General features: G+C 67.0%; 110 protein-coding genes, 2 tRNA genes, 1 other RNA gene and 2 pseudogenes (1 of these 115 only partly in view). 54 read left to right on the forward strand and 61 right to left on the reverse strand.

Going from position 1 to position 110,489, the window contains the following annotated elements:
• Window positions 1–313 carry the 5' portion of a hypothetical protein gene (locus tag Q9R14_RS01175; protein ID WP_039248409.1) on the reverse strand. It extends 98 nt beyond the left edge of the window, so only the first 313 of its 411 coding nucleotides appear in the window; the start codon lies at window positions 311–313; the stop codon falls past the left edge of the window.
• Complete coding sequence (locus Q9R14_RS01180; RefSeq protein WP_306003179.1) at window positions 310–651, reverse strand: M15 family metallopeptidase; 342 nt, start codon at window positions 649–651, stop codon at window positions 310–312. The genes Q9R14_RS01175 and Q9R14_RS01180 overlap by 4 nt, the downstream gene beginning before the upstream one ends.
• Window positions 652–669: 18 nt before the next feature.
• On the opposite strand from Q9R14_RS01180, the gene Q9R14_RS01185 reads away from it, so the two are divergent.
• The 6 genes from Q9R14_RS01185 to Q9R14_RS01210 are packed head-to-tail and all read left to right on the forward strand — an operon-like array spanning window position 670 to window position 4,086.
• On the forward strand, window positions 670–969 hold the full coding sequence (locus Q9R14_RS01185) for a hypothetical protein (protein ID WP_306003180.1): 300 nt from the start codon (window positions 670–672) through the stop codon (window positions 967–969).
• Entirely contained in the window at window positions 966–1,331 is a 366-nt protein-coding gene (locus Q9R14_RS01190; protein ID WP_306003181.1) for a hypothetical protein, read from the forward strand. Before Q9R14_RS01185 ends, Q9R14_RS01190 begins: the two co-directional genes overlap by 4 nt.
• Entirely contained in the window at window positions 1,328–2,458 is a 1,131-nt protein-coding gene (gene dnaN, locus Q9R14_RS01195) for a DNA polymerase III subunit beta (RefSeq protein WP_306003182.1), read from the forward strand. The genes Q9R14_RS01190 and dnaN overlap by 4 nt, the downstream gene beginning before the upstream one ends.
• Before the next feature lie 25 nt (window positions 2,459–2,483).
• Window positions 2,484–2,726 carry a hypothetical protein gene (locus Q9R14_RS01200; RefSeq protein WP_306003183.1) on the forward strand — a complete coding sequence of 81 codons (243 nt, stop codon included), beginning with the start codon at window positions 2,484–2,486 and terminating at the stop codon, window positions 2,724–2,726.
• Window positions 2,723–3,397 (forward strand): HNH endonuclease, encoded by a 675-nt coding sequence (locus Q9R14_RS01205; RefSeq protein ID WP_306003184.1) that lies wholly within the window; start codon window positions 2,723–2,725, stop codon window positions 3,395–3,397. Before Q9R14_RS01200 ends, Q9R14_RS01205 begins: the two co-directional genes overlap by 4 nt.
• The gene (locus Q9R14_RS01210) at window positions 3,394–4,086 is read left to right on the forward strand and encodes a DUF2786 domain-containing protein (RefSeq protein WP_306003185.1); all 693 of its coding nucleotides are present in this window, start codon (window positions 3,394–3,396) and stop codon (window positions 4,084–4,086) included. The genes Q9R14_RS01205 and Q9R14_RS01210 overlap by 4 nt, the downstream gene beginning before the upstream one ends.
• A 14-nt stretch (window positions 4,087–4,100) precedes the next feature.
• Here Q9R14_RS01210 and Q9R14_RS01215 read toward each other — a convergent pair whose 3' ends face one another.
• Window positions 4,101–4,784, reverse strand: a complete 684-nt coding sequence (locus Q9R14_RS01215) for a hypothetical protein (RefSeq protein ID WP_306003186.1) — start codon at window positions 4,782–4,784, stop codon at window positions 4,101–4,103.
• A gap of 49 nt (window positions 4,785–4,833) precedes the next feature.
• Between Q9R14_RS01215 and Q9R14_RS01220 the strand changes: the two genes are divergently transcribed.
• Together Q9R14_RS01220 and Q9R14_RS01225 are read left to right on the forward strand one after the other, a co-directional pair.
• Entirely contained in the window at window positions 4,834–5,028 is a 195-nt protein-coding gene (locus tag Q9R14_RS01220; RefSeq protein WP_165117885.1) for a hypothetical protein, read from the forward strand.
• 5 nt (window positions 5,029–5,033) lie between these two features.
• Window positions 5,034–6,080 (forward strand): tyrosine-type recombinase/integrase, encoded by a 1,047-nt coding sequence (locus tag Q9R14_RS01225; RefSeq protein WP_039247059.1) that lies wholly within the window; start codon window positions 5,034–5,036, stop codon window positions 6,078–6,080.
• 49 nt (window positions 6,081–6,129) lie between these two features.
• Here Q9R14_RS01225 and Q9R14_RS01230 read toward each other — a convergent pair.
• Window positions 6,130–6,205 (reverse strand) — tRNA-Ile (locus Q9R14_RS01230).
• Window positions 6,206–6,417: 212 nt separating this feature from the next.
• On the opposite strand from Q9R14_RS01230, the gene Q9R14_RS01235 reads away from it, so the two are divergent.
• Window positions 6,418–7,206, forward strand: a complete 789-nt coding sequence (locus Q9R14_RS01235) for an SIMPL domain-containing protein (RefSeq protein WP_306003187.1) — start codon at window positions 6,418–6,420, stop codon at window positions 7,204–7,206.
• A gap of 72 nt (window positions 7,207–7,278) precedes the next feature.
• On the opposite strand, the gene panD is transcribed toward Q9R14_RS01235, so the two are convergent.
• The gene (panD, locus tag Q9R14_RS01240; protein ID WP_039246844.1) at window positions 7,279–7,635 is read right to left on the reverse strand and encodes an aspartate 1-decarboxylase; all 357 of its coding nucleotides are present in this window, start codon (window positions 7,633–7,635) and stop codon (window positions 7,279–7,281) included.
• Between the two features lie 227 nt (window positions 7,636–7,862).
• Between panD and sppA the strand changes: the two genes are divergently transcribed.
• From sppA to rnpB, 4 genes are all read left to right on the forward strand, one after another.
• Window positions 7,863–9,641, forward strand: a complete 1,779-nt coding sequence (sppA, locus tag Q9R14_RS01245; RefSeq protein ID WP_306003188.1) for a signal peptide peptidase SppA — start codon at window positions 7,863–7,865, stop codon at window positions 9,639–9,641.
• Window positions 9,642–9,746: 105 nt separating this feature from the next.
• Entirely contained in the window at window positions 9,747–10,070 is a 324-nt protein-coding gene (locus tag Q9R14_RS01250; protein WP_306003189.1) for a hypothetical protein, read from the forward strand.
• Window positions 10,071–10,083: 13 nt separating this feature from the next.
• Complete coding sequence (locus Q9R14_RS01255; RefSeq protein WP_306003190.1) at window positions 10,084–10,845, forward strand: N-acetylmuramoyl-L-alanine amidase; 762 nt, start codon at window positions 10,084–10,086, stop codon at window positions 10,843–10,845.
• Between the two features lie 32 nt (window positions 10,846–10,877).
• Window positions 10,878–11,255: RNase P RNA component class A (gene rnpB, locus Q9R14_RS01260), an RNA gene on the forward strand.
• Window positions 11,256–11,859: 604 nt separating this feature from the next.
• Here rnpB and Q9R14_RS16320 read toward each other — a convergent pair.
• Complete coding sequence (locus Q9R14_RS16320) at window positions 11,860–11,928, reverse strand: hypothetical protein (RefSeq protein ID WP_350224835.1); 69 nt, start codon at window positions 11,926–11,928, stop codon at window positions 11,860–11,862.
• On the opposite strand from Q9R14_RS16320, the gene Q9R14_RS16325 reads away from it, so the two are divergent.
• The 11 genes from Q9R14_RS16325 to Q9R14_RS01315 all read left to right on the forward strand — a co-directional run bounded on the left by Q9R14_RS16325 (window position 11,927) and on the right by Q9R14_RS01315 (window position 24,803).
• On the forward strand, window positions 11,927–12,175 hold the full coding sequence (locus Q9R14_RS16325) for a division/cell wall cluster transcriptional repressor MraZ (protein WP_350224834.1): 249 nt from the start codon (window positions 11,927–11,929) through the stop codon (window positions 12,173–12,175). The genes Q9R14_RS16320 and Q9R14_RS16325 overlap by 2 nt on opposite strands.
• Window positions 12,172–13,152 (forward strand): 16S rRNA (cytosine(1402)-N(4))-methyltransferase RsmH, encoded by a 981-nt coding sequence (rsmH, locus tag Q9R14_RS01270; RefSeq protein ID WP_306003191.1) that lies wholly within the window; start codon window positions 12,172–12,174, stop codon window positions 13,150–13,152. The genes Q9R14_RS16325 and rsmH overlap by 4 nt, the downstream gene beginning before the upstream one ends.
• Window positions 13,149–13,598 carry a cell division protein gene (locus Q9R14_RS01275; RefSeq protein WP_306003192.1) on the forward strand — a complete coding sequence of 150 codons (450 nt, stop codon included), beginning with the start codon at window positions 13,149–13,151 and terminating at the stop codon, window positions 13,596–13,598. Before rsmH ends, Q9R14_RS01275 begins: the two co-directional genes overlap by 4 nt.
• Window positions 13,595–15,379, forward strand: coding sequence for a penicillin-binding protein 2 (locus Q9R14_RS01280; RefSeq protein ID WP_039246852.1), 1,785 nt, complete (start codon window positions 13,595–13,597; stop codon window positions 15,377–15,379). The genes Q9R14_RS01275 and Q9R14_RS01280 overlap by 4 nt, the downstream gene beginning before the upstream one ends.
• The gene (locus tag Q9R14_RS01285) at window positions 15,376–16,836 is read left to right on the forward strand and encodes a UDP-N-acetylmuramoyl-L-alanyl-D-glutamate--2,6-diaminopimelate ligase (protein ID WP_306003193.1); all 1,461 of its coding nucleotides are present in this window, start codon (window positions 15,376–15,378) and stop codon (window positions 16,834–16,836) included. The genes Q9R14_RS01280 and Q9R14_RS01285 overlap by 4 nt, the downstream gene beginning before the upstream one ends.
• Window positions 16,829–18,247 carry a UDP-N-acetylmuramoyl-tripeptide--D-alanyl-D-alanine ligase gene (gene murF / locus Q9R14_RS01290; RefSeq protein ID WP_306003194.1) on the forward strand — a complete coding sequence of 473 codons (1,419 nt, stop codon included), beginning with the start codon at window positions 16,829–16,831 and terminating at the stop codon, window positions 18,245–18,247. Before Q9R14_RS01285 ends, murF begins: the two co-directional genes overlap by 8 nt.
• A 9-nt stretch (window positions 18,248–18,256) precedes the next feature.
• The gene (gene mraY, locus Q9R14_RS01295; RefSeq protein ID WP_017504532.1) at window positions 18,257–19,366 is read left to right on the forward strand and encodes a phospho-N-acetylmuramoyl-pentapeptide-transferase; all 1,110 of its coding nucleotides are present in this window, start codon (window positions 18,257–18,259) and stop codon (window positions 19,364–19,366) included.
• Between the two features lie 4 nt (window positions 19,367–19,370).
• A complete protein-coding gene (gene murD / locus Q9R14_RS01300; protein WP_306003195.1) occupies window positions 19,371–20,864 on the forward strand; it encodes a UDP-N-acetylmuramoyl-L-alanine--D-glutamate ligase in 1,494 nt (497 codons plus the stop codon).
• The gene (locus tag Q9R14_RS01305; protein ID WP_306003196.1) at window positions 20,861–22,036 is read left to right on the forward strand and encodes a putative peptidoglycan glycosyltransferase FtsW; all 1,176 of its coding nucleotides are present in this window, start codon (window positions 20,861–20,863) and stop codon (window positions 22,034–22,036) included. Before murD ends, Q9R14_RS01305 begins: the two co-directional genes overlap by 4 nt.
• Window positions 22,037–22,398: 362 nt before the next feature.
• Complete coding sequence (murG, locus tag Q9R14_RS01310) at window positions 22,399–23,490, forward strand: undecaprenyldiphospho-muramoylpentapeptide beta-N-acetylglucosaminyltransferase (RefSeq protein ID WP_306003197.1); 1,092 nt, start codon at window positions 22,399–22,401, stop codon at window positions 23,488–23,490.
• Between the two features lie 167 nt (window positions 23,491–23,657).
• Window positions 23,658–24,803 (forward strand): mechanosensitive ion channel family protein, encoded by a 1,146-nt coding sequence (locus Q9R14_RS01315; protein WP_091749403.1) that lies wholly within the window; start codon window positions 23,658–23,660, stop codon window positions 24,801–24,803.
• Here Q9R14_RS01315 and Q9R14_RS01320 read toward each other — a convergent pair.
• The 7 genes from Q9R14_RS01320 to Q9R14_RS01350 all read right to left on the reverse strand — a co-directional run bounded on the left by Q9R14_RS01320 (window position 24,772) and on the right by Q9R14_RS01350 (window position 32,225).
• Window positions 24,772–25,185: a surface-adhesin E family protein gene (locus Q9R14_RS01320; protein ID WP_306003198.1), complete on the reverse strand. Its 414-nt coding sequence runs from the start codon at window positions 25,183–25,185 to the stop codon at window positions 24,772–24,774. The genes Q9R14_RS01315 and Q9R14_RS01320 overlap by 32 nt on opposite strands.
• Window positions 25,182–28,619, reverse strand: a complete 3,438-nt coding sequence (gene smc / locus Q9R14_RS01325; RefSeq protein WP_306003199.1) for a chromosome segregation protein SMC — start codon at window positions 28,617–28,619, stop codon at window positions 25,182–25,184. Before smc ends, Q9R14_RS01320 begins: the two co-directional genes overlap by 4 nt.
• A gap of 12 nt (window positions 28,620–28,631) precedes the next feature.
• Window positions 28,632–29,243, reverse strand: coding sequence for a thioredoxin domain-containing protein (locus Q9R14_RS01330; protein WP_306003200.1), 612 nt, complete (start codon window positions 29,241–29,243; stop codon window positions 28,632–28,634).
• Between the two features lie 15 nt (window positions 29,244–29,258).
• Complete coding sequence (locus tag Q9R14_RS01335; protein ID WP_306003201.1) at window positions 29,259–29,903, reverse strand: thioredoxin domain-containing protein; 645 nt, start codon at window positions 29,901–29,903, stop codon at window positions 29,259–29,261.
• A gap of 107 nt (window positions 29,904–30,010) precedes the next feature.
• A complete protein-coding gene (locus tag Q9R14_RS01340; RefSeq protein ID WP_242077084.1) occupies window positions 30,011–30,466 on the reverse strand; it encodes a response regulator in 456 nt (151 codons plus the stop codon).
• Complete coding sequence (locus Q9R14_RS01345) at window positions 30,467–31,561, reverse strand: PAS domain-containing protein (protein ID WP_306003202.1); 1,095 nt, start codon at window positions 31,559–31,561, stop codon at window positions 30,467–30,469. It abuts the gene before it with no gap.
• A gap of 109 nt (window positions 31,562–31,670) precedes the next feature.
• The gene (locus Q9R14_RS01350; protein ID WP_306003203.1) at window positions 31,671–32,225 is read right to left on the reverse strand and encodes a DUF721 domain-containing protein; all 555 of its coding nucleotides are present in this window, start codon (window positions 32,223–32,225) and stop codon (window positions 31,671–31,673) included.
• Between the two features lie 20 nt (window positions 32,226–32,245).
• Between Q9R14_RS01350 and mutY the strand changes: the two genes are divergently transcribed.
• A complete protein-coding gene (mutY, locus tag Q9R14_RS01355; protein ID WP_306003204.1) occupies window positions 32,246–33,295 on the forward strand; it encodes an A/G-specific adenine glycosylase in 1,050 nt (349 codons plus the stop codon).
• 4 nt (window positions 33,296–33,299) lie between these two features.
• On the opposite strand, the gene Q9R14_RS01360 is transcribed toward mutY, so the two are convergent.
• From Q9R14_RS01360 to Q9R14_RS01375, 4 genes are all read right to left on the reverse strand, one after another.
• On the reverse strand, window positions 33,300–35,447 hold the full coding sequence (locus Q9R14_RS01360) for an amylo-alpha-1,6-glucosidase (protein WP_306003205.1): 2,148 nt from the start codon (window positions 35,445–35,447) through the stop codon (window positions 33,300–33,302).
• Between the two features lie 148 nt (window positions 35,448–35,595).
• Complete coding sequence (locus Q9R14_RS01365; protein WP_306003206.1) at window positions 35,596–37,008, reverse strand: VWA domain-containing protein; 1,413 nt, start codon at window positions 37,006–37,008, stop codon at window positions 35,596–35,598.
• Between the two features lie 117 nt (window positions 37,009–37,125).
• On the reverse strand, window positions 37,126–38,238 hold the full coding sequence (locus Q9R14_RS01370) for a glycosyltransferase family 4 protein (RefSeq protein ID WP_306004103.1): 1,113 nt from the start codon (window positions 38,236–38,238) through the stop codon (window positions 37,126–37,128).
• Window positions 38,239–38,448: 210 nt separating this feature from the next.
• Window positions 38,449–39,525 carry a site-specific DNA-methyltransferase gene (locus Q9R14_RS01375; protein WP_185225569.1) on the reverse strand — a complete coding sequence of 359 codons (1,077 nt, stop codon included), beginning with the start codon at window positions 39,523–39,525 and terminating at the stop codon, window positions 38,449–38,451.
• A gap of 193 nt (window positions 39,526–39,718) precedes the next feature.
• Between Q9R14_RS01375 and Q9R14_RS01380 the strand changes: the two genes are divergently transcribed.
• Window positions 39,719–39,922 (forward strand): hypothetical protein, encoded by a 204-nt coding sequence (locus Q9R14_RS01380; protein WP_228763748.1) that lies wholly within the window; start codon window positions 39,719–39,721, stop codon window positions 39,920–39,922.
• A gap of 7 nt (window positions 39,923–39,929) precedes the next feature.
• On the opposite strand, the gene Q9R14_RS01385 is transcribed toward Q9R14_RS01380, so the two are convergent.
• From Q9R14_RS01385 to Q9R14_RS01415, 7 genes are all read right to left on the reverse strand, one after another.
• Complete coding sequence (locus tag Q9R14_RS01385) at window positions 39,930–40,106, reverse strand: hypothetical protein (protein WP_306003207.1); 177 nt, start codon at window positions 40,104–40,106, stop codon at window positions 39,930–39,932.
• Between the two features lie 51 nt (window positions 40,107–40,157).
• Window positions 40,158–41,267: an HlyD family secretion protein gene (locus Q9R14_RS01390; protein WP_306003208.1), complete on the reverse strand. Its 1,110-nt coding sequence runs from the start codon at window positions 41,265–41,267 to the stop codon at window positions 40,158–40,160.
• Window positions 41,268–41,280: 13 nt separating this feature from the next.
• Window positions 41,281–42,978, reverse strand: a complete 1,698-nt coding sequence (locus Q9R14_RS01395) for an MFS transporter (RefSeq protein ID WP_306003209.1) — start codon at window positions 42,976–42,978, stop codon at window positions 41,281–41,283.
• Window positions 42,978–43,553, reverse strand: coding sequence for a TetR/AcrR family transcriptional regulator (locus Q9R14_RS01400; RefSeq protein ID WP_306003210.1), 576 nt, complete (start codon window positions 43,551–43,553; stop codon window positions 42,978–42,980). Before Q9R14_RS01400 ends, Q9R14_RS01395 begins: the two co-directional genes overlap by 1 nt.
• A 46-nt stretch (window positions 43,554–43,599) precedes the next feature.
• A complete protein-coding gene (locus Q9R14_RS01405; RefSeq protein WP_306003211.1) occupies window positions 43,600–44,109 on the reverse strand; it encodes a GNAT family N-acetyltransferase in 510 nt (169 codons plus the stop codon).
• Entirely contained in the window at window positions 44,106–46,184 is a 2,079-nt protein-coding gene (locus Q9R14_RS01410) for a S46 family peptidase (protein WP_306003212.1), read from the reverse strand. Before Q9R14_RS01410 ends, Q9R14_RS01405 begins: the two co-directional genes overlap by 4 nt.
• Before the next feature lie 178 nt (window positions 46,185–46,362).
• Window positions 46,363–48,456, reverse strand: a complete 2,094-nt coding sequence (locus Q9R14_RS01415; RefSeq protein WP_055806879.1) for a S46 family peptidase — start codon at window positions 48,454–48,456, stop codon at window positions 46,363–46,365.
• A 214-nt stretch (window positions 48,457–48,670) separates the two neighbouring features.
• On the opposite strand from Q9R14_RS01415, the gene Q9R14_RS01420 reads away from it, so the two are divergent.
• Genes Q9R14_RS01420 through Q9R14_RS01430 form a run of 3 tightly spaced genes read left to right on the forward strand, consistent with a single transcriptional unit; the run spans window position 48,671 to window position 51,634 of the window.
• Window positions 48,671–49,843, forward strand: a complete 1,173-nt coding sequence (locus Q9R14_RS01420) for an ABC transporter permease (RefSeq protein ID WP_242077071.1) — start codon at window positions 48,671–48,673, stop codon at window positions 49,841–49,843.
• Entirely contained in the window at window positions 49,840–50,595 is a 756-nt protein-coding gene (locus Q9R14_RS01425) for an ABC transporter ATP-binding protein (protein ID WP_306003213.1), read from the forward strand. Before Q9R14_RS01420 ends, Q9R14_RS01425 begins: the two co-directional genes overlap by 4 nt.
• A 34-nt stretch (window positions 50,596–50,629) precedes the next feature.
• Window positions 50,630–51,634 (forward strand): HlyD family secretion protein, encoded by a 1,005-nt coding sequence (locus Q9R14_RS01430; protein ID WP_039248126.1) that lies wholly within the window; start codon window positions 50,630–50,632, stop codon window positions 51,632–51,634.
• A 23-nt stretch (window positions 51,635–51,657) separates the two neighbouring features.
• Here Q9R14_RS01430 and Q9R14_RS01435 read toward each other — a convergent pair whose 3' ends face one another.
• Together Q9R14_RS01435 and Q9R14_RS01440 are read right to left on the reverse strand one after the other, a co-directional pair.
• Window positions 51,658–52,455 (reverse strand): crotonase/enoyl-CoA hydratase family protein, encoded by a 798-nt coding sequence (locus tag Q9R14_RS01435; RefSeq protein WP_306003214.1) that lies wholly within the window; start codon window positions 52,453–52,455, stop codon window positions 51,658–51,660.
• Between the two features lie 116 nt (window positions 52,456–52,571).
• Window positions 52,572–52,724: a hypothetical protein gene (locus Q9R14_RS01440; RefSeq protein WP_017505113.1), complete on the reverse strand. Its 153-nt coding sequence runs from the start codon at window positions 52,722–52,724 to the stop codon at window positions 52,572–52,574.
• A 156-nt stretch (window positions 52,725–52,880) separates the two neighbouring features.
• Between Q9R14_RS01440 and Q9R14_RS01445 the strand changes: the two genes are divergently transcribed.
• Window positions 52,881–53,102 (forward strand): DUF1289 domain-containing protein, encoded by a 222-nt coding sequence (locus Q9R14_RS01445; RefSeq protein WP_306003215.1) that lies wholly within the window; start codon window positions 52,881–52,883, stop codon window positions 53,100–53,102.
• Window positions 53,103–53,177: 75 nt separating this feature from the next.
• Window positions 53,178–53,693 carry a TIGR02281 family clan AA aspartic protease gene (locus Q9R14_RS01450; protein ID WP_306003216.1) on the forward strand — a complete coding sequence of 172 codons (516 nt, stop codon included), beginning with the start codon at window positions 53,178–53,180 and terminating at the stop codon, window positions 53,691–53,693.
• Here the strand turns inward: Q9R14_RS01450 and pgsA are convergent.
• The 7 genes from pgsA to Q9R14_RS01485 all read right to left on the reverse strand — a co-directional run bounded on the left by pgsA (window position 53,690) and on the right by Q9R14_RS01485 (window position 59,608).
• Entirely contained in the window at window positions 53,690–54,334 is a 645-nt protein-coding gene (gene pgsA, locus Q9R14_RS01455; protein ID WP_026108402.1) for a CDP-diacylglycerol--glycerol-3-phosphate 3-phosphatidyltransferase, read from the reverse strand. The genes Q9R14_RS01450 and pgsA overlap by 4 nt on opposite strands.
• A 44-nt stretch (window positions 54,335–54,378) precedes the next feature.
• Complete coding sequence (locus Q9R14_RS01460) at window positions 54,379–55,002, reverse strand: carbonic anhydrase (RefSeq protein ID WP_306003217.1); 624 nt, start codon at window positions 55,000–55,002, stop codon at window positions 54,379–54,381.
• 21 nt (window positions 55,003–55,023) lie between these two features.
• Complete coding sequence (uvrC, locus tag Q9R14_RS01465) at window positions 55,024–56,904, reverse strand: excinuclease ABC subunit UvrC (protein WP_306003218.1); 1,881 nt, start codon at window positions 56,902–56,904, stop codon at window positions 55,024–55,026.
• 16 nt (window positions 56,905–56,920) lie between these two features.
• Window positions 56,921–57,367: a DMT family transporter gene (locus Q9R14_RS01470; RefSeq protein WP_066624324.1), complete on the reverse strand. Its 447-nt coding sequence runs from the start codon at window positions 57,365–57,367 to the stop codon at window positions 56,921–56,923.
• A gap of 31 nt (window positions 57,368–57,398) precedes the next feature.
• Window positions 57,399–58,262 carry an alpha/beta hydrolase gene (locus Q9R14_RS01475; protein ID WP_306003219.1) on the reverse strand — a complete coding sequence of 288 codons (864 nt, stop codon included), beginning with the start codon at window positions 58,260–58,262 and terminating at the stop codon, window positions 57,399–57,401.
• Window positions 58,263–58,320: 58 nt separating this feature from the next.
• The gene (locus tag Q9R14_RS01480; protein ID WP_306003220.1) at window positions 58,321–58,791 is read right to left on the reverse strand and encodes an NUDIX domain-containing protein; all 471 of its coding nucleotides are present in this window, start codon (window positions 58,789–58,791) and stop codon (window positions 58,321–58,323) included.
• An 82-nt stretch (window positions 58,792–58,873) separates the two neighbouring features.
• Window positions 58,874–59,608 (reverse strand): hypothetical protein, encoded by a 735-nt coding sequence (locus Q9R14_RS01485; protein ID WP_306003221.1) that lies wholly within the window; start codon window positions 59,606–59,608, stop codon window positions 58,874–58,876.
• A gap of 189 nt (window positions 59,609–59,797) precedes the next feature.
• On the opposite strand from Q9R14_RS01485, the gene Q9R14_RS01490 reads away from it, so the two are divergent.
• The 5 genes from Q9R14_RS01490 (at window position 59,798) to Q9R14_RS01510 (ending at window position 62,478) form a co-directional block, all read left to right on the forward strand.
• Window positions 59,798–60,559: an SDR family oxidoreductase gene (locus Q9R14_RS01490; RefSeq protein WP_306003222.1), complete on the forward strand. Its 762-nt coding sequence runs from the start codon at window positions 59,798–59,800 to the stop codon at window positions 60,557–60,559.
• Between the two features lie 3 nt (window positions 60,560–60,562).
• Window positions 60,563–60,976 carry a dihydroneopterin aldolase gene (gene folB, locus Q9R14_RS01495; RefSeq protein ID WP_306003223.1) on the forward strand — a complete coding sequence of 138 codons (414 nt, stop codon included), beginning with the start codon at window positions 60,563–60,565 and terminating at the stop codon, window positions 60,974–60,976.
• An 82-nt stretch (window positions 60,977–61,058) separates the two neighbouring features.
• Window positions 61,059–61,730, forward strand: coding sequence for a hypothetical protein (locus tag Q9R14_RS01500; protein ID WP_306003224.1), 672 nt, complete (start codon window positions 61,059–61,061; stop codon window positions 61,728–61,730).
• A 10-nt stretch (window positions 61,731–61,740) separates the two neighbouring features.
• Entirely contained in the window at window positions 61,741–62,124 is a 384-nt protein-coding gene (locus Q9R14_RS01505) for a hypothetical protein (RefSeq protein ID WP_306003225.1), read from the forward strand.
• A 69-nt stretch (window positions 62,125–62,193) separates the two neighbouring features.
• Window positions 62,194–62,478 carry a GNAT family N-acetyltransferase gene (locus tag Q9R14_RS01510; protein WP_052689639.1) on the forward strand — a complete coding sequence of 95 codons (285 nt, stop codon included), beginning with the start codon at window positions 62,194–62,196 and terminating at the stop codon, window positions 62,476–62,478.
• 42 nt (window positions 62,479–62,520) lie between these two features.
• Here Q9R14_RS01510 and Q9R14_RS01515 read toward each other — a convergent pair whose 3' ends face one another.
• The 6 genes from Q9R14_RS01515 to msrA form a co-directional block, all read right to left on the reverse strand.
• Window positions 62,521–63,507, reverse strand: coding sequence for an SDR family oxidoreductase (locus Q9R14_RS01515; protein WP_055753102.1), 987 nt, complete (start codon window positions 63,505–63,507; stop codon window positions 62,521–62,523).
• Window positions 63,508–63,586: 79 nt separating this feature from the next.
• Window positions 63,587–63,904, reverse strand: a complete 318-nt coding sequence (locus Q9R14_RS01520; RefSeq protein WP_055753103.1) for a hypothetical protein — start codon at window positions 63,902–63,904, stop codon at window positions 63,587–63,589.
• A 111-nt stretch (window positions 63,905–64,015) separates the two neighbouring features.
• Complete coding sequence (gene mdoH / locus Q9R14_RS01525) at window positions 64,016–65,980, reverse strand: glucans biosynthesis glucosyltransferase MdoH (RefSeq protein WP_306003226.1); 1,965 nt, start codon at window positions 65,978–65,980, stop codon at window positions 64,016–64,018.
• A 152-nt stretch (window positions 65,981–66,132) separates the two neighbouring features.
• Window positions 66,133–67,980 carry an acyltransferase family protein gene (locus tag Q9R14_RS01530; protein ID WP_306003227.1) on the reverse strand — a complete coding sequence of 616 codons (1,848 nt, stop codon included), beginning with the start codon at window positions 67,978–67,980 and terminating at the stop codon, window positions 66,133–66,135.
• Window positions 67,981–68,066: 86 nt separating this feature from the next.
• Window positions 68,067–69,389 carry a VOC family protein gene (locus Q9R14_RS01535; RefSeq protein WP_306003228.1) on the reverse strand — a complete coding sequence of 441 codons (1,323 nt, stop codon included), beginning with the start codon at window positions 69,387–69,389 and terminating at the stop codon, window positions 68,067–68,069.
• A gap of 71 nt (window positions 69,390–69,460) precedes the next feature.
• Window positions 69,461–70,111 carry a peptide-methionine (S)-S-oxide reductase MsrA gene (gene msrA, locus Q9R14_RS01540; protein WP_039248158.1) on the reverse strand — a complete coding sequence of 217 codons (651 nt, stop codon included), beginning with the start codon at window positions 70,109–70,111 and terminating at the stop codon, window positions 69,461–69,463.
• Window positions 70,112–70,250: 139 nt separating this feature from the next.
• Between msrA and Q9R14_RS01545 the strand changes: the two genes are divergently transcribed.
• From Q9R14_RS01545 to Q9R14_RS01555, 3 genes are all read left to right on the forward strand, one after another.
• Window positions 70,251–70,340, forward strand: a tRNA-Ser gene (locus Q9R14_RS01545).
• A 172-nt stretch (window positions 70,341–70,512) separates the two neighbouring features.
• Entirely contained in the window at window positions 70,513–71,703 is a 1,191-nt protein-coding gene (locus Q9R14_RS01550; RefSeq protein ID WP_306003229.1) for a site-specific integrase, read from the forward strand.
• A 2-nt stretch (window positions 71,704–71,705) separates the two neighbouring features.
• Entirely contained in the window at window positions 71,706–71,975 is a 270-nt protein-coding gene (locus tag Q9R14_RS01555; protein ID WP_306003230.1) for a hypothetical protein, read from the forward strand.
• 257 nt (window positions 71,976–72,232) lie between these two features.
• On the opposite strand, the gene Q9R14_RS01560 is transcribed toward Q9R14_RS01555, so the two are convergent.
• The 6 genes and pseudogenes from Q9R14_RS01560 to Q9R14_RS01585 all read right to left on the reverse strand — a co-directional run bounded on the left by Q9R14_RS01560 (window position 72,233) and on the right by Q9R14_RS01585 (window position 76,367).
• Complete coding sequence (locus Q9R14_RS01560; protein ID WP_306003231.1) at window positions 72,233–72,535, reverse strand: hypothetical protein; 303 nt, start codon at window positions 72,533–72,535, stop codon at window positions 72,233–72,235.
• A 243-nt stretch (window positions 72,536–72,778) separates the two neighbouring features.
• Entirely contained in the window at window positions 72,779–73,030 is a 252-nt protein-coding gene (locus Q9R14_RS01565) for a hypothetical protein (protein ID WP_306003232.1), read from the reverse strand.
• Window positions 73,027–73,593, reverse strand: coding sequence for a hypothetical protein (locus tag Q9R14_RS01570; RefSeq protein ID WP_306003233.1), 567 nt, complete (start codon window positions 73,591–73,593; stop codon window positions 73,027–73,029). The genes Q9R14_RS01565 and Q9R14_RS01570 overlap by 4 nt, the downstream gene beginning before the upstream one ends.
• A 112-nt stretch (window positions 73,594–73,705) precedes the next feature.
• Entirely contained in the window at window positions 73,706–73,849 is a 144-nt protein-coding gene (locus Q9R14_RS01575; RefSeq protein ID WP_306003234.1) for a hypothetical protein, read from the reverse strand.
• A 186-nt stretch (window positions 73,850–74,035) separates the two neighbouring features.
• Window positions 74,036–75,043: pseudogene (locus Q9R14_RS01580) on the reverse strand (TonB-dependent receptor domain-containing protein); the annotation flags it as partial.
• Window positions 75,044–75,275: 232 nt separating this feature from the next.
• Window positions 75,276–76,367, reverse strand: coding sequence for a DUF2332 domain-containing protein (locus Q9R14_RS01585; protein ID WP_306003236.1), 1,092 nt, complete (start codon window positions 76,365–76,367; stop codon window positions 75,276–75,278).
• 344 nt (window positions 76,368–76,711) lie between these two features.
• Here Q9R14_RS01585 and Q9R14_RS01590 point away from each other — a divergent pair, with 344 nt between their 5' ends.
• Both Q9R14_RS01590 and Q9R14_RS01595 read left to right on the forward strand, forming a co-directional pair.
• Window positions 76,712–78,601, forward strand: coding sequence for a methyl-accepting chemotaxis protein (locus tag Q9R14_RS01590; protein WP_306003237.1), 1,890 nt, complete (start codon window positions 76,712–76,714; stop codon window positions 78,599–78,601).
• Window positions 78,602–78,817: 216 nt separating this feature from the next.
• Window positions 78,818–81,307 (forward strand): TonB-dependent receptor domain-containing protein, encoded by a 2,490-nt coding sequence (locus tag Q9R14_RS01595; protein WP_306003238.1) that lies wholly within the window; start codon window positions 78,818–78,820, stop codon window positions 81,305–81,307.
• A gap of 49 nt (window positions 81,308–81,356) precedes the next feature.
• On the opposite strand, the gene Q9R14_RS01600 is transcribed toward Q9R14_RS01595, so the two are convergent.
• Window positions 81,357–82,964 carry an ATP-binding protein gene (locus Q9R14_RS01600; RefSeq protein WP_371929742.1) on the reverse strand — a complete coding sequence of 536 codons (1,608 nt, stop codon included), beginning with the start codon at window positions 82,962–82,964 and terminating at the stop codon, window positions 81,357–81,359.
• A gap of 193 nt (window positions 82,965–83,157) precedes the next feature.
• Between Q9R14_RS01600 and Q9R14_RS01605 the strand changes: the two genes are divergently transcribed.
• The 3 genes from Q9R14_RS01605 to Q9R14_RS01615 all read left to right on the forward strand — a co-directional run bounded on the left by Q9R14_RS01605 (window position 83,158) and on the right by Q9R14_RS01615 (window position 85,604).
• A complete protein-coding gene (locus tag Q9R14_RS01605; RefSeq protein WP_306003240.1) occupies window positions 83,158–83,616 on the forward strand; it encodes a MarR family winged helix-turn-helix transcriptional regulator in 459 nt (152 codons plus the stop codon).
• A 114-nt stretch (window positions 83,617–83,730) separates the two neighbouring features.
• Entirely contained in the window at window positions 83,731–85,341 is a 1,611-nt protein-coding gene (locus Q9R14_RS01610; protein ID WP_306003241.1) for a globin-coupled sensor protein, read from the forward strand.
• 2 nt (window positions 85,342–85,343) lie between these two features.
• Window positions 85,344–85,604: a hypothetical protein gene (locus Q9R14_RS01615; protein ID WP_284876610.1), complete on the forward strand. Its 261-nt coding sequence runs from the start codon at window positions 85,344–85,346 to the stop codon at window positions 85,602–85,604.
• Between the two features lie 13 nt (window positions 85,605–85,617).
• Here the strand turns inward: Q9R14_RS01615 and Q9R14_RS01620 are convergent, their stop codons facing one another.
• Window positions 85,618–86,781, reverse strand: coding sequence for an MFS transporter (locus Q9R14_RS01620; RefSeq protein ID WP_306003242.1), 1,164 nt, complete (start codon window positions 86,779–86,781; stop codon window positions 85,618–85,620).
• A gap of 92 nt (window positions 86,782–86,873) precedes the next feature.
• Here Q9R14_RS01620 and Q9R14_RS01625 point away from each other — a divergent pair, with 92 nt between their 5' ends.
• The 3 genes from Q9R14_RS01625 to Q9R14_RS01635 all read left to right on the forward strand — a co-directional run bounded on the left by Q9R14_RS01625 (window position 86,874) and on the right by Q9R14_RS01635 (window position 89,370).
• Window positions 86,874–87,836, forward strand: coding sequence for a LysR substrate-binding domain-containing protein (locus Q9R14_RS01625; protein WP_306003243.1), 963 nt, complete (start codon window positions 86,874–86,876; stop codon window positions 87,834–87,836).
• 176 nt (window positions 87,837–88,012) lie between these two features.
• Entirely contained in the window at window positions 88,013–88,654 is a 642-nt protein-coding gene (locus Q9R14_RS01630; protein ID WP_306003244.1) for a cytochrome c oxidase assembly protein, read from the forward strand.
• On the forward strand, window positions 88,651–89,370 hold the full coding sequence (locus Q9R14_RS01635) for a cytochrome b (protein WP_045811114.1): 720 nt from the start codon (window positions 88,651–88,653) through the stop codon (window positions 89,368–89,370). Before Q9R14_RS01630 ends, Q9R14_RS01635 begins: the two co-directional genes overlap by 4 nt.
• A gap of 7 nt (window positions 89,371–89,377) precedes the next feature.
• Here Q9R14_RS01635 and Q9R14_RS01640 read toward each other — a convergent pair.
• A pseudogene (locus Q9R14_RS01640) lies at window positions 89,378–89,923 on the reverse strand (cytochrome c); the annotation flags it as partial.
• A 145-nt stretch (window positions 89,924–90,068) separates the two neighbouring features.
• Here Q9R14_RS01640 and Q9R14_RS01645 point away from each other — a divergent pair.
• Genes Q9R14_RS01645 through Q9R14_RS01660 form a run of 4 tightly spaced genes read left to right on the forward strand, consistent with a single transcriptional unit; the run spans window position 90,069 to window position 94,285 of the window.
• Window positions 90,069–90,467 (forward strand): cytochrome c family protein, encoded by a 399-nt coding sequence (locus Q9R14_RS01645; RefSeq protein WP_306003245.1) that lies wholly within the window; start codon window positions 90,069–90,071, stop codon window positions 90,465–90,467.
• Entirely contained in the window at window positions 90,457–91,434 is a 978-nt protein-coding gene (coxB, locus tag Q9R14_RS01650; RefSeq protein WP_306003246.1) for a cytochrome c oxidase subunit II, read from the forward strand. The genes Q9R14_RS01645 and coxB overlap by 11 nt, the downstream gene beginning before the upstream one ends.
• A complete protein-coding gene (locus Q9R14_RS01655; protein ID WP_306003247.1) occupies window positions 91,431–93,977 on the forward strand; it encodes a cbb3-type cytochrome c oxidase subunit I in 2,547 nt (848 codons plus the stop codon). The genes coxB and Q9R14_RS01655 overlap by 4 nt, the downstream gene beginning before the upstream one ends.
• Entirely contained in the window at window positions 93,974–94,285 is a 312-nt protein-coding gene (locus Q9R14_RS01660) for a hypothetical protein (RefSeq protein WP_306003248.1), read from the forward strand. Before Q9R14_RS01655 ends, Q9R14_RS01660 begins: the two co-directional genes overlap by 4 nt.
• Window positions 94,286–94,317: 32 nt before the next feature.
• On the opposite strand, the gene Q9R14_RS01665 is transcribed toward Q9R14_RS01660, so the two are convergent.
• The 5 genes from Q9R14_RS01665 to Q9R14_RS01685 form a co-directional block, all read right to left on the reverse strand.
• Window positions 94,318–96,510: a polysaccharide biosynthesis tyrosine autokinase gene (locus Q9R14_RS01665; RefSeq protein ID WP_306003249.1), complete on the reverse strand. Its 2,193-nt coding sequence runs from the start codon at window positions 96,508–96,510 to the stop codon at window positions 94,318–94,320.
• A gap of 81 nt (window positions 96,511–96,591) precedes the next feature.
• On the reverse strand, window positions 96,592–97,875 hold the full coding sequence (locus Q9R14_RS01670) for an outer membrane beta-barrel protein (protein ID WP_306003250.1): 1,284 nt from the start codon (window positions 97,873–97,875) through the stop codon (window positions 96,592–96,594).
• Between the two features lie 21 nt (window positions 97,876–97,896).
• Window positions 97,897–98,871 (reverse strand): SDR family NAD(P)-dependent oxidoreductase, encoded by a 975-nt coding sequence (locus tag Q9R14_RS01675; RefSeq protein WP_371929743.1) that lies wholly within the window; start codon window positions 98,869–98,871, stop codon window positions 97,897–97,899.
• On the reverse strand, window positions 98,871–100,193 hold the full coding sequence (locus Q9R14_RS01680; RefSeq protein ID WP_306003251.1) for a UDP-glucose/GDP-mannose dehydrogenase family protein: 1,323 nt from the start codon (window positions 100,191–100,193) through the stop codon (window positions 98,871–98,873). The genes Q9R14_RS01675 and Q9R14_RS01680 overlap by 1 nt, the downstream gene beginning before the upstream one ends.
• A gap of 125 nt (window positions 100,194–100,318) precedes the next feature.
• Window positions 100,319–101,110, reverse strand: coding sequence for a PhoH family protein (locus Q9R14_RS01685; RefSeq protein WP_088582943.1), 792 nt, complete (start codon window positions 101,108–101,110; stop codon window positions 100,319–100,321).
• Between the two features lie 310 nt (window positions 101,111–101,420).
• On the opposite strand from Q9R14_RS01685, the gene Q9R14_RS01690 reads away from it, so the two are divergent.
• Entirely contained in the window at window positions 101,421–101,948 is a 528-nt protein-coding gene (locus tag Q9R14_RS01690; protein ID WP_017506735.1) for a gamma carbonic anhydrase family protein, read from the forward strand.
• On the opposite strand, the gene Q9R14_RS01695 is transcribed toward Q9R14_RS01690, so the two are convergent.
• From Q9R14_RS01695 to Q9R14_RS01710, 4 genes are all read right to left on the reverse strand, one after another.
• Window positions 101,943–102,875, reverse strand: coding sequence for a bifunctional riboflavin kinase/FAD synthetase (locus tag Q9R14_RS01695; RefSeq protein ID WP_306003252.1), 933 nt, complete (start codon window positions 102,873–102,875; stop codon window positions 101,943–101,945). The two genes, Q9R14_RS01690 and Q9R14_RS01695, sit on opposite strands and share 6 nt — an antisense overlap.
• Window positions 102,875–103,336, reverse strand: a complete 462-nt coding sequence (locus Q9R14_RS01700; protein ID WP_017506733.1) for a MaoC family dehydratase — start codon at window positions 103,334–103,336, stop codon at window positions 102,875–102,877. The genes Q9R14_RS01695 and Q9R14_RS01700 overlap by 1 nt, the downstream gene beginning before the upstream one ends.
• 39 nt (window positions 103,337–103,375) lie before the next feature.
• Window positions 103,376–104,245, reverse strand: coding sequence for a TIGR01459 family HAD-type hydrolase (locus tag Q9R14_RS01705; protein WP_306003253.1), 870 nt, complete (start codon window positions 104,243–104,245; stop codon window positions 103,376–103,378).
• Window positions 104,246–104,437: 192 nt separating this feature from the next.
• On the reverse strand, window positions 104,438–105,709 hold the full coding sequence (locus Q9R14_RS01710; protein WP_026108661.1) for an EAL domain-containing protein: 1,272 nt from the start codon (window positions 105,707–105,709) through the stop codon (window positions 104,438–104,440).
• Between the two features lie 109 nt (window positions 105,710–105,818).
• Here Q9R14_RS01710 and Q9R14_RS01715 point away from each other — a divergent pair, with 109 nt between their 5' ends.
• Together Q9R14_RS01715 and Q9R14_RS01720 are read left to right on the forward strand one after the other, a co-directional pair.
• Window positions 105,819–106,589, forward strand: coding sequence for an SDR family NAD(P)-dependent oxidoreductase (locus Q9R14_RS01715; RefSeq protein WP_055805552.1), 771 nt, complete (start codon window positions 105,819–105,821; stop codon window positions 106,587–106,589).
• A 43-nt stretch (window positions 106,590–106,632) separates the two neighbouring features.
• Window positions 106,633–107,547, forward strand: coding sequence for a lipid A biosynthesis acyltransferase (locus Q9R14_RS01720; RefSeq protein ID WP_306003254.1), 915 nt, complete (start codon window positions 106,633–106,635; stop codon window positions 107,545–107,547).
• On the opposite strand, the gene Q9R14_RS01725 is transcribed toward Q9R14_RS01720, so the two are convergent.
• The 4 genes from Q9R14_RS01725 to Q9R14_RS01740 form a co-directional block, all read right to left on the reverse strand.
• Window positions 107,505–108,011 (reverse strand): response regulator, encoded by a 507-nt coding sequence (locus tag Q9R14_RS01725; RefSeq protein ID WP_066624523.1) that lies wholly within the window; start codon window positions 108,009–108,011, stop codon window positions 107,505–107,507. The two genes, Q9R14_RS01720 and Q9R14_RS01725, sit on opposite strands and share 43 nt — an antisense overlap.
• 66 nt (window positions 108,012–108,077) lie before the next feature.
• Window positions 108,078–108,935, reverse strand: coding sequence for a M23 family metallopeptidase (locus tag Q9R14_RS01730; protein ID WP_306003255.1), 858 nt, complete (start codon window positions 108,933–108,935; stop codon window positions 108,078–108,080).
• Window positions 108,932–109,132 (reverse strand): DUF2093 domain-containing protein, encoded by a 201-nt coding sequence (locus tag Q9R14_RS01735; protein WP_039247108.1) that lies wholly within the window; start codon window positions 109,130–109,132, stop codon window positions 108,932–108,934. The genes Q9R14_RS01730 and Q9R14_RS01735 overlap by 4 nt, the downstream gene beginning before the upstream one ends.
• A 40-nt stretch (window positions 109,133–109,172) precedes the next feature.
• On the reverse strand, window positions 109,173–110,426 hold the full coding sequence (locus Q9R14_RS01740; RefSeq protein ID WP_306003256.1) for a cation:proton antiporter: 1,254 nt from the start codon (window positions 110,424–110,426) through the stop codon (window positions 109,173–109,175).
• Window positions 110,427–110,489 lie beyond the last annotated feature (63 nt).

Here is a 110,489-nt window from a genome sequence, read left to right on the forward strand (position 1 = left end):
GATCGGTCGCATCAGGGGCGCTCCGGGCTTGGGTGATGGATTGGGCGGTGGCGGCTTCGACGCGAACGCGGATGTCGCCATAGGCTTCGGTTCGGCGGACCTGATCGGCGTTGCCTTCGGCTTCCAGGCCCCGCGCTGAGGCGTCGCTTTGCGCCCGATCGGCTCGCGCCTCCGCTCGGTCCAGACGCGCCTCGGCCGACCAGGGCAGCCAGGCCCAGAGATTGTTCCAGCCCCAGGCGATCAGGGCGATGGCCATCAGCAAGGCGATGCCAGCGATCAGCCACCCCAGCGGCGTAAGGGTACGCATGTTCATCGGACGAGCTCGTAGTGCGGACGATCAATGAATCCCTTCCAGTCGCCGCCCCACTGGATCTTGACGCCCAGCTCAGCCGCCGCCGCCTTCATCGCCTTGGCGATGGCCTCATGCTTCGGGAACTTCACCGGCCCCTCGTAATCGACCGGGTAGGGCGTCAGGTCCACGGCGTGGCCGTAGCCGTCAGCGTGCTTGAAGTGGTTGGAGGTCAGCGTCTTCGTAACGATCTTGCCGGGCTTTGTGCGGCCCTGGGCGTAGAGTTCGCGCTGACGCTCCGGAGTGCGGACGCCTTCGGTGACGATGAAGTCCTGAGCGGTGATTTCGATCGCGCGCTTCACGACGCGGACGACGTCGGGATGCACACCGGCGAGCTGACTGCCCAATGGGCGATTGAGCAGGTCCTGGACGCCAACGAGGACGCTTATGGCGAGGATGGCTACGAGGGGCCGTCGAAGAATGCGGATCCGAACGCAGAGCAGGCCTTCGACGCCTTGCTGAAGTCGATCGATCACACAGCACCCGACGCCGTCGAACAGGTGAACACCGCGATCAGAGACTTTGTCGTGAATAATCAGGCGATCTTTGCGCCGTACCTGTTCGGAGACACGCGGAACGTCGAGTTCGTGCCCCTGGCGAAGTCGGAGGCCGCCGCATGACGCCGATGATCCCATCCAACCGTGACCTAGCGTTCGACGGCAACCTGACCCAGGCGCGCTACGAACTGCACAAGGCGATCGACCGGGGCGGCGAGGCCGAACAGGCCGCCTGGACCCGGAACTGGGGCGAGGCCGCACTTGCCCGGTCAGAGGACGCGAATGGCGGCGAAGGCAGCTGGTCGTTCTTCGGTCCCAGCAGCCGCCTGATCGACGCCGCTGAGGAGGCCCAGACGATCGCAGACGGTTTGGCCGACATCCTTGTTCGACAGAACCCCGACTTGGAAATGGCCCGCCAGCGCTCCGTTGCTCTCCAAAAGCTGATCGTCACTATCAACACCAAGCTTGAGGCGTCCGAGTCGTGAAAGTCTTGGTCCAGCAACCCGCGCTGCAACGCGCAACCGCCCGCGTCGTCAGCGCCGTCGAACGCCGCCAAACCATCCCGATCCTCTCCAACGTCCTGCTGCGGGCCGCCGGCGATCGCCTGTCGATCACCGCAACGGATCTGGACATCGAGGTCGTCGAGAAGCTGCCGGCCGAGATCGTTCAGGAGGGCGAGTTTACGGTCAGCGCCGCCACCCTGGCCGAGATCGCGCGGAACGCCCCGCCCGGCGCCGAACTGGCGATTGAGTGGGCCAGCCACGACGACCCGCGCGCGACGGTCAAGTTCGGCCGCTCCCGCTATCAGCTGCCGGTCCTGCCCGCCGGCGACTTCCCTGTTCGCGGCGACCTCACCGAGGCCGTCTCGCTGACGCTGGATGCGGCCGTGCTTCACCGGCTTCTCGACCGGGTGCACTTCGCCCAGAGCACGGACGAGACCCGCTATTACCTGAACGGCGTCCACCTCTGCATGGTGTCGGACGAAGGCGAGCGCGTGTTGCGCACCGTCGCCACCGACGGCCACCGCATGGTCCGCGACCAGACTCCTTGCGGAGACACCGAACGGATGCCTTCGGTCACAATCCCCCGCAAGGCCGCCAACGAGATGCGCCGGATCCTCGCCGACCTGAAGGACACGGTCACGCTGGAGGTCGCCAGCACAGGCCTCGCACTTCACACCGGCACCGGCCGCCTGATCACCAAGGCCCTCGACGGGTCATACCCCGACTATGAGCGGATCACCCCTCGCCAGTGGGATCGCGAGATCACCATCGACCGCGCCCTGCTGAAGGAGGCGATCAAGCGTGTGTCACTGATCAGCGGCGAGAAATCGCGCTCGGTGAAGATGACGATCGCCGACGAGGTGCTGACGCTGACCGTCCGCAACATGGAGGCCGGCGTCGCGGCCGAGGAGATCGAGGTCAGGGGCGAGGGGCCGTCGTTCGAGACCGGCTTCAACGCCAAATACCTGCTCGACCTGCTGGACCAGACCGACGCCGATCAGATGCTGTTCCGGGTCACCGACCCCGGCAGCCCGGCCCGCCTCGACCCCGGTCCCGGCGCCAAGAACGCCGACGGCTTGGTCAACATCGTCATGCCCGTCCGCGTCTGACCTCAGAGCCTGAAAGGCGATCCCCATGAAGAACAAGCTGTCCCATCTCAACGACCACCTGTTCGCCCAGCTGGAGCGGCTCGGTGAAGAGGGCCTGACGCTCGAGCAGATCGAGGCCGAGGCCAAGCGCGCGGACGCCATCGTCGATTTGTCCGATCAGATCCTTCGCACCGCCGACATGCACCTGAAGGCGGCGACGCTGATCGCCAACCATGGTGAGCGCTTCCACGACAAGCTGCCGATGATTGCGGGGCCGGCCAGCCAATGAAGGGCCGTGCGATCACGTACACCGCCGAGGAACTGAACTGGATCGCCGAACGGCGGACCTGGTCCCGCGACGCCCTGCACCGGGCATTCGTGGGCCAGTTCGGCCGCACGGACGTGTCGCGCATCAACCTAAACTCCCTCTGCAAGCGGAAGGGGTGGATGACGGGCCGAACCGGATGCTTCGCAAAGGGGCAGACGCCGGCGAACAAGGGCAAGCCCTGCGCCGAAGGCCGGGGCGGACGTCACCCGAACGCGCGCCGGACGCAGTTCGCGAAGGGAGACCGACCCCACACTTGGCGCGGCGCGGGTCACGAGCGGATCGACGCCAAGGATGGCTATGTCATCCTGATCGTGGATGAGCCGAACCCCTGGACGGGAGCCGCGACGCGACCCGTCCATAAGCATCGCTGGCTTTGGGAGAAGGCTCACGGCCCGATCCCTAAAGGCAAGTGCCTGAAGTGCCTGGACGGCGACAAGACCAACACGGACCCGTCGAACTGGACGCTGATCGATCGCGGCGTTCTCCCGCACCTGAATGGCGGGCGGCACAAGAAGCGTCTCGCCTTCGATGAGGCCGCGCCCGAGCTGAAGCCCGTCCTGATGACGGCGGCGAAGCTGAAGCATGCCGTTCATCAGCGCCGGAAAAGTCGGACGGAAGGGTCATCGACATGAGCGAACGCGAACGCATCGCCGCACGGATCCGTGCGCTCCGAGCCAAGACGGTCGAAAACGGCTGCACCGAGGCCGAGGCCATGGCGGCGGCCGAGAAGCTCGCCCAGCTGCTGGCCGACTACAACATGACGATGGACGAGGCCGACCTCCGCGCCTCGCCCTTCGGCGATCATGTGCATGACGCCGCCGGCACCGTCGGGCTGAAGCTTTGGAAGCCCGCGAGCGCGATCGCCAAGCTGACCCACACCCGGTACTGGACGGGCGGCCGCGCCGCGCCGACCCGGATCACCTTCGTCGGATTGACGCACGAGGTCGAGATCGCCGCTTATCTGCTGGCGATCTGCGAGCGCGCGATGCGAACGGAATCGGCCGCGATCATGCACGCTGTCCGCCGCCTGCCGCACATCAAACAGGCGGCCCGCGTGATGCCCTTCCTGGACGGAATGGCCGATCGGCTCGCCACAAGGATCCTCGCAATGATCCCGCCTCAGGCACCGGGCACGGGCCTCGTCGTTCTGCGCAATGCCCTGATCACCGAAGAACTCGCCAGGCGCGGCGTCGAGATCGAGACAGGATCCGCGCGCCGCCCGATGAACTGGGGCGCTTACCGCGACGGCCAACGTGCCGGCGACGGCGTCGCCCTCAATCCCGGCGTCGCCACAAGCTCGGCAGCGAGGGCGCTGCGATGACAAACCCGGTTCGCTCAGCCGTCGCCGGCGTGGAATTCTTCGAACTCGCGGATGTCGTCGAACAACTTTTCCAAGTCGCCTCGCCGCTGGCGACAGACCTCCAATGTGGTCTGAACATCGGCACTCATGCTCTCGCCGAAAGCGGGAAGCCATCCGTGAGGATGCTTGTTGGCGAGATCCACCTGCCGTTGCAGGACCGCGACGAGCGACCCGAGCAACCCAGCAAAGGCCGAGAAAATCAGCATCGCGCGACCAGAGTCGAGTTCCGATATCCGGAAGTCGAGGAGCAGCTGACGAGTGTATGCGATGTCGCGGACGACCGCTTCACCGTCGGCCACGGTTGGGTTGTCCGACAGGATGCGGGCGCTGGAGACAAGGCGCTCTACGGCCAAATTGGCGTAGGCGATAGCGACCGAACGAACGCTCTCCACGCGTCGCCTCTCTGCGCTTGCGGTCGCCACAATTCGGGCGGCGTCTTCGTCAGCTCTAAGACTGCGGGCATGGTGCGCTTGCCTCTCCGCAATGGCCCATGTGCCCACAATAGCCGCGACGGAGAAGATCGCTTGCACCCAAGCTGCGAGGCCGTTGTGCCTATCGGCGAAGGAAATGACGGCGGGCAGCGAGAGCAGCCAGATCGCCAGTATCACCACGGCCGCGCCGCCAGCGCCGGCCAATGCCGGTCGAACATAGTTCTTCATGACGGTGAAACTGACACGGCGGAGGCTGCGTGACCATGGGAGCGGCCGCATGACCAGCCGCGTCGCCTTCACCGCAGCGGATATCAAACGCGCCATGGGCGTGATGGAGAAGTGCGGCCATCAGGTCGCGGCCGTTGACTTCCCCAAGGAAGGCGGGTTTCGATTGGTGTTGGGCGACCGGATGGATGTCGCCGCAGCAAAGGCGAGCGGGCGGAACGAGTGGGATGACGTTCTGCCCCAATGAACGGCATGGCGACGATCGACCTGGCCTATGTCCAGCGGTTCAAGGACCGCCATGGACGGATCCGCCATTACTATCGGCGCAAGGGCTATGCCACCGTCGGCTTGCCGGGCGATCCCGGCTCGGCCGAGTTCATGGCGGCCTATGCCGTCGCGCACGGTCGCGCGCCGAAGGCTGATCCTGCGACGAAGGTCCAGCCACGTTCGATCAACCACCTGATGGTCGAATACTACCGCTCGGCCGACTTCCTCGATCTCGAACCTCAGACCCAGAAAACCTATCGTCAGATCCTGGATCGCTTCCGAGCGGGGGCTTGGGGCGGCCGATCGGCCGTCTCGATCGAGCCGCAGCACCTCAACGGCATCTTCCATCAGATGGCCGATCGGCCCGGCGCCCAGCGCAATCTGCGCAAGCGCCTGATGAAGGCCTTCGCCGTCGCCGTCGAACTGGGCTGGCGCAAGGACAATCCTGTGCGTGAGACCAAGGCCCGCAAGCGCAAGTCCAAGGGCTTCATTCCGTGGTCTGAAGCCGAGATCGAGACGTTTGAAGCGAAGTGGGGGGAGGGCACGCGCGAACGGCTCGCTCTATACCTCCTGCTTTATACCGGCGTGCGTCGATCGGATGTCGTCGGCATGGGCCAGCAGCACGTCAAGAATGGCCGCATCGCTGTCACCCAAGACAAGACGGACGTCCCGATCTGGATCCCGGTGCACCCGCGCCTGAAAGCCGAGATCGCCCGCCATGGCGCCGGCATGACCTTCATCCTGACCCAATACGGCAGACCCTTCTCGCCGGCCGGCTTCACCAGCTGGTTCGTGGAGCGCGCGACGCTCGCGGGCGTGCCGGGCCGCACGCCCCACGGCCTGCGCAAGGCGGCGGGCCGCCGGCTGGCCGAGGCCGGCGCAACGACCAAGGAAATCGCCGCCGTCCTGGGCCACACCAGCCTCGACGAGGTCGAGACCTACACGCGCTCGGCGGACCAGGCGAAGCTGGCGGACACGGCGATCGCCAAGCTGGAAAAGGCCGAAAAGAGAACGGCCAGTGTCAAACCCTGAGTGTCAAACCATCTAAACCCGTTGTTTTCGTTATCGAAAACATAGGGGGTGGTAGGCCCGGAGGGACTCGAACCCCCAACCAGACCGTTATGAGCGGTCGGCTCTAACCATTGAGCTACAGGCCCCCAAGGCGCGTCTCGGCGGTGACGTTCGCCTAGCAGGCGCGAGCGCGGCTTGCCAAGCGGGGGGCGGTCAAGAAGACAGCCTTTCGGCGATTTCACGAAGATGAACGGAAACTGCCAGCGGGGTGCGGGCGTTGGTTCAGGCGAAAACGGCCAAGGTCGTTGCAACGGATCGGCGAACGCGCCGGTCCCGGATCGCTTACGGAGAACACCGCATGACCCGCACCCTGGCCGCCGCCCCCCTGGAGACCCTGTCGTTGAAGACCGTCGCCCTGGGCGGCGCCGTCGCAGCCGCCGCCTTCCTGGCCGCCGCCACGCCGCGCGCCATGGCTCAGACTGCCGAACCCATGGGAGCCATGCACATGATGCAGCCCGCGCCGTCGCTGAACCTGTCGGCATACGGTGAGGTCAAGGCCGCGCCGGACATGGCCACCATCACCTTCGGCGTTCAGACTGAGGCCGCCACGGCTCAGCAAGCCATGCGCGACAATGCTGCGCAGATGACGCGCGTCGTCGCCGCCCTGCGCCGCGCGGGCATCGCCGAACGCGACATCCAGACCTCGGGTCTGAACCTGTCGGCGCAATACGACTACGTCCAGAACGAGCCGCCCAAGCTGCGCGGCTATCAGGCGGTCAACCGCGTGACGGTGGTCATCAACGACCTGAGCAAGGTCGGCACGACGGCCGACGCCGTGGTCGCCGCCGGCGTCAACCAGATCGACGGCATCAGCTTCGGCCTGAAGGATCCGACCGCCGCCGAAAACCAGGCGCGCCAGTTGGCCGTGCGCAACCTGCAGGCCAAGGCCCAGCTGTACGCCCAGTCGCTGAACGTCCAGCTGTCGGGCATCCGCAACCTGACTGAGGGCGGCGGCTATACGCCCGCACCGCCGCTGATGTTCGCCGCCCGCGCCGTATCTATGGACCGGGCCGAGAGCACCCCGGTTTCCGCCGGCGAATTGACGGTGCGGATCGATATTACGGGCGTCTACGATATCGCCCACTGATCGCATCGGCCGGATAAAGAAAGGGCCCGCCGTCGCCGGCGGGCCTTTTTGCATTTCGAGAAGCGACGCGCCTCAGCCGGCGGTCTTGATCGCGTTGGCGTCGTCCAGCAGGACGACGTTCGGATTCCACTGGCGGGCCTCTTCCTGCGGCAGCTGGCCGTAGGTGACCACGATCACCTTGTCGTTCTTCTGCACCAGGCGGGCGGCGGCGCCATTGACGCCGATGACCTTGGAGCCGCGCGGCGCCTCGATCGCATAGGTGGTGAAGCGCGCGCCATTGGTGATGTTCAGTACATCGACCTGTTCGTGCGGATAGATGCCGGCGGCGTCCAGCAGGTCCATGTCGATGGCGATCGATCCCTCGTAATCGAGATCGGCCTGGGTCACCGTGGCGCGGTGCAGCTTGGACTTCATCAGGGTGACCAGCATCGTGCGGTCTCCAGCAAGAAAAACGCGGGGCGCAGGCCCTCGCTCACAGGCGGCTCATATAGGGATTTCCGGCCCCGGCATCAATCCGCACGCTGCGCCGCAGCAATCGGGTGCGGCTGCGAATGCCAGGTCGACCGACGGATTGCACGCACGTCATTTGACGACGGCCCGCGTCCCCCTATGCTGGCGACGCCATTTCCGGCCTGCGAGCGCGCGTTTTCTCTCCGATGAAGCAATTCTTCCTGACGGTCCTTGGTGTCTTCACCGGGCTGATCCTGTTCGTCGTCGTCATTCCCGTGGTGCTGCTGACGGTCGCCGTCGCCTCGTCGTCCAAGCCGACGACGCCGGCGACCACCGTGCTGGAGCTGGACCTGCGCGGCGGCGTCAGCGACCAGCCGTCGTCCAATCCGTTCGCGGCCTTCGGCAGTTCCGGCCTGGCCCTGACGGACGTGGTCGATGGCCTGCATCAGGCCCAGAGCGACAACAGCGTCAAGGCCTTGCTGATCCGCCTGCCGGAAAGCGGCATGACGCCCGCCACCGCCGATGAACTGCGCCAGGCCATCCATCGCTTCCGCAACTCGGGCAAGCCGGTCATCGCCCACAGCCAGGGCTTCGCCCCGTCGGGCGCGGTGATGTCCACCTATATGGTCGGGGCCTCGGCGTCGGAGCTGTGGATGCAGAACACCGCCGGCTTCCAGGCCACGGGTTTCTCGGCCGACAACCTGTTCCTGGGGCGCGCCTTCCAGAAATACGGCGTCAAACCCGAGTTCGAACAGCGCTACGAATACAAGAACGCCGTCAATGAATACACCCAGAGCGACTACACCGGCCCGCACCGCGAGGCGATGACGGCCTGGATGACGTCGATCTACGACACCGCCCTGGCCAACGCGGCCAAGGACCGCAAGACGACGGCCCCTGCGCTGAAGACGGTGATCGAGGCCGGCCCCTATTCGGCGGAACAGGCGCTCAGCAACCGGCTGATCGACAAGGTGGGTCAGGTCGAAGAGGCCGAGATCGCCATCAAGACCCGCGCCGGCAAGGGCGCCGAGATCGTCGAGTTCGGCAAATACGCCAGCCAGAAGGGCGAGCGCACGGGGTCGGGCAAGAACGCCATCGCCATCGTGGGCGGGGAGGGGGCCATCGTCACCGGGCGCGGCGGCGGCGCCAGCTTCGGCGGCGGCTCGTCCGTCCATTCCGACGACACGGCCGAGGCCATCTACGACGCGATCGAGGACAAGAGCGTCAAGGCGATCGTCTTCCGCGTCTCTTCGCCCGGCGGTTCGCCCGAGGCGTCCGAGCAGATCCTGGCCGCCGTGCGCGCGGCGCGGGCGGCGGGCAAGCCGGTGGTGGTGTCCATGGGCGCCTACGCCGCCTCGGGCGGATACTGGATCAGTTCCGAGGCCGACTGGATCGTGGCCCAGCCCACGACCCTGACCGGCTCGATCGGCGTGTTCGGCGGCAAGTTCGTGCTGGCCGATGCGCTGGGGCGGTTCGGCGTCGACATGCGTGAGCTGACGGTGGGCGGGGACTACGCCGACGCCTTCTCGCCGACGCAGGAGTTCACCCCCCAGCAGCGCGCGGCCTTCGCCGGCTCGATGGACCGGATCTACGATGACTTCATCGCCCGCGTGGCGAGGGGCCGCAAACTGTCCCCGGACCGGGTGCGCGAAATCGCCAAGGGCCGCGTCTGGACCGGCGCCCAGGCCCTGCCGCTGGGCCTCGTCGACCAACTGGGCGGCGTGACCGAAGCAGTGAACAAGGCCCGCCAACTGGCCAAGATCCCCGACAATGAGCCCGTCCGCTTCAAGCATTTCCCCAAGCAGCAGTCGCCGTTCGAGGCCCTGTCGGAAATGTTCGGTGTCCAGACCGAGGCCGCCAAGGCCCTGGTCATGCTGGGCGGCGTCATGGCCGATCCCCAGGCCCAGGCCGTGATGCGCCGGATCGACAGCGACCGCATGCGCAGCGAGGGCGCGGTGGTTCTGGCCGACCAGCCGATCTTTTGACGGAGTGCGGCGCACGCGACCGTGCGTCGCGGTCCATTGACCGCAGGCCCCGATGGACCGACATTGCGCGTCAGGCGTTCCCCGGATCGCCTGAAAGGATGATCCATGTTCCAGCCTGAACGTCTCGCCGCCATCGGCCATGCCGCCCGCCGCCGTCCCAACGGCCTGGTGGCGTCCGTCATGTGGGTCGCCGGCATGATCGCCGCCGTCTGCGCCATGGCGGTCGGCGCCGTCCTCGCCGTCTTCACCGCTGCGGCCGTGGCGGTAATCGCCCTGTTCGCCGGGGTTCTGGTCTTTCTGGTCGGCCTGGTCATGCGCACCCGCCGCAACATCCCGCCGCGTCGCCGCAACAGCGATCCCGACCTGATCGAGGCGCACAAGGTGGACGGCGCCTGGGTCGCCTATGGCTGGGAGCGCAACGGCCGCTGAGCCGACGCCGCCCATGACGTCCTACATCGACGCGCCTTCGCCCAACTTCGACGCGCGCCGTGCGCCCCCGGACATGCTGGTGCTGCACTACACCGGCATGCAGACCGGCGAGGCCGCTCTGGCCCGCCTGCGCGACCCGGAGGTCAAGGTTTCGGCCCATTATCTGGTCGAAGAGGACGGCCGCGTCTTTCAACTGGTCCCCGAGGAACGCCGCGCTTGGCACGCCGGCCGCGGCGTCTGGCAGGGCGAGGACGACTGCAACGCCGCCTCCATCGGCATCGAGATCGTCAATCCGGGCCATGAGTTCGGCTACCGCGCCTTCCCCGAAGCGCAGATCGCGGCCGTCATCGCCCTGATCTCCGACATTCGCAGTCGCTGGACCATCGCCGACAACCGCATCATCGCCCATTCCGACCTGGCGCCGGATCGCAAGGAAGACCCGGGCGAGCTCTTCCCCTGGAAACGTCTGGCCGAGGCCGGGCACGGCCTGTGGTTCGAACCGGCGGCCGAACGCGTGCAGGCCCTGGGCGGCCTGTTGCAGAAGGGCGATCAGGGCATCGGCCCGATGGTGCTCAGCGCTGGCCTGCATCGGTTGGGCTACGGCTTGAAAGCCAGCGGCGATTACGACGCCGCCGTGGAAACCGCCGTCCGAGCCTTCCAGCGTCATTGGCGCCCGGCCCGCGTCGACGGCGTCGCCGACGGCGAAACCCGCGCCCGCCTAGTCGGCCTGCTCCAGCTCGCCAGCGCCGAGAGCGTCACGGGCGTATTGAATTGACGTTCGCGCCGCTAACGCGCATCTAGCGCGCGCCAGACGGCTGGGCGGTCGCGGCGGACTTCGCGTCCGTCGAGGAAAGTCCGGGCTCCACGGTGAAAAGGCGGCGGATAACTTCCGCCCGGGGTGACCCGAGGGATAGCGCCACAGAAAGCAAACCTCCGGCCTTGCGAGGCCGGTAAGGGTGAAAGGGTGGGGTAAGAGCCCACCGCGGACCTGGCAACAGGGACGGCATGGCAAGCCCCGCCTGGAGCAAGACCAAATAGGGACATCGCGCGGGCTCGCTCGCGGGGCTCACCGCCTCAGATGTCCGGGTAGGTCGCGAGAACCGATCAGCAATGGTCGGTCCAGAGGAATGATCGTCGCCGTTCTCAAGAACGGAACAAAACCCGGCTTACAGGCCGTCTGGCAAAATTTTCTTGGCCTACCGCGCTTCGCGCTGCTTGGCGCCGGCTTTTTTCTTGGGCCTATCGGCCTTTGGCCTACTTGAGGCCTGTAGTGTTGGGCGTTGGAACCCTCCCTAAGCGCATCGCGTAATCCGAACTCGGATTATCCCCGCATTTCAGTGTTCTGGCAGCGTTCCCGCCCCTTGGCGGCCGTTAACCTATTGTCTGACAATGGAAGGTTAGAACGCCTCACAGCCTGTGAATACTTCGTTTGTTCCGCGTATGTTCCAGCTGTTCGAGCGTGCTTAAGTCGTCACACGTCAAAACATGGTTAAATCTTGGCTTCGATCCCATTGAGGCCCATTTCATCCCATGCTATCCCAGCTTCATGATTTGGGGCTGAGAGGCGGGCGCGGCGGGCGTTCGTCAGGGCATCTAGGGACGGGCCGAAGGGCTCGATTGGACAGGGCGTGTTTCTCTCGACCTATGAGAAGCAGCTGGACGGCAAGCGCCGTCTCCTCATCCCCAACGATTTCCGCACGACCGAAAATGGCGCTGCCGGCGGCGTCTTCATCTTCCCTTCGATCGAGGCCGACTGTCTGGAAGCGGGCGGCGACCGCCTGTTCGCCGTCTATGCCGAGATGATCGAGGCCCTGCCGTTCGGCTCCGAGGAGCGTTCGGCGCTGGAGTGGCAGGTGATGGGCGAGCAGGTGCGCCTGGCCTATGATTCCGGCGGTCGGATCACCTTGCCCGAGGCGCTGTGCGCCGAAGCCGGTCTGGGCGACACCGTCGTCATCGTCGGCCTGAACGACCGTTTCCAGATCTGGTCGCGCGAGAAATGGGCGGCCCGCCGCGCCGAACAGCGCGCCCTGGCCAAGGCCGGCATGGCCCAGATCGGCGCCTTGAAGCTGGCGGCCCAGATGAAGCTGGCGGGAGGCGGATCGTGACGGACGCTCCTCCCACTTCTCCCCATGCCCCCGTCCTGCTGGCCGAGGTGATCGAGGCCCTGGCGCCCGCGCCCGGCGATGTCGTGATCGACGCCACCTTCGGCGCCGGCGGCTATACCCGCGCCATCCTGAAGGCCGGCGCCCAGGTCGTCGCTTTGGATCGCGACCCGACGGTCCAGCCGCACGCCGACGCCGTCGCCAGCGACTTTCCCGGCCAGTTCCAGCTGATCCGCACCCCCTTCTCAGGCCTGGGGCAGGCGTTCGCCGACAGCGGCAAGGCGAAGCTGGACGGCGCCGTCTTCGACATCGGCGTCTCGTCGATGCAACTGGATCAGGCTGAGCGCGGCTTCTCCTTCATGCGCGACGGTCCGCTGGACATGCGCATGTCCGATGAGGGCGTGACTGCGGCCGACATCGTCAACACCTGGGACCACGGCCCCCTGGCCCACATCTTCAAACTGTATGGCGAAGAGCGCCAGTCGGGTCGCGTCGCCACCGCCATCCTGCGTCGCCGCGCCGAACAGCCGTTCACCCGCACCCTGGATCTGGCCGAGGTGGTCGAAAAGGCCCTGGGCGGCCGTCGCGGCGCGCCCATCCATCCGGCGACCCGCGTGTTTCAGGCCCTGCGCATCGCGGTCAATGACGAGCTGGGCGAACTGGAGCGCGGTCTGGAAGCGGCCGAGGCGACGCTCGCCCCCGGTGGCCGCCTCGCCGTCGTCACCTTCCATTCGCTGGAAGACCGCATCGTCAAGGCCTTCCTGACCGAGCGCACGGGCAACAGCCCCGCCGGTTCGCGTCATGCGCCGATGGCCGTCGATCCGCGCAAGCCCAGCTTCACGCTTCAGTTCAAGGGTGCGCGCGATGCGGGCGACGAAGAGCGTTCCACCAACCCCCGCGCCCGCTCGGCCAAGCTGCGCGCCGCCGTGCGCACCGACGCCCCGGCCTGGGGCCGGATCGATGGGGGAGCGGCGGCATGACCACGGCCCCCTTCTTCACCTATTCCCGCACCGCCCTTCAGCGCCTGTTCGACTGGAAGGTGCGTGGCGTGCGCTGGGTCGAGATCATCGGCGTGGCCCTGGTCGCGATCATGATCGTGTCGGTCTATGCGGCCAAGGCCGCTGCCGCGCGCGAAAGCAGCCGCATCGCTCAGATCGAACAGGACATCCGCGAGAACGGCCAGCGCGTCCGCCTGCTGCGCGCCGAGGTCGCCCGGCTGGAGCAGCCCGCGCGTCTAGAAAGCCTGTCGCGTCAGATCGGCATGGCCCCCGTCGCGGTCGCCCGTCAGGCCAAGGAAGGTCAGCTGACCGCCCTGAAACCCGTCGCCGCTCAACCCGCCGCATCTGCTCCCGCAGCCGCGCCGGCGCCCGCCGCCGTCGCCGATGACGCGCCCGTCCCCACGCCCTCGCCGGAGCCGGCGCAATGAGCGTTCAGGATCATCGCTATCACCGCCCTGCGCCGGGCGCCGATTTCCAGGAACGGCTGCAAGGCCGCCTGTCGCCCTTCTGGCGCTGGCTGACCGAACTGGTCTGGCGGCTGGAGCACGGCTTCGAGCGCGCCCGCGCCGACGCCCGCCCGGAAGAGGACACGCGCGTCCGCATCTTCCTGATCCTGATCGTCTTTTCCTGCGTCTTCGCAGGCCTGGCCATCGGCGCGTCCTACAAGGCCCTGTTCGCGCCGGCCAACGGTCTGGGACGCGGCGTCAATCCAAACGCCCTGGTGCGCGGCGACCTGACGGACCGCAATGGCGAGCTGCTGGCCACCAACATCGTCCACTACGGCCTCTACATCGACCCGGCCGAGATCTGGGATCGCGACCTGGCCTATCGCCAGATCCGCCGCGCCCTACCGCGCATCTCGGCCGAGCGGCTGAAGAAGGTGCTGGGCGGCGACCGTCGCCTGATCGCCCTGACCGGCCTGACGCCTCAGGAAAAGGCCGCCGTCCACGACCTGGCCCTGGGCGGCGTCACCTTCGAGCCTGAAGATCGCCGCGCCTATCCGCTGGGGACCTCGGCCGTCCACCTGATCGGCGACGCCGACACGGGCGGGCAGGGCGTCTCGGGCGCCGAACTGGCCTTCAACGACGAGATCCGCGCGGCGGGTCAGCGCGGCGAGGCCTTCCCCCTGTCCATCGACCTGCGCGTCCAGGGCGTGCTGGAAAACGAACTCGCCGCCGCCGCGATCAAGAACCAGGCCAAGGGCGCCGTCGGCATCGTCACCGACGTTCAGACCGGCGAGGTGCTGGGCATGGCGTCCTGGCCGACCTTCAACTCGGCCGATCGCGGCGCTGCGCCCGACGGCGCGACGCTGAACCGCGCGGTTTCGGGCCACTACGAAATGGGCTCGGTGTTCAAGACCTTCACCGTCGCCGCCGGGCTCGACACCGGCCGGGCCGACATGAACACCCTGTTCGACGCCTCCCAGGCCTTCCAGATCGGCGATCGCAAGATCAAGGACTTCCACGCCCAGAACCGGGTGATGACGCTGGAAGAGGTCTATCTGCACTCCTCCAACATCGGCACGTCACAACTGGCGGTGCAGATGGGTCCCAACACCATGCGGGACTATTTCCGCCGCCTGGGCCTGCTGGACGCCGCCAGAATCGAGCTGAAGGAATCGGCCAAGCCCGTCGTGCCGCGTCGCTGGGACAACTCGACCCTGGCGTCGCTGTCCTTCGGCTACGGCATCATGATCACCCCGGCCCAGATGGTTCAGGCCATGGGCGCCCTGACCAACGGCGGTCGGATGATCCCGCTGTCGCTGCGCAAGGGCGGCGCCCGCAACGTCCAGCCGCAACAGGTCGTGACCGAAGAGACCTCGCGCGCCATTCTCGACCTGCTGCGTCGAAACGTCGTCAAGGGTTCGGGCGGTTTCGCCGATGCGCCGGGCCTGAGGGTCGGCGGCAAGACCGGCTCGGCCAACAAGCTGGTCGGCGGTCGCTATGACCCCAGCCATGCCCTGGGCTCCTTCGCGGCGGTCTTCCCCGTCGACGGCCCGCTGAACGGCAAGCGCTACGCCATCCTGATCGTGATGGACGAGCCGGGAACCTATCCCAAGACCGGCGCCTATGTCGCTGCGCCGGCCGTGCACAATATCGCCGACCGCATCGCCGGCTTCCTGGGCGTCGAACGCCGCGACGACCGCTGGCGCACGGCCTCGGGCGAGAAGATCCCGCAGTATCAGGACGTGGCGGGGGACGGGCTTTGAGCGCGCTTCACCTGTCCGACCTGCTGCGCCGCGACGTGTCCTCGGATCCCGTCATCACCGGCGTCACCGCCGACAGCCGCAAGGTCTCGCCCGGCGCTCTGTTCGTCGCCCTGCCGGGCACGGCCGCCGACGGCCGCGCCTTCATCCCCCAGGCGCTGGCGCAAGGGGCCGCTGCGGTTCTGGCTCCGACCGATACGCCCGACGGCGCGGCGCCCGTTCTGGTCACCTCGGGCGACGTGCGCCGGGCCTACGCCATCGCCGCGCGCGGCTTCTACGGCGCCCAGCCCAAGACCTGCGTCGCTGTTACCGGCACCAACGGCAAGACCTCGGTCGCCACCTTCTGCCGCCAGATCTGGGCCGGGATCGGCCACAAGTCCGCCAGCATGGGCACGCTGGGCGTCATCGGCCAGAAGGGCACCAAGACCTACGCCCTGACCGGCCCCGGCCTGACCAGCCCCGACGCCGCCGAGGCCGCGCGCCTGATGGCCGAACTGGCCGCCAAGGACGTGACCCACGTCGCGCTGGAGGCCTCGTCCCACGGCATCGACCAACGCCGCCTCGACGGGGTCGCCTTGAAGGCCGCCGCCTTCACCAACCTGACCCAGGACCATCTCGACTATCACGGCACCATGGCGGACTACCGCTCCGCCAAGATGCGCCTGTTCGAGACCCTGCTGCCGCGCGGCCGCACCGCCGTGCTGAACGCCGATTCCGACGCCTATTCGGTCTTCGCCTCCGCCTCCATCATGGCGGGTCTGGGCGTCATGGGCGTGGGCGAGCGCGGTCGCGACCTGACACTGATCGGCCGTCGCGCGACGCCTGAGGGCCAGCGTCTGACGATCGACGTGCGCGGCGACATCCGCGAAATCCTGCTGCCCCTGGCTGGCGCGTTTCAGGCGTCCAACGCCCTGGTCGCGGCCGGTCTGTGCATCGCCGCCGGCGACCCGGCCGACGCCGTCATCGGCGCGCTGGAAGGCCTGACCGGGGCGCAAGGCCGCCTGCAGCGCATCGACAGCGGCCAGGAAAGCCGGGGCGAGGTCTATGTCGACTACGCCCACACGCCCGACGGGCTTGAGACGGTTCTGAACGCGCTGCGTCCCCACGCGACCGGTCGACTGATCGTCGTCTTCGGCGCCGGCGGCGATCGCGATCGCGGCAAACGCCCCCTGATGGGCGAGATCGCCGGGCGTCTGGCCGACATCGCTATCGTCACCGACGACAATCCGCGATCCGAAGACGCCGCCGCCATCCGCGCCCAGGTCCGCGCCGGCTGCCCGGACGGGATCGAGATCGGCGACCGCCGCGCCGCCATCGAGGCCGCCGTCGAAATGATGCGTGACGGGGATGTGGTGGTCATCGCCGGAAAAGGGCATGAACAGGGTCAGATCGTCGCGGGCGTGACCCACCCCTTCGACGACGCCACTGTCGCGTCCGAGGCCCTGTCTCTCTATGCCTGAACACTCCGCCCGCCCGCTCTGGTCGGCCGCCGAAGTCGCCGCCGCCACGGGCGGCGTGCTAAAGGGCGATGATCGCCCGATCACGGGCCTGACCTACAACAGCCGCGAGATCGTCCCCGGTGATCTGTTTCTGGCGCTGAAGGGCGAACGCGACGGGCATCAGTTCGCCAGCGGCGCCTTCGCATCGGGCGCCGCGGCCGCCCTGGTCGAACATCCGGTCGAGGGCGGCCCTTGCGTCGTCGTGCCCGACACCTTGCGCGGCCTCGAAGCCCTGGGCGTCGCCGCCCGCGAGCGCGCGCCGCATGTGAAGCGCGGCGCCGTCACCGGCAGCGTCGGCAAGACCAGTGTTACCCAAGCCATCAAGGCGGGCCTGGACCTCGCCGGTCCCGCCCACGGCTCGATCAAGAGCTACAACAACCACATCGGCGTGCCCCTGACCCTGGCCCGGATGCCGGTCGAGACCCGGCGCGCCGTCTTCGAGATCGGCATGAATGCGCCCGGCGAGATCGCGCCCCTGTCGCGCTTCGTCGCTCCCCACGCGGCCTGTGTCACTACGGTCGGTCCGGTCCATATCGAGGCCTTCGCGGACGGCGAGGCGGGCGTCGCGCGTGAAAAGGCGACCATCTTCCAGGGTCTGGTCCCGGGCGGCGCGGCGGTGGCGAACGGCGACGTCGCCTTCTCGGCCGTCCTGTGCGACGCGGCCAAGGCGGTCGGCGCGCGACTGCTGACATTCGGATCCGACGCCGGCCATGACGCCCGCCTGCTGGACTTCCGGCCGGACGCCGAAGGCGCGGCGGTCGCCGCCGAACTGTTCGGGCGACGCATCGACTATCGCCTGGCCCAGTCCGGCGCCCACTGGGGCCTGAACAGCCTGTGCGTCCTCTTGATGCTCGACGCCCTGGACGTGACTCTGGAGACGGGTCTCGAAGCCCTCACGGGGTTCCAGCCTCTGGCCGGACGCGGCCAGACGCGCACGGTCACGACGCCGGACGGCGCCTTCACCCTGATCGACGAAAGCTACAACGCCAATCCGCTGTCCATGGCGGCCGGGTTCAAGACCCTGGGCGCGCGCTCGACCTTGGGCCGCCGCGTGGTCGTCCTGACCGATATGCTGGAACTGGGCGAGCAGAGCCGCGACCTGCATGAAGGCCTCGCCGGTCCCATCGACGCCGCCGGCCTCGACCTTGTCCACGCCGCCGGCCCCGAGATGCGCTGGCTCTACGACGCGCTTCCGGTCTCGCGACGCGGCGTCTGGCGCGCGACGGCGGCGGAACTGGCGGCCGAGGCGGCCCTGCTGGTCGCGCCCGGCGACATCGTCATGGTCAAGGGCTCGAACGGTTCCAAGGCCTCGCTGGTGGCCAAGGCGCTGGCCGACCTTCAAGGCCGCGACATGACGCCCACGACGCGATAGGGAAGCCGAATGTTTTACCTGCTCTATCTCTACTACGCCGATGTGGCGCACCAGTATCCGCTGCTGAACCTGGTTCAGTACCAGACGGTGCGCGTGGCGCTCGCCATGGCCACCGCCATGATCGTCGCCGTCGCCATGGGCAGCCGCTTCATCAACTGGATCCGCGCCAAACAGGGCCGGGGCCAGCCGATCCGCGACGACGGCCCGGTGTCCCACCTGTCCAAGGTCGGCACCCCGACCATGGGCGGTCTGATGATCCTGGCCGGCATCGGCGTGGCGGTGCTGCTCTGGGGCGACCTGACCAATCCGTACATCTGGATCGTCAGCTTCGTGACGGCGGCCTTCGGCGTGCTCGGCTTCATCGACGACTACGCCAAGGTGACCAAACAGACCTCGGCCGGCCTGACGTCGAAACAGAAGCTCCTGGCCCAGACCGTCGTCGCCGTCGTCGCCGGCGTCCTGACCGTGCTGTGGATGACCGTCTCGCCGACCTCGCCGGGGCTCGAGACGTCGATCGCCTTCCCGTTCTTCAAGGCCGTGCTGCTGAACATCGGCTGGTTCTATGTGGCGTTTGCGGCCTTCACCATTGTCGGCTTCTCCAATGCGGTGAACCTGACCGACGGTCTGGACGGGCTGGCGACCGTGCCGGTGATGATGGCGGCGGGCGCGTTCGGCGTGATCAGCTACCTCGCTGGCAACTTCGTCTTCGCCCAGTATCTTCAGGTCCACCACGTCCCGGGTGCGGGCGAACTGGCCATCTTCTGCGCGGCCATGATCGGCGGCGGCGCGGGCTTCCTGTGGTACAACGCCCCCCCGGCCAAGATCTTCATGGGCGACACCGGCTCGCTGGCCCTGGGCGGGGCGCTCGGCGCCATCGCCGTCACCACCAAGCACGAACTGGTCCTGGGCATCGTCGGCGGACTGTTCGTCATGGAGGCCGCCTCGGTCATGATCCAGGTCGGCTATTACAAGCTGACCAAGAAGCGCATCTTCCTGATGGCGCCGGTCCACCACCATTTCGAGAAGATGGGCTGGCCGGAATCCACCGTCGTCATCCGCTTCTGGATTATCGCCGGCGCCCTGGCCCTGCTGGGCCTGTCGACGCTGAAGCTGCGCTGATCCGATGATCCCCGTTCCCGGCTTTGAAGGCAGGCGGGTCGCGGTCTTCGGCCTGGGACGGTCGGGGATCACGGCCGCACGCGCCCTTCAGGCCGGGGGCGCGATCCCGATCCTGTGGGACGACGGCGAGGCCGGCCGGGCGCAGGCGAAAGGCGAGGGCTTCACGGTCGATGACCTGGCCGTCGCCGACTGGTTCGACTTCGCCGCCCTGGTCCTGTCGCCCGGCGCGCCCCTGACCCATCCCAGGCCGCACTGGACCGTGGACCTGGCCCGCGCGGCTGGCGTGCCCGTCCTTGGCGACATCGAACTGTTCGCTCGCGCCCTGGCCGCCCGGCCGCAGGATCAGCGGCCGCGCGTCGTCGCGATCACCGGCACCAACGGCAAGTCCACCACCACCGCCCTGATCGGCTGGGTGCTGAAGTCGGCGGGCCTGACGGTCCACGTCGGCGGCAATATCGGCGTCGGCGTCCTGGCTCTGCCCGACCCGACGCCCGACGCCGTCTATGTCATCGAGGTCTCCAGCTATCAGCTGGACCTGACCACGACCTTCGCCCCCGATGTCGCCATCCTGACCAACATCAGCCCCGACCACCTGGACCGCCACGGCGGCATGGACGGCTATGTCGCGGCCAAGCGCCGGATCTTCGCAGGGCAGGGGGCAGATGGTGTGGCCTTGGTCGGCGTGGATGAGGATTGGGGGCAGGAGATCGCATCTGAACTCTCCCAACGCGTCATCGCTATTTCCTCCTCCGCTCATCCCCGCGAAAGCGGGGACCCAGGGCTTTCGTCAGGACACGAGGCCGAGGATCCACGTCTTGCCCCATCCTCACCGGTAGAGGGCCCACAGAACTGGTTCCCCGCTTTCGCGGAGATGAGCGGAATTAAGGCTGTGCCCGGCGCGATCTGGAGCGAAGGTCGTGAACTCGTAAACCTCACCGCCGCCCGTTCGCTTCCCGGCCGCCACAACGCCCAGAACGCCGCCTTCGCCTATGCGACCGCCCGCGCTCTGGGTGTCACCCACGACGCCGCCGTCGCCGGCCTGCTGTCCTTCCCCGGCCTGGCGCACCGGATGGAGGCGGTCGGCCGCCTCGGCTCCGTGCGCTTCATCAACGATTCCAAGGCCACCAACGCCGACGCCGCGCGCCAGGCCCTGGCCTCCTACCCCCACGTCTTCTGGATCGCCGGCGGCGTACCAAAGGCCGGCGGCATCGCGGACCTCGCCGACCTCTTCCCCCGCATCGCCAAGGCCTATCTGATCGGCGACGCGGCCCCGACCTTCGCCGCCACACTGGCTGACACGCCCCACGTCATCGCCCGCACCCTCGACGACGCCGTGGCCGCCGCCGCCGCCGATGCGGCCTTTGCCGGCGGCGACCAGATCGTCCTTCTGTCCCCCGCCTGCGCCAGCTTCGATCAGTTCAAGGACTTCGAGGCGCGCGGCGAGGCCTTCCGCGCCGCCGTCCTGGCCCTCGGCGCCCTCCCGGAAACCGCGTCATGAGCGCTCCCTACACCCCCGCCTTTTCCCGCAACGACCAAAGCCATGTGGCCCAGTGGTTCTGGACCGTGGATCGCGGCCTGCTGGGCGCGGCGCTCGCGCTGATGGGGCTTGGCGTCGCGCTCAGCTTCGCCTCCAGCCCCGCCGCCATTTTAGCCGATGAATCGATCACCGACCCCTTCCACTATTCCTGGCGGATGATGGTCTTTTCGGGCGTGGGGCTCAGCATCATGCTGACGACCTCGCTGATGTCGCCGCGCGGCGTGCGACGCATCGCGGTCCTGGCCCTGTTCGGCGCCATCGTCGTGATGATGGCTCTGCCCTTTATCGGCGACACGGTGAAGGGGGCCGCCCGCTGGGTGAACTTCGGCCCCTTCAGCCTGCAACCGTCCGAGTTCGCCAAGCCCGGCCTGATCGTCTTCGCCGCCTGGATGTTCGCCGAGGCGCAAAAGGGGCAGGGGGTGCCCGGCGTCACCATCGCGTTTGGGTTCTACGCCCTGACCGTCTCGCTGCTGCTGATCCAGCCCGACATCGGCCAGACGCTTCTGATCACCACCACCTTCATGGCCGTCTTCTTCATGGCGGGCGTGCCGTTCAAATGGATGGCGGTTCTGGCCAGCCTGGGCATGGCGGGGCTGGTGTCGCTGTATTTCGTCTTCGGCCATATGCGCGACCGCCTCAGCCGCTTCTTCTCGCCCGAAACCACCGACACCCACCAGATCGACAGCGCGTCCGAGGCCATCCGCGCCGGCGGCCTGCTGGGCCGGGGCATCGGCGAGGGCGTGATGAAGCGCCGCGTGCCCGACCTGCACACCGACTTCATCTATTCCGTCGGCGCCGAGGAGTTCGGCCTGATCCTCAGCCTGATGATGATCAGCCTCTACGCCTTCATCGTCATCCGGGGCATGCGCCGGGCCATGAAGCTGACCGATCCGTTCGAACAGACGGCGGCGGCGGGCCTGTTCATGCTGATCGGGCTTCAGGCCTGCATCAACGTCGCGGTGAACCTGAACCTGATCCCTACCAAGGGCATGACCCTGCCCTTCATCAGCTACGGCGGCTCCTCCATGCTGGCCATGGGCCTGACCATGGGTTTCGCCCTGGCCCTGACCCGACGCCGCCCCGGCGCCTACGAACCCGGCGCCAGCCTGACCATGGGGCGGCGGTTGTTGTAGTCCGCCACAGCGTTCCGTCATCCTAGGCCTTGTGCCTAGGATCCATAAACTCGGCCTTGTCCGCTCGGACTCTTTCGGTCGATACCGGGCGTATGGATCCTCGCCACAAGGGCGAGGATGACGGGATAGGTAGGCTAGCGAGCGTTTCTGGCTAAACAGGCCCAAGCGATTTCCGTCGCTTACCGCTAGCGATCGACCGTCTCCTGCCCACGCCGCAAAACCGTGCGATCCTGTCGCCTCCCCATTCCTCGCCGCACCGTTCCTGGCCGACATTAGACAGATTAGACGAATTAGACGGTGTTTTTGCCTGCCCACCGTCTGAACTTCAGACTATTCAGACCCTCTTTTTCGGAGCCTCGCCCATGACCAAGCTCTGCGTCGTCGCCGCCGGCGGCACCGGCGGCCATATGTTCCCGGCCGAGGCGCTGGCGCGCGAGATGGCGGCGCGCGGCTGGCGCGTGGTGCTGGCGACCGATCACCGGGGCGAACAATACGCCCACGCCTTTCCGGCCGAGGAGCGGCTGGCGCTGGACGCCGCCACCGGCTCCGGCCCTCTGGGCCTGATCAAGGCGGGCGTCGCCATCTTCAAGGGCGTGGTCCAGGCGCGAACGGCCTTCGACCGGCTGGGCGCGGACGTCGTCGTCGGCTTCGGCGGCTATCCGTCCGCCCCGGCCCTGGTCGCCGCCGTCACGTCCCAGCGACCGACGGTGATCCACGAACAGAACGCGGTCCTGGGCCGCACCAACCGCATCCTGGCCCCCTACGTGGGTCAGGTCGCCTCGTCCTTCCCGACGCTGGAACGCGCGCCGGCCAAGGTTCAGGGCCGCTCGCACGTCGTCGGCTCGCCGGTGCGGTCCGAGATCCGCGCCCTGTTTGACCGCCCCTATGCCGCTCCCGCCGCCGACGCCCCGATCCATCTGCTGGTGACCGGCGGCAGCCAGGGCGCCCGCATCCTATCCGAGACCACGCCCCGCGCCCTGGCCGCCCTGCCGGAACCCTTGCGCCGCCGCCTGAAGGTGCAGCAGCAGTCCCGCCCCGAGACGCTGGAGGCCGCGCGCCAGATCTATCTGGAGGCCGGGATTGAGGCCGAGGTCGCCCCCTTCTTCCGCGACATGGCTGACCGGCTGTTCAAGGCGCACCTGGTCGTCGGCCGCTCCGGCGCCTCGACCTGCGCCGAACTGGCGGTCGCGGCCCTGCCGTCCGTCCTGATCCCGCTGAAGATCGCCACCGACGACCACCAGCGCCTGAACGCCAAGGCCCTGACCGATGCGGGCGCGGCCGAGGTCATTCTGGAAGACGACCTGACCGTCGATCGCCTGGCCTCGACCCTGACCAGCGTTTTGTCCGATCCGGCGCGCCTGTCGGCCATGTCCGCCGCCGCCCGCAGCGTCGCCATCCCCGACGCCGCCCAACGCCTGGCCGACCTCGTCGAGGCGACGGCGGGGCGTGCATGATGTCTCCTCCCCACGTGTGGGGAGGGGGACCGCGTAGCGGTGGAGGGGCTCTTCACGCCGAAAGAACCCCTCCGTCACGGCGCAAAGGGCGCGCCGCGCCACCTCCCCATCGCTTCGCGACAGGGAGGAGACATCAACCCTCTCGGCCCTGACGCGTTAGGAAGCTCATGCCTCCCGAAATCATCGCCGTCACCCGCCAGATCCGCGCCCTGTGGCACCGGTTCGACTGGCTGCCCGAATGGGCGGTCATCGGCCTGGTCCTGCTGGTCTTCGTCGGCGGCGGCTGGCTGACGCACAAGATCGTCTTCGCCATCCTGCGTCGCGTCGTTCGGAACAAGGATCTCTTCTGGCGCGGCGTGGTCGAACGCGCCCGGGTCAAGCTGCGCGTCCTGATCATCATCATCGGCATCGGCATCGGCGTGACCGTCTCGCCGATGGATCCCGGCCCGTCCGAGGATATCCGCAGCGCTCTGCTGTTCCTGTTCATCCTGACCCTCGGCTGGATGGCGTCGGGCGTGCTCGACATGTGGTCGGTCATGCATCTCAAGCGGTACAATATCGCCGTCGAGGACAATCTGCTGGCCAGGAAGCACCTGACCCAGACCCGCATCCTGCAGCGGGTCGCCAAGGTCGTGCTGTTCATCGTCACCGTGGGCCTGGCCCTGATGACCATCGCCGGCTTCCGTCAATGGGGCGTCAGCCTGCTGGCCTCGGCCGGCGTGGTCGGCATCATTGCCGGTCTGGCGCTTCAGCCGATCCTGACGAACATGGTCGCCGGCATCCAGATCGCCCTGACCCAGCCCATCCGCCTGGACGACGCCGTCATCGTCGAGAACGAGTGGGGCAATGTCGAGGAGATCACCTCGACCTATGTGGTGGTCAAGCTGTGGGACTGGCGCCGGATGGTGCTGCCCCTGTCCTACTTCATCACCAAGCCGTTCCAGAACTGGACGCGCGAGAACGCCCGCCTGATCGGCGTCGCCTTCTTTTACGTGGACTACGAAGCGCCCATCGACCGGCTGCGCACCGCCTTCGAGGGCATCGTCAAGGCGTCCAAACACTGGGACGGCGACGTGCAGGTGATGCAGGTCACCGACATCACCGAACGCGTGCTTCAGGTGCGCTGCCTGGCCAGCGCCCGCTCGGCCCCGGTCGCCTTCGACCTGCGCTGCGAGATCCGCGAGAAGCTGATGGCCTTCATGCGCGACGAATGCCGCGAAGCCCTGCCGCGCGACCGCATCGAATGGCCGCAAGGGTCGGACAAGCCCGCCGAGGGGGCCGTCAGTCCGCCAGCGCCCTTTGTCCCTGGCTGATGGCCTGGTGCAGCGTCAGCGCCTGGGCCAGCCGTTCGGCTCCGCAGGCGATGGCCAGCAGCTCGGCTGCATCCCCGCCCGGCGCGGCGTCATAGGCCGGGGCGGCGTCCGGGGTCGCCGGCCCTTCTGTCCCGTCCGCCTTCAAGGAGGAGAAGTCCAGCCGATCCACCGTCCTCGCGCGGCAGTCGAACGCCCACCGCGACCAGCCTCCGACATAGGTCACGTCTCCGACCTTGAACCCCGCCTCGGTCACCTGCAGTTCCCGCATCCGCGCCACGTCGCCCTCGCGTTCGATCGAGGCCGCGTCGGCATAGATGGCGAACCTTCCCACGCCGGTCGGGACCAGCTGAGGATCGGCGAGCGCGAGCAGCAGGGCGATCATGCGATCAGGGTCTCCGCCTGTTTCAGGTCCACGCTGACCAGCTGGCTCATGCCGCGTTCGGGCATGGTGACGCCGTACAGCCGGTCCATCCGGCTCATGGTCACGGGGTTGTGGGTGATGACGATGAAGCGGGTGTCGGTGCGGCTGCGCATCTCGTGCAGCATCCGGCAGAAGCGGTCCACATTGGCGTCGTCCAGCGGCGCGTCCACCTCGTCCAGCACGCAAACCGGCGCGGGGTTGGCCAGGAAGACGCCGAAGATCAGGGCCGCCGCGGTCAGTGCCTGCTCGCCGCCGCTCATCAGGCTCATGACCGACAACCGTTTGCCGGGCGGGCAGGCGTAGATCTCCAGCCCCGCCTCCAGCGGGTCGTCGCTCTCGACCAGCTTCAGCTCGGCTTGGCCCCCGCCGAACAGGGCCTCGAACAGCGTTTTGAAGTTGGCGTTGATCACGTCGAACGCCGCCACCAGCCGCTCGCGGCCCTCGGCGTTCAGCTCGTCGATGCCGTCGCGCAGCTTGGCGATCGCCTGGGTCAGGTCGATCCGTTCCGACTTCATGCTGTTCAGCCGCTCGCCGTATTCGACCGCCTCGTCCTCGGCGCGCAGGTTGACGGCGCCCAGGGCCTCGCGTTCGCGCTCCAGCCCATAGAGCAGGCTCTCGGCGCCGGCGGCGTCGGGCGGGCGGGCGATGGCGTCGTCGGTCAGCTTCTGACCCAGCTCCTGCGGCGACATCTGCGCCGTCTCGCGCAGGGTGGTTTCGGCCTCGGCCAGCTTCTCGGCGGCGGCCTCGGCGCGGGCGGCCAGGCCGGCGCGCCCCTCGCGGGCCTGCGACGCGGCGGTCTCGGCGGCGCGCGATGCACGGTCGGCCTCGGTCGCCTGGGTCTCCGCGACAGCCATGGCGTCCGACGCCGCCTGTTTCCTCTGTTCGGCGGCGACCAGCGTGTCCAGCAGCTTGCCGCGCTGTTCGGCGAAACCCTGAGGCGCGACCTCGGCCTGTTTCAGCAGAGCGGCCGTCCGGTCGGCGTCCTTGGCCAAGACGGCGACGCGGCCGGCGCTGTCCCTGGAGCGCGTGACCCAGCCGTCACGCGCGCGGGTCAGGCTGCCCAGCCGCTGCTCACGGCCCTGACGGTCGCGAGCCTCGGCGTCGCGGTCCGAGCGGGCGGTCTGGGCCGTAGTGCGGGCGGCGTCGGCCGTGGCGCGGGCGGCGGTCAGTTCGTCGCGCAGGTCGGCGATCGTCTCGGACGGGGCGTCGGTGGTCTGGGCGGCGTCCAGGGCGGCTTGCGCCTCGGCTGCGTCGGCCGCCAGCCGGCTCACGGTGTCGTCCAGCGCCTGGGCGCGGGCCTCGCGGCGGGCCTGCTCGCGGGCCAGGGTTTCCACGCGGTCGCGGGCGGCGGTCACGGCCTTGTCGGCGGCGAAGGGCTTCAGGCGTGCGGCCTTGACCGTCTCTTCGGCGGCGCGAAAGGCTTCCGTCGCCGACTTCAGGGCCGCCTGTGCCTGATCCAGCGCCGGTCTGCCCTTGTCGATCTCGGCTTCAAGCTCGGCCAGGCGCGTGCGCTGGGCCAGGCGTACGGCGGCCGGGCGGGGCGCCTCGGCGCGGCTGACAAACCCGTCCCAGCGATAGAGGTCCCCTTCGACCGTTACCACGCGCGCGCCGGGAGGCAGAAGCCCCGCCAGCCGGGCCGCGTCGGCCTTCGGCGCCACGCCGCAAAGAGCGAGGCGCGCGGTCAACTGTGCCGGCGCCTGAACATGATCCGAAAGCGGCGTGATACCGGCGGGCCAGGACGGGGGGCGCGCATCCGCCCCGCCCCAGTAGGCGGCGGCTTTGGCGTCCAGCGCCGCGTCCAGATCGTCGCCCAGCGCGGCGGCCAGTGCGGCCTCGTAGCCCTTGTCGGCCCGCACCTTGTCCAGGGCGGGGGGATGGTCGCGCTTGCCGGTGACCAGCAGTTGGGCGAGGCCGCGCGCCTCGGTCTGAAGCCGGCCCAACCGGTCCTCTGCGGCGCGGGCGGCGGTCCGGGCCTCCTGTTCGGCGCGGGCTAGGTCGCCGCGTGTAGACTCGGCGGCCTCGACGGCGTCGCGCGCCGCGGCGAGGTCGGCCTGCGCCGCTACCAGCGCCTGGCGGGCGGTCTCCAGCTCAGGCGTTTCCAGCGGCCCCAGAGCCTCGCGTTCGCGTCGGGCCTGATCGTGCTGGGCGGTGACGCGGGCCAGTCGGGCCTCGGCGTCGCGCTTGCGGGCCGTTTCGGCGTTCGCGCGGGCCTCGACGGCGGCCAGCATGCCCGCCAGCCGTTCGACCTCGCCGTCGGCGGCTTGGCGAGCGTCCTCGGCGGCCGCCAGGGCCTTGTCCAGTTCGGGGCCGCGTTCGGGAGCGGCGGCGATCTCGGCCTTCAACCGGTCCAGTTCGTTCTCCAGCCGGTCCAGTTCGCGCTGGGCGTCGGCGGCCATGCCGTCTTCGCGCGCGGCGTCGGCGGCGATGCGGGCGGCCTCGGCCTTGAGGCGATCCACTTCCGCGCGGGCCGCCTGTTCAGCCATGTCCAGCCGATCGCGCTCCAGGCTGGCGCGGTGCAGCAGGGCGGAGGCGACGGCGTCCTCCTCCCGCGCGGGCTTCAGGGCTTCCTGGGCGGAGAGGGCGGCCGTCTGGGCGGCGGCGGCGGCGGTCGTGGTGTCGGCCACCGCCCGGTCGGCCTCACGCAGTTCGGCGGCGGCGGCCTCTGCGGCCAGACGCGCGTCGTTCCAGCGCACATAGAGCAGGGCGGCCTGAAGGGCGCGGATCTCTGCCGAGATCTTCTTGTACTTCTCGGCCTGGCGAGCTTCGCGCTTCAACCGATTCAGCGCCGTCTCAAGCTCGCGGCCGATGTCGTCCAGCCGGGCCAGATTGGTCTCGGCAGCCTTGAGGCGCAGCTCGGCCTCGTGCCGACGGGTGTGCAGACCGGCGACGCCGCCCGCCTCTTCCAAAATGCGGCGACGGTTCTGCGGCTTGGCGGCGATCAGTTCCGAGATCTGGCCCTGACGCACCAGGGCGGGCGAGTTGGCGCCGGTCGAGGCGTCGGCGAACAGCAGTTGCACATCGCGGGCGCGCACCTCCTTGCCGTTGATGCGATAGGTCGAGCCCTGACCCCGGTCGATCCGGCGCGACACCTCCAGCACGGGGCTGTCGGTGAAGGGCTGGGGCGCGCGGCGAGCCGCGTTGTCGATGGTCAGGCTGACTTCGGCGTGGCTGCGCGGGGGGCGGCCGGCGGCCCCGGCGAAGATGACGTCGTCCATGCCCTGGCCGCGCATGGCCTTGGCGGAATTGGCGCCCATGACCCAGCGCAGGCTTTCAAGGACGTTGGACTTGCCGCAGCCGTTGGGGCCGACGACGCCGGTCAGGCCGGACTCGATGTGCACCTCCGCCGGATCGACGAACGACTTGAAGCCGACGAGCCGTAGGCGCTGGAACTGCATCGTCCCGACGGACTACCGAAGCAGCGGATCGACGGCGGTCGACAGGGCCTCCAGCGAATGCTCCATCACCATCGTCCCGTTGACGAAGAAGGTGGGCGTGCCGGTGACGCCGGCGGCGCGCGCGCCTTCGATCTGGGCGTCGAGGGCCGCGCGGATGGTCGGGCCGTTCAGGCAGGCTTCGATCTGCTCGCGGGTCTTGCCGCTGGCGGCGATGCCGGCCGCGAACCAGGGCTGGGCGCCGGTGGTCTGCAGGTTGGCCTGATCGCGCATGAAGACGGCCGCCACGTCGAAATAGCGTTCGGGTGCGGCGCACAGGGCGACCGCAGCCGCGGCGGCGGCGACATTGGCGGGCGCGGTCGGCAGGTTGCGGTGAACCAGCCGGACCTTGCCGGTATCGATGTATTTGGCCTTGAAGGCCGGCAGCACGGTGTTGTGGAAGTCTGCACAGTGAGAGCAGGTGAAGGACGCGTATTCGATAACCGTCACCGGCGCATTCGCCCGACCCAGGATATGATCCTGGGCCGTGACGGGCGGGGGTGCATCGGCGGCGAGCGCCGGCGTCGCCAAGCCGCCGGACAGGGCGGCGAGGGCGAAACCGGCGGCGATGAAGGCGCGTCGCATCATCTGATTAGGCCTCGGTTACTTGGCCAGGGCCGCGTCGATTGCGGTGGACAGGTCGGCCAGGCTGGCGCCTTCGCCGCCGGGCGAGATGACCTGCGTCTCGTTGACATAGAAGGCGGGGGTGCCGGTCACGCCCTGGGCGCGGGCGGCCTGGACGCGCTTCTCCATGGCGGCGACAGCGTCCTTGTCGGTGACGCAGTCGTTGAACTGCTGCTCGGACAGGCCGGCGGCCTGGGCGGTGCGCAGCAGCCAGTCGCGCGGCGAGGACGTCAGCATCTCCTGCTGGGTCGCCATCAGCTGGTGAACCACGTCGAAATACTTGTCCGGACCGGCGCAGCGCGCGACCAGGAAGCCGGCGGTGGCGGCGTCGACCGGCGGGGTCGGCAGTTCGCGGAAGACGTAGCGGACCTTGTTGGTGTCGACGTATTTGGCCTTGAACGCCGGCCAGGTGTTCTTCTGCCACAGGGCGCAGTGGGGGCAGGTGACCGAGGCGTATTCGACCACGGTGACGTTGGCGCCTTCAGGCGCGCCCAGACCCATGTCGCCCTCGGCCGCACCCTTCGCGCCGCCGCCGCAGGCCGCCAGAGCCATGGTCGCCAGTGCGGCGCCGGTGATGGCCGCACGACGGCTCATGCGGGCGAAGCGGGATTCAGTGTCGGCCATGAATGTTCCTCGGATCGAATCGTTGGCGATGATCACGCGATTCCCCGGGAATGGCGCAACCCTGAACTAGTCTGGAACAGGTGCGGCGAAGTTTTGTCAACAGCGCCCTATCCGCGCGCCCAGGCCCTATCGATCGCCGGCGCGGGGATGAAACTTTGCGGCCTGTCCTGGCGCGGCGGCGGATCGCTTATGCCTTGCTGGATGAAGCGCATCGCCGACAGCAGTCCGGAACGCGAGAAGGGCTTGGGGATCACGCCATGCGCGCCCAGGAAGTCCTCGGGGATCATCTTGGGGTTGGCGGTCAGGAACACCACGGCGGTGGACGGCCAACGGTCCTTTATCAGGCGACACACGTCCAGACCGCTGGAGTTATCCGCCAGCTGGATGTCGACGAAGGCGACGTCGGGCGGCCCTTGGAGCGACAGCGACTCGACCTCGCTCAGAGACATGGCTTCTCCGACCAACCGGTGGCCTTCGTCCTCAAGCATCGCCTCGAGGTCCATCACGAGCAGGGCCTCGTCCTCGACGACCAGGATGTCGAAGTGGGGCCCGGCGGCGCGCACCTAGCCGCTCACGGGGAAGTCGACGACCGCGCGTGTGCCGGGGTCGGCTGGCAGCCACAGCGTCTTGCCGCCGATCTGCTTTGAAAGACAACCGATCAAAGTCTTGCCCAATCCCTGATGCGCAGCGCCGGGAATGCCGGGGCCGTCGTCCTGAACAACGACCTGGCCACCTTGTTCCATCTTCCTGGCTAAGACGATCAATCGGCCGCCTCGATCCTCGGGGAAGGCGTGCTTGATCGCATTGGTCAGCAGCTCGTTGATGATCAGGCCGATCGACGAGGCGTGGGTCGACGGGATGAACATCGGCTCCACATCGACGGAGACCTCGATGTCGGTGCGTCCGGTCGATCCGATCACATCGGCGACCAGGGTGTTGGTGAAGGCGCCGACGTCGAACTGGGTGACGTCCTCGGACTGATAGAGTTTGCGGTGAACGGTCGCCAGGGCGTCCACCCGCTCCAGCATGGAGTCCAGGGTTGCGGTCAGGGCCGGATCGGACAGGGAGCGCGATTGCAGCCGCAGCAGCGAGCCGATCATGGTCAGGTTGTTCTTGACCCGGTGATCGACCTCATGAAGCAGCAAGGTCTTGGCGGTCAGGGCTTCCTGGAGATCGGCGGTGCGGGCGGCGACTTCACGCTCGACCAGAGCCTTCTGCTTTTCGACATAGGCCTTGGCCTCGACGCGATCCGTGACGTCCAGCTGGGAAGCGAAGAAATATTCGATATCGCCTTGGGCGTTGCGCACCGGGCTGATGAACAGGGCGTTCCAGAAGGTGCTGCCGTCCTTGCGATAGTTCAGCAGATCGATGTGGATGTCGGTTCCGGCTTCCAGGGCGTCGCGGATCTTGGCCACGGCGTCCCGGTCGGAGTCGGGTCCCTGAAGAAACCGGCAGTTCTGGCCGATGATCTCGTCGCGTTCATAGCCCGTCAGATCCTGGAAGGCCTTGTTGGCGAAAACGATGGGATTGTCGTCACGACGCGGGTCGGTGATGACCATCGGCATGCGCGTGCCGCGTATGGCGGCGGCGAACGGGTCGCCACGACCGATCTCGTGTTCGACGACATCGGTCAGTCGCCAGTCGTCTTGTTGCTTCATCGGGGCTCGGAATCCAGGCGCGCGACCAGGATATGCCGTGCGGATATTTGTCTTTTTACAGCCCCTTCCTACAGCACGCCGGGGCCACTGCCAACCGAGGCGCAGGGGGTCAGTCGGGCTTGATCCCGGGGCGCGACAGGGCGACGCGGCCGAGGCGCGCCAGGGCGGCGCGTAGATCGTCGGGGGCTGCGGCGATGGAGGCGGCGAGGTCGGCCTCGGCCTGGGCGGGCAGGGGCGGCGGCTTGGCGCTGCGTTTGGGGCGGGCGGCGGCTTCTTTGAGCGGGGCGACCGGACCCTGGGCGATGCGCAGACGATCCACCGTCCCGGCGCCCAGGAACAGGTTGACGCGGGCCAGGATGTCCTCGGACTGGTGCTGGATCAGCAGGGCGGCGGCGCCGGCGACGCGCAGCTCCAGCACGCCGGGCGCGCCGCCCTTGCCCTTGGTCAGCTTCTGCGGGCGGGTGACGCGGGCCAGGCGATCGCCGACGATCTCGCGCCAGCGAGGCTCCAGCGCGCCGGCGCCGCGTCCGAACTGCTCGTCCAGCTTCTTGATCAGGGGCGTCAGCGCCTTGCCCGCGCGCGGCGCCGACCGGGGGACCGGACGGGTGCGGCGGCGAGACAGGATCTCGCGGGCCTCGGCGTCTGTGGGCAGCGTGCGGCGCATGGGTTTATATAGCGCGACCGATGCCTGACGTCTCTCCCGACATAGACCTGATCCGCTCCCGGCTGCTGGCCTGGTACGACGCCCATGCGCGCAGCCTGCCGTGGCGAGCCGCCGTCGGCGCGCCGCGGACCGAGCCGTACCGTGTCTGGCTGTCGGAGGTCATGCTGCAGCAGACGACCGTGCCGCATGCGACGCCGTATTTTCACGCCTTCACCACGCGCTGGCCGACGGTCTCGGACCTGGCGGCGGCCGAGGATGCGGAGGTGATGGGGGCCTGGGCGGGGCTGGGCTACTATGCGCGTGCCCGCAATCTGCTGGCCTGCGCGCGGGCGGTGGCGGGCGAGCATGGCGGGGTGTTTCCGGATACCGAAGCGGCGCTGCTCGCGCTGCCGGGCGTGGGCGCCTATACGGCCGCAGCCGTCGCCTCCATCGCCTTCGACCGGGCGGCCAATGTCGTGGACGGCAATGTCGAGCGGGTGATGGCGCGTCTGTTCGCGGTCGAGACGCCGGTCCCCGCCGCAAGGCCCGAACTGAGGCGGTTGGCGGGGCTGTTCGTCACCGATGAGCGGCCCGGAGACTGGGCGCAGGCGTTGATGGACCTGGGCGCGACGGTGTGCCGGCCGAAGTCACCGTCGTGCGGGACCTGTCCCGTGGCCAGCGAATGCCTCGGCTTGGTCACGGGCGATCCGGCCCGGTTTCCGATGAAGGCCAAGAAGGCGGAGCGGCCGCATCGGCGGGGCATCGCCTATGTGCTGGTTGACGACCAAGGGCGGGTCGCGGTCGAGACGCGACCCGAAAAGGGGCTGCTGGGCGGAATGCTGGGCCTGCCGACCAGCGATTGGGCGATAGACGAGCCTGCTGCGGCAGCGCCGATGGAGGCCGACTGGCGCGAGGCGGGGGCTGTGGAGCACGTCTTCACCCACTTCAGCCTGACGCTGACGGTGATGATCGCGCGCGTCGATGCGGGCGGTCCCTATCGCTGGATGCCGATCGAGGCGGCGCGGGCCGCCCTGCCGACGGTCTTCGCCAAGGCGCTGGATCGGGCGAACACGCCCGATCTGTTCGGCTGAATCCCTATCGCAACGTGCGGATCGAGACCTTGCCCTGCTTGTGATGCGGGATGACAACCGCGCGGCCGTCGGCGTGCTGGATGTTCAGATCCACGACGGCGCCGCCGACTTCCAAGCCGGTGATCTTCAGACGATCCAGACCGGCGGGCAGGACGGGATCGGCCAGATCGACCGTCTCGGTCCAGGCGTCGATGGACAGGCCCAGGGTCGCCTGAAGCATCAGGAAGACCGATCCCGCCGCCCAGGCCTGGGGCAGGCAGGCGACCGGATAGGCGATGGGCGGCTCGCCCGGCTCACGCGGGAAGCCGCAGAACAGTTCGGGCAGCCTCAGGTGGAAATGGGCGGCCGCCGCGTAGATCTCGGCCAGAATTTCCGCGACCGCATCGCGCTCGCCGTAGGCGGCCATGCCGGCGGCGGCCATGGCGGTGTCGTGCGGCCAGACCGAGCCGTTGTGATAGCTCATCGGATTGAAGCGGGCCTGTCCGACCTCCAGGGTGCGGATACCCCACCCGGTGCGGAACTCGGCGGTCAGCAGGCGTTTGGTGACGCGTCGCGCGCGTTCAAGCGACGGCAGCCCGGTGAACAGCAGATGGCCGGCGTTGGAGGCGATGGCGCGACATTGCTGGCCGTCGCCGTCGAGGGCTACGGCATAAAAGCCCTCGTCCTCCATCCAGAACTTTTCCTCGACCAGGGAGCGGACCTGTTCGGCGCGCATCCGCCATTCGGTCGTGCGGTCGTCGTGCAGGCGCTCGCCCAGATCACCCAACGCTTTCCAGGCGGCGAAGGCGTAGCCCTGAACCTCCAGAAGCGCGATCGGACCCTTGGGGAAGCGACCGTCGGCGTGGAAGATGGAATCCTCGGAATCCTTCCAGCCCTGGTTGGACAGGCCGGTGTCGGCGCCGCGCTGGTAGTCGATCAGGCCGTCATTGTTGCTGTCGCCATAGTCGCGCATCCAGTCGACGGCCGCGATCAGATTGGGCCAGAGCTTGCGGATCAGCTCCAGATCGCCGGTGCGGTTCGCGTAGGCGCCAGCCAGGGCCACGAACAGACAGGTGGTGTCGACCCCGCCGTAATAGAGGCCGAACGGCACCTCGTGCAGGGCGCTCATCTCGCCGCCGCGCGTCTCGTGCATGATCTTGCCGGGCTGGCTGTCCCGATAGAGCGAAATCTCCGTCGCCTGGCGCGAGGCCAGATAGGTCAGCACGCCCTTGGCCAGCGACGGATCCAGCCAAAGCATTTGCCAGGCCGAAATGATGCCGTCGCGTCCAAACGGGGTCGAGAACCAGGGCGTGCCTGCATAGGGATAGGGGCCGGTCGGCAGGTCCGTGGTCAACAGCGCCATGTCGGCGCGCGACTGATCCAGCCAGTCGTTGAAGCGCGGGCTGCGCGGGCCGCGCACCGAGGCGCCGCGCCGGCGTTTGGCGCGCATGGCCAGGCGGGCCTGGATGGCGTTCTGGCGCCAGCGATCGGCGTCCGGCGTCTCGCAGGCGTCCACGCCGCATTCGATGAACAGATCCAGCGAGCGGCCCTTTGGCAGGCTGAACATGAACTCCGCGCGCTGATGCGTCAGGCGCGCGGGCGGTTCGGAAAAGGCGATGCAGCTGGACCGATCCACGTCGTCCAGGCCGGTGTAGCGGAAGGTGACGCGGCGACCGTCGGTGGTCGGCGTGTGGATCGTGCCGCACTTGGCTCGCGGCGTGCCGCGCACCTGGAAGATATCGAAGAAGTCCGCGCCGAAGTCGAAGGCCAGCGGCAGCAGGATGTCCTCAACCCCGTGGTTGACCATGCGGATGCGCTCGAACATCCGCCGGTTCCAAAGGAAACGCCGGCGCTCGATATGCAAGACGCCGGCCGGCGCCGACCGGCCGCCCATCGGGGGCAGGGGACGGTTAGTGGTGTGGCAGGAGAAGAAGACGTTGTCCTGGCTGACGCCGGACGACAGGCGCGACGGCTTCAGCAGACCGACCGTCATGGCCCAGCGCGACAGGACGCGGGTGTCGCCCGCGAACAGGCCGTCGGCGCCGCCCTTCATGTCGCCCCATCCGTCCGCGACCAGGAAGGTATCGCCTTCCTTCAGCGCCACCAGCTGTTCGAGACCCGTGGCCTCGACCGATTCACCGGCGGTCAGTTGAGTGGAATAGGCGTCGTCCATGCGGTCTCTTCCCCGTCGTTGTGAGGCCTCGGCCGAACGTGTCGCACCCGAATGCGGCGCTCAGGGGCCGCTTGCAGACTTTAATGGGCAAGTCGCCGAGGGGTTCAGGCGAACCTGTGCTTTTTCATCGGGAAACGACCCGAGAGAGTTACTTGATCAAGCGTACGACGCCGATAGACCGCGCGATGTCGCGGAAGGCGGCTTCCAGAGCGGCGCTGTCTTCGGCCAGGAAGGCATGGTCGGAATCGGTGGCGCAGGTCCTCAGCAGATTGCGTCCGTTCTGCGTCGGCACGTTGAGGCCGACGGTGAAGACCTCGATCTTGTTCGACTTGGCATAGGTGCAGATCGAACCGAAATCGGCATCCGTCGCCGCCAGCTCATTGGCTTTGTTCGTGGCGACGTGCGCGCCGTCCGAGGAGCGGTAGCGCAGGGTGTTCACCCCGTCGGTCATCAGCACCAGAATCTTGCGCGGCGTGCGGTTCGCGGGATCGTAGGCCCCGGCTTCCTGGAACGGCGCGGTGGGCGACAGCAGATTGATGCCCCAGATCAGGCCGGATGGAATATGCGTCTCGGGTTTGTAGCCGCCGACATTGATGACGAGGTTTTTGATCGCGTTCAAAACGCTGGATTTGCTCTTGGACAGGGGGCTGACCGCATTCAGGCAACTCTGGCCTGTCGTCAGGAAACCCTTGTAGGGCGTCGCCGGCGACTGGTCGTTCAGCCGCGTCGTGCCGACGTTGCGCGAATAGACGCAGCCGAACCACTTGTAGCTGACGTTGCAAGCATAGGGAGGGACGGTGACCGTCTTGACCACCTGATCCTTGTAGCAGGTGCCGGTCTCGCTGACGCCGTCGCGCACGGTGGTGCAAGGATAGGGCGTGCCGCCGCTGTAGGTGGTCTTTGTGGTGCAGGTGCGCTCCTGAACATAGTCGTCGGGCACGGAAATCCACGGGGCCTTGCGATTGGCAATCCCGACATTGACGTAATCCGCATAGGGCACGACGCCGATCGAGACCTCATCGCTTTCGGTCGCCATCAACTCGTTGACCAGCAAACTGGCCGAGGTCTTCAGCGCATCGATCCGCTTGATCGACCGGCTGTCCTTTTCGCTCATGGACCAGGTGTTATCGAGCACCAGGACGGTCTCGATCTTCTGCGCCACGCCGCGTGTCGCCTCGGACAGGGCGTTGATGTCGAACTGTTTGACGCCGGCCAGACCCGCAAAGATGGGTTTGACCCCGCCCTTGAAGGTCACCCTGACGATTTTGCCATCGACATATTGGGTGCCGGTCCTCCAGCCGTCGATCAACTGGCCGGTCTTCAGATTGGCCTCCAGATAGGGACCGCTGACCGCTTCCAACTCCTTGACCGTCTGGGCGCGGGACGCCGCAGCGCCCAACGCTGCTGCGTCGAGCGCTTCCTGCACCTGGTTCCTGACTGAGACATAGCGATTGATGTCGATAGCCAGGCCGACCATCAGTGCCAGGCCCATGGCGGACAGGGCGAAGAAGGTCGCGATGTTGCCCGCGGTATTCCAGCGCAGATGCGCCAGCCGCCTCATCGCTGTCCATTGCATAGTGGTCGCCCCGATTTGGGACGACCGTAATGGATAAGCTTAACTTTTGGGTGAACGCCGTTACAAACTCAGGATTGCAATGGCGTTCCGACCGAGTTGGATTCAGGCGGTGGCGGCGAAGCTGCGCTCTTCACGCGGACGCAGCGGGGTGACCACGTCATCCAGCGCGGTCTCCGCGAACGGGCGACGCGCCAGCAGATCGCCGTAGACGTCCAGATACCGGCGCGCCATGGCGGTGGCCGAGAACCGCAGATCGAAGCGTGCGCGGATGGCCTCGCGGTCCAGCAGATGCGCGCGCCCGGCGGCGGCGATGGCCTGTTCCATCGTGTCGACCAGGAAGCCGGTGGCGCCGTCCTCGATCACCTCAGGCGTCGAACCGCAGCGGAAGGCGATCACGGGGGTGCCGCAGGCCATGGCCTCGATCATCACCAGTCCGAAGGGCTCCGGCCAGTCGATAGGGAAAAGCAGGGCCTCGGCGCCGCCGAGGAAGGCGGACTTCTGATGGTCGCCGATCTCGCCGATGAATTCGATCAGCGGATTGCCCTCGACCAGCGGGCGGATCGTCTCCTCCCAATAGCGTTTGTCGGCGGCGTCCACCTTGGCGGCCATCTTCAGGCGCTTGCCCAGTTTGGTGGCGATCTCGATGGCGCGATCCGGGCGCTTCTCGGGCGAGATGCGACCCAGGAAGGCCAGATAGCCCTCCGACTTCGGCGAGAAGATGTATTGTTCGCCGGGCATGCCGTGATGAACGGTGGCCTTCCAGTTGGCGAAATGCAGCGGCTTGCGCTGGTCGTCGGAGATGGAGACCAGGCCGAACTCGCTCCAGCGCTTATAGACGCCGGGCAGGTCCTTCATGTCCAGGCGACCGTGCAGGGTCGTCAGGGTCTTGTCCGCGCATTTCTGAAACAGCGGAAAATGGACCATGTCGGTGTGGAAGTGGATCACGTCGAACTCGTCGGCGCGGTCCAACACTTCACCCAGCATCGACAGGTGGGCGGCGAGATCGGATTTCAGCGGCGCCGGATCCAGACGGATGGCCTGATCGCGCACGGGCACCAGACGGGCCTTGGTCTGGGCGTCGGCGCTGGCGAACAGCGTCACGTCGTGACCCAGATCGACTAGGGCGTGGGTCAGATGCGCCACCACACGCTCCGTGCCGCCATACAGCTTGGGAGGCACGGCCTCATACAGAGGGGTGATCTGCGCGATTTTCATGGTGATGTGCTCCGACACCGCATCCTGGCGGGCCGTTGACATCAATGGTCTCGCAACTGCGAAGTTCCATCGCAGCTCGTGAATTTTCACATAGGTTTCGGGGGGTTACAGCGACGCTGACCAATATTGAGTGTGCGAAATCGTACGTATTGGCGACGGATTGCCAGCTAAGTGATTGATGTGGCTTACGTGACGCGCGGTCGCAGCGGCTCACATCGCGGCGCGAACTTCCGAGCGCAGGGCGTCGATGGATTTCAAGCCCTGGTCGGTCTTGAAGCGCCAGTAGGTCCAGCCGTTGCAGGCCGGCGCATTTTCAAGCAGCGCACCCAGCTTGTGGATCGAGCCGCTGAGCGAGCCGTGAACCAGCGAACCGTCCGCGCGAACCCGCGCCTCGCGCTCGCCCTTTGGGCAGTACAGGCGGTCGCCGGGTTGCAGCAGGCCGGCCTCGACCAGGGCGCCGAACGGCACCTTGGGCTCGGCGCGTTTGGAGCCTGTGACCATCAGGTCTTCGGGGCGGGCAGGGATGACCGAGGCGATGCGGGTTTCGGCGACCTCGGCATAGGTCTCGTCACGCTCGATGCCGATGTAGTGGCGGCCGAGGCGTTTGGCGGCCGCGCCGGTGGTGCCGGTGCCGAAGAAGGGGTCCAGGATCACGTCACCGGGCCGGGTCGCCGACAGCAGCACACGGTGCAGCAGGGCTTCGGGCTTCTGGGTCGGATGGGCCTTCTTGCCGTCGGCGTCCTTGATCCGCTCCTCGCCCGTGCACAGGGCGAAGGTCCAGTCCGAGCGCATCTGGGTGTCTTCGTTGAAGGCCTTCAGCGCATCATAGTTGAAGGTGTAGCGCTTCTGATCCCGCGACTTGGCGGCCCAGATCAGGGTCTCATGGGCGTTGGTGAATCGGGTGCCCTTGAAGTTCGGCATCGGGTTGGACTTGCGCCAGATGATGTCGTTCAGCACCCAGAAGCCCAGATCCTGGATCGCCGATCCCAGGCGGAAGACGTTATGATAGCTGCCGATCACCCAGATCGAGCCCTCGGGCTTCAGCACGCGGCGGCATTCCGCCAGCCAAGCGCGGGTGAAGGCGTCATAGTCAGCGAAGCTGGCGAACTTATCCCAGTCATCGTCGACCGCATCGACCTTGGAATTGTCGGGGCGCAGCAGGTCGCCGCCCAGCTGCAGATTATAGGGCGGATCGGCGAAGACCATGTCCACCGAGGCGTCGGGCAGGCTTTTCAGCACTTCGATGCAATCGCCACGGTGAATGACGTCGGTCTTAAGCTCGGACATGGAACGCGGCCCCGCAACAGTGAGACCGCTATGGTGAATCCTTGTGGTTAAGGTGGATTAAACGGCAGGGTCAGCCGGACGCATATTGCAGTCCGACCGCACCATCCACAGCCTTCTCGGGCCAGCGTGTTCCTGATTTGTTCCATTCATGCTCTAACCGTTTGCGGCGGTCGGCGGCGTGATGGAGGATCAGATGAACGACGGAATCCTGGCCCATATGATGGCCGAACTGGATGCGGAGCTGGCGCGGGCGGAACCGTCCTTGCCCGCCCATCCCGAACATACGCGCCAAACGGAGATCATGCGCGCCCTGGCCCTGGGGTTGGGAAACTTCGAGCGGATGCGGGCGCACGACGTGCATCTGCTCGCCGCCAGCCTGTCGCCGCGATCGGCCTGATCCGGCGTCAGGGCTTGCGCTTGAACGTGTCACCGATCTCGGCGGCGTCCGGGCCGTCCGGTCCCGCGCTTTGGCGCTCGGCCTGACCGACCGCCTTCGTCGCCTCGTCAGAGGTCAGGACGTCCGGCTTGCCGGCCGGATCGGCGCCGTTTTCTTCACGACCCTTGGTCTGTTCGCGGTCCATGGTGCTCTCCCTTGTTGGGAGAGGTAGCGCGATGGAGAGCGGCGCGTTCCGTCAGCCGGCCGTATTGACCTTCGCCACCACCGACATGCCGGGCGCCAGACGCTCGGCGGCGGGCTGGTTTGGGTCGATACGGATGCGGACCGGGATGCGCTGGGCGACCTTGGTGAAGTTGCCGGTGGCGTTGTCGGGACGGATGACGCTGAACTCCGACCCTGCGGCGGGGGCGATGCGTTCGACATGGCCGCGCAGGGTCTGGCCGCCCAAGGCGTCGACGGTGATCTCGACCGGCTGGTCGACGCGGATATTCTTCATCTGCGTCTCCTTCATATTGGCCGTGACCCAGACCACGTCCGGCACCAGGCCCATCAGTTGGCTCCCCGCGGTCACATACTGGCCCTGGCGCACGCCGATCTCGCCCAGACGGCCGGCACGGGGCGCGACGATGCGGGTGTTGGCCAGGTCGATCTGGGCCAGCCGCACGGCGGCCTGGGCGTTCTCGACGGCGGCGGCCAGGCTGTCGCGGCCGACGACGGCGGAGGTGACCCCGGTCTGGGCGATGCCCTCGGCGGCGCGGGCCTGGGCGACCTGGGCCTGGGCGCTGCGCAGGGCGGCCTCGGCGACGTCCACATTGGCCTGGGCGACCCAGCCGCCGGCTTTCAGGGTGCGGGCGCGATTGGCGTCGGCCTGGGCCCGCGTCAGTGTGGCTTCGGCGGCGGCGATGGAGGCGCGCTGCTGGGCCACCGATCCGCGCGCCGACGCTTGGGTCTGGGCCGAGTTGGACAGGGCCGCCTGGGCCGAGTGCAGGCTGGCCTCAGCCTGCTCCAGCCGCTGGCGATAGATGCGGTCGTCCACTTGGGCCAGCAGCTGCCCCTGTTGGACGGTCTGGAAGTCCTGGACCGGCACGGCCGTGACATAGCCGTTCACCTGCGGGCTGATGATCGTCACCTGGCCGCGCACATAGGCGTTGTCCGTGCGCTGGATCGCGCCTCGGAAGGGCGGCAGCTGCCAAGCGTACAGCACCATCAGAACGCCCAGCAGGGCGACCCCGGCGGCGATGAGGGTCCACATGACGTTCTTCTTCGGCGCGAGCGGAGCGGCGGCGGGCGCCTGCGGGGCAGCGGGGGCGGTCTGGGCAGGGGCGGTCTGGGCGGCGTCGGTCATTGTGGGTCTCGGTTCAGTCGGCGGCGCCGACGGCGGCGGTCTGGACCGCAGCGTCTGCAGTGTTGTTTTTGGCGTCGCGGCGCGCCTTCCAGCGCGGCCGCAGATGGGTGACGGTCACCCAGGCGGAGCCCAGGGCCGCGATCACGGCGATGACCAGAAAGACGTCGTTGTAAGCCAGCACATTGGCCTGTTGCGTCACCTGTCGGCCCAGCAGCACGGCGCCCTCGGCGTTCGCCAGTGCGGGGTCCGTTATCGTGGAGGCATAGGCGCCCGACAGCTGACGCAGCCGCAAGGCGACCTGCGGGTCCAGCGCCGAAATCCCGGCCGCCAGCTGGTTGGAATGGTATTTCTCGCGGATGATCTGAAGCGTTCCGGTCAGAGCCGAACCCGCCAGACCGCCGACGTTTTGAAGCACGCTGAACATGACGATGAAGCTGATCAGGTTCTGCTTGCCCTGGGTCAGCACCTTGACGATGCCGATCATCAAGGCCGGGCCGATGAACATGGCCGAGGCGAAGGCGATCAGGGCCTGGCTGAAATACAGCTGCGCCGGGCGCGTCAGGACCGTCGAATGGCTGTCGATCCAGGCGCCGACCGCGATCAGCGCCAGGGCGATGGCGATCGGCTTGTTCAGCTTTTCCATATTCAGGGTGAAGGCGCTGACCAGGGTGCCGGCGATCATCGACAGCAGGATGACGACGAACAGGCCGTGAAGCTGATCCGGTCCCAGGCCGACGACGGTCAGGAAGCCCACCGCGCCGGAGGTCTGTTCCGACAGCACGATGCGGATCAGCAGGATCGCCCCGAACAGGCGCAGCAAGTCTGGCCCTGTCAGCCAGCGGGTGTTGATCAGCGGGTTCTTGCGATTGTGCTCGACCAAAAAGGCGGCGGTCAGCAGGATGACGGACCCGATCAGGGCCCAGCCGATCCAGGCGGCCTGCGTCCACCAGACGATCCGCCCCAGACCCAGAGCCGCGCACAGCAGGGCCACGCCTGGCGCAAACAGGGCGAAGGTCAAAAAGTCCAGCCGGTCGAACACCCGCAGCCGCTCGGACGGCGGCAGCTTGACCACCTGCACCGCGCCCCAGGCGACCAGGCACAGGCCCAGCTCGAACAAATAGAAGGCGCGCCAGTCGCCGAGCTGGAGCAGGCCGGGCATGACCAGGCGCGAAATTGGCACGGCGAAACTGGCCAGACCGATGCCGATGATCAGCCCCTTCAGCCGGTGTGCGGCCGGGAAGGCCTGGATGATGTAGAGGAAGCCCAGGCTGGAAAGGCCTGCGCCCGCCATGCCGGCGATGGCCCGCACCAGCAGGGTCGATTGATAGTTGTCGACGAACAAGTGGGCGGTGCAGACCAGCACGAAGGCGCCCAGGAAGATCTGGGTGAACAGGCGCAGGCCGTACTGCATCCGGAACTTGACCAGGATCAGATTCATGCAGGCGTTGGTCATGACGAAGACGACCGGCAGCCAGGCGGCCTCGGTGATCGTGATCCCCAGCGAGCCTTGCAGGTTCTGGATGTTGGCGGTGACGGCGGCGTTGCCGAGCGATCCGACCATGGCGACCAGCAGGCCGGTCAGGGCGTACTGGATCCGCATCGGCCAGGAGTGATCGGGCGTGGCGGGCGAGCCGGGCATCATCGGCCGCTCGTGCGGTTTCAGCGTCTCGACATACTGTTCCCAGGGCAGGTGCCAGTTGTTGCGGGCCATCAGCGCGGCCCCCCGCGGGGCTTCAGCCCGTCCAGGACAAGCGCGCGGGTGCGCAGCGACACCGCCTGGCGCTCGGCTTCGTCCGCGCCCTGAAAACCGGCGCCCAGCAGGGTGGCGATCAGACGGATGTCCATCGGCCGCAGATCCTCCCTCACCAGGCCAGCGGCCTGGGCCCGCTTCAGCGGTGCGGCGCCCGCCTCCATCAAGCTCTGCCGCAACGGTGTAAGCGCATCTGGCGACCGCACGTTCCGCACGACGCCGGCTAGTCCCGCATTGCGCACCATGTCCTCGGCCAGCCGGTCCAGAAACCAGAAGAAGGCCTGCGGATCATCGCCCTGTTCGGCGGTGCGCCGACCCAGGTCCGCGACGTCGGCCTCCAGAACCGCCAGAGCCAGTTCCGTCCGGTCTGAGAAGTGCCGATACAGGGTGCCGCGCCCCACCCCAGCCCGCTCGGCGATCAGATCCAGCGGCGCATCCAGCCCCTGGTCGGCGAAGACCGCGCGCGCGGCCGCCAGCACCGCCGCCCGGTTCAAAGCGGCGTCCTTGCGGACAGGTTTATCGGCAGGGCGCGTCATGGTGAGGCGCGTAAATGGACACGACTGTCCGTTTTGCAAGGGGCGGCTAGAGCGCTTTTTCCAGCACCACGAAATCCAGCTCGGGCCGGGACGGATCGACGGGGAAGGGGCGGGTCTCGCCGGTCGGGGCGTAACCGCGTCGTTCGTACCAGGCGATCAGTTCGGTCCGGCGGTGGATGACGGTCATTTCCATGCGACGGGCGCCGAAACGCGCGACCGCTTCGCTTTCGGCGGCCGCGAGCAGGCGACGGCCAAGGCCGGACGCCTGCAAGGTCGGCTCGACCGTCAGCATGCCGAGATAGGCCAGGTCGTCGCCGACGTGGGCGACCTGGACGCAGCCGATCAGCGCGCCGTCGCGATGGGCCAGCAGGATGACCCGGTCGGGATCGGCGATCAGGGCCGACAGCTCCGCTACGCTGGTGCGATCATCGAACAGCAGGTCGGCCTCATGCGTCCAGCCGGCCTTGGCCGTTTCGCCGCGATAGGCGCGCTCGATCAGCGGATGCAGCGAAGCGACGTCGTCGGACGTCGCCGCGCGGATGGCGATCTGCGTCACCGGCTGACGCCCAGCTCCGTCAGCAGATGATCCATCCCATAGACGTCGCGCAGGGCCACGGTGACGGCCTGGGTGGTGACGATCACGCTGCGGTTCGTGTTGCGATCGTAGCCATAGGCGTTGCGCTGGGTCAGGACGGTGGAATCGAAGTTGGCACCGATGATCTCGCCTCGGGCGTTGACCGCCGGCGAGCCGGACGAACCGCCGATGGTGTCGGTCGAGACGGCCATGTCCATCACCGCGTTCGGGTCGATCCGGTCCTTGGCGGCCATCAGCTTGGGCGCGACCTTGAACGGTTCGGCGCCGGTGGCGCGGTCCCACAGGCCGGCGAAGGTGGTGAAGGCGCCGAAGCGCTGGCCCGGCACGTCGGAGCCTTCGACCTTGCCATAGGTCAGGCGCAGGGTACCGGTGGCGTCGGGATAGACGGCGTCGCCATAGGCGGCGAAACGAGCGGCCGCCAACTGTTCCGACGCGCGGTCGGTCGGAGCCTTGACCTTATTCTCCCATTCGGTGCGGACGGCGCGGGCGTCGGCGTCGATCGACAGCACATACTGGATCATCGGATCGTCCGACGCCTGAACCGCCGCCAGACCGCCGGTCCACAGGGCGCGACGCACGGCCGGATCGGCCAGCTTGGTGCCCGAGACGACGCGGGCCGACAGCTCCTCTGGGCTTTCCTTGCCCAGCAGGGTGCGCACATAGGGGCTGTCCACCGTCAGCCATTCGCGCGTCTTGGACAGCCACCATTCCAGCCGGATCTGCTCCAGCTCGGGATAGGTCGGCCGCTCGGCGAACAGGCCGGATTCGACGCCCGGCAGGCGGCTGTCGGCGAACTCGGCCAGACGCTGGTCCGACGGCTTGGCCCGCTCCTGCGCGCCGCGCACGATGGCCTTGGCCCACTGGAACAGCTGCGATCCGCCGGCGACCGAGGTGGTGCCCAGGCCCGTGCCGCCTTCCAGCAGGGCGGTCGGCGCATACAGTTCGCGCGCGATGGGCTGGACTGCTTCCAGCGCACCCCAGGGATCGGGACCATTGCCGTTGGCGGCGGCGTAGCGCTGCATGAAATCGACCTCGGCCGCCGCCTTGGCCTGGATGAACTGGGCGTCGGTCAGGGCGCGCATACGGCCCAGGCCGCGCTTGTAGGTGTTCTCCACGCCCACGATCGGATCCATGGCGATGAAGGCCTGGTCCTCGCCCTCTTCGGAATAGCGGATCAGACGGCCGCGCAGCTCCGAGGCGATCAGCTGATCCAGCGGCAGGACCACGTCCCGGATCGTCGCCAGCTGATCCATCGTCAGCAGGCGCTGGGTGGCGCCGGGATTGCCGGTGATGAAGACGGCCTCGCCCTCGGTCGGCTTGTCGGCGTTCCAGGCGAAGTGGATCGGCGTCTCGACCGGCTTGCCGTCCTCGTACAGGCGGATGAAGGCGGCATCGATGGCGAAGCGGGGGAAGGAGAAGTTGTCCAGATCGCCGCCGAAGGTCGCGGCGCGGTCTTCCGGCGCCCAGGCCAGGCGCACATCGCTGTATTTGCGGTATTTGTAGAGTTTGAACTGACCGCCCCGGTACAGGCTGACGACCTGGCAGCGGATCTTGGGATCGTTGCCGCAGGCTTCGGTCTCGATCCGGCCGGCCTCGGCCTCGCGCGCCTGGGTGAAGGCCTGGCCCTCAAGCCCTTCGCCGGCCTTGTGCATCCGCTCGGTGACGTCGGAAATGTCGGTCAGGATCTCTGCCGTCGCGCCGGGGCATTTGCGCTCTTCCTCGCGCGTCTTGGGCGTAAAGCCCGTCTCGCCATACTGCTGTTGCGGCGTGGACAGGTTGGCCACGCAGGTGGCGACGCAGTGGTTGTTGGTCATCACCAGACCCTGGCCCGACACCACGCCCGCCGAACAGCCGCCGAACTTCACCGACGACAGCCGCACCCGATCCAGGAAGGCCTGATCGATATTGGTCCCCAGCGTCTGGTTGGCGCGGGCGATGGGGAAGTTGTCGTAGGTCCACATGCCTTCCTCGGCGCTGGCCGAGCTGGCGGCGGCGAAGGCGAGAACGGCGGCGGAAGCGAGGAGAAGGGAGCGCATGTGCGGTGTCCTTTAAGTCTCCTCCCCGCATTGCGGGGAGGTGGCGCGGCGCTTCTTCAGCGTCGTGACGGAGGGGCTCTCGGGCACTCTACAGGCGATCGTGCGGTGGTGAAGAGCCCCTCCACCGCTTCGCGGTCCCCCTCCCCGCGCAGCGGGGAGGAGACTTCTTCGTTGTCTTCTAGCGACGCACGCCCAGTTCGCGCAGCAGGCGCGGCTGATTGTAGACGTTGCGCAGGGCCTCGGTGATGGCGGCGGTCGAGACCGTCACCGTGCGGTTCAGCTCGGGGTCGTAACCGAAGCTGCCGCCCAGCGAGTGGATGTTGCCGTCGAAGGCGGCGCCGATGACTTCGCCCTTGGCGTTGATCACGGGCGAGCCCGAGTTGCCGCCGATGATGTCGTTGGTCGAGACGAAGTCATAGACGGTCGACTTGTTGACCTTGCCCTCGGCCGCTAGCCAGTCCTCGGCCGCGTTGAAGGGCTCGGCGCCGGTGTTGCGCTCGTACAGGCCGCCGATCTGGGTGAAGGGTTCGACCGTCACGCCGCGATAGGTCCAGCCCTTCACCTGGCCGTAGGACAGGCGCAAGGAGAAGGTCGCATCGGGGTACAGGTTGGTGCCGTAGACCGCGAACCGGGCCTGGGCGATCTTTTCGCCGGCGCGGCTGGTCGGGCCGGACACGGCCGATTCCCACTGGGTGCGCACGGCCTGGGCCGCATCGTCATTGGCCAGGACGAACTGGATCAGCGGATCGCCCGAGGCGGCCAGTTGCTCCGGCGTCATGGCCAGGGCCTGGGCGCGGAAGGCGGGATCGGCCAGACGCGTGCCGTCGACCAGACGCTCCGCGATCTGCTCGGGGCTTTCCTTGCCCAGCAGCGCCTTCACGTTCGCATTATCGACCGTCAGATATTCGCGGGTCTTGGACAGCCAGAAGTCGAGATAGATCTTCTCCAGGTCGTTCGAGATCGGCGTCTCGGTCGCCAGGCGACGGCCCAGCGAGGCGATGTCGGCGTCCGAATAGCCGGCGCGGCGTTCAGCGACGGGCTTGGCGCGTTCCTTGGAGGCGCGGACGATGGCCTTGGCGTAGCTGTACAGCGACGAGCGCTGACCGGCCGCCGATTCAAGCTGGCGATAGGGCAGATACAGGTCGCGCTGGGCGGTCGAGGCGCGCTCCAGATCGGCCCACGGATCGCCGATGCGTTGGGCCAGGGCCGGGTCGGCGGCGACGCGCTGGCGCAGCTCCTGCTCTTCACGACGCTTGGTGGCCATGAAGGCCGGGTCGGTCAGGGCGCCCTGCTGGCCGTAGTTGACCTTGAAGCCGTTTTCCAGGCCGAAGATCGGATCGACCGAGACGCGCTTGGCCTCTTCGCCAGTGGTCGAATACTCCAGCAGGCGACCGCGCAGTTCCGAGGTCTGGATCAGGCTGATCGGCAGTTGCTGGTCACGCAGGGTTTCCAGCTGGGCCACGGTCAGCAGGCGCTGGGTCGAGCCGGGGTTGCCGGCGACGAAGGTGACGTCGCCTTCCTTGGGCGCATTGGCGTTCCAGGTCAGATGGTTCGGCGTGGCGACCGGCTTGCCGTCCTCGTAGATGCGCAGGAAGCCGGCATCCAGGGCGTAGCGCGGGAAGTTGAAGTTGTCCGGATCGCCGCCGAAGAAGGCCGCCTGGAACTCGGGCGCGAAGACCAGGCGCACGTCGTCATACTTGCGGAACTTGTAGAGCTTGTACTGGCCGCCGCGGTAGAAACTGATGACCTGGCAGGTCAGCTTCTGGTCGTCGCCGCAGGTCTCTTTCTGGATCTTGTCGATCTCGGCGGCGCGGGCCTGGACGAAGGCGGCGCCCTCAAGACCGGCGCCGGCGCCGGTCACGCGGTCGGTGACGTCGACGATGTCGGTCAGGATCTCGGCCGTCTGGCCGGGGCACTTCTTCTCTTCCTCGCGGGTGGCGGGCATCCAGCCGTTCTTGACGTAGTCGTTCTGGGCCGTGGACAGGTCTTGAACGCACGACACGACGCAGTGGTGGTTGGTCAGCACCAGGCCTTCGTTCGACACCAGCGAGGCCGAGCAGCCCTGCAGGCGGACCGCGGCGTTGCGCACGCGGTCAAGCCACGCCTGGTCGATGTTGGTGCCATACTTCTCGTTCACCGTGGCGATGGGGAAGTTGTCGAAGGTCCACATGCCCTCATCGGCGCGGGCGGAGGTCGCGGGCGCGGACAGGACGGCGGTGGCGGCGCCGAGCGCGGCCAGAGAGGCGGTGAGACGAAGCGAGGGCAAGGACATGAAGGCGTGTTTCCCAGAGCGTGGGACGGCCTGTCCCATCTGTTATGTTGTAACTAGCGCCGACGAAGGGTGGGCGCCAAGAGGCTGTAAGGCCCTTAATCCCCCGATTTCGAACTCGCAATGACAAGGGTTCACAAGCCTTACCCCGATTTAACTTGGCGGTGAGGGGGCGCACGGTCAGATAGGCGCAAGTACCGGGGGTTTATCGACGACAATGTCGCTTGCGCTATCAACACTGCTGTTCGAGTGGCGTCGCTATATGGCGGCGGTCATGGCTTTGGCCCTGTCGGGCCTTCTGGTCCTGGCGATGACCGGCGTCTTCATCGGCATCGGCAAGGGGTTCACCGCCACCATCGAGCGGTCGAACGCCGATATCTTCATCATGCAGCCCGGCGCCAAGAGCCTGATGGGCGGGCCATCGGGCGTGCCCCGCCGGTTCATTCCCTTGGCCTACAACCACCCTGAGGTGGTCGAAGTCATGCCGCTGGACGGCGCCGGGGGCACGTTCCAGAACATCAAGAACGTCGATCCGACCAAGAGCCAGGCGGACAATGCGTCGCAGGGCGCCCCGCGACAGAAGTTCGTCCAGGCCAGCATCATCGACACCCGCCCCGGCTCGGTGACGATCCCGACCGACTATTCCCAGGAACTGGTCGACGCCCTGCGCCAACCCTACACCGTCGCGGTGGACGAGACGGCCCTGACGACCCTTGGCGTGAAGCTGGGCGACAAGGCCCTGTACAACGGCCAGACCGTCACCGTCGTCGGCGTGACGCGCGGCTATCCCAATATGATGCAGCCGGGCGTGGTCATGTCGCGCGACACCCTGCGGATGCTGGGCCAGGCCGACACGGGTCCGCGCGTCGGTCCTTTGATGGTCAAGTTGCGTGATCCGGCCCGCGCGCCCGTCGTGGTGGCTCAGTTGAACGCCATGGGCGCCGGTCAGTGGAAGGCCTGGACCAAGCAGCAGCTGGCCGACGCCAACGCCGGCGCGATGTTCGAGGAAGGCATCCTGGTCATCATCATCGGCGGCTGCGTCGTCTTGGGGATCATCATCGGCGTGGCCATCACTTGGCAGACCCTGCGCGGCGCCATCATGGCCAACATCAAGGAGTTCGCCTCCCTGCGGGCCCTGGGCGTCAGCATGGGGTCCCTGCGTCGGATCGTGGTCGAACTCAGCTTCTGGGTCGGCGTCGTCGGCGTCATCGCGGCCATCGTCCTGACCTGGCTGGTGTCGCTGCTGGCGATGATGGGGGCGGTGATCATCGCCTTGCCCCTGTCGCTGCTGATCATCGTCGGCATCGGCCTTATCGCCATCGCCATGGTTTCCGGCCTGCTGTCGCTGGGCATCCTCAAGAACAGCCAACCGGCGGACCTGCTGCGATGAACGTTCATACAAAGGTTCACGGCAAGCACGGCGACTTCGCCATCGAGGCCAAAAGCCTGGTCAAGCGGTTCAAGTCCGGCAAGGCCTGGGTCGATGTTCTCAAGGGCGTCGATTTCGATGCGCGGCATGGCGATTTGACCATGGTCATGGGGCCGTCCGGCTCGGGCAAGTCCACCCTGATCGCAGCCCTGTCGGGCCTGCTGAAGCCCGAAGAGGGCCGGGTGGACGTGCTGGAGGTCGACGACCTGTGGAAGCTGTCCTCGGGCCGCATCGACAAGTTCCGTCTGGATAACTGCGGCTTCATCTTCCAGGGCTTCAACCTGTTCCCCGCGCTGACGGCCCTCCAGCAGGTCGAGACGGTGCTGAAGTTCCAGGGGCTGACCGCGGGCCAGGCCAAGAAGCGCGCCACCATCGCCCTTGAAGAGGTCGGCCTGGGCCACCGTCTGCACCAGAGGCCGGCGGCCCTGTCGGGCGGTGAAAAGCAGCGCGTCGCCATCGCCCGCGCCCTGGCCAAGGATCCTAAGATCCTGTTCGCCGACGAACCCACCTCGGCCCTAGACGGCGAGAACGGCCAGGTGGTCATCAAGCTGCTTCGCCGCGCCGCCACCGAACACGGCGCCGCCGTCATCTGCGTGACCCACGATCCACGCCTGGAGGCCTGGGCCGACCGGGTCATCCATATCGAGGACGGCAAGATCCTGGACGACCAGCGCCGCATCCCCGATCCGAACGCCATCCTGGCGTCCCACTAACCGACACGACGATTTCCCTTAGGACGACACGCCAATGCCCGGCTTTCTGAAGAAAAAACGCACCTGGATCGGCCTGCTGCTGGTGATCGTGCTGGCGGTCGGCTTCATGCTGTTCCAGTCCGCCGCCAAGACCAAGAAAGCCGAGCAGGAGAAGGCGGCGGCGACCAAGGTCGACAGCCCCTATGCGGCCATCGCCAACGGCAAGGTCGACGTCGAGGGCGGCATCATCCAGATCGCGGCCCGTCGCGGCGGCATCGTCCGGGACGTCCTTGTTCAGGAAGGCGATCGCGTCGTTGCCGGTCAGATTTTGGCCCGTCAGGAAGACGACGAAGCGCGTCTGGCGGTGCAGGCCGCGGCCGCCGCCGTCAGCCAGGCCGAAAGCCAACTGGCCCAGATCCGCGTGGACATCCGCACCGCCCAGCGCGAGCAGGAGCGTCTGCAACGCCTGGTCGCCACCAACTTCGTCGCCGCCCAGCGCATGGATCAGGCCCAGGACGCCATCGCCACCGCCCAGGCCCGCCTGGGGTCGCAGGTCGCCGCCGTCCAGACCGCGCGCGCCCAGCTGGATCAGGCCCGCTACAATCAGGAACTGACGGTCATCCGCGCGCCGACCAACGGCCGGATCGTGCGCCGTTACGCCAACCCCGGCGCCGGCGCCTCGACCCTGAACGTCTCCAACATGTTCGATCTGGAGCCGGACGCGCCGCGCATCGTCCGCGCCGAGGTGGTCGAGAGCGACCTGCCGAACCTGACCGACGGCCAGGCCGTCGAGATCAGCCCCGAGGGCGACGCCAGCAAGGTCTATATCGGCGCCGTCATGCGTCGGGCCGCCGTGTTCGGCGCGCGCAAACTGGCCTCTGACGATCCCTCGCAGCGCAGCGACGAGCGGGTGGTGGAAGTGGTCGCCTCGGCCGGCGATGCGCCCCTGCTGATCGGACAGCGGGTGCTGGTCAAGTTCATGAAGCCGGGCGAGACCGCCGGGGCCAAACGCGCCGTCGCCGCCGGCGTCGGGCCCAGCGAGGCGATGAAGACGAAATAGGACGTCGGATCAGCGGCCCAGCCCTAGTTTCCTATGAAGGCACCCGGCCGCTTTTCCAGCACGGCGGCGACGCCTTCCTGATGGTCCTCGGTCAGGTGGGCCAGAGCCTGCATCGCCGCCGACATCTCCAGCATCTGGTCGAAGGTCGTGTCGCGACCCTGGCGCAGCAGCGTCTTGGCCATACGCAGGGCCTGGGGCGGCTGGGCCGCGACCTGGGCGGCGACGGCCAAGGCTTCGTCCATCAGGCTGTCGTGCGCGACCACCCGATTGACCAGCCCCCATTCGGCCGCCGTCGCGGCGTCGATGGAGCGGGCCGTGAACAGCAGCTCGGCAGCGCGGGCATAGCCGATGTTGCGTGGAAGCAGCCACGATCCGCCGTCGCCGGGGATGATGCCCAGCTTCAGGAAAGGCACGCCGAAGCTGGCGCGCTCAGACGCGATACGGATATCGCCCAGGCCGGCGATATCGCAGCCCAAGCCCATCGCCGGCCCATTGACGGCGGCGATCAGCGGAACCTCGAGCCCATACAGCGACCGCACGATCCGGTGGACGACGCGGCGATAGCGTTCGCGGATGGCGGCGCCTGACCCCTCGAACAGGTCGCGCCCGTCCCGCATCGCCGTCAGATCGCCGCCGGCCGAAAAGGCCCGCCCGGCGCCAGTCAGGACCACGCAGCGGATCGACGGATCAGCATTGACCCGCTCGCACGCCGACGCGACCTCGTCGCCGTCGCCCAGATCGGGCAGGGCGTTCAGCCGCGCCTCGCGATCCAGCGTCCAGATCAGGATCGCGCCCCGCTTCTCTTCCGTGATCAGGCCCATGCATCGTCTCCGTCTTCGCACCCGTCATCGACCGCGAACGCGGCGTCAGGCAAGCCCGGAAATGCAAAAGCCCCGGCGAGACCGGGGCTTCTTCAGGCTGGGGGCCGAGCGGGCCGTCAGCGTTTCTTGATCGTATAGGGTACGAAGTTGGACGGATGGCTGACCACCCGGCCCGAGTTCGACGGCATGTGCCGACTGTTGACCAGCATCCCGCCCCAAAGGGCGAAGGACATCATGGCGTGTTGGAGGTTACGCTCCTTATCGTTCATCTTGGCGTCTCCTTTCGCAGAACGATGAAAAGAGACGCGTCGTACCAATGGGATTCCACCGTCAGTCGTTTCGCGTCATCAGCCGATATAAGACAGTTTCGTGAATTTGCAACTTTATTCGTCAGGATTCGGAGTGATTTTCGCCGCTGTGTCACAATGAGCTCGACGACCCCGAACCGGCCCGGACCGCCCAAGGCCATCGCCACGCCCTGCGTCATGGTGTGCGCGGTCGATGGCGAGAGCGGCCTCTGCCTGGGCTGCTTTCGTACGCTGAAGGAGATCGCCGGCTGGCGGGCGCTGAACGACGCCGAGCGCGCGGCGGTCATGGCCGAACTGCCGTCGCGCCGCAGTCAGGTCGATCCGGCCAAGCTGGGCTAGCGCGGTTCGCGGCTTAAGCTTTCGTCAGCCACGTCGTTTCACCCCATCCAAACGCCGCGCCTTTAAGACAGAGGCATGGTTCGCATCGATACCCAGTCTGTCGTGGTCCTCGGCTTCGCGCTCATGGCGTCGTTCGGCACGGCTCTGACGATCCGCCATCTGGAAGGCGACGGCATGGCCCAGGCGGCGACGCCGCTGGTCGAGGCGGCGATCGGCGCCTCCGGAACCGACGCCCAGGTGGTCAAGGGCGCGGACGGCCACTACTGGGCCGAGGCCAATATCGACGGCAAGGCGGTGCGGGTGCTGGTGGATACAGGGGCCAGCGTGGTCGCCCTGACGCGCGCCGACGCCCTGCGGCTGGGCGTCGATCCGGAACCCGAAGCCTTCACCGGCAAGGTCCAGACAGCCTCGGGCGTCGTGCGCGCCGCGCCGGTCCAGCTGAAGACGATCTCAGTCGCGGGCGCGCGGGTGGACCGGGTCGAGGCCCTGGTGGTGGAGCAGGGGCTGGAATACTCACTCCTGGGCATGAGCTATCTGGGCCGGCTTTCCGCCTTTTCCGCCACGCCGGCCGGGCTGACGCTGCGACCCTAAAGGTCGCGCATCTGGCGACGGGCTTCGCTGAAATACTGCCAGCCGGTCCACAGGGTAATGATGGCGGCGAACCAGATCAGGAAGATGGCGAAGGATTCGAACGCCGGCTGCCAGGCCAGCGGCGATCCGTCGTCGTTCTGCAGGCCCAGGGCGCCCCACAGCAGGGTCAGCTGAAGCGCGGCGAGCGCAACCATCTGCACCGTGGTCTTCCACTTGGCAGCCAGGGTTACCGGCAGTTCGATGCGGCCGGCCATCGTCTCGCGCAGGGCGGAGACGGCGAACTCCCGGAACAGGATCAGGCCGCAGGGCAGGGCGATGCCGGGCAGGGACCCCGAGGCCAGGACGCCCAGGATGGCCCCGGTCACCAACACCTTGTCGGCGATGGGATCCAGAATGGCGCCCCAACGCGTGGTCGCGTTCCAGCGCCGGGCGAGGTAGCCGTCGACCCAGTCGGTCGAGGCGGCGATGACGAAGATCCAGAAGGCCCAGACGCTGAACCGCCCCTGGGTCTCCGGCGACAGCCAGGCCTCAAGCGCGCCCGGCGCCGCCCCGGCCATCATGGCGAACATCACCACCCCGGCCGCCAGACGCAGCCCGGTCAGGATGTTGGGGATGGGGTTGGCGCGGTGGGCGGAGGTCATCGTCATGTCCGTTGCAACGCGCCGGGTGTGGCACGGTTCGCCGCTCAATCCAACGGTTCGAACCGGGGCTGGTCGGTCAGGGCCGTCAGGGCGCCCTCGGCGATGCCGAAATGCAGGCCGCTGAGCTGAAGCTCGCCCTTGGCTTCGCGCTCGGCGATCCAGGGGAAGGTGCGCAGGTTCCGGATCGACAGGCGCACGATGGCTTCTTCGGCCGCGCGCTCGAGCTGGTCAGGGGCGACGGTTTCGGCGACGTGCTGCACAATGGGCGCGCCTTGGGCGATCCAGGGGGCGACGAAGTCGGCGACGATTTCAGGGGCGCCGTTGATCATGGCGTTGACCCCGCCGCAGTGGGCGTGGCCCATGACCACGATCCGCTTGACGCCCAGCACCTTGACCCCGAACTCCAGCGCCGCCGACACGCCGTGCAGCTTGCCGTCCGGCTCATAGGGCGGGACGAGGTTGGCGACGTTGCGCACGACGAACAGCTCGCCCGGCTTGGCGTCGAAGATCAGGGCCGGATCGGCGCGGCTGTCGGAACAGGCCACGATCAGGGTGTGCGGCTTCTGGCCCTTTGTCGCCAGGGTTTCGTATTCGGCACGGGCCGTCGGCCAGTGCTCGGCGCGGAAGCGGCGATAGCCAGCGGTCAGTTCGTCTTCGATGTCGCTCATGGTCGGTGTCTTAGCTCCGGCTCAGCTTTTACGGAAGAAGGCGTGGATGCGTTCGGCGAGGGGTTGGTTGATGCCGTCGACCTTGACCAGATCGGCCAATGAGGCGCGGCTGACGCCCTTGGCCGAGCCGAAGGCGTGCAGCAGGGCCTTCTTGCGGCCGGGGCCGACGCCTTCGATCTCGTCCAGCGGATTCTTCTTGATGTCCATCGAGCGGCGCTTGGCGTGGGCGCCGTTGGCGAAGCGGTGGGCCTCGTCGCGCAGCCGCTGCAGATAGTAGAGGGCCGGTGATTTCAGCGGCAGCATGAAGGGCGCCTTGCCGGGCATGAAGAACTTCTCCATCCCCGCGTCGCGATCCGGCCCCTTGGCCACGCCGACGACGGTGATGTCGTCCAGCCCGCCTAGGTCGGCCATGACCGCCAGCACCTCGGCCAACTGCCCCGCGCCGCCGTCGATCAGCAGCAGGTCGGGGCGGACGACGTCTTCGCCCTTGGCCTCGCCTTCCTCCTCGTCCTTGATCAGGCGCGAGAAGCGGCGGCGCATGACCTCGCGCATCATGCCGTAGTCGTCGCCGGGCGTCAGATCCTCGCCCCGGATGTTGAACTTGCGATACTGCGACTTCTGGAAGCCTTCGGGGCCGGCGACGACCATGCCGCCGACCGCATTGGTCCCTTGAATGTGGGCGTTGTCGTAGATCTCGATCCGCTCGGGCCGGCTCTCCAGGCCGAAGGCCTCGCACACCTCGTCCAGGATCTTGCCCTGCGCCGAGCTTTCGGCCAGGCGACGGCCCAAGGCCTCGCGCGCATTGGTCAGGGCGTGGTCGACAAGGGCCAGCTTCTCGCCGCGCATCGGACGGACGATCTCGACCTTGCGATCCGCCTTCATCGAAAAGGCCTCTTCCAGCAGTTCCAGCTCGTGCGGGCGCACGTTAGACAGGATCAGGCGCGGGATCGGCTTGTCCTCGTAGAACTGGCCCAGGAAGGCGGCCAGGATCTCGGGGTCGGTGTCGGTCTTGTCCACGCGCGGGAAATAGGCGCGGCCGCCCCAGTTCTGGCCGGCGCGATAGAAGAAGACCTGGACGCAGGCCTGGCCCCCGTCGGAATGCAGGGCGAAGACGTCGCCTTCGGCCACGCTGTCGGCGCTGACGGAGTTCTCCATCGATATGGCCGACAGGGCGCGGATGCGGTCGCGCACGCGGGCGGCCTGTTCGAAGTCCATCTCGTCGGACGCCGCCTGCATCTCCTTGGACAGGCGGCCGATGACGGCGCGCGACTTGCCGCGCAGGAACTGTTCGGCCTCGGTGACCAGTTCGCCGTAGTCCTCGAGGCTGATCAGGCCGGTGCACGGGGCCGAGCAACGCTTGATCTGGTGCAACATGCAGGGACGGGTGCGGGTCTCATAGACGCTGTCGGAACAGGAGCGCAGCAGGAAGGCCTTCTGCAGGGTGTTCAGCGTGCGGTTGACCGCCCAGGTCGAGGCGAAGGGGCCGAAATAGTCGCCGGGTGTCGTGTGGGCGCCGCGATGCTTCCTGACCTGGGGCGCGCGGTGGTCGCGGCGGATCATCAGTTCGGCGAAGGACTTGTCGTCGCGCAGCACCACGTTGAAGCGGGGCTTCAGCTTCTTGATGAAGTTGGATTCCAGCAGCAGGGCTTCGGTCTCGGTGGCGGTGACCACCAGCTCCATCGAGCGGGTCTGCGACACCATCAGGCCGATCCGCTGGGTGTGAAAACGCCCCTGCGCATACTGGATGATGCGCTTCTTCAGCGACTTGGCCTTGCCGACGTACAGGCACGACCCATCCTCGCCATACATGCGATAGACGCCCGGCTTGTCCGGCGCCCGGCGCGCCTCGTCGGCGATCAGGGCGGCGGCTTTCAGTTGGGAATCAGGCGTCTCCTCGGTCATCGCGCCCGATATAGGGTCAAGAGCGCCGGACCAGAAGGACGCCGGCCAGAACAAGCCCCACGCCGGCGACGCGGCCGATGTTCAACGGCTGGCGCGGCACCCCCAGCGCCCCGAAATGATCCAACGCCAGGCTGAGCAACAGCTGGCCCCCGACCATCAGGGTGATGGTCATGGCCACCCCCAAGCGCGGCACGCCCCAGGCGGCGGCGACCACGAAACAGGCGCCGTAGGCTCCGCCCAGCCAGGCGTACCACGGCAGGGCCCGCGTCGCGGCCATGTCCGGCCGGGTGTGCAGGATCGCCGCCAATATCCCCAGCACTGTCGTGCCGACCGCAAACGAGATGAAGGCCGCGTTGACCGGCGAGGCCACGGCGGTTGCCAGCTTGGCGTTGGTCGGCGCCTGAAGCGCGGTGGCGCCGCCGGCCAGAATGACGACGAGGATGGCGAGCAGGGACGGGTTCATGGCCCTTGGCTAGCATGGCGCTCGCCGATTGTTACCCCCGGATGAAGCGGGCGGCGCGTTCTCCTTCCGGATCGCCGGCGACGCCGAAGTCGCGCTTGATGGTCATATGGCTGTCGTCCGGCGCGGCCACGACCTCTGCGCGGCCGCCGACCCGGACCAGGGCCTCAGCCAGGCCGCGGCTCTGCGCTGTCGAATCCTGCCGGCGGGCGACGTGGAAGATGAGGAAGGGCGGATAGGTCACGCCGGGGCGGATAAGCAGAGTAGGCGACAAGGCGGCAGCCTGATCGCCGAAGGCCTGATCATAGGTTCGGCCCAGCCACTGATCGACCGGGCCGGTCCCGCGTGGCGCCGTGGCGTCATAGCCGGCCCCGTCCAGCAGGATCACGCCCGCCAGATCCGAGGGTTTCTCCCCAACTGCGCCGAGGTATTCGGGATCGATTCCGACCAGCGCGGCCAGATGGGCCCCGGCCGAATGGCCCAGCAGATAGATCGGCCGTCCGGGCAGGCGGCGCTTCAGATCGGCGACAGCGGCGGCGACATCCAGGGCCGACTCGCGCGCGCTGACGGCGGGCGCCAGCCGATAGCTGGTTGAGGCCAGGGTAAAGCCGTGCCGCTGAGCATAGTCCGGCAAGGCGGCGACATTGGTCCGTTCGCCCCGCGACCAGCCGCCGCCGTGGACGAACATCAGGATCGGTCCCGTCCCTCCGTCCGCATAGAGATCGCAGGCCTGAAGCGGGTCCGGACCGAAGGTGAAGGTGTGGGCGGGCGCGACGACCGGGCCGGAGGGCGCCATGCGACGCGATCGACGATCGCTGCGGGTCTGGGCGAGGGCTTGGGCGGGGAGGGTGGCGCTGACGGCCAGGCCGATAAGGGCCAGGCGACGCGAGAGAGGCATGGTGCGATCCTTTAGCAGGCTTGACCATTCTGAAACGCAGCGAGGGGTGGTTTCCGTCTCACCAGTCCGGATCGACCGGGGCGCCGTCGAAGAGTTCGGCCAGACGCGCGTGACAGCCCCGGTTCACGTCGTCTGGCAGGGCGGAAGGCGAGAACCAGCCGATCTCGGCGATTTCGCCGTGGCTGGTGCGCTGGCTCAGATCGAAGGCGTCGATGCGGAAGACGGCGACGTGATCGCCGGGAAAGAATCGTTCGTTGGAATGGATCGAGATCAGGCGCGGCGCCCCGCGCGCGACCAGCCCGGCCTCTTCGCGCAGCTCGCGCACCACGGCGGCGTGCGTCGTCTCGCCCCGGTCCACCCCGCCGCCCGGCAGCCACCAGCCCTTGAGATAGGTGTGCCGCACCATCAGCACCCGCCCCTGCGCATCCACCGCCACCGCCCGCACGCCCAGCGTCTTGCCCCGCGTCAGACGCGACCAAGCGAAGAACAGCGGGCGGGTGAAGGGCTCGACGTGGATGCGCCAGGTCATTGTGAACTCGCTTTCATCACAGCGATGTGAAAGACCCTCGCCTGTAGCTAAGGGAGCCAATCTTAAATCTATTCTGTCTTCCTCAAGCCGATTTGTCTGGGAATAACCTCAGCAATCCCTGTTGTGGCTCATGTCGACAGGCCCTTATCCCCCATTGGTCTCTTCGTTCGGCTGCGCTGGATGGATTAATTGCCCAGTAGTCGGTGATCGCTGCCCTGAGCTGGCCATCTACGAATAGTCTCTCCCCAGAGCGATATAGTCCCCGTGATTTTTCAGGATCATCATCGAACTTCACGAACACTGCGGCACCAACTGGCGCTTTGCCGACGTAACTGTAGGTGAGACAATGACCAATATAGTTGGCGGGATTAGATATTCCGCGCGACGCTAATCGTGCGAACCATGCTGTTTCCGCCTCGCAACGCGCATCGCCATCCGGCGCCAGTTCGAACTTGTAGACACCCGAAGGTTCGCCCCGCGTGGGACCGAAATAGTAGCCGTCCCCCGGCCCCATGTTCATGTACAGCGCGCGGGCGACCCCGCTGCGCAGCCACAAATCTTCTCCGCTGCCTATTCCAATAAACTGCGACGCTGTCTGGAAGCCAGGATCATCCGCCGGGTCACGGGAAAGATTGCCCGGCATCCAAACGTCGATCCCATAAGGGCGCTCGCCAAACCAGCGTAAGGCCGCATCCTGCTCACATCGTCGTTTCATCTCGGAAAGCATGGCTGGACTGGGACGGTCCGACAAATACAAGGTCGTCAGGCACCCCGACAGGGGCGCGGCCATCATGATGGCTAGCAGTATGCGCGACATTTGAAACTCCCCTGCGGTCGGACCTTAGCGTCAGGCGCGCTTCAGGCAAGCGAGCCATCCCCGCTTGAACCCCGCCCCATCCCGCTCTAAGCCAAGACGGACAACAGGAGCATTCCATGCTGGCTCTCGGCATCATCTTCGGCTTCATCGCCGTTCTGGCGGCGTTCAACGTGTTCGAGTTCGGTCGGGTTGACTGAGGCGGCTGCTCGCTCTGAGCGGGGCGTCGCCCTGGTCACGGGCGGGGCGCGGCGGATCGGGCGGGCCATCTGTCTGAAGCTGGCCCAGGCCGGGTTCGACGTGGCGATACATCACCATGCGTCGGGCGACGACGCCCGCAGCCTGGCCGACGACATCGCGGGGCTGGGTCGGCGCGCGTGTTTGTTGCAGGCCGACCTGACGGACGAGGCCAGGGTGCGGGCGCTGATCCCCGCGGCGGTCGAGGCGCTGGGGCCGGTCAGCGTGCTGGTCAACAACGCCTCGGTGTTCGAGGACGACCGGATCGGCGACCTGACGCGCGACAGCTGGGACCTGCATCTCGACACCAATCTGAGGGCGCCGATCGTGCTGTCTGAGGCGTTCGCCGCCCAGGCGGTCGAGGGGGCCATCGTCAATCTGCTGGACCAGAAGGTGCTGAAGCCGGATCCGCGCTTCTTCTCCTACAGCCTGTCGCGCAACGGCCTGTGGTGGGCGACGCGGACCCTGGCCCAGGCGCTGGCGCCGGGCATTCGGGTCAATGGGGTGGGGCCGGGGCCGACCCTGCCGTCCATCCATCAGACACCCGAAGAGTTCGCCGCCGAGGCGCGCGCCACCCTGCTGGAGACGCCCGGCAGCCCAGAGGCGGTGGCCGAGGCGGTGCTGTGGCTGATTGACGCCCGGATGGTCACGGGCCAGATGATCGCCGTCGACGGGGGCCAGCATCTGGCCTGGCGCACCCCCGACATCCAGGAGTAGCGCGTGGTTTCCTCTCCTCTGGCGACGCCGGTTCCGGCGGACGATCCCCTGCGTTTCGGGCCGCTGCGTTTCGAGCGGCTGAGCGTGTTTGTGCGCGGGCTGGAGGTCGAGGCCGGGATCGGGGTCTATGACCACGAGCAGGGGCGGCTGCAGCGGCTGGTGATCGATGTGACGCTGGAGCTGGCGCCGCGTCCGATCGAACGGCTGGGCGACACCATCAACTATGAGACCGTGGCGGACGCCGCGCGCGCCATCGCCGCCCAGGGGCATGTGGGGCTGGTGGAGACCTTCGCCGAACGGCTGGCGCGGGCGTGCCTGGAGGACAACCACGTGCAGCGGGCCACGGTGCGGATCGAAAAGCCGGGCGCCCTGGCGGCGGTCGCGGCACCGGGCTGCGAGATCGTGCTGGGGCGGTAAGGGCGGTTGCTTCGCGCCGCGCCGACCGCCATTGTCGTCGCCAGATTCCAGCCGGGCGTCCGGCGTGACAGAAGCGTTGTTCATGGCCGAACCCGGCGATCCGAAAGACCCAGCAGCGCCCCGCGATCACGACCACGATCATGACGCCGAGGTCGGCTTCGTCTCGCCCGCGTCGCTGGCGGGACGAGCGCGTGAGCGCCAGCCGGAGCCGTTTCCCATAGGCGAGCGCGAACCGGACCTGTTCGATCCACCTGAGCCGGGGCCTTTCGACCGGTCTGGCCCGACGACCCGGCCGACGGCGCCGTTTCCGCCCCGGTCCGAGCCGACGCCCGCCGAGGCCGAGCCGGCGCCGGCCGTGCGCGCGGTGCGCCAGCGTCTGACGGCCGAGGCGGCGCCGAAACTTCAGGATTCAGGCCGTGAAGGACCGGTCGTGCCGATGCGGCTGTACGCCGTTTATGTGCTGATCCTGCTGGCCGTGCCGACACTGGGCGTGTCGTGCCTGGTGGCCCTGCTGGCGGTGATGCGACGCGACGGGGCGACGGATCCGCTGGAGCACAGCCATGCCGTCTATCAGCAGCGCACCATTCTGGGCGCCGTCGGGGCGGCGGTCGTCGGGGCGCTTCTGATCGTGGTCAATATCGGCGTGCTGGTGCTGTTCGCCCTGGCGATCTGGGTCCTGGCGCGCGGCGCGTTCGGGGTGCTGAAACTGAAGAGCGGGCAGGCCGTTCCTCACCCCCGCAGCCTGTTGTTCTGAAGGACCGACGATGACGACCGAACCCAACTTCATCGCCGGGCAGCCGTCGGAGGGCAAGGTCGGGGCGCTGATCGCCTGGGCCCTGTTCATCCTGTCGATCCCCAGCGCCAATGTGCTGGTTCTGATCGGGCTGGTGGTGTCCTATGTCACGCGCGGCACGGCGACGGGCGTGGCGCGCCAGCATATCGAGGCGCAGATCCGGCTGTTCTGGTCGGTCTTCTGGTGGACCATCGCGGCCTGGGTCGGGATTTTCGTCAGCGCCGTGGCGTCGGTCGTGCTGATCGGCATTCCGTTCCTGCTGCTGTTCCTGCTGGTCTGGTTCCTGCTGAGCGTCTGGTTCACGATCAAGAGCGTGATCGGCCTGCTGAACCTGCTGAACGACAAGCCGATCTGAACGGGGCCGATCTGAAACGCACGGAACGTCCCGACGGCCTTGGCGGTTGATCCGTCAAAGGAGAACCTGATGGGACAGTTCAAGGACGTCGAAGGTGACAACCGGTTCGAACAGGCGTTCGACGACGACAAGGGCGCGGGCCTGGTCTGGGCCGACTATGCCGTGAAGGGCGATGCCCGCATCATCCTGCATGTCGAGGCCGAGCCGTCGCTGCGGGGATCAGGCGCGGCCGGGCGGTTCATGCAGTCCCTGGCCGATCATGCGCGCCAGACGGGACTGAAGCTGTTTCCCCGATGCAGCTACGCCGTCGCCTGGCACAAGCGGCATCCGGATTACGACGACGTGCTGGCCTGAGAAAACACCGCCGCCCCGCGATCGCAGGGCGGCGGTTTCGGTTCATCCGCCGGCGTAGCCGCCGATGATCGGCAGGATCTCGCCGGTGATGAAGCTGGACATCTGGGGCGAGGCGAGAAAGACGTAGGCGGGCGCGATCTCTTCGGGCTGGGCCGGGCGTTTCATCACCGTGTCAGCGCCGAACTTTGAGGTCGCCTCGGCATCCTTGTCGGCGGGGTTCAGCGGGGTCCAGACCGGGCCGGGGGCGACGACGTTCACGCGAATGCCGCGCGGCGCCAGATGCGTGCCCAGCGAACGGGCAAAGGCGTGGATGCCGCCCTTGGTGAGAGAATAGTCGAGCAGATCCTTATTGCCCATCAGACCGGTGACCGAGCCGGTCATGACGATGGCCCCGCCGGCCTTCATGTGCGGGACCGCCGCCTTGGTCATGTTGAAATAGCCGTAGAGATTGGTCTTCAGCGTGCGGTCGAAATGCTCGTAGGTCAGGTCCTCGAAGGCGGGGACGTGCTCCTGGAAGGCGGCGTTGGGGACCAGGACATCCAGGCGGCCGAAGGCGTCCAGCGTCGCCTTGACCGCCATCTCGGCGAAGGCGGGGTCGGAGACGTCGCCCTTCAGCACCACGGCGCGGCGACCCTCGGCCTCGACGGCGGCCTTGGTGGTCTCGGCGTCGGCGTCCTCGTCCAGGTGGCAGATGACGACGTCGCAGCCTTCGCGCGCGAACAGGACGGCGACCGAGCGGCCGATGCCGGAATCCGCGCCGGTGATCAGGGCGGCGAACCCGTCCAGCTTGCCCGAGCCCTTCCAGAAGGGGGCGTCGTACATCGGCGCGGGATCGAGCGCGGCCTCGTCGCCGGGCTTGGTCTGATGTTGTTTGGGGAAGGGCGGTTCGGGGTAGGGGCGGGCGCCGGCCTGCATCGCGCCGGACGGCTTGTCATCGCCGGACGCCTTGTCCTTTGCGTCGATGTCGCGCTGGATGGCGCGTTCCTGATCGGCGATGTCTTCGGCGCGCGCGTGGGTCCGGTCGTCCATGGGGTCGTCTCCTGAAGATGGGGTCCTCAGGAAAGCGGACGGGCGGGCGGGTCGTTCCGACGGCCCAGCTTCGGTTTTTTCAGCCGACGCGGTGGACGATGGTCTTGATGGTCTCGGCCTTGGTCGGCAGATCGGCGGCGAGACGCGAGGCGATCTCGCGGGCGCCGACCGGATAGGCGTCGCCGCCGTCGGCGATGGCCTTGGCCTTGGCGGCGGCTTCGAGCAGCAGACGCTCCAGACCTTCGATTTCTTCCAACGCCAGGGCGTGGGCTTCCAGCTGAAGGCGTTTGACGCGGTCGGCGGTGGTTTCGGGCGCTTTCATCAGGTCGTAGATCTCGGCCTCGGCCGCGACGAGCCGCAGGTCAGGCTTGGCGTCGGAACCGGTGGATTTGGCCATGGAATCACGTCTCCCGCAAACGACAGGACCCTAGGGTGAGGCCGATCGAGATTGCCGTCGAGCGTTGCTGTAACGGTTGTGGCGACACTGTGGCCGCCACGCATCGGTCGATTACCGCTCGGGTGCCCGTGCCGGGACCATCGCAGGCGCAGCGACGGGGGCCAGGACGCCGCCGGCGACCGCACGCAGCGGCGAGCGCGGCGTGTGCAGGACGGCCGGCGAGACGCTGACGCCGTCCTGAACCGGGGTGACCAAATAGCCCTTGGCGGCCAGCTTGTCGCCCGAACGGACGCGCGAGGTCCAGACGGTGATCGGCGCGGCCAGCAGCAGCGGCAGGACGATCGGGGCGAACCATGTGGCCAGGTCGGGACGAACCGCCAGCGGGACCAGGAAGCCGACGCCGGCGATCATCTGCCAGCGCATGGCGCGGAAAGCGTCCGACCAGGCCAGGCCGTCGGCCTCGCGCTGCTGGGTCGACCAGCCGGTGTCGTGGCCCGAGACGATCTGGATGAAGGCCTTGGTGTTGGCGACCATCAGGATGGGGGCCAGGATGGCCGACAGGGCGATCTCGGCCGCCATGCCCTTGGCGATGGCTCGGCGGCCGCCGAAGGCGCGCAACTCGGCCGGACGGCTGAGGACCAGGGCGGCGCCCATGAACTTGGGCCCGATCAGCAGCACGCCGGACAGGAAGGAGGCCAGCATGAAGGGCGTGAACTGGGGGTTCAGGATGTAGAAGAAGCTGGTCCAGTCGACCGGATAGAACATCTGGATGAACAGGCCGACCATCAGCGACGCCAGCCACAGGGGCGACGACAGATAGGCCATGCAGCCCATCAGCAGCTGCAGGCGGCTCATCGGCGACAGGCCCTTGGCCGTGATCAGGCCCAGGTGCTGCAGGTTGCCCTGGAACCAGCGGTGGTCGCGGCGGATGAAGTCGGTGATCGACGGTGGGGTCTCTTCCCACGATCCGTCCAGCGAGGCGGTGACGTGGACGGCCCAGCCAGCGCGGCGCATCAGGGCGGCCTCGACGACGTCGTGGCTCATGATATGGCCGCCGAAGGGCTTCCTGCCCTTCAGGTGCGGCAGGCCGCAGCAGGCGGCGAAGGCGCGGGTGCGCAGGATGGCGTTGTGGCCCCAGTAGCTGGATTCCGAACCGGTCCAGTAGGCCAGGCCGGCGGCGGCGACGCGGCCGTACAGGCGCACCGAATATTGCGACACGCGGGCGAAGATGGTGCGGGCCTTGATGATGACCGGGGCGGTCTGGATCAGGCCGACGCCGGGATTGCGCTCCATGGCGTCGACCATACGCAGCAGGGTCTCGCCGGCCATGGTGCTGTCGGCGTCCAAAACGATCATGTTCTCATAGGCGCCGCCGAAACGACGGACCCATTCGGCCAAGTTGCCGGCCTTGCGCTCGGCGTTGTCGGTGCGGCGACGGTAGAAGGCCTTGGAGTTGGCGGCCATGCGGAACGACTGGAACACCGAACGCTCGGCGGCGGCGGCGTCTTCCTTGGTCGAGTCGCTCAGCACGAAGATGTCGAAGGCCGACGAGGCGCCCAGACGCGCCAGGCAGGAATCGATCTGGGACAGGCGCGCGAAGGACGAACGGGCGTCCTCGTTGTACAGCGGCATCAGCAGGGCGGTGCGGGTGCGCGGCATCGGCGGATGCGGCGAGAAGGCGAGGTCCGCCTGATCCTTGCCGCGCAGCATGACGAACAGGCCCATCAGACCGCTGACGAACCAGCAGGAGATGGCGGTGATCAGGACCATGAACAGGCTGAAGGCCAGGATCTCGGTGCCGTCCCAACCCTTGCGGGCATAGAGGTAGAAGGGCGTGATGGCCGACAGGCCAGTCAGGACGATGGTGCCGGCCAGCAGGGCCAGGCGACGCGTCGCGACCGTGCGCGGCGAGGTCGCGGGCGTTACGTCGGCGACGGCGTCGGGCGCGGACAGGGACTGGACCGGCATGGCCAGCGGCGCCTCGTCGGGCAGCCACGACCAGCTAGGCGTTTGCGCGCCGTGGATCGTCGTCTCGATTTCAGCCTGTTCGACAGGCCGGATCGCCAGCTTGTTCATGCCGCTCTGGACGCCCCCGTGTGAACCGGATGTCCTCCCGAGGGCTGGGAAGACGCGGAGTGCTGCACTGCAACACGACCTGCATAATCGATCACATTCGCGCGATTTTCAATCACGCAATGTTGATGAAACCAAAAAATGTGGGGGTGAAGTCAGGCCGGAACGTCGAACCGGGCGGAAGCCGGGCGGCCGTGCGGCGACTCCGTGGCGACCGACAGCAGTTTACGATCCAGCACCCAGGCTGCAACCCCTACCCAGCAGACCAGGACGATGGCGTAGAGACGCTCCCACCAGCCGACGTTGGCGTCGTTGACCGTGCCGGGGAAGACGAGGTGCTTGGTCAGGACCGTCAGGATCGCCATGACGACGAAGGTGACGGCGAGGAAGAGCTTCAGGCGCGGCAGGTCGCGGCGTTTGGCCAGGCCCCACAGCAGCAGCATCGGCGCCAGCTGAATGCCCAAGGCCAGGTTGATGACCATGTGGCGCGGATCGGGCCAGGGCCACAGGGTCGAGGCCGACATGCCGCCGCCGGCCAGGATGAAGACGATGGCGATGACCCAGGCCGCGACCCGCGCGCCGGTCAGGGCGTAGATGGCCAGACCAAAGCCGATCCCCGCAAGCCCGGCCATGACGCCGGCGACGAAGACCCCGCCGTTGAAGATGATCGGCGCCTTGGCCGTCGCCCCACCCAGTTCGCTCAGATACTGGGTCGCATTGTTGAAGCCGGGGTAGGCCAGGATGGCCACGGCGACCACCGTCAGGGCTAGAAGCGGCGCGGCGACGCCCACGCCCAGCAGCCGACGACGGCGGTGATAGCGAACCTGCGGCTTCAGCAGGGCATGAAGGTCCAGCGGCCAGGGCCGGCCGTCCAGCGGCTTCAGCCCCCACAGCGGGCGAATGGCCGGGATGCGACGCACGACCTCATAGATCGCCAGGCTGCCGACGAAGGTGATGGCGATAAGGGACAGCAGTTCGACCGGCGCCGGCAGGTTCGCCGGGCGGATGATCCAGACGGCCGCGACCAGCACCGTCTGGTGCGCCAGATAGAGGGGAAAGGTCGCCTGCGTCAGATAGCTGAGCGCAGGGCCGCCCCGGTCGCGCAGATGGCGATAGCCGAAGCCCAGGATGGCGACGATCACCGCCCATTGGTCGATGCCGTAAACGGCGGCCTTGGGCACGCCCCAAAAGGCCCGCGCGCCGGGATGCCAGACCTGGACCATCATGATCGGCAGGGCGACGGCCGCCAGGGCCAGGGCGATCCAGCGATAGCGCTCCATCGTGCGCCATAGGCTCTCACGCCCCACGATGCTGAAGCCGAACAGGAAGGCGACCAGCGACAGGGCGTGATTGTACCAGTCGTTGTGCAGGGTGTTGGTCAGGCCGAACCAGGGAAAGAGCAGCCACCGGATGGCGAAGAGATAGAGGATCGGCAGGACCAGCAGACGCGGGCCTGTCAGCGCCTTTTCCAGCCCATTGCCCAGTCGGTCGATCAGGCCGGGCTGACGCCACAGGATGACGGCGACCAGGCTGTAGACGGCGATATAGACGATGAACCACAGATGGTTGACCGGCACGCCGTCGGCGAGGCCGCTCCAGCCGAACTCATGACTCAGCCAGGCGACGAAGCCGACGACGCCGCCGGGCCAGCCGCCCTTGTCCATCGACTCGATCCAGGACTGGATCGGCACCAGGACCAGGCCGCCGAAGATCAGGGGCGGGACCAGCCGCTCGAACCGGGCGCGGGCGACCTCGCGCGGGGTGCGCCGGAAGGTCATGAACCGCAGGGCGGCGCCCGACACCAGAAACAGCAGGGTCAGCCGCCAGGGATTGGTGACCAGGATCGCCTCTCGCATCCACTCGAAGGTGTGGGCGCTGTGGATGTGCCAGTCATAAACCCCGTAGACCAGGCCGACATGATACAGGATCAACAGGCCGAAGGCGCCGACCCGGATCCAGTCGAGATCGTAACGGCGCTGGGTCGGGGAAGCGGGCGGGTTCACGGCCGCGTCTATGATCCGCGTCTGCGCATCAGGCAAGACGCCGGATGGACGCGGGGCGCCGCCAGCCCCGCATCCGGTTGAACGGACTAGACCATCTCCGTCAGGCCCAAGGCCTTCAGCGTCGCTGTGATCGAGGCGTCCTGTTCGGCGCGGTACAGGGCCATCTCGTCTTGGACCGGGCGGCCCAGCGCCTGTTCGAAATCGGCCTTGGCGGGATCGACGGCATAGGCGGTTTCGCGGGCCTCCGATCCCAGGTTGGACTGGAAGATGCCGGCGGCGCTGACAGGCAGGAAGTCTTCGTAGGTGATGGGCTCGGCGACCACGTGGCCCGCCGCGATCAGGGCGTCCAGATCGGCGGTCTCGGCGCGGGCGGCCAGACCCTCAGGTGTCGCACGGTAGCGGAACCAGGCCAGGTCGGCACGGCGCAGGGCGTCCCAGTCGTCGGGCAGGGTGGAGAAGTCCTTCTTCGCCAGGGCCGCGTCATACAGGGCGCGACCGGCCGGGGTTAGGGCGCAGCCGCGCTGTTCGATCTCGCCGAAGCGGGCGGTGTGGGCGCCGGCCGTGGGGCCGTCGGCGCCGGGGAAGGTGATCGCCTCCTGCAATGCCTTGAAGCTGGTCTGGCGCAGCAGGATCGGACAGGTACGGGTGGGCGGACCCTCGATGGTTTCCTTCGGGCTGATGCCGCGCGCGGGCATGGCGGCCTGGGCCGCATCGATGTCCAGCGTGCGCGGCGTCAGGTGGTTGATGTGCGGCCCCTTGAAACTGACTACATCGGCGATCAGTCGGTGGGCGGCGACCAGCCGCTCATAGGTCTCTGCGCTGACGGTCGCCTGGGCGTGCCAGCGGAAAGTTTCCAACAGTTCGGACACGAAACGGTCGGCCTGGTCCTCGTCGAGGCCGCCCACAGTCTCCGCCGTCTCGATCAACTCACGCGCGCCCGGGGTGAAGATGTCGCGGCGGGCCAGGGTCTCGGCCGCCTCCGCGCGCAAGGCTTCGTCCTCGATCAGCTCCAGCCGCAGCAGCGAGGTGAAGACCCGGAACGGATTGCGCGCCAGGGCCGCCGGATCGACGGGGCGGAAGGCAGTCGAATGGACCGGCACTCCGGCGGGAGCGAGGTTGTAATAGCTGACCGGCTCCATCCCCATGACCGCAAAGGCGCGCGCGATCGTGGCCAGTTCATCGGCCGTCCCGACGCGGATGGCGCCGTGGCGCTCCTCCGACAGACGCGCCAGTTCGCCGGACGCCGCCAGCCGGTCCGCGCCGCCGGCGTCGGCTTTCAATGTCTGCGCATTGATGTCCGCCACCAGCGTCAGCAGATCGCCGTATTGCGGCACCTCGGCCCGGTACATGGCGGACAGGGCGGCCGAAAACCGGCTGCGAATTTCGTCAGGATGGACGAAGGCGGACATGAGCGCTCCCATTTTTCGCCGATCCATAGGCCGACTGGCCGCCGGTTGAAACCCGGCGGCCGTCGCAAGGGTCAGGCGTCGACGCCGACCCCGATCGGGCAGACCACGCCGGTCCCGCCGATGCCGCAGTATCCGGCCGGGTTCTTGGCCAGATAGCCCTGGTGATAGCCCTCGGCGTAGAAATAGTCGCCCGCCGGCTCGATCTCGGTGGTGATCGTCCCGCGCCCAGCCTGGGTCAGGGCGGCCTGATAGGCGTCGCGCGAGGCTTCCGCCTCGGCCTGCTGCTCGGCGTTCAGCGTGTAGATGGCCGAGCGATAGGTGGTGCCGATGTCGTTGCCCTGGCGCATGCCCTGGGTCGGGTCGTGGTTTTCCCAGAAGGTCTTCAGCAGTTCGGCGTAGGTGATGACGCTCGGGTCGAACACGACCTTGACCACCTCGGTATGACCCGTGCGACCGGTGCAGGTCTCTTCATAGGTCGGGTTGGGCGTGATCCCGCCGGAATAGCCGGCCGACGTCACCCACACGCCCGGCAACTGCCAGAAGATGCGCTCGACACCCCAGAAACAACCCATGCCGAAGATGGCGGTCTGGAACCCGTCGGGATAGGGCCCTTTCAGCGGATGACCGCTGACATAGTGGTTCACATCGGTGTCCAGCGGCTCGGCGCGGCCGGGCAGGGCGGTCTCGGGCGTGGGCATTTCGGCGGTCTTCTTGAACAGCATTTGCGGCTCTCTCATCGGAAAATGGCGTTGAAGTCCATATGGGGATGCGAGAGGCGCTTGCCGAGGGGGCGAGTGTGTTCTATCAGGCCCGCCTCCCGCCGGATCGACCTCTGGCGGCGCGCAAGACGCAGCGTGAAACGGACAGGTGGCGGAGTGGTCGATCGCGCACGCTTGGAAAGCGTGTGTAGGTGAAAGCCTACCGAGGGTTCGAATCCCTCTCTGTCCGCCACACCCCCGCCCTCCAATGTCACCGCTTGCCAACCCAGCGCCCCGCTGCGCAAGGATTTGCGCCTCAAGCCCGTCATCGCTGGACGGGACGCGAACCGCTCATCTTAGGGCGAGCTTAGGGTGGCGACCGCTTCTGTCGTCGGCGTATGTTCTCCTTACGTTCTGGAGAGGCCATGGCGCGCGACGTAAACAGATTGAACGGCAAGAAGGTGCCGGGGATGCGCGAGCCTGGGCTCTTCGCGGATGGGGCCGGACTCTATCTGCGGATCGATCAGACCGGATCGCGGCGCTGGGTCTATATCTTCTATCGAGCCGGACGCCGGCGAGAGATGGGCCTTGGGAGCCTGGAGGCCGTCAAGCTGACCGAAGCCCGCGCGGCCGCTGACAAGGTGCGATCCGAGATCAAAGCTGGGATTGATCCGATCGAGGCACGGCGCAAGGCGAATGCGCCGAAACCGGACACAACCTTTTCAGCCGTCGCCGCCGACCTGATGGATGGGCTGGAGAGGGGCTGGAAGTCCCCGAAGCAGCGTCCGCAGTGGGAAGCCTCCCTGACCCAGCACGCGGCCGCCATCTGGAAGGCCGAGGTCAGCACCGTCGACACCGAAATGGTGTTGAAGGCTCTGCGCGAGATATGGACGACGAAACCAGAGACGGCCCGCCGCGTCCGGTCCCGTATTGAAATGGTCCTCGACGCCGCGACGGTGCGCGGGCTGCGGACAGGGGAAAACCCGGCGCGTTGGCGCGGACACATGGCGCGGATGCTGCCGAAGGTCAGGAAAGAGCAAGGCCACCACGCAGCGATGCCCTATCAGGATGTCCCGGCCTTTCTGGAGCAGCTATCCGGGCGCCACAGCATATCCGCCGACGCTCTGCGATTCCTGGTCCTGACCGGCGCCCGATCCGGCGAAGTGCGGGGGGCCACCTGGGACGAAATTAGCGGTTCGACGTGGATCATTCCAGCTGAGCGCATGAAGGCCGGCCGAGAGCATCGCGTCCCTCTGTCTTCTGCCGCCGTTGGCGTGCTGAACGCGATCGACGCCGACGTGCGACATGGCCTGATCTTCCCCGGCCTAAAGGGCCCGCTGTCCGACATGGCTCTTGCCATGGTCATGCGAAAAATGGGGATCAAGGACGCGACCCCTCACGGCTTCAGGTCTGCATTCCGTGATTGGGCCGGCGACTGCACCAACTATCCGCGCGAACTGCTCGAAGAGGCGCTGGCCCATCAGGTCGGTTCTGCCGTCGAGCGCGCCTATCGCCGGGGTTCCGCCGTCGAGAAGCGCCGGCCGCTTATGGAGACGTGGGCCGATCACTGCATGGGCATCACTCGCGCCGATAACGTCTACTCGCTGAAGGCCTGACCGTGCTGCCGATCTCCACGTGGGTCGATGACGGCATTGGCCTGGACGTGTTCTGCAACTGCGGCCGAACGGGCTATGTGCCGGCCAATGCGGCACGGAGACTGGACACGTCGATGTCTCTACCGCTCGTCGCGCATCACTTGGTCTGCAAGGCCTGCGGGGCGAAGGGCGCCGCCTTACAGGTCAGGTTCTCGATCTCGGACTATTACGACCAGGCGCGTGGCCATGGCTGCTTGATACCGGGCGGGCACAGCAAAACGCCCCCGGCGTGAACCGAGGGCGCTTATGGCGGACGGCCTTACCCTGGGAACGTAATAGACCGTCCGCCGCATGGGGTGGCGCATATTGCCGGGCCACCACCCTCATAAGCCGGCTCTGCTGCAGTTAACTCCAGCAGTGACCATCGGTTCCTGTGAGCGGAATAAGGCGAAAGCCGCCCCGGTCTCCCGGAGCGGCCTCGATAGCGGAGCGTGAAGCTCGACGCTGAAAGGGTATCTGTAGCGCAGATACCCCCGGATTTTTCGGAGGTTTAGCCCGGTCGCGGCGGCGGCGGACAATCCAGCCCTCGCATCCCCATGGTGTCGAAGAACCGGCACAACCGCCCGATTTGCGCAGCAAGCCGATCACCCCGCGCCTCGATGGCGATGTCGTAGGCGTCGAGCGCAGCCTCGGAATAGATCGCCTCGGGCGCCAGGACGGGCTTCGGCTCAACCGCCAGATCGGCAGGGCTCGGGTAGAAGGCGCTCTGCGGCGCCTTGGTGGCGCAACCGCTCGCAAGCGAGACGGACGCGGCGAGCGCTAGGGACAGCATCAGGGAGCGAGTTGACCACATCGGATAGATCCTTTTCGCGGGCGTTGATGATGGGGGTTTCGGTTGCGCGCTCACTGGCGGCAGTTTCCCGCGCGCTGGAGGCCTTGCGCTCGACCTTGGCTTGTTCGGCCGCCTGACGGTCGCGAACGCCCTCAGCGCCTCTGTGAGCGCAGTAGCCGCCGAAGATCAGGAAGGCGGCGAGGACAGCGATGGTGATCCAGGCCGTGGGAGTGAGGGCGCGGCCCATGCGGAGGGCGAGGGCGATCACAGGATCAACCCCTTCGCCTTGGCCGTTCGGACCTTGTTACAGAATGCGCGGTCGGGTATGCGCGGGGTGTGAAACTGCTTTACCTCGACAAAGACCGGCTCTCCGTCGATGGCAAAGTCCAGTCCGCAGGCAGTGTTAGTTTTGAAGCCAATCCCAGCAGACTCGAAAGCCTCTGCGACCATGCGCTCCATAGGGTCAGACAGCGTCCTGCTCAGCGGGCCGGGTGTGGGGGCTTGGGTCACGGTCATGCTGCAGCTCCGAAAAGGTCGCGTTGATCTGGAGTGAGGCCGTCGAGATCGCCCCATTGGTCGGCCATCGCATTGGCGATGCCGGCGAAGGTCTTGGATCGGAAAGCCCAGCGGTCAGGACCGGGCGGCGCCCGATGGATTGCGGACCACGCCTTGTGCTCAGGTGTGCCAGGTTTCGGCGGGGTCAGGCGGTTGGTCGGAACGAGGGCTGGCAGGCCGCGAAGATAGAGCCCTGTCCCCTTGAAGGCGGGGTCACCGAACCACCACGGCTGGACCGTCTGCGCCGGCCGCTGATAGTTGCGGATCCTTTCGCGGGCATGGGGGCGGAGGGCAATCAGCCCCTTGGCTTCAAGGTTCGCAAGCGCACGTCGGATTTCTTCTGGCGACCTATCCAAAGTCTTCGCTAGATGCTCAACCTGACCCCGCTCCGACCCGCTCGCTTCGACCGGAGCGGTGGGGGCGAGGCGTCGGACAAGGGATGAAAACCACGACATTGCCTGTCGCCCCTGAATGGCAACGACGTTGTCCACGCGCGCCATCTGCTCGGCTAAACTATCGGGCATGACAACATCTCCTGATGAGCGGTTCGGTCGGCTAGTCGCGGTGGCGCAGGTGATCGGCGAGAAGTGGCGCTACCGCTGCGATTGCGGGTCGGACTGACGCGAACCCGGTTCGTCAGTTGGTCAGGGCGTTGAACCAGATGGTCAGGGCCGCCGCCGCGACCAACACCATAGCCACGCAGATCACCGTCACGCGGAGGCCGTGATGCGGCTGGTCTGACACCGGCCGGTCTAGCAGGCCCGCCGGCGGAAGCTTCATTGCCGCTTCGGCCGCCCAATCTTCGCGCCGGATTAGCGTAAAGAGCCGGATCGCCATCATGCTCCATGGTGGCGGGCTGCGGTCGCGCTGCACGAAGTCCAGAACGATCAGGGCGAACGCAAGCGAACACAGGGCGCCCCCTGAAGGGACAGCGTCCCGGGAGAAGTCAGCTGTCGGTCGTCGTCATCAGAACACGAACCGTGCGCCGACGAAGTACTGGCGGCCGGTCGAGCCATAGTTGTTGACCACCGGATCGGCCTGATAGGCCCAGCGCGTATCGGTCTGGTTGGTCAGGTTCAGCGCCTCGGCGGTGAAGGTGACGTTGTCCGTCAGCTTGTAGGTGAAGGACGCATCCACGTTCAGCGTCTCTTCCGAGCCGATGAAGTCGTTGATCAGCGGCGAGTCGCACACGCCCGGATCGCAACCGCCCGACGCCAGCGGATAGGTGGTCTGATAGGCGGCGCGATAGGCCGAGGAGACACGCGCGCTCCACTTCTCGACCTCATAGAAGATCGTGGCGTTGAACGACTTGGGCGAGGCGCCCAGGAAGGGCGCCGTGCCGGTCAGGTTACGGGCCGGGTCCAGGATGTATTCCAGCTCGGATTCGATCTGGGTGTAGTTGGCCTGGATGCCGAAGCCGTCGAACGGCGCGGGCAGGAAGGTGAAGTTCTGCTGATAGGCGATCTCGAACCCGTCCAGCTTGCCGCCCGGCGCATCGTTGTACTGACGCACCTGGAAGGGCAGGTCCTGGTCGATATAGGCCCGGCGGCTGTCGGAGGCGACATCGGTCAGGCCGTCATAGGCGGCGCGCAGATTGGCGATCTGTTCGGCGTTGAAGATCTCGCTCAGCTTGCCTTCGCGCAGCACCACCTGCGGGAAGCTTTCGATCTCCTTGTGGAAGACCGCGACCGACAGGATGGCGTCGCGGGCGAAATACCATTCGACGTTGAAGTCCAGGTTGGAGGCGCGGAACGGCTTCAGCTTGGTGTTGCCCAGGGTGATCGCCGCATTGGATCCGTCGAACTGGGCCGGGTCCGCGCCGATGCCGACCGGAACGGTGAAGGCCGTGACGCCGGGCTGTAGCGCCGTCATCTGCGGGCGGGCCATGACCTTGGCCGCCGCGAAACGCAGCATCAGCTTGTCGTTCAGTTCCCACACCAGGTTCATCGACGGCAGGGTGTCGTTGTACTGGTTGTCGTTCTCGACCGGACGGCCGCTGTGGGTCTTCTCGCTTCCGCACGAACGCTATCTCGGCCGCAGGAGCTTCGGATCCGTGCGATGAGAGTCTGGCCGCGCGCCACAGAAATCGCGACCCGACACTTCAGCCTTTCGGGCAACCAGGACTGCTTTGAACGCCCGGTGGGAGTCGTGGTCGATACGGCGCCTGATCTGCGACGGCGCCATATTATGTGGGCAAAGGTCGCTCCTAGGCCGCCAAGGCGGTCGCAGATGACGCCAGCCATTCCAGTTCGTCGCCGTAGGGATGGCAGTGGGCCAGGACGCGGGTTTCGCCGGTGGGCCAGGCTGTCAGGCGCAGTTCGACGTGGCTGCGGTCGCGGGTCCATTCGAAGCTGATCCAGAGCAGCGGGTGGTCGGCGTCGGCGCGGCGGCCGGCGGTCGAGAGGAGCGCCGTGATCTGGCGCCGGTCGTCGTCGCTGAGATATTGCAGCACCATGGTGTGCATGACGACGCGGCAGCGCCCAACCGCCTGCGGCTCGGCCAGCCGGTCGGTCAGCCAGGTCACGGCGTCGCCCCGATCGATGCGCGGCGGATGATCGGCGGCGATGCGCAGGGCGTTCTCGAGGCGTTGGGTGCGCGCTGGCTGGTCAGCCCAGGCGAAGGCCAGCAGACGTTCGCGATGCGCCGGGTCTGCGGCGTTCAGCGGGTGCAGGTCGACGCCACGCGCCGCCGCGATGGAAACCGGGCCGACCTTCGGCGACGCGCCTTGCCACAGGGGCTCGATCTGCACGTCCGAGAAGGGGTCGCCGGCTGACGCCGACCCAAGGGCATAGGCGTAGCGATCCAGATTCAGGTTCAGGCCGCAGCTGGACCCGAGCTCGAGCAGCTCGAAGGGCATGGTGCGATCCAGAGGGGCGGCCATCAGCGCGCTCATCAGCGCGGCGGCGCGCGCCACCTCGTTCGTTTGCGGCGGATGGAGGATCCAGTCGGCGATGTATCGATCGTTCTGGGCCAGGGCGTCGGCCACGGCCGCGTCGAAGTCGGTGTGTTCGCGACGATAGAGGCTGGTCAGGGCGTAGGACCGGCCCGCGCGCGCCAGGGCGTGTAAGGCGCCGTTCAAACGGAGAGCCAGGGCGGCTGCGGCCTGATCCCCCGGCCAATCATACAGCCGTGCGGCGGTGAGCGGCGCGTGCGAAAGCTGCCGGCTCGCGGCCTCGAGAACGCCGGCGACGAAGGGCGACCCCATGGCGCGGCAGCGGTCGGCCTGGGCCACGAGTTCCTGGGTTAAACGGTCGGCGACGGGGCAGGTCATCCAGTCACCGATGGCATCGTCGCGCATTCCGAATAAAACGAACTGTTACTTATCTGTCCCGGCCTCAAGAAGTATTCGCCCGGAAGTTGCGGCCCGGCGTTGCTTGGAGCGGCGACGGGAGGGTGACTTACCTATGATCACCTCGCTTAACAGCGCGTGAATCTCGCAAAATTCAGGTCCGGTCGATGTAAACGGCCGGGCGTCGCCAGCTTAACTATCTTTTTAGTCATTTTGTCATAGGGGTGGATAGTCACCTGAAAAACAGGGTGTTTTGCGTGACTCGAACAAGGGTCGGGCTGCGCGCATTGGTGTCAGCTGAGTAATAAGCTGCCCCTGGATAAGTAAAAGTGCGTAACGGGGGCGAGCTCATGATGTCCAAGATGCGAATTCCGAAGAAGCTGCGGCTTTCCTTCACCCTGATCTGCGTCTCGGCGGCGGTCATGATGGCGGTGTTCTTCGCCACGATCATGATGATCCGCGCGTCCATCGAGAGCAACAATCTCAGCCGCACGATCGAGGCGCAGGCGATGTCGCTGGAAACCGCGATCCTGCGTCAGAACAGCCAGTTTCGAGGCTTTCTGGTCACCGGCGACGAGACCTATCTGAAATCCTACTACGAAGGGCGCGACGAGTTCGACAAGGTCGTCGTTGAACTGAACGGACAGCTGGGCGACGCCGAAAAGCAGGCCCTGCTCGAAAAGTCGCGCCTAGCCACCCTGGCTTGGAGAGCCGATTGGGGCGATCGCATGATCGCCGAGGTTCGCGCCGGCAAGCGTGAGCAGGCGCAGCAAGAGGTGCGCGACGCCGGCAAGAAGGTTCTGGTCAGCGACGCCGTCCTGCCTCTGCGAGACCTGCGTGAAGCGGAAGCCGCCGTCACCGAGAAAAATCTGGAACGCCAGCAGGCTGCGATCGTGACCGCGATCATCGCGCTGATCGTCGGCGGCATCGCCCTGATCACCATCGCAATGGTTCTGTCGGCCATTCTCAGCCGCATGATTGCGCGACCGATCACGGTCTTGACCGAAGCCATGGGGCAGTTGGCCAAGGGCGACAACGACATCGTCGTCGACGCCAGCCATGCCGACGAACTGGGCGACATGGCGCGCGCGGTTCTGGTGTTCCGGGACACGGCGCTGGCCAAGGCCGAGGCCGAACGGGCCAAGGCGGCCGCCGATCTTGCCAAGGACGCCGCCGAGCGCGAGAAGATCGTTGCCGACGCCGCGCAGCGTCACGTCGTCGAAGAGTTGGACACGGCTTTGGAAGCCCTGGCCGCCGGCGATCTCACCCACACCATTCGCACGCCGTTCGCCCCGGAATATGAGCGCCTGCGCACGGCCTTCAACGTGGCGGTGCAGGGTCTGGAAGAGAGTCTGGCCAGCGTGGCGGGGTCGGCGCAGAGCGTTCGCCTGGGCGCCACCCAGATCTGCTCGGCGTCCGAAACCCTGTCGCTGAGAACCGAACAGCAGGCGTCTAGCCTGCAGCAGACCACCACCGCCACCAACCATGTCACCGACATGGTCGGCGACACGGCGCGCAGCGCGGCCAACGCCCGTAACGCCATCACCCTGGCCAATGGCGACGCCGCGGACGGTCGCGTGATCGTCGAAGAAGCGATCGTCGCCATGGACGCCATCAAGGCCGGATCGCAAGAGATCGGCGAGATCATCAACATGATCGACGCTATCGCCTTGCAGACAAATCTGCTGGCCTTGAACGCCGGCGTCGAGGCCGCGCGGGCAGGCGATGCGGGGCGCGGGTTCGCCGTTGTCGCCGGCGAGGTGCGCGAACTGGCCAAGCGCACCGTCGACGCCGCCAAGGATATCAAGCAGCTGATCAGCAAGTCGTCGGACGAGGTGCGGCTGGGCGTCGATCGCGTGGGCGAAACCAGCGAGATGCTGGCGCGCGTCGTGTCCAAGATCGGCGACGCCAACACCCTGATCGTGGACATCGCGCAAGGGGCGCAGGTCCAGTCCGAGAACCTGAAGCAGGTCAACAGCGCCGTCGGCAGCATGGACCGCATGACCCAGCAGAACGCCGCCATGGCGGAAGAGGCGACGGCGGCGGCGCGCATCCTGGCGACGGAAGCCGATGAGCTGGCGACCCTGGTGTCCAGGTTCCGGCTGAATACGACGACCTCGGCCGCGCCGGCGCCTCGTCGGGACGCCGCGCCCGCACCCAGGTCGGCGCCCAAAGTCATCCGCACGGTCGGTGCGCTCGCCCTGTCTAGCGAAGCGGCCGAGGACGACTGGAACGAGTTCTAAGATATCGATCCAGTTGAGTGTTGTAGAAACCGGCGCAACAATCCGAACTTCATAAGCGCCGTTATGTCAGTATTAATCCGTAGTCTGGCATTATAAATCATCAAACACATCCGTGTTTTATTGATAACAGCCATGCAAGAAACTGCATGGAAGAATTTCCGAACGAAAATCAGTTGTCCAGTCTCTGTGCTGCCAGACAACGCCTTGGAGGCTTCCTTGAAATCCCTGTACCTCACGGCCGCGTTTGCGCCGCTTATCCTCGCCATGCCCGCTCATGCGCAGACGCAACCTGCGCCGCAGCGCCAGACGGCCTGGGAGGCCAGCCGGACGCGGGCCAATGACGACGTGATCGTGACGGGGGTGGCCAAGGCGCGCGACAGGCTGGACAGCGCGACCTCCACCAGCTCGATCAACGATGTCGAGATCGCCAAGATCGGCGCCTATTCCATCAACGACCTGTTCCGCACCATCCCTGGCATTCGCGCCGAGGCCAGCACGGGCGAGACCAACGGCAACTATACGATCCGCGGCCTGCCGATGGTCAGCACCGGCGCGAAGTATCTGCAGTTCCAGGAAGACGGTCTGCCGGTCCTGGAGTTCGGCGACATCCTGGCGCTGACGTCCGACTATTTCATGCGCTACGACTTCAACGTCGGCCAGATCGAGTCCATCCGCGGCGGGTCGTCCTCGACCTTCGCATCGAACGCGCCGGGCGGCGTGATCAACCTGATCTCGCAGACGGGTGAGGTCGAAGGCGGCTCGGTCCAGGTGTCTTCGGGCCTGGATTACGACACCTATCGCGGCGACTTCAGCTATGGCGGTCACCTGAGCGACACCGTGCGCTTCCACGTCGGCGGCTTCTATCGCGAAGGTGAAGGCCCGCGCGACGCCGGCTTCACGGGCAACAAGGGCGGCCAGATCAAGGCCAACATCACCAAGACCTTCGACGGCGGCTTCGTGCGTCTGTACGGCAAGATCCTGGATGACACCGTCATCGCCTATGGTCCGACGCCTCTGCTGGTGTCCGGCACGAACGACGATCCCAACTACAGCGACGTTCCGAACTTCTCGATGACGCGCGACACCCTGACGTCGCGAAATACCACGGTCTTCCCGTTGCTGGACGGCGACAACAACCTGAAGCGCGTCAATCTGCAGGACGGCAATCAGGTTCAGGTGCGCGCGCTGGGCTTCCAGACCCGCTTCAACCTGCACGGCTGGACGATTTCCGAGCATATGCGTTACGCGCAGCAATCGGGCGATCAGTCCTTCAACTATCCGCTGGCCGTGGTGCCGGCGGCCCAGGCGCCGCTGGCGTTCGGCCGTCGTCCCGGAACCCTGGCCTATGCGACGGGACCGCGCGCCGGTCAGGCGATCACCAGCCCGACGACCCTGAACGGCAACGGCCTGCTGGCCTATTCGACTCTGGTCCACACCGACATCGACAGCCTTGACAACTTCACCAACGACCTGCGCGCCAACCGCGTCTGGAAGATCGGCGGCGGCGACCTGACGACCACCGTTGGCGTCTACTCGGCCCAGCAGGATCTGAATTTCGATCGCCAGTACATCCCGTTCCTTCAGGATGTGGTGGGCGGTGGAAACTCGGCCTTGGTCGACATCTTCAATACGAACGGCACGCCCCGCACGCAGGACGGCGTGGTCAACTTCTTCGGTCCCTCGGGCGCCGGGTCCAACTCGCGCACCGATGTGACCTACAAGGTGCTGGCGCCCTACGCCTCGCTGAACTACCGGCTGGGCAAGCTGGCGCTGGGCGGATCGATCCGCTTCGACAGCGGCGACGTCAGCGGCCGCACGGTCGCCAACGGCCTGACCGACGTTCGCACCATCGACGTGGACAACGACGGCGTCATCTCGGAAGCGGAGCGCACCTTCGCCTTCGCCCCGGCCGCCAGCGCCACCCCGGTCGACTACGACTACGACTATGTTTCGTATTCGCTCAGCGCCAACTATCGCGTCTCGGACAGCTTCTCGACCTTCGCCCGTTACAGCGAGGGCGCACGCGCCGCAGCGGACAAGATCCTGCGTTCGCCGGCCATCAGCAATGTCGACGGCGACCTGCTGCAGGCCGACGCGGCCTATGATCCGGTGAACCAGGCCGAGATCGGCATGAAGTACCGGGCCAACGGCCTGTTCGCCAACGTCACGGGCTTCTGGGCCGAGGTCAGCGAGACCAATCAGCAGATCCGCGCGGATGCCGGCGGCGTCACGCGTCTGGTGCTGGTCCAGCGCAGCTACGAGGCCAAGGGCGCCGAGTTCGAGGCCGGCGTGCGTCACGGTCCGTTCAGCCTGACCGGCAGCGCCACCGTCACCAGCGCCGAGATCACCAAGGCCGAGGATGCGGCTCTGGTCGGCAACTCGCCGCGCCGTCAGGCCGACCTGATCTTCCAGGTCATGCCGCAATACGAGACGGACCTGTTCACGGTCGGCGCCAGCGTCGTCGGCACGACCGAGAGCTATACGCAGGACGTCAACCAGCTGAAGATGCCGGGCTACGCCACGGTCAACGCCTTCGTCCAGGTGCGGCCCATCGACCGCGTCGTGCTGTCGGTGACCGCCAACAACCTGTTCGACGAAACGGCGCTGACCGAGGTGTCGGCCGACAGCCTGCCCGCCAGCGGTGTGGTCCTGGCCCAGGCCCTGCCGGGCCGCACCGTCACCGCAGCCGTGCGCTTCTACTTCTGATGCAAAGCAGGCTTCCGCGCGTGAGCCCGGAAGCCTGTTCCTTCGGGAGTTATATCCAGTGACAGCGGGCGGCGTTGTTGAGGAGGCGGGCGGATTCGAAGATCAGGTGATCGGCAGATAAGGGCTTGGGGATGACGACGTCGGCGCCGGCGCGTGAGGCCAGATCGCGATGGTTGGACGAGGCGTTGGCCGTCAGCATGGCGATCGGGAGCCTGTTGACCTCGCGCTGCTGTTCGCCTCTGCGGATGCTGCGGATGGCCTCGACGCCGTCCATGACCGGCATCTGCATGTCCATCATGATCAGGTCGTAGGCGTGCGCCGACCAAAGATCGACGGCTTCCTGGCCGTTTTCGGCGACATCGATTTGACAGCCGAAGCCGCTGAGGAGCGCCTGGACGACCTGCTGGTTGACGAGATTATCCTCCGCCAAGAGGATCCGCGCGCCGTATAGTCGATCCAGCGCCTCCACATGGCTCTCGCTTTCGCGGGTGATCTCGCCGCTGGGATCCATCGGCAAGTCGAGAACGAAGAGCGTTCCCCGACCGGGCTTTGAACGCACCCTGAGGCCGCCGCTCATCAGCTCCGCCAGGCGACGACTGATGGAGAGGCCAAAGCCCGTGCCGCCGAACCGCCGCGAGATGGAATCGTCGGCCTGGCTGAACGGCGAGAACAACAGTTTCGCCGTCGATCGATCAAAGCCCATGCCGGTATCGGCGACGCGGATGCGAAGACGCCTGGACGGCTTAGAGTAGCGCGCATCGACCAGCACCTGGCCGACTGCAGTGAATTTGATGGCGTTGGAGACCAGGTTCAGCAGGATCTGACGCAGACGGGCCCCGTCGCCCATGAGATGGGGGGGAAGGCCGTCGAACCGGGAGATCAGCTCAAGTCCCTTTTCGCTGGCCAGCGGCCGCATCAGATCGACCGCGCCGGAAATGGTGTCGGACGGCGCAAAGGATTCGTTGACCAGGTTCATCTCGCCGGCCTGGATTTTGGACAGGTCCAGCACATCGTCCAAGATGCGCCTCAGCGTCTCGCCGGACTTGATAATCAGATCGACCTTCTGGCGCGCATCGTCGGGCAGGTCGGCGCCTGACAGGGACTGCGCCAGGCCCAGGACGCCGTTCAACGGCGTTCGAACCTCATGGCTCATGGTCGCGAGGAAGGTGTCGCGCAGCGCGGCGGCGCGTTCGGCGACGAGGCGCGCTTCCGAAAGGGCCTCCAGAGCCAGCACATGTTCGGTCACCTCGAAACGGATGGCCGTGTAGGACGCCGGACCTTCGGGACCGCTGAGCGCCGGCACGATAGTCGTATCGACCCAATAGAGGCTGCCGTCCTTGCGACGGTTCCGCAACGTGCCGGTCCACACCTTGCCGCTGCGGATCGTGCGATACAGATCCTGGAAGAAGGCCTTGGAATGCAGGCCGGAGTTCACGATCCGATGGGTCGAGCCGATCAACTCTTCTCGGCTGTAACCGCTGACTGCGACGAACTTCTCATTGCAGTCGGTGATGACCCCATGTCGATCGGTCGTCACCAGGATGGCGGCGACTTCGAGCGCTCTTCGAAGTTCAGCATCGAGCGCGCCTCCCGTGCTTATCCCCAGCGATCGGGTCGCTGTCAAAGGGTGGGCGGGATGTATTCTGACCGACGCCATCGGCTCTTTCCGGTTGTTGCCTCGCCCACTCTGTTTCCAAAGGCTTGCTCGGCAATCTAGGATTGCGCCGATATGAAATCGTTTCCTTCAGGATGCACTGTTAAGAGTTCGATAGCCCTAAGGGTTGACCTTCGTCTATCTTGCAGGTTGCGGCCAATCCTGTCACATCGGACCTATGGGTGTTCGTGGGACGATGGACGAGTTCACCGTGCGGGAGTTCGATGATCCCGCCATGGCGCTCTATGCGCTCGACACCGCCTTGCTTGAGCTTGATCGCCAGCTTGATCGCGTCCTGCGCGCCGATGGTCAAAGCAATGCCGCCGTCCGCGCCTTGAGCTTGATCGCCGGCGAGGGCCGTCGCGGGGTCAAACAATGCGCTCTGGGATCGACGCTTCAGGCGCCGCCGGCCTCGCTATCGCGGCTGGTCGATAATTTGGTTCGCGCTGACCTGGTCAAGCGTTCGCCCCATCCAAACGACCGGCGGGTCACCATGCTGGAAATCACCGAGGCAGGCCGCGCCGTTCTGGACGATCGGCGGTCGCAATACGGTCGTCTGGCCGGCCTTTTGACCAGCGAGGGTCTGAAGACCGCCGCCCAGCTGATCCCGCTGCTGCAGGCCATGGCGAAGGACGTCGGTCACGCCGCGACCTGACGTCAGACCGGCGCAAACAATGCTTCCGCTGTGAAACAGTCTACAGGCTGAAGGGACTTCAACCGGCTTTTAGATCGAACCTCGTCCAACTGACCGCCATGCAAGGGGGCCGTCATGTCGGACGCAATGAATCTGGATCAAAGACTTCGCTTCTTGAAGCTGGACAAGGCCGCAAGGTCTCGGCTCGCCGACGCCAGACCCGTCATCGAGGCGGCGCTTCAGCCCAGCCTTGAAGCTTTTTACGCCCAGGTTCGCGCGACGCCTGACGTGGCCCGCTTCTTCGGCGTGGAGAGCCAGATCGCGGGGGCCAAGGACGCCCAGGCGCGACATTGGGGCCTGATCGCCTCGGGCGCCTTTGATCCGGCCTATGTCGAGGGCGTGCGCCGCATCGGCCAGACCCACGCCCGGATCGGCCTGGAGCCGCGCTGGTATATCGGCGGCTACGCCCTGGTCCTGGAAGGGCTGATCGAGGCGATCGTCACATCCCACGCCAAGACGCGGTCGCTGTTTTCGAAGCGCGACGACGGCAAGGCCTTGTCTGCGACGCTGGCCAGCGTCGTGAAGGCCGCAATGCTCGACATGGATTTCGTCATTTCGCTGTATCTGGAAGCCGCCGAGACCAAGCGCCTGGAGGCGGACCAGAAGCGCGCAGAGGCCGAGGCCGAACAGACGCGGGTCGTGGAAGATACGGCGGCGGCTCTGGCGGCTCTGGCCCAGGGCGACCTTCGAACCCGCATCGCGTCCGACTTCACCGGCGGCTATGCGCGCCTGAAGACCGACTTCAACACCGCCATGCAGCGTCTGGACGACGCCATGGCCGAGATCGCCGGCAATACGGGCGCCATGCAGCTCGGCGCCGCCGAAATCAGCGAAGCGGCCGACGACCTGTCGCGGCGCACCGAGCATCAGGCGGCCACGCTGGAGGAAACGGCGGCCGCGCTGGACGAGATCACCGCTACGGTGAAGCGGGCGGCCGAAGGCGCCAGTCGCGCCGCCGCGGTCGTGGAAACCTCGCGTCAATCCGCCGAGCAGTCGCGCGAGGTGGTCAGCCGCGCCGTCGAAGCCATGACCGCGATCGAACAGTCGTCGTCGCAGATCAACCAGATCATCGGCGTCATCGACGAAATCGCCTTCCAGACGAACCTTCTGGCCCTGAACGCGGGCGTCGAGGCCGCGCGCGCGGGTGACGCGGGCCGAGGGTTCGCCGTGGTGGCCTCCGAGGTTCGGGCCCTGGCGCAGCGGTCCGCCGAGGCGGCCAAGGAGATCAAGTCGCTGATCACCACCTCGTCCGTCCAGGTGAAGTCCGGCGTCACCTTGGTCGCAGAAACGGGCGAGGCCCTGTCGTCCATCGTCAAGCGCGTGGCCGAAATCGACGAGCTCATGAACGAGATTACGGCCTCGACGCGCGAGCAGTCGACGGCGCTGGAAGAGGTCAACACCGCCGTCAACCAGATGGACCAAGTGACCCAGCAGAACGCCGCCATGGTCGAACAGTCGACGGCGGCCAGCCACAGCCTGACCTCTGAGAGCCGTCAGCTGTCGGATCTGGTTCAGCGTTTCAGCCTGACGCGCGAAACCGCGCTGAGCAGCCGAGCCCTCGCCGCCCCGGCGCCGCGCAAGCCGAGCGCGCCCCGGCCTACGCGTCCGGCCGCGCTGCGATCCTCCGGCTCGGCCGCGCTGGCCGTCGTGGAGGAGGCGGACACGGCCGGCTGGGAGGAGTTCTGAAGATGAGCGAAGGAAGCGCAAGCTACCGGATGACCCTCGCCTGCGGGCGGCTTTTGATGCTCGACGAGATCAACGCGCTGACGTCGCGCTGGAACGAAGCCCTGGCCGCCAGCCAGACCGACGAACAGACCTTCCAGACCATATCCAACGCCTGGCGCGACATGGGCGCCTTCATCAGCCGCGCCGTCTTTCAGAACGCCGCCGACGTCCGCCGACTATCGCTGGAACACCGCTGCCAAAGCGCCGGAAACGACAATGGCTGACTGACGGAGCTCCCTATTCGGCTGCGACCACGACGGCTGGTCGGCGTGACATCAGCACGATCATCAGCAGACCAAGGGCGGACGCGCCGGCGCCGGCCATAGCAACGGCTGGATAGCCGAGGCCGCCGGCGATGACGGCGCCGCCCAGAGCGGCCCCGATGGCGTTGCCGAGATTAAAAGCGCCGATGTTGACGGCCGAAGCCAGGTTCGGGGCCTCACGCGCTGCATCCATCACGCGAACCTGAAGCGGCGGCACGAGCGCGAAGCTGGCGATGCCCCACAGGAAGATGAGAACGGCGCTTACGTTGGCGAAAGGCATGGCCACGGCGAAGGTCAGCAGGACGAGCGACAGGCCGGCGAGGGTTACGATCAGCGTGCGATCGACAGAATGGTCAGCAAACTTGCCGCCGATCCAGTTGCCGACGGTCAGCCCCAGCCCATAGAGGACGAGCATCGCGGTGATGAAACCCAGCGACGCGCCGGTCTGTTCGCGCAGGATCGGCGTGATGTAGGTGAAGACGGTGAACATGGCGCTGGACCCGATAACTGTCAGGGCCAAGGCCGACAGGACGCGTCTGCGGCCAAGCACGCGCAGTTCAGCCAACATGTCGCCGGCGGCAGGTGCGGCGGCTTTCGGCAGGGTCAGGGCGAGGGCCGCCATCACCATGACGCCGATCATCGCAATGCCCCAGAAGCTGGCCCGCCAGCCCAAGGTTTCCCCAGCCCAGGTGGCCAGAGGCACGCCCACGACATTGGCGATGGTCAAGCCCATGAACATGGCAGCCACCGCCCCGGCCTTGCGGTCCGGCGGCACCAGCCCGGCGGCGACAATGGCGCCGACGCCAAAGAAGGCGCCATGGTTCAGCGACGTGATGATCCGCGCGATCATCAGCAGGGCGTAGTTGTCAGCCAGCGCAGACAGCGCATTGCCAATCGTGAAGATGCCGGCGAGACCGATGAGCAGGGTGCGGCGCGGAACGCGGCCCGTGGCCAGGGTCATCAAGGGCGCGCCCAGGACGACGCCCAGAGCGTAGGCGCTGATTAGCAGACCGGCCGATGGAATAGAGACGCCCAGATCGGTCGCGATGACGGGCAACAGCCCCATGGGGGCGAACTCGGTCACGCCGATACCGAACGCGCCGGCGGCGAGCGCCAGCAGGGGAGGGTTGAGTTTCATAGGATGGAAATCCGCAGACCAATAAGACTTGCGCACAGATGGACGCGGTCGTGCCCAGCGGTTAGGCCTTTCGGAAGCGAAGGATTTTTGAAATGCACGCAAAGGCGCCGTCAGCGGGCGCGGATCGCGCCCGCGACATGGAGGTGTTCGCGGCTGTGGCTGCTGCCGGCAGCTTTTCAGCGGCCGGTCGGGTTCTTGGGCTGACGCCATCGGCCGTGAGCCGAACGATCGATCGGATCGAGGCGCGACTGGGCGTGCGGCTCGTCCTGAGGACAACCCGCGCCTTGACGTTGACGGTCGAGGGCCAGGCCTATCTGAGCGCCGCACGGAGAATCGTCGCCGACCTGGATGAGGCCGAGCAGTCCATCTCGGACCAGGGCGCGCCGCAGGGACGCTTAAGGGTCAGCGCATCCCTGGCGCACGGTCGGCAGGTGGTCGTGCCGCTGATCGGCGCGTTCGTGGCGCGCTACCCGCAAATCCTCGTCGATATCAATCTGACGGATACGGTCGTGGATGTCGCGGCCGGACAGGCCGATGTCGCCATTCGCTTCGGACCGCTGCTGGACAGTCCGCTGACGGCGCGACGGCTGGGTGAGACAGGGCGAACGATCGTGGCGTCGCCGACCTATCTCGCGCGTCGCGGCGTGCCGCGCGTGCCGGAGGACCTGCACCAACATGACTGCCTGAACTTCAACTTCCGAAGATTGGAGCCCGTGTGGCCATTTCGACGGGACGGTCGTGACTATGCGCTGACGGTTCGCGGCCCCGTGGAAGCGAACAATGGCGAGAGCCTGACGCAACTTGCGCTGGCCGGCGTCGGCGTAACGCGCGTGGGCAACTTCAGCGTCGCCGAGGCCATTGCGAAGGGTGAGCTTGTGCCGCTGCTTGAGGATTTTAACCCTGGCGATCGTGAGCCCATCCATGCCGTCTTTGTCGGCGGCGCCAGCGTTCCCGCTCGCGTCCGGGTGTTCGTCGACTTCTTGGTCGATCAACTGCGGCCACGGTCGGTTGCAAGAGATGCGACCGAAGTCGCTCCTGGTGCTGACACGGGGTGATCGCGGCAAATCGTCGTGGAAATGATGCGTGCGGAACCGTCACCGCTGGCATGGCTTTTCCCATTCACGGGGATCAGGAGATCCGGCAAGCGGTTGGGGGTACAGATTTGAGTTGGACGCCGTATTGCGGACCCGCGCCGGCTTTCGGCGAGTGGCGCTGGAACCTGGATCCGATCTTGCTGGCCGTTCTCGTCGCAGCTGCGGGCCTGGTCCTTTGGCGGCTGGAAGGGCGGCGGCGGGGCTATGGTCTGGCGGCCGTCGCTGTCTTAGCCGTTGGATTTGTGTCCCCGCTGTGCGCCCTAAGCTCGGCTCTGTTCGCGGCACGGACGGTGCATCATGTGCTGCTGGTCGGCCTCGCCGCGCCCTTGCTGGCGGCGGCCCTGCCCATGAGACGATATGGGTCGCTGATCCTGGCGACGGCGGTGCAGGCGGTGGTGTTCTGGGCGTGGCATGCACCCGACGCCTATGGCGCCGCCCTGTCGAACGATGCGGTCTACTGGGTGATGCAGATCAGTCTGCTGGCGAGCGCCGTCTGGTTCTGGTGCGCGGCGCGGTCGGCGTCTGCTCCGGCCGCGGTCATCGCCCTGTTGGCGGCCATGCTGGCGATGGGGCTCCTCGGGGCGGTGCTGACCTTTGCGGGGCAGGCGGTCTATGCGCCCCATGCCTATTCGACCCTGGCCTGGGGCCTGACGCCGCTGGAGGATCAGCAGGCGGCCGGGCTGATCATGTGGGCGCCGGCGGCGGCGCTGTATCTGTTCGCCGCCCTGTGGCGGCTGGGGCGGATGATCGGCCCCGACGCCGAGGCGCATCCGGCATGATCGAAAGACTGTTCAGGCAGCTGCTGGAATGGGCGGCGGGTCACCATGACGAGGGTCGCTACTCGCCCGTCGGCATCGGCTTTCATTGGGTGATGGCGGGGTTGGTGATCTTCCAGCTCGGTTGGGGCTGGTGGATGGGGCGCCAGCCGGTGGGCGGCGCCATGATGGCCGCCTATGACCTGCACTTCGCGATCGGCGTGCTGATGCTGATCCTAGTGATCGGCCGGTTGTCGTGGCGACTGCTGGCGCCCGACCTGATCAATGATGCGGACAAGCCGGGTTGGGAGAGCATGGCCGCCCATGTGACCCACTATGTCTTCTACATCTGCCTGTTCGGCCTGCCGCTGTCGGGCTGGGCCATGATTTCGGCGACGGATCGGACACGCCAGCTGGAGACTTTAGGGTTCATCAAATGGCCGCTGCTGCCGCTGCAGGATCTGTCCAACACCCAGCTATGGGCGATCGAGGCGGCGGCGGAATGGATGCACTGGGGACTGGTCATCACCCTGCTGCTGATGATCCCCATCCACGCCGGCGCCGCGCTCAAGCACCATCTGATCGATAGGGACGACGTGTTTCACGCGATGCTGCCGGTCGTGCCGCTGCTTCGACCGAAGCGGACCCGGTGGCAGCGGCGCTGGCGCGCGCTGGAGAAGCGGGTTGCGTCGACAGCCAGGACGCTATGGCGCGGGCTTCTGGGGCCGAAAGCGATTTGACGGCGGCGGCCATGACGCCGCGCGGGTCGTTGCGGCGTTTGCCCGTTTTCCAGCGGTCAATCTGTTCCAACGTATAGGCGGTAGGCTGACCGGCGATCTGAGGATTGCCGCCCTGGCCCGAGCCTTGACCCCGGTCGCCGTGACATGAGGCGCAGGCGACGATGCCGCGCGAGGGGTCGCCGTTCAGATAGAGGGCGGGCGCAGGCGCCATCGACACGGGCGTTTGCGTCGGTGGCGGGGGCAGGGCGGCGTAGTAGGCGGCCACCTCGCGTCGGCCCTGCTGATCCAGGGCCTTGGCGATGCGCGTCATGGCGTCGTCGGGACGCAGGCCCGATGCATAATCTTCCAACTGCTTTTGCAGATAGCCGGCGTCCAGGCCCGCTAGGCGTGGGGCGGCGACCCCGTCCCCGCCTCCGTCCAGGCCGTGACATGTAAAGCAGGCGTTGGCCGCCCCGCCGGCGCCGCCGCTCATGGCGATGACCTGACCATTCGCCGTGAAGGTGCGATCCGTCTGGCCCGGCGTGGAGTCGCAGGCGGCCAGGCCGGTCAGCATAACAAGGACGGAAAGGGAGGCGCGCACGGCGGTGCAACACCTGCTTATGGCGAAGGTTCCTTGTGGCGATGCGACGAGGCTCCATGTCGCAGTCGGGAACCTCCGTCCGACAAGAGGATTGCTCTGGCGAAGCTTTGGGGGGCGGATGGGTTTTCGGACAACGGGCGAGGCGATGGGACGACGGGCGGCGGCCTGCGCGCTGGCGCTCGCCCTTTGCGCCTGCGTGGACAAGTCGGACCTGCCGCGGCCGGTGGTTCAGGCCGATGCGGCCGCCGGACTGGCCGTGATCAAGGAGGTCGGTTGCGCGGCCTGTCACCGCATCCCCGGCGTCGCCTGGCCCGAGGGCCGGTCCGGCTCGAACCTTGCCGGGTTCGGCGCGCGTCCCCTGATCGCCGGACGTCTGCCGAACCAGCCCGATACCCTGATCCGCTGGCTGATCGACGCGCCGTCGATGGATCCCGGAACCGCCATGCCGCCCATGCCCCTGACGCAAGACCAAGCCCGCGACGTTGCGGCCTATCTGTACACGCTCGATGAAGACTGACGCCCCTCCCGGAATCGCCGGCTGGCCGCCGCCCGTACTGGATCCGGCCGGGCCATTCGCCGGACCAATCCAGACCGTGGCCTGGGTGCTCTTCGTCATGGCGGCGGTGGTCATGGTCGTGGTTGCCGTGGCGCTCGGCATCGCCCTGTTCGGGCCGCGCAAGTGGAAGCGGCGGGTCGGCGGCGAACGCCTGATCTGGGTTGCGGGACTGGTCTTCCCGGTGGTCGTTCTGACCGGGCTGCTGGTCTATGGGCTGACCACGACCGCTCGGGTGGCCGATGCGCCCAAGCCCGGCGAAATGCGGGTGCGCGTCACCGGCGAAATGTGGTGGTGGCGCGTCGCCTATCTGGATGGTCAGGGGCGCGAGATCGTGCAGGACGCCAACGAGGTCCATATCCCGGCCGGCCAGCCCGTCGTGTTCGAGCTGGAAAGCGCGGACGTGATCCACAGCTTCTGGGTGCCGCGTCTGGGCGGAAAGACCGACATGATCCCCGGCCGCCGCAACTTCATGCGCCTGCAAGCCGATGCGCCTGGGACCTATGGCGGCCAATGCGCCGAATATTGCGGCGGTCCTCACGCTCTGATGGGGCTGGTGGTCGTGGCCCATGCGCCGGACGACTATGCCGCCTGGTTGGCGCGTCAGTCGCGGCCGGCCGCCGTCGTGCCCTCGGCCCAGGGGGCGCTCGCCTTGATCGACCAGGGGCGCAACGTCTTCGCCGCCTCGGGCTGCGCCGCCTGTCACACCATTCGCGGAACCGAGGCGAACGGTCTGGCAGGACCGGACCTGACCCACGTCGGCTCGCGCCAGACGCTGGGCGCCGGCATCCTGCCGAACAATCAGGGGACGATGGCCGGCTGGATTTCGGACAGTCAGAGCCTGAAGCCCGGCAATCGGATGCCGTCCTATGCGGTCCTGTCGGGCCAGGACGTGCGCGCCGTCGCCGCCTATCTGGAAAGCCTGAAATGAGTTCGGAAACCGGGTTCGATCCCGAACTCTACAAACGCTTCCCCACCACCGAAGCCCGGCCCGAGGGCGAGCTGGAGCAGCTCAACGAGGTCTGGTGCGGCCCGCGGCGGCCGTGGGAGTGGATCACGGCGATCAACAACAACTACATCGGCGTCTATTACGTCGGCGCGGCCATGCTGTTCTTTGTGCTGGCGGGCGTGCTGGCGCTGTTGATGCGCACGCAGCTGGCCCTGCCGATGACAGGTTTCCTGGCGCAGGAAACCTACAACCAGATCTTCACCATGCACGGCACGGTGATGATGTTCCTGTTCGCAGTGCCCGCGGTCGAGGCGCTGGGCGTGTTGTTGCTGCCGCAGATGCTAGGGGCGCGCGACCTGCCGTTCCCGAGGCTGAGCGCCTACGCCTTCTGGGCCTATCTGGTCGGGGGGCTGTGCTTCTTCGCCTCGTTGTTCTTCGGCCTGGCGCCGAACGGGGGCTGGTTCATGTATCCGCCGCTGACGTCGATGACCTATTCGCCGGGGATCAACGCCGACTTCTGGCTCCTGGGTATCGGTTTCATCGAGATTTCGGCCATCGCCGGCGCCATCGAGATCATCGTCGGGGTGCTGAAGACGCGCGCGCCGGGCATGACGCTGGACAAGCTGCCGATCTTCGCCTGGGCCATGCTGATCTTCGCCTGCATGATCATCATCGCCTTCCCGTCGATCATTTTGTCGACCCTGCTGCTGGAGCTGGAACGTGCGCTGGGCTGGCCCTTCTTCGATGCGGCCAAGGGCGGCGATCCCATGCTGTGGCAGCACCTGTTCTGGTTCTTCGGCCATCCCGAGGTCTACATCATCTTCCTGCCGGCGGCGGGGGCCATGTCGACCTTGATCCCGGCCGTCGCCCAGACCAAGCTGGTCGGTTATCGACTGGTGGTCCTGGCCATGCTGGCGACCGGCTTCATCAGCTTCGGCGTCTGGGCGCACCACATGTTCACCACGGGCATGCCGCAGATCTCGATCAACTATTTCAGCGCCGCCTCCATGGCCGTCAGCGTGCCGGCGGGGGTGCAGGTCTTCGCCTGGATCGCCACCCTGGCGGCGGGCAAGATGCGGTTCAACACGCCCGGCCTGTTCGCCGTCGGGGGGCTGGTGATCTTCGTCATGGGCGGACTGACCGGGGTGATGGTGGCCATGGTGCCGTTCGACTGGCAGGCCCACGACAGCTATTTCATCGTCGCCCACCTGCATTATGTCCTGATCGGCGGGATGGTCTTCCCGCTCTTCGCCGCCATCTACTACTGGACGCCGATGTCCAGCAGCCGGCCGCTGAGCGAGCGGTGGGGCAAGTGGATCTTCTGGCTGATGTTCGTCGGTCACAACGTCACCTTCATGCCCATGCACCTGACCGGGCTGATGGGCATGCCGCGCCGCGTCTATACCTATCTGCCGGATCGGGGCTGGGATCTGCCCAATATGATCTCGACCGTCGGCTCCTTCATGTTCGGCCTGGCGGTGGTGCTGTGGATGATCGACATGATCCGCAACTTCCGGCCCTTCGGCGAGAAGGACGCGGGCAATGTCTTCGGCGGGCCGGGGCTGGAGTGGCTGCCCGCCGGTCGATACTCGCTGCGCTCCGTCCCGGTGATCAAGAGCCTGTATCCGGTGTGGGACCAGCCTAACCTGGCGCGCGACGTCGAGGCCGGCCGCTACTTCCTGCCCGGCGCGCCGCGCGGCGAGCGCGAGACCATGATCACCAGTCCAATCAACGCCGAGCCCCAATATCTCCAGCGGATGCCCCGGCCGTCCAGCTGGTATGTCTGGGGCGCGATCTTCACTGCCGGCTTCTTTTTGATCCTGACGATCCAGGCCTACGTCGCTTCCTTGGTCAGCGGCGTGCTGGCCATCTACTGCATCCTCAAATGGTGCTGGGGACTGGATCGCCCCAGCGGTCCAGCGACGGTGGATGTCGGCGGCGGCGTGCGACTGCCGACCTATGTGTCCGGCCCCAGCAGTCACGGCTGGTGGGCGATGGTCATCACCCTGATCGTGTCGGGCATGGTCGCGATCATGGCCTGCTTCTCCTACGTCTTCCTGTGGAGCCGCCGACCGGACCTGTGGCAGGCGCCGCCCGAGATCGGCTCGCTGCCTTTGACCTTGGGGCTGCTGGCGGGCGCGGGGATCGGCGCCTGGGCTTCTCCAGGCGCGCTGAAGCTGGACCGGCCGCGCAGCGCCGGCATCGCCTCTGTCCTGATGCTGGTCGCCACCCTGGCGGCGGGCGGCGCCTTTGCGGCCGAGGCCTCGGCCTGGTGGAACTCGGGTCTGCGGCCCGACGCCTCTAGCCAAGGTGCGACCGTCTATGCCCTGTTGGCCTGGCAGGGGACATTCGTCGGCATTTCGTTGTTGATGGGGTCGTTCATCCTGCTGCGCTGGCTTTGCGGCCTGGTCTCGCCGCGCTATCCGGCGACGTTCGAGGTGGTCGCCCTGTTCGTGGCCTTCACGGCGGTTCAGGGCGCGGCGACGACCCTTCTGATCCGCCTGTTCCCGGGCGTCGGCGCATGAGGTTCTGGCTGCTGATGCTGGGCGGGCTCCTGATCTGGGCCGCCCATTTTTTGGGCCTGTATCTGCTGTCCAGCGCCGCCGACGTGGCGCGTGGCGACGCCGGCGCGTGGAATGCTTTCGGACTGACTTTCAGCGCCCTCTGTCTGGCAAGCATTGGCACCTTATGTTGGAAATGCCTGGTTGCCCTGCGTGCAAAGCCGGAAGCGACACGGTCCTTCGGCTTGCGCCTGGCGATCGCCGGCAGCTTGCTTGGCGCGATCGGCGTTGTGTTTCAAACTCTGGTGCTCGTCGTCGGTGGTAGAATGTGAAGGTGATCGTGCGGCCTGATCTCTACCGACAATCAGGCCGCATAGTATTTTCTGTAGGCTCGGTAATCATAGTCGGCTTGGCCATAGCCTAGGCCAGCCTGCGCCCGGACATCGACCTGGCTCAGGGTGACACCGGAAAGGCGAACACCGGATTGGCCGAGGATGCGGATTGCGGCGGCGACGGCGCGCGCGGGGGTCTTTCGCCAGCGGGCGAGCAGGACGACGGTGTCGGCCGTGGCCGCCAGGATGCGGGCGTCGGCGAGGACCAGGACGGGCGCGATGTCGATGACGATCAGGTCGAAGGCCTGACGCAGGTCGTCGAGCAGAGCGGTCATCGGCGGAGCCCCAAACAGGTCGTCGGCCGACAGGCCTGATCCCGACAGGGGCAGAACCTGCGCGCCGGAGGCCGGGTCCAGCACCAAGACGTTTCGCCAGGCCGCCGCGCCGTGCAGGACTTCGGCCAGGCCGTGGTCGGGGTTCAGGCCCAGCATCCGCGTCACGCCGCGCCGACGCGGGTCGCCGTCGATCAACAGAACCCGTCCGCCGGAGCGCGCGGCGACGCGAGCCAGACAGACGGCTGTAGTGGTCTTGCCTTCGCCGGGCAGGGCGGAGGTGACGGCGACGATGCGCGCGCCCGGCTCGCCCACGAAGTTGACTATGGGGGTGATCGAGGTGCGCAGCGCCCGGAAGGCCTCGGCGAAGACCGACAGCGGGCGTTGGACGACGAGATCGATCGGGTGCAGCGTCTGATCCTCCGCCGTGGCCACCGATGAGGCGAGGGGAACGGCGCCGACGGCGCCGACGCCCAGCCTGCGCTCGATGTCATCGGGGCCGCTGAGGCCGGTCTGCATGGCGTTGGCGATGATGACGGCGCCGGTCCCCGCCGCCGCGCCAAGCAGCAGGCCGAGCGCGAGGCTGATCGTCAGGTTCGGCGCGCTTTGCGCGGTCGGAGGCGTGGCGCGCGAGACAATGCGGGCGTCCGCCTGTTCGACGCCGGTCTGGGCGCTGGTCTCGCGATAGCGATCCAGGAAGGCGCGGTAGATGGCGCGGGCGGCTTCGGCCTCGCCTTCCAGTTCGCGCAGGCGCACCGAGGCGGCGTTGTTGTCGGCCAGGGCGCCGCGCGCGGCGTCCAGGCTGGACTGGACCGAGGCGGCGCGTTGGCGGGCGACCTGGGCTTGGGCGTCCAGATTCGAGACGACACGCCGGATCTCGGCCTGAATCTGGGCGTCGATGTCGGCCAACTCCTGACGGGCGCGGATCATGTCGGGATGCAACGGGCCGTAACGCACGGAGAGATCGGCGACGCGTGTGCTGATCGTCGCGCGCTGGGCGCGCAGGTTCTGGACGACGGGAGAGGAGAGGGCTTCGTCGACATCGTCGCCGTTCGAGCCGGCCGCCATCTGGGAGCGGGCGGTGCGCAGGCGGGCGTCCTGTTCGGCTTGCTGTGCGCGGGCCAGGGCGAGTTGCTGGTTATAGGCCGAGATTTCCTGCTCCGTCAGGGTGGCACCCTGGGCGCTGAGCAGGCCGTTGTCGATCCGGTAGGCCGAGACGGCGGCGTCGGCGGACTCGACTTGTCGGCGCAGGTCTTCCAGCCGGGCGCCCAGGAAGGTGTTGGCCTGGGCGTTGGCGTCAAATTTGGCGGTCAGTTGGGACTGAAGATAGGCGTCGGCGAAGGCGTTGGCGATGCGGGCCGCCTTGATCGGGTCTTGGGAGGTGAAGCCGACCGCCATCGAATAGGTCAGGCCGACGCGGCGCACGATCAGGCGTCGCCGGACGGCGTCGATCACCTGTTGGCGCTCGATCTGGGCATCGGTCGGCGCAGGCGTGGCGCGCGGCAGGTGGTTGGTGAGGGGCGAGGATCGCAGGCGGGCGTTGAACTCGGGATCGCGGATCAGGCCCAGCGTCTCCACGACCTGGGCGGCGAGTTGTGGCGATTTCAGAACCTCGACCTCGGTGTCGACGATGGCCGCCTCGGCGTCGAGCGCCGACAGCACGGCCTGTCCCGCCACGACCTGTTCCTTGCGGGTATTGATCTGGAGGCTGGCGGTCGCGGTATAGACCGCCGGCTGGCCCAGCATCAGCGCCAGCACGATCAGGCAGACGACGGCTGCGACAGCGGTGAACAGACCGAGACGACGGCGGAAGGCGGCGAACAGGGCGTGGAGGTCGATGGCGTCGTCCGCCGGCTGGCCGGAACCGCCGATCGCGGGGTCGTGGTGGGTCATCGCGCCATCGAACGGTGATCGTCCCGTCCAGTGGTGCGATGATGCTTCTAGGTTGTCAATCTTCGCGCTGTGGCGGTGTGCTCAGAACTGCGAGACGACGGCGACGGAAAGGCGCGTCGAGCGATAGCTCGGTCCCCCAGCGGCGCCGGACGACGATTGATCGAGATAGGCCAGACCGGCGGTCAGACCGTAGCGACGGTTGAGGCGATAGACGGCGTTGAAGCCGGCGGCGAAGCGCGTGTCCGTGCGGTCGAGGCCGTTGTAGTCGTCTTCGCTCCACGCCGTTTCCGCCGTCAGGATCAGATTGCGCAGCAGCTCGTGGTCCACACTGATCGACAGGTCGGTGCGCAGGGCGCCGGCCGAGCCGATCACGCCGGTGTCCTCGGCGCTGCGCGCGGCGGCGGCGGTCAGGGTCGTCAGCTGGGTGGGAAACCACGACAGGCGCGCACGACCGCCGAAACCGTCCAGATCGCTATAGGCTGTGTCTTTGAAATCCTGGCGGATGTATCCAGCGGCGACCTCGCCCCGGATCAGCGCGCCCAGCTCGAAGTCCACGCCAGCGAGGGCTTCGTGGCCCGACGAGGATCGTTCCGGCGACCCTGCCACCGTGCGATAGTCGCGGTCATCGCGGGCGACCTGGACGAACAGGGCCGTGGCGGATGAGAGGGCGTAGTCGGCGCGGCCGGTCAGGCGGGCGACCGTGCGATCCCGGTCGTCCTGTTCGATGACGGTGCCGGCAGCGCTCAGTCCATCGCGGTAGTCATAGCGAAGAACGGCGGCGTCGGCCCGGAGGCGCAATCGACCTCGCGTGCGCGTCGCCGCGAGCGAGGCGGAGGCCAGATCGAAGGTGATCGGGCGGCGAGCAACGGGGCCGGCCCCCGCGGCGGTGCGGGCCTCGTGATCGTGAGCGTAGTCGGCGGCCAAGGTGATGTCGATGCCACGAACGATGTCGAGACGGCCGGCGCCGCCCAGGCTCCAGTCGGTCGTGTTCTCGCTGTCGAAATCGAGATTCCGGTCGATTTCGGCGCGGGCGCGGGTTTCAAGCGCGTGGCGCGACCAGTGGGATCGGACGACGACCTCAGGCGTCAGGCGCAAGGTCGTTGCAGGCTGACGGTTGTCTTCGGCCGCAAAGACATTGTCGTCATGAACGACGACCGACTGAAGCTGGGGAAAGACCGTGAAACCGCCGGCCCGGACGCCGAGCGGGTCATCGGCGGGTTGCGGCCGATCACGCACGGCGACCGCGCGGTTGCGAACGAATAGGTCGATTTGCGCGTCCTGAGCCGAGCGCAAAGCCTGGGCCGAGGCGTCGGTTGCGCCGAACAGCATCAGGGCGACGCCCGCCGGCAGGATTTCGCGTCGCATCGGCCCCCCAGCCTTCTTGCGTCAACCGTTCTCGTATTGACGCCACCAGGCGACGAACTTTTCCAGTCCGATCTTCAGCGGGACCCTGGGCTGATAACCGCACAGGGCGTTCAACTTTGAAATGTCGGCATAGGTGGCGGTGACGTCGCCGGGCTGCATGGGCCGCATGATCTTGTTCGCGCTGACGCCCAGCGCGGTTTCCAGCGTGGAGATCATCTCCATCAGGCCGACGGGCTGGCTGTCGCCGATGTTGTAGACCTCGTGCACGCCCTGCGCGGGGGGACGGTCCAGCACGGCGACCACGCCATCGACGATGTCGTCGATATAGGTGAAATCGCGCGCCATCTTCCCTTCGCCATAGACCTCGATCGGTTCGCCGCGCACGATCTTCTGGGTGAAGCTGAAATAGGCCATGTCGGGCCGGCCCCAGGGGCCATAGACGGTGAAGAAGCGCAGGCCCGATTGCGGAAAGCCATAAAGCCTGGCGTAGCTCTGGCTCATCAGTTCGCAAGAGCGTTTGGTCGCGGCGTAGAGCGAGACGGGATTGACCGTCGGGTCGTCCTCTCGGAAGCCCGAACCTTCCAGCGGCCGGTCGCCATAGACCGAACTGGACGAGGCATAGACCAGGTGGGTCACGTCACTGTGCCGCGCGGCCTCCAGCATCGACAGATGGCCGGCCAGGTTGGACCGCTCGTAGGCGAAGGGGTTCTCGAGGGAGTAGCGGACCCCCGCCTGAGCCGCGAGGTGGACAATCCGCTTAACCCCGGCATCCGCGACCAGCGCACGCATCTGCTCGTGATCGGCGATGTCGGCGCGGACCATCTTGAAGCCGTCTCGCCCTTCCAGCCGGGCGGCGCGGGCGGCCTTCAGGCGCGGGTCATAGTAGTCGTTGAAGACATCGACGCCGATCACCTGTTCGCCTCGGTCCAGCAGACGCTCGGCGACGTGCATGCCGATGAAGCCGGCAGCACCCGTGACGAGGATCGGCGACCCCATCAGCCGCGCCCGATGCCCATATAGCGGAAGCCACGATGCTTCATGTCCTCGGGCCGATAGATGTTGCGCAGATCGACCAGGACCGGCTGTTTCATCAGCAGCTTGATGCGGTCCAGATCCAGGGCGCGGAACTGGTCCCATTCGGTGACGAGGACGACGGCGTCGGCGCCGACGACGGCGTCATAGGCGCTGTCCTTCATCTGGATGTCCGGCAACAGCTTGGCGGCTTCGTGCATGCCTTCGGGATCGAAGGCCTGGACGGTCGCGCCGGCGGCGATCAGGGCAGGCGCGATGTCCAGAGACGGCGCATCGCGCATGTCGTCGGTGTTCGGCTTGAACGTCAGACCCAACAGGGCGACCGTCTTGCCCTGGACGCTCGTGCCCAGGGTCGCGGCGACGCGGTCGGCCATGGCCTTCTTGCGGGCGTCGTTGACCTCGACCGTGGCCTCGATCAGCTTGGTCGGCGCGCCATACTGCTGGGCCGTGCGGACCAGGGCAATCGTGTCCTTGGGGAAGCATGAGCCGCCATAGCCGGGTCCGGCGTGCAGGAATTTCGAACCGATGCGCTTGTCCAGGCCGATACCGCGCGCGACCTGCTGAACGTCGGCGCCGACGGCTTCGCACAGGTCGGCCATCTCGTTGATGAAGGTGATCTTCATCGCCAGGAAGGCGTTGGCGGCGTATTTGATCAGCTCGGACGTGCGACGGCCCACGAACAGCAGCGGGCTCTCGTTCAGGTTCAGCGGACGATAGAGTTCGCTCATGACCTTCTGCGCGCGGCCGCCGGCGTCGCCGGTCATGTCGTCGATGCCGATGACCACGCGGTCCGGGCGTTTGAAGTCGCCGATGGCGGCGCCTTCACGCAGGAACTCGGGGTTGGAGACGACGGCGAAGTCGGCGTTAGGATTGGTCTTGCGGATGATGGCTTCGACTTCGTCGCCCGTGCCGACCGGGACGGTCGACTTGGTGACGACGACCGTGAAGCCTTCGATCAGGCCGGCGATCTCCTCGGCGGCGGCGTGGACGTAGGACAGGTCGGCATGACCGTCGCCCCGCCGCGTCGGCGTGCCCACTGCGATGAAGACGGCGTCGGCCCGGCGAATGGCCTCGGCGCCGTCCAGTGTGAAGAACAGTCGACCCTCGCGCACATTGGCGGCGACCAGATCATCCAGCCCCGGCTCATAGATCGGGATTTCGCCCCGCTCCAGCCGCTCGATCTTGGACGGGTCCTTGTCGATGCAGGTGACGACATGGCCGAAGTCGGCGAAACAGGCGCCGGACACCAGGCCCACATAGCCCGTCCCAATCATCGCTACGCGCATCGAAATCCCTCATCAGCCGCGAGCCGACCTTTAGCGGTGCGGTGCGTCCGGGGACAATGGCTTTTGGTTTCGCGGTGCAACGGGTCTGCAGCCGACGCCATCCAGCGTCGGCTGCAGCATCAGAGCTAGAGGACGCCGATCATCGAGGCGACCAGCGGGTGACGGACGATGTCGCGCTCGGCCAGACGCACTACCGCGATGTCGGGTACGGCCTCCAGTCGCGCCGAGATGTCCGACAGGCCCGAGATGCCGGGCAGCAGGTCCGACTGCTGCGGGTCGCCCGTCACCACCATGGTCGAATGCCAGCCCAGGCGGGTCAGCAGCATCTTGAGCTGGACGTAGGTGCAGTTCTGCGCCTCGTCGACGACGATAAAGGCGTTGTTCAGCGTGCGGCCGCGCATATAGCCGACCGGGGCGATCTCGATCAGACCTTCGGCCATCAGCGCCTTGACCCGCTTCATCGACAGACGATCGGACAGGGCGTCGTAAAGCGGGCGCAGATAGGGGGCCAGCTTGTCCTCCATGTCGCCGGGCAGGAAGCCGATGGATTCGCCGGCCTCGACAGCGGGGCGGCTGAGGACAATCCGGCCCACCTTGCCCGCCTCCAGCGCCTCGACCGCCTTGGCGACGGCGAGGTAGGTCTTGCCGGTGCCTGCGGGACCCAGCGCCATGACCAGGTTGTGGTGGTCGATGGCCTCCATCAGCTCGCCCTGGCCCTCGGACTTGGGCTTCAGCGTCTTCAGATAGCCTTGGTCGCGGTCGTCGTTCGAAGGATAGGGCGACCACCCTGATCGTTCGTGATGTGGGGCGTGAAGCCGACGAACTTTCGACTCCTCCATGAAATCACGCGAATCCAGGATTCCGTGTTCACGCGTTTGACGCTTGGTTGCAGCACGCTTGGTCATGGACGCCTCCAGGGCATGAAAAAAGGCGGACCCGAACGGGCGCCGCCTTGGATGGTCTTGGGGAGGAAGAGGTCGCGACCTGCACAGCAGCGGCCCGGATCGACAGCAGGGCCGTCTGCAACGGGGTGCGCCCGCCGCCGAACAACCGAACCAGGATCCCAACGCGCCACGCGAAAGCCCCGACTTGATGACCGGATCGGGCTTGATCCGGTTTCGGATCCGGGGCCGAAATGGCGACCCGCGAATCGCATCAACAGAATGATGCTATCGTGGTTAGCGATCCGTTAAAGCCCTCGTTTTTCAAAGATTAGGCGGTGTACAGATGACCATTTACGCCTTGGGCGACAGCAAACCGCAGCTTCCGCCGCAGGGCGAATACTGGGTGGCGCCAAGCGCATCGGTGATAGGGAATGTGATTCTCCATCCCAACGCCAGTGTTTGGTTCGGCGCCGTGCTGCGCGGGGACAACGATCCGATTACCGTGGGGCCTGACAGCAACATTCAGGACGGCAGCGTGCTTCACACTGACATGGGGTCGCCGCTGACGCTGGGGCGCGGCGTGACGGTGGGGCACAAGGCCATGCTGCATGGCTGCGAGGTCGGGGACTACAGCCTGATCGGCATCGGGGCGGTGGTGCTGAACGGGGTCAAGATCGGCCGGAACTGCATCATCGGAGCCAATGCGCTGATCACCGAGGGCAAGATCATTCCGGACAACAGTCTGGTGGTGGGTCAACCGGGCAAGGTGGTGCGGGAACGCGACCCGGCGCACATCGCCGTGCTGCAGATGTCGGCCGAACATTATGTGCAAAACTGGAAGCGGTTCGCGGCGGAGCTTCGGCCTCTATGATCGGCTGAGGACGGTTCGCGCCGCCGCCGCATCGGCGTCGATCTGGGTCTTCAGGGCGTCGAGACTGTCGAAGGTCTCCTCGCCACGCAGCCAGGCGACCAGTTCGGTGTCCAGCGTCTGGCCGTAAAGGTCGCCGTCGAAATCGAACAGCCAGACCTCCATCAGCGGGGTCTCCAGCGCATACATGGGGCGCACGCCCAGGCTGGCGACGCCATCGACCACTCGTCCGTCCGGCAATCGGCTGCGGGTTGCGTAGACGCCGTAGGCGGGGCGCATATAGTCGCCGAGCGCGATATTGGCCGTCGGCACGCCGATGGTGCGGCCGCGCTTGTCGCCGTGAATCACCTCGCCGCGAATGGCGAAGGGGCGGCCCAGGATGGCGGCGGCGCGGGCCATGTCGCCGGCCTTCAGCGCCTCGCGAACGACGCTGGACGACAGCTTCAGCCCATCCGCGTCATCCATCCGTTCGGCGACCGAGACAGTGAAGCCCAGCCGCTCGCCGTAGGCGCGCAAGGCCTCGGGCGAGCCGGAGCGGCCCTTGCCGAAGGTGAAATCGAACCCGACGGCGGCGTGGCGGATGCCCAGACCCTCAGCCAGAACCCGCTCGGCGAAGGCGGCGTCGGTCATGCCCGCCATTTCGGCGTCGAAGGGCAGAAGATACAGGATGTCCACACCCAGCGGCGCCAAGGCCTCGGCCATCTGCTCGGCCGTCATCAGCCGAAAGGGCGCGGCGTCCTTCTGGAACCAGCGACGGGGATGAGGATCAAAGCTGACCACGCCCAGCGGCGCACCCAGCCGTTCGGCCGCGTCGCGCGCGCCGGCGATGACCGCCTGATGGCCGCGATGTACGCCGTCGAAGGCGCCGACGGCGACCGCCGCGCCTTTCAGCGCGTCCGGCAGGTCGCGCCAGTCGCGGACAATCTGCATCAACGCTGGGACGGTTTGCGCCGGCGCGGGACGCGGACGACGGCGACGCCGTCCATGATCATGGTCTCGCCGACAAAGCCTTCGCAGCTGAGCTTGACCCGCGCGCTCTCGGGCTCGACCTCGATCACGGTGATCAGGATGCGCACGACGTCGTCGATCCGCACCGGCTGATGGAAGGCAAGGGTCTGGGAGATGTAGATCGAGCCGGCGCCCGGCAGGATGGTGCCGACCACGGCCGAGCCGAACGAGGCGCTGAGCAGGCCGTGGGCGATCCGGCCGCGATAGGCGGTCTTGGAGGCGAAGGCCTCGTCCAGATGCACCGGGTTGAAGTCGTCGGACGCCTCGGCGAACAGCCGAATGCGGTCCTCCGTCGCGACGACGATTTTCTCGGCCGCCATGCCGACGTGAAGTTCGTCCAAGATGTAACCACCGGACGGATGCTGCTGAACCAATTCGACCATGGATGAGGCTTTAGCGGCGGTGCGACAAAATGGCGAGCCTTACCAGTTCAGTTCGAGCGCGGCGTATCGCGCATAGGTCGTTTCCGCCTTCAGCAGAGCGGCGGCGCGGGCCGGGTCGAGCGCGCCGTCTTCGCCCTTGGCCTGGTCGCCGTGGATGCCCTGGGCGATGAACAGGCAGTCCAGCCCTTGCGCGTTTGCGCCCATCACGTCGGTGACGACGCCGTCGCCGATGCACAGGATGCGCGAGCGATCGACGGGGCGGCCCAGCAGGCTTTCCGCCTCCTTGATCGCCAGGTCGTAGATCGGGGCGAAGGGCTTGCCCGCCATCACGACCCGGCCGCCCTGCGATTCATACAGGTCGGCCAGCGAACCGCCGCAATAGATCAGCTGATCGCCGCGCTGCACGACGCGGTCGGGATTGGCGCAGATCAGTTCGATATCGCGTGCGGCGCCGACGGCGAACCGCTCACGGTAGTCTTCGGGCGTCTCGACTGTATCGTCGACCGGGCCGGTGACGGAGATGAACGCGGCGTCCTCAGGCGACGAGGCGCGCTCGAGGCCAAGGCCGGCGTACAGCGGCGCGTCACGTTCGGGGCCGACGATCCAGGCGGGACCGGGCGCGCGCCTGGCCAGTTCGGCGCGGGTGGCGTCGCCGGAGGTGACGAAGGCCTTCCACGCCTCGCGCGGCACGCCCAGCCCGTCCAGCTGAGCGATCACGTCCGAAGCCGGCCGGGGAGAGTTGGAGATCAGCACGACGTGGCCGCCCTCGCGATTGAACCGAGTCAGCGCCTCGCACGGGCCAGCCCAGCTTTCGCGGCCATTATGGATGACGCCCCAGACGTCGCAGAGCAGGATGTCATAGTCGCCGGCGACGGCGCCGAGGTGGGGCAGGGCGTGGGGGAGGGTCATGGGACTTTGGTAGCCGCTACGACGCAGAGGCGAAAGTCTCCTCCCCACGAAATGGGGAAGGGGGACCGCGAAGCGGTGGAGGGGTTCTTGAAACTGGCTCGGCGCCTGTTGTGGGGGAAGAACCCCTCCGTCGCGGCGCGAAGGGGCGCCGCGCCACCTCCCCGCAAGCGGGGAGGAGACGGGACAGTGGCTCTAGTAGCGCCTGCGCTGCTCGGCGCTGCGCAGGGTGGAGCGCAGGAACTCGGCCGGGGGGTCGGTTTCGGCCAAAACCTGTTCCTTGATGGCGCGGGGTTCGCCGAACAGGTGGCCCTGGCCCATGCCCACGTCCAGTTCGAGGATGTCGACGACCTGGCGTTCGTTCTCGACCTTTTCGGCGATGACCTCGACGCCATAGCGGCGTGTCAGGGCGGCGAAGTCGGCCGCCTGGATGTCGGGCATGGAGCGCAAAGGCGCGCCGCCGTCCAGGTCCAGCAGTTGCTCGATCATCAGGTCGGCCGCGACCTTGATGAACTTGACGTCCGAGCGCTGCAGGTCGGCGAAGTCGAGGTCCAGCGTCTGGACCTTGTCCAGCGAGAAGCGGAAGCCCAGGTCGGCCAACTTGGCCATGTTGCGCGCCTCGATAGCGCCGCGGGCGTCGAAGGTGGCCTGACCCAGTTCGAAGATCAGCGCCTGGTTCAGGTCGCGGTTCTCGCTGAGGAAGTCCAGGAACTGCGGGAAGAAGGTCTCGTCGCCCAGCGAGGTCAGGGCCACGTTGCAGAAGACGCCGACCTTGCGATCCTGACGCGCCAGCCGCCGCACGATCTGGGCGCAGCGGAACAGCAGCAGATTGTCGATCGCCGGCACCAGGCCCTCGCCCTCGGCCAGGGACAGATATTCGGCCGGCATCATGACGCGGTCGGTGGCGTCGCGCAGCCGAGTGAAGCTCTCGTAGAAGATCGTCCGGCGTTGGGGCAGGGAGACGACCGGCTGCAGATACAGATCGACGCGCCCTTCGCTGAGCGCTTCGTGGATGGTGCGCAGCAGGACGTTGGACTGGGCCATGCGACGGCCCTCGAAGGTCTCGACGCCGATATGCGGTGCGGCGGCCAGGCGCTCGTCGATGCTTTCGCTCATCTGCTGGACTAGCGATTCCAGCATACGAACCTCGCCGGTCAGGGCGTCGGTGTCGGACAGGACGCCGGTCTCGATGGCGTGCGCCAGTTCGGTCAGGGCGCCCTGGGTCGATTCCATCGCATCGGCGAGCAGACGGTGGGCCTCGCGGACCTGGCCGATTTCCTTTTTCAGGACGCGGCGCTCGGCGATGCCGGTGACAATGCCGTGGAAGGCGCCCAGCAGACCCAGTGCGCCGAGCGTTCCGGCCACGCCTGCGCCGATCCCCAGGCCCGCGCGCCACAGGAAGGCGCCCACGGTCATGCCGAGGAACAGATAGGCGAAGTAGAGAAAGCCCGTTGTTACGTTGCGCATCGGCTGGCGGTCGGCCACTCCCGGATGGAATCGCCTGAGTATCAGGCTATCAATGTCATTCGGCTAGAGCGGGGCTGCAAATATCCCCGCCAAACCTACGGGAAACGCAATGGAACTGTTCGATCTGACCGGCAAGGTCGCAATCATCACCGGCTCATCGCGGGGAATCGGCAAGGCCATCGCCGAACGGCTGGCCGAACACGGCGCCAAGGTCGTCATCTCGTCGCGCAAGGCCGGGCCGTGCGACGAGGTCGCCGCCGAGATCAACGGCAAGTATGGCGAGGGTCGGGCCATCGCTGTTCCCGCCAACATCGCCTCGAAGGAGGATTTGCAGCGGCTGGTCGATGAGACCAACGCCGCCTTCGGCCAGATCGACATCCTGGTCTGCAACGCCGCAACCAATCCCTACGCCGGGCCGATGGCGGGCATCGCCGACGACCAGTTCGAGAAGATCCTGCAGAATAACGTCATCTCGAACCACTGGCTGATCCAGATGGTCGCGCCCCAGATGGTGGAGCGCAAGGACGGGGCGATCTTGGTGATCTCGTCCATCGGCGGGCTTCGCGGCAACGCGCTGATCGGCGCCTACAATATCTCCAAGGCGGCGGACATGCAGCTGGTGCGCAATCTGGCGGTGGAGTGGGGGCCGTCGAACGTGCGGGTCAACTGCATCGCGCCTGGGCTGGTTCAGACCGATTTCGCCAAATATCTGTGGGAGAATCCTGAGCTGCTGAAACAGGTCACCGAGCCGGCGCCGCTGAAAAGGATCGGCCAGCCCGATGAAATCGCGGGCACGGCGGTCTATCTGTGCAGCCCTGCGTCGGCCTATGTGACCGGCCAGACCCTTGTGGTGGACGGTGGATTGACGATTGCCTGGTGAAGACACGCGCTCAAGCCGCACGGCGGGCGGTAGCGCGACAAGCGTGAAGCAGGATCTGATCTGGCGCCTGGAGGCCTTCGGCTTTCAGGCGCTGTTCGGCTTTCTGCGCCTGTTGGGCGTCGAGCGGGCTTCGGGGTTGGGCGGCTGGCTGCTGCGCACCCTGGGGCCGCTGACCGGCACGCAGAAGACGGTGATGCGAAACCTCCGCATCGCCTTTCCCGACATGGGCGAGGCGGAGCGTCAGGCGCTGGCCTTGGCGCAGTGGGACCAGACAGGCCGGACCTTCGCCGAGCTGGCGGTCATGGATCATCTGACGCCCGAAGGCGGGCGGGTCGAGGTGGTCGGGATGGAGCGGCTGCACGCCCTGCGCGACAGCGGCAAGCCGGCCGTTTTGATCTCGGGCCATCTTGCTAACTTCGAGGTGATGGCGGCGGTGATCATGGCCTCGGGCGTGCCGTGTCAGGTGACCTATCGTGCCGCCAACAATCCGTATGTCGACGCCCTGATCCGCCAGAGCCGGGAGCGGTACGGCATCCGCCTGTTCGCGCCCAAGGGCGACGGGACGCGCGAACTGATGGCGGGGATGAAGCGCGGCGATTCCATCGCTCTGCTGGTCGATCAGAAATACAATCAGGGGCCAGAGGTGGAGTTCTTCGGTCAGCCGGTGAACGCCTCCCCTGGAGCGGCCAGACTGGCGTTGAAGTTCGACACGGTCATGCTGCCGCTGTCGGTGGTCCGCCTGCCGGGCGTGCGATTCCGGGTGACGGCGCACGAGCCGATCGTGGTCAATCAGAGCGAGGACAAGGCGGCCGATACCCTGGCCGGCATCCAGGCCGCCAATCGCTTCGTCGAGGACCGGGTCAGAGAGCACCCCGTGGACTGGTTCTGGGTCCACAAGCGCTGGCCGGACAAGGTCTATGCGGCGTTGGACCGCGAGGCGTCCGATCCTCGACGGTAGGGCCCGGCGTAGTCGGGCGTATCGCGGCGTCGACGGCAGGGGCCGATATAGCCGTCGGCCTTGATGAAGGGGCGCGGCTTCATGATGACGGCGTTCAACCGATCCAGCACGGCCTTGGCGGTGATCGGCTTGACGATGAACTCGGTCACCCCGGCGTCGCGGGCCTCGTAGACGCGGCTTCGTTCGGAATGGCCGGTCATCATGATGATCGGCAGAAACGGATTGGGGCTGTCGGGGCTGGTGCGGACGAGGCGGGTGAACTCGACCCCGTCCAGCGGGAACATGTTGAAATCGACGATGGCCAGATCGATCGCGTGGCGACGCAGCAGATCGAAAGCCGTCGCGCCTTCGGACGCCTCATAGACGTTGCGGATGTCGGCCGAATGCAGCACGGCTGACGCGATGGCGCGCATATTCTGATTGTCGTCCACAAGCAGGACGTTCAGCGATTTCAGAGAAAACATCGGGCCCCGCCAGATCTTGGATTGAGGCTAAGTGGATATGCGTAGTCTCGCAAGAGGAGCCTTTGATCAGGCTAGACTTTCTGGAACACGCGCCCCGATCATGAGTGACGGATCCAGGTTGCGATCGCGCCATTTCATGCGCCAGCACAGGTGGGGGCCGGTGGCGCGGCCGGTCATGCCGACGCGGCCCAGCGCATCGCCGCGCCGGACGCGCTGGCCCAGCGCCACGTCCAGCCGCGACTGGTGCAGATAGCAGCTGATCAGGCCCTGGCCGTGGTCGATCAGGGTCAGGCCGCCCTCGAAATGCATGTCGGGGCGAACGAAGGCGATGCGGCCGTCGGCGGGTGCGCGGATCACGCTGCCCTGGGGGGCGGCCAGGTCGATGCCGTAGTGTGGCCGGGCGGGCGTGCGGTTCAGGACGCGCTGAGCGCCCCAGGCGCTGGAGACCCGGTAGCTCTCCAGCGGCCAGACGAATCCGTCCTTGAAGTCGTCGGCGTCGATGCGGCTGGCGAAGCCCTCCGTCTTCAGCGCGATCTCCTGCTGGATGCGGGCCAGAAGGGCGGGATCGCTGGGCTCGACTGTCGAGGGCGGCAGGCCGTTCACACTGGTCGAGGGGAAGGCGTAGGGAGCGATGTCGAGCGTGCGTCGGGCGGTTCGTTCGCCGGACCGGGCCTCGACCTGGGTGGTTGGACCGGCGTCGCGATCAAAGCCGATCACGAAGAGCCCGGCGGCCGAGGCGGTGGTCAGAGCCTCGCCATCGACGAAGATCAGGGCGCGCGGCGCAGTACTACCGAAGGCGTAGCCGCCCTGACGCCAGGCGCCGTTCAAGGCCAGCGGCAGGGTGCCGCGATCCTCAGCCATCAGCGGCGCGGCGATCAGGCTGGCGCCCGCGCCGGTCAGCAGGGCGCGGCGCGACGGGATCATTGATCGCCTTGCTGGGCCGCGATGAATTCGGCCGGGCCGAAATAGGGCTGCTGACGGCTGGGGCTCCAATAACGGAGGACTTCCAGCGGGATCGGTTTGTCCGTGACGGCGCAGCGCACGAACCGGCCGGGCTTCAGGACGGCGAACTCGCCGTCGCCATAGTGAAGAACGGCCTGATCTGCGGCGATTTTGTCCATGAGCAGACGATAGCGGGCGGCGCGCGGCGCGGAAAGGGGCTCACGGCGCCGCGACCGCATCCGTGATTGGGCCGTCCGCCGCTGCGGGTCGGACGGCGCCGGCGGCGGGCGGCTTCGGCTTGCCGCCCATCCGGTCGGTGAACAGGAAGACGAAGGGGTTCAGCGAGATCGACAGCAGGGCGGCGGCCAGGATCAGATCGTGGGTCTCGCGGCTCATGGCGCCCAGGGACACGCCGAGCGCGGCCAGGATGAAGGAGAACTCGCCGATCTGGGCCAATGACGCGGCGACGGTGAAGCCGGTCGGGCGATCCAGCTTGAAGGTCTTGGTGATGACCAGGGCCGCGACCGATTTGCCGACGATGACGATGCCCAGCACGCCCAGGACCGCCCACGGCTGGCGCACCACGATCATCGGGTCGAACAGCATGCCGACCGAAACGAAGAACAGCACCGCGAAGGCGTCGCGCAGGGGCAGCGACCGCTCGGCCGCATTGTGACCCAAAGGCGAGGCGTTCATCACCAGGCCGGCCAGGAAGGCGCCCAGCGCGAAGGAGTGGAACAGGAAATAGGCCAGCCAGGCGATGCCCAAGGCGATGGCGAGGACGCCCAGGGTGAAGAGCTCGCGCGACTTGGTGTGGGCGATGCGGATCAGCAGCCACGGAATGAGCTTGCCGCCTACAACCAGCATGCCGACGACGAACAGCACGACCTTGAGCAGGGTCAGGCCGACGTCGGTCCCTAGCGCAGCGAAATCCGTCTGGGTTCCGGCCGGAACCAGCACCATCGGCAACATGACCAGAGCGATGACGATGACCAGATCCTCGACGATCAACCAGCCCACGGCGATGCGGCCGATCTCGCCCTTGACCTGTTTGCGCTCCTCCAGCGCCCGCAGCAGGACGACAGTCGAGGCGACGGATAATGCAAAGCCCATCAGCAGAGCCTCGACATCGCCCAGGCCCAGCACGAACCGGCCGAGCCCCCAGCCCAGCACGGTGGCGACGCCGATCTGAACCAGGGCGCCGGGAATGGCGACCTTGCGGACCTGCATCAGATCCTTGGGTGAGAAATGCAGGCCGACGCCGAACATCAACAGGATGACGCCGATCTCAGCCAGTTGCGGGGCCAGTTCGGTGTCGGCGACGAAGCCGCCCGTATAGGGGCCGACGACGACGCCCGCGACGAGATAGCCCACCAGGGGCGACAGTTTCAGCCGATGCGCCAGCATGCCGAACACGAAGGCCAGGACAAAGCCCCCGACCAGGGTGAGAATCAGGCTGTCGGCATGCGGCATCAGGGCTCCTGTCGCGAGCGAAGGTGGAATTTGGGTAGGCTTTGCAGTTGGGGCGCGCGGGGC

Source organism: Brevundimonas sp. C43, assembly GCF_030732185.1.
Taxonomy (GTDB): domain Bacteria; phylum Pseudomonadota; class Alphaproteobacteria; order Caulobacterales; family Caulobacteraceae; genus Brevundimonas; species Brevundimonas diminuta_C.

Bases quoted from the DNA above. Each gene is read 5' to 3' on its own strand.
- Q9R14_RS01185 (WP_306003180.1), top strand. From the start codon at position 670: ATGCACACCGGCGAGCTGACTGCCCAATGGGCGATTGAGCAGGTCCTG.
- Q9R14_RS01190 (WP_306003181.1), top strand. From the start codon at position 966: ATGACGCCGATGATCCCATCCAACCGTGACCTAGCGTTCGACGGCAAC.
- Q9R14_RS01200 (WP_306003183.1), top strand. From the start codon at position 2,484: ATGAAGAACAAGCTGTCCCATCTCAACGACCACCTGTTCGCCCAGCTG.
- Q9R14_RS01205 (WP_306003184.1), top strand. From the start codon at position 2,723: ATGAAGGGCCGTGCGATCACGTACACCGCCGAGGAACTGAACTGGATC.
- Q9R14_RS01210 (WP_306003185.1), top strand. From the start codon at position 3,394: ATGAGCGAACGCGAACGCATCGCCGCACGGATCCGTGCGCTCCGAGCC.
- Q9R14_RS01215 (WP_306003186.1), bottom strand. From the start codon at position 4,784: ATGAAGAACTATGTTCGACCGGCATTGGCCGGCGCTGGCGGCGCGGCC.
- Q9R14_RS01220 (WP_165117885.1), top strand. From the start codon at position 4,834: ATGACCAGCCGCGTCGCCTTCACCGCAGCGGATATCAAACGCGCCATG.
- Q9R14_RS01225 (WP_039247059.1), top strand. From the start codon at position 5,034: ATGGCGACGATCGACCTGGCCTATGTCCAGCGGTTCAAGGACCGCCAT.
- Q9R14_RS01235 (WP_306003187.1), top strand. From the start codon at position 6,418: ATGACCCGCACCCTGGCCGCCGCCCCCCTGGAGACCCTGTCGTTGAAG.
- panD (WP_039246844.1), bottom strand. From the start codon at position 7,635: ATGCTGGTCACCCTGATGAAGTCCAAGCTGCACCGCGCCACGGTGACC.
- sppA (WP_306003188.1), top strand. From the start codon at position 7,863: ATGAAGCAATTCTTCCTGACGGTCCTTGGTGTCTTCACCGGGCTGATC.
- Q9R14_RS01250 (WP_306003189.1), top strand. From the start codon at position 9,747: ATGTTCCAGCCTGAACGTCTCGCCGCCATCGGCCATGCCGCCCGCCGC.
- Q9R14_RS01255 (WP_306003190.1), top strand. From the start codon at position 10,084: ATGACGTCCTACATCGACGCGCCTTCGCCCAACTTCGACGCGCGCCGT.
- Q9R14_RS16325 (WP_350224834.1), top strand. From the start codon at position 11,927: ATGGGCGAGCAGGTGCGCCTGGCCTATGATTCCGGCGGTCGGATCACC.
- Q9R14_RS01275 (WP_306003192.1), top strand. From the start codon at position 13,149: ATGACCACGGCCCCCTTCTTCACCTATTCCCGCACCGCCCTTCAGCGC.
- Q9R14_RS01280 (WP_039246852.1), top strand. From the start codon at position 13,595: ATGAGCGTTCAGGATCATCGCTATCACCGCCCTGCGCCGGGCGCCGAT.
- murF (WP_306003194.1), top strand. From the start codon at position 16,829: ATGCCTGAACACTCCGCCCGCCCGCTCTGGTCGGCCGCCGAAGTCGCC.
- mraY (WP_017504532.1), top strand. From the start codon at position 18,257: ATGTTTTACCTGCTCTATCTCTACTACGCCGATGTGGCGCACCAGTAT.
- murD (WP_306003195.1), top strand. From the start codon at position 19,371: ATGATCCCCGTTCCCGGCTTTGAAGGCAGGCGGGTCGCGGTCTTCGGC.
- Q9R14_RS01305 (WP_306003196.1), top strand. From the start codon at position 20,861: ATGAGCGCTCCCTACACCCCCGCCTTTTCCCGCAACGACCAAAGCCAT.
- murG (WP_306003197.1), top strand. From the start codon at position 22,399: ATGACCAAGCTCTGCGTCGTCGCCGCCGGCGGCACCGGCGGCCATATG.
- Q9R14_RS01315 (WP_091749403.1), top strand. From the start codon at position 23,658: ATGCCTCCCGAAATCATCGCCGTCACCCGCCAGATCCGCGCCCTGTGG.
- Q9R14_RS01320 (WP_306003198.1), bottom strand. From the start codon at position 25,185: ATGATCGCCCTGCTGCTCGCGCTCGCCGATCCTCAGCTGGTCCCGACC.
- smc (WP_306003199.1), bottom strand. From the start codon at position 28,619: ATGCAGTTCCAGCGCCTACGGCTCGTCGGCTTCAAGTCGTTCGTCGAT.
- Q9R14_RS01330 (WP_306003200.1), bottom strand. From the start codon at position 29,243: ATGATGCGACGCGCCTTCATCGCCGCCGGTTTCGCCCTCGCCGCCCTG.
- Q9R14_RS01335 (WP_306003201.1), bottom strand. From the start codon at position 29,903: ATGGCCGACACTGAATCCCGCTTCGCCCGCATGAGCCGTCGTGCGGCC.
- Q9R14_RS01345 (WP_306003202.1), bottom strand. From the start codon at position 31,561: ATGAAGCAACAAGACGACTGGCGACTGACCGATGTCGTCGAACACGAG.
- Q9R14_RS01350 (WP_306003203.1), bottom strand. From the start codon at position 32,225: ATGCGCCGCACGCTGCCCACAGACGCCGAGGCCCGCGAGATCCTGTCT.
- mutY (WP_306003204.1), top strand. From the start codon at position 32,246: ATGCCTGACGTCTCTCCCGACATAGACCTGATCCGCTCCCGGCTGCTG.
- Q9R14_RS01360 (WP_306003205.1), bottom strand. From the start codon at position 35,447: ATGGACGACGCCTATTCCACTCAACTGACCGCCGGTGAATCGGTCGAG.
- Q9R14_RS01365 (WP_306003206.1), bottom strand. From the start codon at position 37,008: ATGAGGCGGCTGGCGCATCTGCGCTGGAATACCGCGGGCAACATCGCG.
- Q9R14_RS01370 (WP_306004103.1), bottom strand. From the start codon at position 38,238: ATGAAAATCGCGCAGATCACCCCTCTGTATGAGGCCGTGCCTCCCAAG.
- Q9R14_RS01375 (WP_185225569.1), bottom strand. From the start codon at position 39,525: ATGTCCGAGCTTAAGACCGACGTCATTCACCGTGGCGATTGCATCGAA.
- Q9R14_RS01380 (WP_228763748.1), top strand. From the start codon at position 39,719: ATGAACGACGGAATCCTGGCCCATATGATGGCCGAACTGGATGCGGAG.
- Q9R14_RS01385 (WP_306003207.1), bottom strand. From the start codon at position 40,106: ATGGACCGCGAACAGACCAAGGGTCGTGAAGAAAACGGCGCCGATCCG.
- Q9R14_RS01390 (WP_306003208.1), bottom strand. From the start codon at position 41,267: ATGACCGACGCCGCCCAGACCGCCCCTGCCCAGACCGCCCCCGCTGCC.
- Q9R14_RS01395 (WP_306003209.1), bottom strand. From the start codon at position 42,978: ATGGCCCGCAACAACTGGCACCTGCCCTGGGAACAGTATGTCGAGACG.
- Q9R14_RS01400 (WP_306003210.1), bottom strand. From the start codon at position 43,553: ATGACGCGCCCTGCCGATAAACCTGTCCGCAAGGACGCCGCTTTGAAC.
- Q9R14_RS01410 (WP_306003212.1), bottom strand. From the start codon at position 46,184: ATGCGCTCCCTTCTCCTCGCTTCCGCCGCCGTTCTCGCCTTCGCCGCC.
- Q9R14_RS01415 (WP_055806879.1), bottom strand. From the start codon at position 48,456: ATGTCCTTGCCCTCGCTTCGTCTCACCGCCTCTCTGGCCGCGCTCGGC.
- Q9R14_RS01420 (WP_242077071.1), top strand. From the start codon at position 48,671: ATGTCGCTTGCGCTATCAACACTGCTGTTCGAGTGGCGTCGCTATATG.
- Q9R14_RS01425 (WP_306003213.1), top strand. From the start codon at position 49,840: ATGAACGTTCATACAAAGGTTCACGGCAAGCACGGCGACTTCGCCATC.
- Q9R14_RS01430 (WP_039248126.1), top strand. From the start codon at position 50,630: ATGCCCGGCTTTCTGAAGAAAAAACGCACCTGGATCGGCCTGCTGCTG.
- Q9R14_RS01435 (WP_306003214.1), bottom strand. From the start codon at position 52,455: ATGGGCCTGATCACGGAAGAGAAGCGGGGCGCGATCCTGATCTGGACG.
- Q9R14_RS01440 (WP_017505113.1), bottom strand. From the start codon at position 52,724: ATGAACGATAAGGAGCGTAACCTCCAACACGCCATGATGTCCTTCGCC.
- Q9R14_RS01445 (WP_306003215.1), top strand. From the start codon at position 52,881: ATGAGCTCGACGACCCCGAACCGGCCCGGACCGCCCAAGGCCATCGCC.
- Q9R14_RS01450 (WP_306003216.1), top strand. From the start codon at position 53,178: ATGGTTCGCATCGATACCCAGTCTGTCGTGGTCCTCGGCTTCGCGCTC.
- pgsA (WP_026108402.1), bottom strand. From the start codon at position 54,334: ATGACCTCCGCCCACCGCGCCAACCCCATCCCCAACATCCTGACCGGG.
- Q9R14_RS01460 (WP_306003217.1), bottom strand. From the start codon at position 55,002: ATGAGCGACATCGAAGACGAACTGACCGCTGGCTATCGCCGCTTCCGC.
- uvrC (WP_306003218.1), bottom strand. From the start codon at position 56,904: ATGACCGAGGAGACGCCTGATTCCCAACTGAAAGCCGCCGCCCTGATC.
- Q9R14_RS01470 (WP_066624324.1), bottom strand. From the start codon at position 57,367: ATGAACCCGTCCCTGCTCGCCATCCTCGTCGTCATTCTGGCCGGCGGC.
- Q9R14_RS01475 (WP_306003219.1), bottom strand. From the start codon at position 58,262: ATGCCTCTCTCGCGTCGCCTGGCCCTTATCGGCCTGGCCGTCAGCGCC.
- Q9R14_RS01480 (WP_306003220.1), bottom strand. From the start codon at position 58,791: ATGACCTGGCGCATCCACGTCGAGCCCTTCACCCGCCCGCTGTTCTTC.
- Q9R14_RS01485 (WP_306003221.1), bottom strand. From the start codon at position 59,608: ATGTCGCGCATACTGCTAGCCATCATGATGGCCGCGCCCCTGTCGGGG.
- Q9R14_RS01500 (WP_306003224.1), top strand. From the start codon at position 61,059: ATGGCCGAACCCGGCGATCCGAAAGACCCAGCAGCGCCCCGCGATCAC.
- Q9R14_RS01505 (WP_306003225.1), top strand. From the start codon at position 61,741: ATGACGACCGAACCCAACTTCATCGCCGGGCAGCCGTCGGAGGGCAAG.
- Q9R14_RS01510 (WP_052689639.1), top strand. From the start codon at position 62,194: ATGGGACAGTTCAAGGACGTCGAAGGTGACAACCGGTTCGAACAGGCG.
- Q9R14_RS01515 (WP_055753102.1), bottom strand. From the start codon at position 63,507: ATGGACGACCGGACCCACGCGCGCGCCGAAGACATCGCCGATCAGGAA.
- Q9R14_RS01520 (WP_055753103.1), bottom strand. From the start codon at position 63,904: ATGGCCAAATCCACCGGTTCCGACGCCAAGCCTGACCTGCGGCTCGTC.
- mdoH (WP_306003226.1), bottom strand. From the start codon at position 65,980: ATGAACAAGCTGGCGATCCGGCCTGTCGAACAGGCTGAAATCGAGACG.
- Q9R14_RS01535 (WP_306003228.1), bottom strand. From the start codon at position 69,389: ATGTCCGCCTTCGTCCATCCTGACGAAATTCGCAGCCGGTTTTCGGCC.
- msrA (WP_039248158.1), bottom strand. From the start codon at position 70,111: ATGCTGTTCAAGAAGACCGCCGAAATGCCCACGCCCGAGACCGCCCTG.
- Q9R14_RS01550 (WP_306003229.1), top strand. From the start codon at position 70,513: ATGGCGCGCGACGTAAACAGATTGAACGGCAAGAAGGTGCCGGGGATG.
- Q9R14_RS01560 (WP_306003231.1), bottom strand. From the start codon at position 72,535: ATGTGGTCAACTCGCTCCCTGATGCTGTCCCTAGCGCTCGCCGCGTCC.
- Q9R14_RS01565 (WP_306003232.1), bottom strand. From the start codon at position 73,030: ATGACCGTGACCCAAGCCCCCACACCCGGCCCGCTGAGCAGGACGCTG.
- Q9R14_RS01570 (WP_306003233.1), bottom strand. From the start codon at position 73,593: ATGCCCGATAGTTTAGCCGAGCAGATGGCGCGCGTGGACAACGTCGTT.
- Q9R14_RS01575 (WP_306003234.1), bottom strand. From the start codon at position 73,849: ATGAAGCTTCCGCCGGCGGGCCTGCTAGACCGGCCGGTGTCAGACCAG.
- Q9R14_RS01585 (WP_306003236.1), bottom strand. From the start codon at position 76,367: ATGCGCGACGATGCCATCGGTGACTGGATGACCTGCCCCGTCGCCGAC.
- Q9R14_RS01590 (WP_306003237.1), top strand. From the start codon at position 76,712: ATGTCCAAGATGCGAATTCCGAAGAAGCTGCGGCTTTCCTTCACCCTG.
- Q9R14_RS01600 (WP_371929742.1), bottom strand. From the start codon at position 82,964: ATGGCGTCGGTCAGAATACATCCCGCCCACCCTTTGACAGCGACCCGA.
- Q9R14_RS01605 (WP_306003240.1), top strand. From the start codon at position 83,158: ATGGACGAGTTCACCGTGCGGGAGTTCGATGATCCCGCCATGGCGCTC.
- Q9R14_RS01610 (WP_306003241.1), top strand. From the start codon at position 83,731: ATGTCGGACGCAATGAATCTGGATCAAAGACTTCGCTTCTTGAAGCTG.
- Q9R14_RS01615 (WP_284876610.1), top strand. From the start codon at position 85,344: ATGAGCGAAGGAAGCGCAAGCTACCGGATGACCCTCGCCTGCGGGCGG.
- Q9R14_RS01620 (WP_306003242.1), bottom strand. From the start codon at position 86,781: ATGAAACTCAACCCTCCCCTGCTGGCGCTCGCCGCCGGCGCGTTCGGT.
- Q9R14_RS01625 (WP_306003243.1), top strand. From the start codon at position 86,874: ATGCACGCAAAGGCGCCGTCAGCGGGCGCGGATCGCGCCCGCGACATG.
- Q9R14_RS01635 (WP_045811114.1), top strand. From the start codon at position 88,651: ATGATCGAAAGACTGTTCAGGCAGCTGCTGGAATGGGCGGCGGGTCAC.
- Q9R14_RS01645 (WP_306003245.1), top strand. From the start codon at position 90,069: ATGGGTTTTCGGACAACGGGCGAGGCGATGGGACGACGGGCGGCGGCC.
- coxB (WP_306003246.1), top strand. From the start codon at position 90,457: ATGAAGACTGACGCCCCTCCCGGAATCGCCGGCTGGCCGCCGCCCGTA.
- Q9R14_RS01655 (WP_306003247.1), top strand. From the start codon at position 91,431: ATGAGTTCGGAAACCGGGTTCGATCCCGAACTCTACAAACGCTTCCCC.
- Q9R14_RS01660 (WP_306003248.1), top strand. From the start codon at position 93,974: ATGAGGTTCTGGCTGCTGATGCTGGGCGGGCTCCTGATCTGGGCCGCC.
- Q9R14_RS01665 (WP_306003249.1), bottom strand. From the start codon at position 96,510: ATGACCCACCACGACCCCGCGATCGGCGGTTCCGGCCAGCCGGCGGAC.
- Q9R14_RS01670 (WP_306003250.1), bottom strand. From the start codon at position 97,875: ATGCGACGCGAAATCCTGCCGGCGGGCGTCGCCCTGATGCTGTTCGGC.
- Q9R14_RS01675 (WP_371929743.1), bottom strand. From the start codon at position 98,871: ATGGGGTCGCCGATCCTCGTCACGGGTGCTGCCGGCTTCATCGGCATG.
- Q9R14_RS01680 (WP_306003251.1), bottom strand. From the start codon at position 100,193: ATGCGCGTAGCGATGATTGGGACGGGCTATGTGGGCCTGGTGTCCGGC.
- Q9R14_RS01690 (WP_017506735.1), top strand. From the start codon at position 101,421: ATGACCATTTACGCCTTGGGCGACAGCAAACCGCAGCTTCCGCCGCAG.
- Q9R14_RS01695 (WP_306003252.1), bottom strand. From the start codon at position 102,875: ATGCAGATTGTCCGCGACTGGCGCGACCTGCCGGACGCGCTGAAAGGC.
- Q9R14_RS01700 (WP_017506733.1), bottom strand. From the start codon at position 103,336: ATGGTCGAATTGGTTCAGCAGCATCCGTCCGGTGGTTACATCTTGGAC.
- Q9R14_RS01705 (WP_306003253.1), bottom strand. From the start codon at position 104,245: ATGACCCTCCCCCACGCCCTGCCCCACCTCGGCGCCGTCGCCGGCGAC.
- Q9R14_RS01710 (WP_026108661.1), bottom strand. From the start codon at position 105,709: ATGCGCAACGTAACAACGGGCTTTCTCTACTTCGCCTATCTGTTCCTC.
- Q9R14_RS01715 (WP_055805552.1), top strand. From the start codon at position 105,819: ATGGAACTGTTCGATCTGACCGGCAAGGTCGCAATCATCACCGGCTCA.
- Q9R14_RS01725 (WP_066624523.1), bottom strand. From the start codon at position 108,011: ATGTTTTCTCTGAAATCGCTGAACGTCCTGCTTGTGGACGACAATCAG.
- Q9R14_RS01730 (WP_306003255.1), bottom strand. From the start codon at position 108,935: ATGATCCCGTCGCGCCGCGCCCTGCTGACCGGCGCGGGCGCCAGCCTG.
- Q9R14_RS01735 (WP_039247108.1), bottom strand. From the start codon at position 109,132: ATGGACAAAATCGCCGCAGATCAGGCCGTTCTTCACTATGGCGACGGC.
- Q9R14_RS01740 (WP_306003256.1), bottom strand. From the start codon at position 110,426: ATGCCGCATGCCGACAGCCTGATTCTCACCCTGGTCGGGGGCTTTGTC.